At 67.0% G+C, this 111592-nt stretch carries 108 protein-coding genes, 3 tRNA genes and 2 pseudogenes (2 of these 113 only partly in view); 62 read left to right on the top strand and 51 right to left on the bottom strand.

What is annotated here, in order from left to right; translation table 11 throughout:
• A protein-coding gene (locus ASE64_RS05445; RefSeq protein WP_055776858.1) for a LamG-like jellyroll fold domain-containing protein crosses the window boundary here: on the bottom strand, positions 1-750 show its 5' end (the start). It extends 1176 nt beyond the left edge of the window; only the first 750 of its 1926 coding nucleotides appear in the window; the start codon lies at positions 748-750; its stop codon lies off the left edge, out of view.
• 130 nt (positions 751-880) lie between these two features.
• Entirely contained in the window at positions 881-2233 is a 1353-nt protein-coding gene (locus ASE64_RS05440; protein WP_055776855.1) for an alpha/beta hydrolase, read from the bottom strand.
• A gap of 135 nt (positions 2234-2368) precedes the next feature.
• Here ASE64_RS05440 and ASE64_RS05435 point away from each other — a divergent pair, with 135 nt between their 5' ends.
• Both ASE64_RS05435 and ASE64_RS05430 read left to right on the top strand, forming a co-directional pair.
• The gene (locus ASE64_RS05435) at positions 2369-2686 is read left to right on the top strand and encodes a hypothetical protein (RefSeq protein ID WP_156351650.1); all 318 of its coding nucleotides are present in this window, start codon (positions 2369-2371) and stop codon (positions 2684-2686) included.
• A 2-nt stretch (positions 2687-2688) separates the two neighbouring features.
• Positions 2689-3363: an HAD family hydrolase gene (locus ASE64_RS05430; protein ID WP_055776851.1), complete on the top strand. Its 675-nt coding sequence runs from the start codon at positions 2689-2691 to the stop codon at positions 3361-3363.
• On the opposite strand, the gene ASE64_RS05425 is transcribed toward ASE64_RS05430, so the two are convergent.
• Positions 3344-3697 (bottom strand): GNAT family N-acetyltransferase, encoded by a 354-nt coding sequence (locus tag ASE64_RS05425; RefSeq protein WP_326939023.1) that lies wholly within the window; start codon positions 3695-3697, stop codon positions 3344-3346. The genes ASE64_RS05430 and ASE64_RS05425 overlap by 20 nt on opposite strands.
• A gap of 192 nt (positions 3698-3889) precedes the next feature.
• Here ASE64_RS05425 and ASE64_RS05420 point away from each other — a divergent pair, with 192 nt between their 5' ends.
• The 3 genes from ASE64_RS05420 to ASE64_RS05410 all read left to right on the top strand — a co-directional run bounded on the left by ASE64_RS05420 (position 3890) and on the right by ASE64_RS05410 (position 6337).
• Positions 3890-4486, top strand: coding sequence for a TetR/AcrR family transcriptional regulator (locus ASE64_RS05420; protein WP_055776845.1), 597 nt, complete (start codon positions 3890-3892; stop codon positions 4484-4486).
• 4 nt (positions 4487-4490) lie between these two features.
• Positions 4491-5561: a LacI family DNA-binding transcriptional regulator gene (locus ASE64_RS05415; RefSeq protein ID WP_156351649.1), complete on the top strand. Its 1071-nt coding sequence runs from the start codon at positions 4491-4493 to the stop codon at positions 5559-5561.
• A gap of 119 nt (positions 5562-5680) precedes the next feature.
• Complete coding sequence (locus ASE64_RS05410) at positions 5681-6337, top strand: hypothetical protein (RefSeq protein ID WP_055776842.1); 657 nt, start codon at positions 5681-5683, stop codon at positions 6335-6337.
• Between the two features lie 77 nt (positions 6338-6414).
• Here ASE64_RS05410 and ASE64_RS05405 read toward each other — a convergent pair whose 3' ends face one another.
• On the bottom strand, positions 6415-7248 hold the full coding sequence (locus tag ASE64_RS05405; RefSeq protein ID WP_055776839.1) for an inositol monophosphatase family protein: 834 nt from the start codon (positions 7246-7248) through the stop codon (positions 6415-6417).
• A gap of 163 nt (positions 7249-7411) precedes the next feature.
• On the opposite strand from ASE64_RS05405, the gene ASE64_RS05400 reads away from it, so the two are divergent.
• The 4 genes from ASE64_RS05400 to ASE64_RS05385 all read left to right on the top strand — a co-directional run bounded on the left by ASE64_RS05400 (position 7412) and on the right by ASE64_RS05385 (position 11028).
• Positions 7412-8356, top strand: coding sequence for a carbohydrate ABC transporter permease (locus tag ASE64_RS05400; protein ID WP_055776835.1), 945 nt, complete (start codon positions 7412-7414; stop codon positions 8354-8356).
• A complete protein-coding gene (locus tag ASE64_RS05395; protein ID WP_055776832.1) occupies positions 8356-9201 on the top strand; it encodes a carbohydrate ABC transporter permease in 846 nt (281 codons plus the stop codon). The genes ASE64_RS05400 and ASE64_RS05395 overlap by 1 nt, the downstream gene beginning before the upstream one ends.
• Before the next feature lie 42 nt (positions 9202-9243).
• Positions 9244-10593, top strand: a complete 1350-nt coding sequence (locus tag ASE64_RS05390) for an ABC transporter substrate-binding protein (protein ID WP_055776830.1) — start codon at positions 9244-9246, stop codon at positions 10591-10593.
• 81 nt (positions 10594-10674) lie between these two features.
• Entirely contained in the window at positions 10675-11028 is a 354-nt protein-coding gene (locus ASE64_RS05385; RefSeq protein WP_055776827.1) for a hypothetical protein, read from the top strand.
• A 20-nt stretch (positions 11029-11048) separates the two neighbouring features.
• Here ASE64_RS05385 and ASE64_RS05380 read toward each other — a convergent pair whose 3' ends face one another.
• From ASE64_RS05380 to ASE64_RS05370, 3 genes are read right to left on the bottom strand one after another with little or no spacing between them, the layout of a single operon-like run.
• Positions 11049-11429, bottom strand: a complete 381-nt coding sequence (locus ASE64_RS05380) for a GntR family transcriptional regulator (protein WP_055776824.1) — start codon at positions 11427-11429, stop codon at positions 11049-11051.
• A complete protein-coding gene (locus tag ASE64_RS05375; protein ID WP_326938953.1) occupies positions 11422-12198 on the bottom strand; it encodes a GTP pyrophosphokinase in 777 nt (258 codons plus the stop codon). The genes ASE64_RS05380 and ASE64_RS05375 overlap by 8 nt, the downstream gene beginning before the upstream one ends.
• A 19-nt stretch (positions 12199-12217) precedes the next feature.
• Positions 12218-12646: an Lrp/AsnC family transcriptional regulator gene (locus tag ASE64_RS05370; protein ID WP_044440623.1), complete on the bottom strand. Its 429-nt coding sequence runs from the start codon at positions 12644-12646 to the stop codon at positions 12218-12220.
• A gap of 180 nt (positions 12647-12826) precedes the next feature.
• Between ASE64_RS05370 and ddaH the strand changes: the two genes are divergently transcribed.
• Positions 12827-13687: a dimethylargininase gene (ddaH, locus tag ASE64_RS05365; RefSeq protein ID WP_055776821.1), complete on the top strand. Its 861-nt coding sequence runs from the start codon at positions 12827-12829 to the stop codon at positions 13685-13687.
• Entirely contained in the window at positions 13684-14919 is a 1236-nt protein-coding gene (gene rocD / locus ASE64_RS05360) for an ornithine--oxo-acid transaminase (RefSeq protein WP_055776819.1), read from the top strand. The genes ddaH and rocD overlap by 4 nt, the downstream gene beginning before the upstream one ends.
• Positions 14920-15034: 115 nt before the next feature.
• On the opposite strand, the gene ASE64_RS05355 is transcribed toward rocD, so the two are convergent.
• The gene (locus tag ASE64_RS05355) at positions 15035-15946 is read right to left on the bottom strand and encodes a DsbA family protein (RefSeq protein ID WP_055776816.1); all 912 of its coding nucleotides are present in this window, start codon (positions 15944-15946) and stop codon (positions 15035-15037) included.
• A 118-nt stretch (positions 15947-16064) separates the two neighbouring features.
• Here ASE64_RS05355 and ASE64_RS05350 point away from each other — a divergent pair, with 118 nt between their 5' ends.
• Positions 16065-16781, top strand: a complete 717-nt coding sequence (locus tag ASE64_RS05350) for an ATP-binding cassette domain-containing protein (protein WP_055776814.1) — start codon at positions 16065-16067, stop codon at positions 16779-16781.
• 23 nt (positions 16782-16804) lie between these two features.
• Here ASE64_RS05350 and ASE64_RS05345 read toward each other — a convergent pair whose 3' ends face one another.
• The gene (locus tag ASE64_RS05345) at positions 16805-17410 is read right to left on the bottom strand and encodes a TetR/AcrR family transcriptional regulator (protein WP_055776810.1); all 606 of its coding nucleotides are present in this window, start codon (positions 17408-17410) and stop codon (positions 16805-16807) included.
• 144 nt (positions 17411-17554) lie between these two features.
• On the opposite strand from ASE64_RS05345, the gene ASE64_RS05340 reads away from it, so the two are divergent.
• A complete protein-coding gene (locus ASE64_RS05340) occupies positions 17555-20047 on the top strand; it encodes a beta-glucosidase family protein (protein ID WP_055776806.1) in 2493 nt (830 codons plus the stop codon).
• Between the two features lie 6 nt (positions 20048-20053).
• Here the strand turns inward: ASE64_RS05340 and ASE64_RS05335 are convergent, their stop codons facing one another.
• Positions 20054-21010, bottom strand: coding sequence for an aldo/keto reductase (locus ASE64_RS05335; RefSeq protein WP_235480502.1), 957 nt, complete (start codon positions 21008-21010; stop codon positions 20054-20056).
• A 48-nt stretch (positions 21011-21058) separates the two neighbouring features.
• Positions 21059-21913 (bottom strand): cytochrome c oxidase assembly protein, encoded by an 855-nt coding sequence (locus ASE64_RS05330; protein ID WP_235480501.1) that lies wholly within the window; start codon positions 21911-21913, stop codon positions 21059-21061.
• A gap of 181 nt (positions 21914-22094) precedes the next feature.
• Between ASE64_RS05330 and ASE64_RS05325 the strand changes: the two genes are divergently transcribed.
• Entirely contained in the window at positions 22095-22772 is a 678-nt protein-coding gene (locus tag ASE64_RS05325; RefSeq protein ID WP_055776803.1) for an AIM24 family protein, read from the top strand.
• Here the strand turns inward: ASE64_RS05325 and ASE64_RS05320 are convergent, their stop codons facing one another.
• Entirely contained in the window at positions 22773-23945 is a 1173-nt protein-coding gene (locus ASE64_RS05320; protein ID WP_055776800.1) for an epoxide hydrolase family protein, read from the bottom strand.
• Positions 23946-24044: 99 nt separating this feature from the next.
• Here ASE64_RS05320 and ASE64_RS05315 point away from each other — a divergent pair, with 99 nt between their 5' ends.
• A complete protein-coding gene (locus ASE64_RS05315; protein ID WP_055776797.1) occupies positions 24045-25286 on the top strand; it encodes a cytochrome P450 in 1242 nt (413 codons plus the stop codon).
• Between the two features lies 1 nt (position 25287).
• On the opposite strand, the gene ASE64_RS05310 is transcribed toward ASE64_RS05315, so the two are convergent.
• Positions 25288-26301 carry a sugar phosphate isomerase/epimerase family protein gene (locus ASE64_RS05310; RefSeq protein ID WP_055776794.1) on the bottom strand — a complete coding sequence of 338 codons (1014 nt, stop codon included), beginning with the start codon at positions 26299-26301 and terminating at the stop codon, positions 25288-25290.
• Between the two features lie 43 nt (positions 26302-26344).
• Positions 26345-27538 carry a Gfo/Idh/MocA family protein gene (locus tag ASE64_RS05305; RefSeq protein ID WP_268750561.1) on the bottom strand — a complete coding sequence of 398 codons (1194 nt, stop codon included), beginning with the start codon at positions 27536-27538 and terminating at the stop codon, positions 26345-26347.
• 120 nt (positions 27539-27658) lie between these two features.
• Here ASE64_RS05305 and ASE64_RS05300 point away from each other — a divergent pair, with 120 nt between their 5' ends.
• A complete protein-coding gene (locus ASE64_RS05300; protein ID WP_055776791.1) occupies positions 27659-28321 on the top strand; it encodes a pentapeptide repeat-containing protein in 663 nt (220 codons plus the stop codon).
• Here ASE64_RS05300 and ASE64_RS17095 read toward each other — a convergent pair.
• Complete coding sequence (locus ASE64_RS17095) at positions 28251-28730, bottom strand: DUF4342 domain-containing protein (RefSeq protein WP_082465910.1); 480 nt, start codon at positions 28728-28730, stop codon at positions 28251-28253. The two genes, ASE64_RS05300 and ASE64_RS17095, sit on opposite strands and share 71 nt — an antisense overlap.
• Positions 28731-28935: 205 nt before the next feature.
• On the opposite strand from ASE64_RS17095, the gene ASE64_RS05290 reads away from it, so the two are divergent.
• A complete protein-coding gene (locus ASE64_RS05290; RefSeq protein WP_055776787.1) occupies positions 28936-29265 on the top strand; it encodes a hypothetical protein in 330 nt (109 codons plus the stop codon).
• Between the two features lie 37 nt (positions 29266-29302).
• A pseudogene (locus ASE64_RS05285) lies at positions 29303-29605 on the top strand (polyphosphate kinase 2); the annotation flags it as partial.
• 26 nt (positions 29606-29631) lie between these two features.
• On the opposite strand, the gene ASE64_RS05280 reads toward ASE64_RS05285, so the two are convergent.
• Both ASE64_RS05280 and ASE64_RS05275 read right to left on the bottom strand, forming a co-directional pair.
• A complete protein-coding gene (locus tag ASE64_RS05280) occupies positions 29632-30996 on the bottom strand; it encodes an alpha-hydroxy acid oxidase (RefSeq protein WP_082465908.1) in 1365 nt (454 codons plus the stop codon).
• Positions 30989-31768 (bottom strand): FadR/GntR family transcriptional regulator, encoded by a 780-nt coding sequence (locus tag ASE64_RS05275; RefSeq protein WP_235480500.1) that lies wholly within the window; start codon positions 31766-31768, stop codon positions 30989-30991. Before ASE64_RS05275 ends, ASE64_RS05280 begins: the two co-directional genes overlap by 8 nt.
• 146 nt (positions 31769-31914) lie before the next feature.
• On the opposite strand from ASE64_RS05275, the gene ASE64_RS05270 reads away from it, so the two are divergent.
• Positions 31915-32442, top strand: a complete 528-nt coding sequence (locus ASE64_RS05270; RefSeq protein WP_055777525.1) for a YbhB/YbcL family Raf kinase inhibitor-like protein — start codon at positions 31915-31917, stop codon at positions 32440-32442.
• A gap of 58 nt (positions 32443-32500) precedes the next feature.
• A complete protein-coding gene (locus ASE64_RS05265) occupies positions 32501-33115 on the top strand; it encodes an LppP/LprE family lipoprotein (RefSeq protein ID WP_055776784.1) in 615 nt (204 codons plus the stop codon).
• Positions 33116-33126: 11 nt separating this feature from the next.
• Here the strand turns inward: ASE64_RS05265 and ASE64_RS05260 are convergent, their stop codons facing one another.
• Together ASE64_RS05260 and ASE64_RS05255 are read right to left on the bottom strand one after the other, a co-directional pair.
• Positions 33127-34554 carry an HNH endonuclease signature motif containing protein gene (locus tag ASE64_RS05260; RefSeq protein WP_055776780.1) on the bottom strand — a complete coding sequence of 476 codons (1428 nt, stop codon included), beginning with the start codon at positions 34552-34554 and terminating at the stop codon, positions 33127-33129.
• A gap of 121 nt (positions 34555-34675) precedes the next feature.
• The gene (locus ASE64_RS05255) at positions 34676-34966 is read right to left on the bottom strand and encodes a hypothetical protein (RefSeq protein ID WP_156351648.1); all 291 of its coding nucleotides are present in this window, start codon (positions 34964-34966) and stop codon (positions 34676-34678) included.
• Positions 34967-35080: 114 nt separating this feature from the next.
• On the opposite strand from ASE64_RS05255, the gene ASE64_RS05250 reads away from it, so the two are divergent.
• The 5 genes from ASE64_RS05250 (at position 35081) to ASE64_RS05230 (ending at position 42894) form a co-directional block, all read left to right on the top strand.
• Positions 35081-35968, top strand: a complete 888-nt coding sequence (locus ASE64_RS05250) for an AraC family transcriptional regulator (protein ID WP_082465907.1) — start codon at positions 35081-35083, stop codon at positions 35966-35968.
• A 212-nt stretch (positions 35969-36180) separates the two neighbouring features.
• Positions 36181-37221, top strand: a complete 1041-nt coding sequence (locus tag ASE64_RS05245) for a substrate-binding domain-containing protein (protein ID WP_082465906.1) — start codon at positions 36181-36183, stop codon at positions 37219-37221.
• A gap of 87 nt (positions 37222-37308) precedes the next feature.
• Positions 37309-38808: a sugar ABC transporter ATP-binding protein gene (locus ASE64_RS05240; RefSeq protein WP_055776774.1), complete on the top strand. Its 1500-nt coding sequence runs from the start codon at positions 37309-37311 to the stop codon at positions 38806-38808.
• Positions 38805-39872 (top strand): ABC transporter permease, encoded by a 1068-nt coding sequence (locus tag ASE64_RS05235; RefSeq protein WP_055776772.1) that lies wholly within the window; start codon positions 38805-38807, stop codon positions 39870-39872. Before ASE64_RS05240 ends, ASE64_RS05235 begins: the two co-directional genes overlap by 4 nt.
• A 70-nt stretch (positions 39873-39942) precedes the next feature.
• On the top strand, positions 39943-42894 hold the full coding sequence (locus ASE64_RS05230) for a DUF5107 domain-containing protein (protein ID WP_055776769.1): 2952 nt from the start codon (positions 39943-39945) through the stop codon (positions 42892-42894).
• 36 nt (positions 42895-42930) lie between these two features.
• Here the strand turns inward: ASE64_RS05230 and ASE64_RS05225 are convergent, their stop codons facing one another.
• The 4 genes from ASE64_RS05225 to ASE64_RS05210 form a co-directional block, all read right to left on the bottom strand.
• Positions 42931-44649, bottom strand: coding sequence for an MFS transporter (locus ASE64_RS05225; protein WP_055776766.1), 1719 nt, complete (start codon positions 44647-44649; stop codon positions 42931-42933).
• Entirely contained in the window at positions 44646-45038 is a 393-nt protein-coding gene (locus ASE64_RS05220) for a VOC family protein (protein ID WP_055776764.1), read from the bottom strand. Before ASE64_RS05220 ends, ASE64_RS05225 begins: the two co-directional genes overlap by 4 nt.
• Positions 45035-45841, bottom strand: coding sequence for an alpha/beta hydrolase (locus ASE64_RS05215; protein WP_055776761.1), 807 nt, complete (start codon positions 45839-45841; stop codon positions 45035-45037). The genes ASE64_RS05220 and ASE64_RS05215 overlap by 4 nt, the downstream gene beginning before the upstream one ends.
• Before the next feature lie 186 nt (positions 45842-46027).
• Positions 46028-46243: a hypothetical protein gene (locus ASE64_RS05210; protein ID WP_055776759.1), complete on the bottom strand. Its 216-nt coding sequence runs from the start codon at positions 46241-46243 to the stop codon at positions 46028-46030.
• Positions 46244-46407: 164 nt separating this feature from the next.
• Between ASE64_RS05210 and ASE64_RS05205 the strand changes: the two genes are divergently transcribed.
• Positions 46408-46980, top strand: coding sequence for a hypothetical protein (locus ASE64_RS05205; protein WP_055776756.1), 573 nt, complete (start codon positions 46408-46410; stop codon positions 46978-46980).
• Positions 46981-46999: 19 nt separating this feature from the next.
• Here ASE64_RS05205 and ASE64_RS05200 read toward each other — a convergent pair whose 3' ends face one another.
• A complete protein-coding gene (locus tag ASE64_RS05200; RefSeq protein WP_055776753.1) occupies positions 47000-48517 on the bottom strand; it encodes a DHA2 family efflux MFS transporter permease subunit in 1518 nt (505 codons plus the stop codon).
• 176 nt (positions 48518-48693) lie between these two features.
• Here ASE64_RS05200 and ASE64_RS05195 point away from each other — a divergent pair, with 176 nt between their 5' ends.
• Positions 48694-49272, top strand: a complete 579-nt coding sequence (locus ASE64_RS05195) for a hypothetical protein (protein ID WP_055776750.1) — start codon at positions 48694-48696, stop codon at positions 49270-49272.
• Between the two features lie 112 nt (positions 49273-49384).
• Positions 49385-49573: a hypothetical protein gene (locus ASE64_RS05190; RefSeq protein WP_055776747.1), complete on the top strand. Its 189-nt coding sequence runs from the start codon at positions 49385-49387 to the stop codon at positions 49571-49573.
• 38 nt (positions 49574-49611) lie between these two features.
• Here the strand turns inward: ASE64_RS05190 and ASE64_RS05185 are convergent, their stop codons facing one another.
• The gene (locus ASE64_RS05185) at positions 49612-50874 is read right to left on the bottom strand and encodes a D-arabinono-1,4-lactone oxidase (RefSeq protein WP_055776744.1); all 1263 of its coding nucleotides are present in this window, start codon (positions 50872-50874) and stop codon (positions 49612-49614) included.
• Positions 50875-51035: 161 nt separating this feature from the next.
• Between ASE64_RS05185 and ASE64_RS05180 the strand changes: the two genes are divergently transcribed.
• On the top strand, positions 51036-52427 hold the full coding sequence (locus tag ASE64_RS05180) for a carboxylesterase/lipase family protein (protein WP_055776741.1): 1392 nt from the start codon (positions 51036-51038) through the stop codon (positions 52425-52427).
• A 124-nt stretch (positions 52428-52551) separates the two neighbouring features.
• Here the strand turns inward: ASE64_RS05180 and ASE64_RS05175 are convergent, their stop codons facing one another.
• Both ASE64_RS05175 and ASE64_RS05170 read right to left on the bottom strand, forming a co-directional pair.
• Positions 52552-53691 carry a Gfo/Idh/MocA family protein gene (locus tag ASE64_RS05175; RefSeq protein WP_055776738.1) on the bottom strand — a complete coding sequence of 380 codons (1140 nt, stop codon included), beginning with the start codon at positions 53689-53691 and terminating at the stop codon, positions 52552-52554.
• Positions 53691-54485: a sugar phosphate isomerase/epimerase family protein gene (locus ASE64_RS05170; RefSeq protein WP_055776733.1), complete on the bottom strand. Its 795-nt coding sequence runs from the start codon at positions 54483-54485 to the stop codon at positions 53691-53693. The genes ASE64_RS05175 and ASE64_RS05170 overlap by 1 nt, the downstream gene beginning before the upstream one ends.
• 282 nt (positions 54486-54767) lie before the next feature.
• On the opposite strand from ASE64_RS05170, the gene ASE64_RS05165 reads away from it, so the two are divergent.
• From ASE64_RS05165 to ASE64_RS05145, 5 genes are read left to right on the top strand one after another with little or no spacing between them, the layout of a single operon-like run.
• Positions 54768-56486 carry a circularly permuted type 2 ATP-grasp protein gene (locus ASE64_RS05165; protein WP_082465905.1) on the top strand — a complete coding sequence of 573 codons (1719 nt, stop codon included), beginning with the start codon at positions 54768-54770 and terminating at the stop codon, positions 56484-56486.
• Positions 56480-57412 (top strand): alpha-E domain-containing protein, encoded by a 933-nt coding sequence (locus ASE64_RS05160; protein ID WP_055776729.1) that lies wholly within the window; start codon positions 56480-56482, stop codon positions 57410-57412. The genes ASE64_RS05165 and ASE64_RS05160 overlap by 7 nt, the downstream gene beginning before the upstream one ends.
• Positions 57409-58254: a transglutaminase family protein gene (locus ASE64_RS05155; RefSeq protein ID WP_055776727.1), complete on the top strand. Its 846-nt coding sequence runs from the start codon at positions 57409-57411 to the stop codon at positions 58252-58254. Before ASE64_RS05160 ends, ASE64_RS05155 begins: the two co-directional genes overlap by 4 nt.
• Before the next feature lie 19 nt (positions 58255-58273).
• The gene (locus ASE64_RS05150; RefSeq protein ID WP_235480498.1) at positions 58274-59116 is read left to right on the top strand and encodes an alpha/beta hydrolase; all 843 of its coding nucleotides are present in this window, start codon (positions 58274-58276) and stop codon (positions 59114-59116) included.
• A 23-nt stretch (positions 59117-59139) separates the two neighbouring features.
• Entirely contained in the window at positions 59140-60189 is a 1050-nt protein-coding gene (locus ASE64_RS05145) for a lipoate--protein ligase family protein (protein ID WP_055776724.1), read from the top strand.
• A 3-nt stretch (positions 60190-60192) separates the two neighbouring features.
• On the opposite strand, the gene ASE64_RS05140 is transcribed toward ASE64_RS05145, so the two are convergent.
• Complete coding sequence (locus ASE64_RS05140; protein ID WP_055776721.1) at positions 60193-60477, bottom strand: GNAT family N-acetyltransferase; 285 nt, start codon at positions 60475-60477, stop codon at positions 60193-60195.
• A 43-nt stretch (positions 60478-60520) separates the two neighbouring features.
• Between ASE64_RS05140 and ASE64_RS05135 the strand changes: the two genes are divergently transcribed.
• A complete protein-coding gene (locus ASE64_RS05135; protein WP_055776718.1) occupies positions 60521-61390 on the top strand; it encodes a DNA-methyltransferase in 870 nt (289 codons plus the stop codon).
• Between the two features lie 89 nt (positions 61391-61479).
• Here ASE64_RS05135 and ASE64_RS05130 read toward each other — a convergent pair whose 3' ends face one another.
• Positions 61480-63006: an MFS transporter gene (locus tag ASE64_RS05130; protein WP_082465903.1), complete on the bottom strand. Its 1527-nt coding sequence runs from the start codon at positions 63004-63006 to the stop codon at positions 61480-61482.
• A 136-nt stretch (positions 63007-63142) separates the two neighbouring features.
• Here ASE64_RS05130 and ASE64_RS05125 point away from each other — a divergent pair, with 136 nt between their 5' ends.
• Entirely contained in the window at positions 63143-63784 is a 642-nt protein-coding gene (locus ASE64_RS05125) for a TetR/AcrR family transcriptional regulator (RefSeq protein WP_055776715.1), read from the top strand.
• Here ASE64_RS05125 and ASE64_RS05120 read toward each other — a convergent pair.
• A complete protein-coding gene (locus tag ASE64_RS05120; protein ID WP_055776713.1) occupies positions 63781-64830 on the bottom strand; it encodes a LacI family DNA-binding transcriptional regulator in 1050 nt (349 codons plus the stop codon). The two genes, ASE64_RS05125 and ASE64_RS05120, sit on opposite strands and share 4 nt — an antisense overlap.
• Positions 64831-64915: 85 nt before the next feature.
• On the opposite strand from ASE64_RS05120, the gene ASE64_RS05115 reads away from it, so the two are divergent.
• Positions 64916-65227, top strand: coding sequence for a DUF4190 domain-containing protein (locus tag ASE64_RS05115; RefSeq protein WP_055776710.1), 312 nt, complete (start codon positions 64916-64918; stop codon positions 65225-65227).
• A gap of 115 nt (positions 65228-65342) precedes the next feature.
• A complete protein-coding gene (locus ASE64_RS05110; protein WP_055776707.1) occupies positions 65343-65801 on the top strand; it encodes a VOC family protein in 459 nt (152 codons plus the stop codon).
• A gap of 123 nt (positions 65802-65924) precedes the next feature.
• Here the strand turns inward: ASE64_RS05110 and ASE64_RS05105 are convergent, their stop codons facing one another.
• Positions 65925-67352, bottom strand: coding sequence for a glycoside hydrolase family 1 protein (locus ASE64_RS05105; RefSeq protein ID WP_055777511.1), 1428 nt, complete (start codon positions 67350-67352; stop codon positions 65925-65927).
• A gap of 109 nt (positions 67353-67461) precedes the next feature.
• The gene (locus ASE64_RS05100; RefSeq protein ID WP_200920100.1) at positions 67462-69324 is read right to left on the bottom strand and encodes an MDR family MFS transporter; all 1863 of its coding nucleotides are present in this window, start codon (positions 69322-69324) and stop codon (positions 67462-67464) included.
• A gap of 157 nt (positions 69325-69481) precedes the next feature.
• Between ASE64_RS05100 and ASE64_RS05095 the strand changes: the two genes are divergently transcribed.
• From ASE64_RS05095 to ASE64_RS05085, 3 genes are all read left to right on the top strand, one after another.
• The gene (locus ASE64_RS05095; protein WP_146077646.1) at positions 69482-70396 is read left to right on the top strand and encodes a M15 family metallopeptidase; all 915 of its coding nucleotides are present in this window, start codon (positions 69482-69484) and stop codon (positions 70394-70396) included.
• Positions 70389-71774 carry an MFS transporter gene (locus ASE64_RS05090; RefSeq protein ID WP_055776702.1) on the top strand — a complete coding sequence of 462 codons (1386 nt, stop codon included), beginning with the start codon at positions 70389-70391 and terminating at the stop codon, positions 71772-71774. Before ASE64_RS05095 ends, ASE64_RS05090 begins: the two co-directional genes overlap by 8 nt.
• Before the next feature lie 172 nt (positions 71775-71946).
• Positions 71947-72771 (top strand): amidase domain-containing protein, encoded by an 825-nt coding sequence (locus ASE64_RS05085; RefSeq protein WP_055776699.1) that lies wholly within the window; start codon positions 71947-71949, stop codon positions 72769-72771.
• A 6-nt stretch (positions 72772-72777) separates the two neighbouring features.
• Here the strand turns inward: ASE64_RS05085 and pgm are convergent, their stop codons facing one another.
• On the bottom strand, positions 72778-74400 hold the full coding sequence (gene pgm / locus ASE64_RS05080) for a phosphoglucomutase (alpha-D-glucose-1,6-bisphosphate-dependent) (RefSeq protein WP_055776696.1): 1623 nt from the start codon (positions 74398-74400) through the stop codon (positions 72778-72780).
• A 126-nt stretch (positions 74401-74526) separates the two neighbouring features.
• A complete protein-coding gene (locus tag ASE64_RS05075; RefSeq protein ID WP_156351647.1) occupies positions 74527-75039 on the bottom strand; it encodes a GNAT family N-acetyltransferase in 513 nt (170 codons plus the stop codon).
• Between the two features lie 218 nt (positions 75040-75257).
• Here ASE64_RS05075 and pheA point away from each other — a divergent pair, with 218 nt between their 5' ends.
• Positions 75258-76220: a prephenate dehydratase gene (gene pheA, locus ASE64_RS05070; RefSeq protein WP_055776691.1), complete on the top strand. Its 963-nt coding sequence runs from the start codon at positions 75258-75260 to the stop codon at positions 76218-76220.
• Here the strand turns inward: pheA and ASE64_RS05065 are convergent.
• Positions 76145-77194 carry a helix-turn-helix transcriptional regulator gene (locus ASE64_RS05065; RefSeq protein WP_082465902.1) on the bottom strand — a complete coding sequence of 350 codons (1050 nt, stop codon included), beginning with the start codon at positions 77192-77194 and terminating at the stop codon, positions 76145-76147. The two genes, pheA and ASE64_RS05065, sit on opposite strands and share 76 nt — an antisense overlap.
• Positions 77195-77254: 60 nt before the next feature.
• On the opposite strand from ASE64_RS05065, the gene ASE64_RS05060 reads away from it, so the two are divergent.
• Positions 77255-78439 (top strand): epoxide hydrolase family protein, encoded by a 1185-nt coding sequence (locus tag ASE64_RS05060; protein ID WP_055776688.1) that lies wholly within the window; start codon positions 77255-77257, stop codon positions 78437-78439.
• Between the two features lie 3 nt (positions 78440-78442).
• Here ASE64_RS05060 and ASE64_RS05055 read toward each other — a convergent pair whose 3' ends face one another.
• Complete coding sequence (locus tag ASE64_RS05055) at positions 78443-79426, bottom strand: diacylglycerol/lipid kinase family protein (protein WP_235480497.1); 984 nt, start codon at positions 79424-79426, stop codon at positions 78443-78445.
• A 71-nt stretch (positions 79427-79497) separates the two neighbouring features.
• Here ASE64_RS05055 and serS point away from each other — a divergent pair, with 71 nt between their 5' ends.
• The 5 genes from serS to ASE64_RS05030 all read left to right on the top strand — a co-directional run bounded on the left by serS (position 79498) and on the right by ASE64_RS05030 (position 83150).
• Entirely contained in the window at positions 79498-80760 is a 1263-nt protein-coding gene (serS, locus tag ASE64_RS05050; protein WP_055776682.1) for a serine--tRNA ligase, read from the top strand.
• On the top strand, positions 80757-81563 hold the full coding sequence (locus ASE64_RS05045) for an HAD family hydrolase (protein WP_055776679.1): 807 nt from the start codon (positions 80757-80759) through the stop codon (positions 81561-81563). The genes serS and ASE64_RS05045 overlap by 4 nt, the downstream gene beginning before the upstream one ends.
• Before the next feature lie 67 nt (positions 81564-81630).
• Positions 81631-81718, top strand: a tRNA-Ser gene (locus ASE64_RS05040).
• A 52-nt stretch (positions 81719-81770) separates the two neighbouring features.
• Positions 81771-83000: an LCP family protein gene (locus ASE64_RS05035; RefSeq protein ID WP_055776676.1), complete on the top strand. Its 1230-nt coding sequence runs from the start codon at positions 81771-81773 to the stop codon at positions 82998-83000.
• Between the two features lie 61 nt (positions 83001-83061).
• Positions 83062-83150: transfer RNA gene (locus ASE64_RS05030), tRNA-Ser, on the top strand.
• 98 nt (positions 83151-83248) lie between these two features.
• On the opposite strand, the gene ASE64_RS05025 is transcribed toward ASE64_RS05030, so the two are convergent.
• Together ASE64_RS05025 and ASE64_RS05020 are read right to left on the bottom strand one after the other, a co-directional pair.
• The gene (locus ASE64_RS05025; protein ID WP_082465952.1) at positions 83249-84169 is read right to left on the bottom strand and encodes a phosphatase PAP2 family protein; all 921 of its coding nucleotides are present in this window, start codon (positions 84167-84169) and stop codon (positions 83249-83251) included.
• A complete protein-coding gene (locus tag ASE64_RS05020) occupies positions 84117-85823 on the bottom strand; it encodes a histidine-type phosphatase (RefSeq protein WP_082465901.1) in 1707 nt (568 codons plus the stop codon). The genes ASE64_RS05025 and ASE64_RS05020 overlap by 53 nt, the downstream gene beginning before the upstream one ends.
• A 265-nt stretch (positions 85824-86088) precedes the next feature.
• Between ASE64_RS05020 and ASE64_RS17755 the strand changes: the two genes are divergently transcribed.
• Positions 86089-86925, top strand: a complete 837-nt coding sequence (locus tag ASE64_RS17755) for a cupin domain-containing protein (protein ID WP_235480496.1) — start codon at positions 86089-86091, stop codon at positions 86923-86925.
• A 6-nt stretch (positions 86926-86931) separates the two neighbouring features.
• On the opposite strand, the gene ASE64_RS05010 is transcribed toward ASE64_RS17755, so the two are convergent.
• The gene (locus ASE64_RS05010) at positions 86932-87645 is read right to left on the bottom strand and encodes an IclR family transcriptional regulator (RefSeq protein ID WP_055776673.1); all 714 of its coding nucleotides are present in this window, start codon (positions 87643-87645) and stop codon (positions 86932-86934) included.
• Between the two features lie 152 nt (positions 87646-87797).
• Here ASE64_RS05010 and ASE64_RS05005 point away from each other — a divergent pair, with 152 nt between their 5' ends.
• Complete coding sequence (locus ASE64_RS05005; RefSeq protein WP_055777500.1) at positions 87798-89690, top strand: FAD-binding monooxygenase; 1893 nt, start codon at positions 87798-87800, stop codon at positions 89688-89690.
• Here the strand turns inward: ASE64_RS05005 and ASE64_RS05000 are convergent.
• Positions 89684-90502, bottom strand: a complete 819-nt coding sequence (locus tag ASE64_RS05000; RefSeq protein ID WP_235480495.1) for an HpcH/HpaI aldolase family protein — start codon at positions 90500-90502, stop codon at positions 89684-89686. The two genes, ASE64_RS05005 and ASE64_RS05000, sit on opposite strands and share 7 nt — an antisense overlap.
• The gene (gene hpaH / locus ASE64_RS04995; RefSeq protein WP_055776670.1) at positions 90487-91272 is read right to left on the bottom strand and encodes a 2-oxo-hept-4-ene-1,7-dioate hydratase; all 786 of its coding nucleotides are present in this window, start codon (positions 91270-91272) and stop codon (positions 90487-90489) included. The genes ASE64_RS05000 and hpaH overlap by 16 nt, the downstream gene beginning before the upstream one ends.
• Positions 91273-91370: 98 nt before the next feature.
• Between hpaH and ASE64_RS04990 the strand changes: the two genes are divergently transcribed.
• Genes ASE64_RS04990 through hpaD form a run of 4 tightly spaced genes read left to right on the top strand, consistent with a single transcriptional unit; the run spans position 91371 to position 96204 of the window.
• A complete protein-coding gene (locus ASE64_RS04990) occupies positions 91371-92870 on the top strand; it encodes a fumarylacetoacetate hydrolase family protein (RefSeq protein ID WP_082465900.1) in 1500 nt (499 codons plus the stop codon).
• Positions 92860-93543, top strand: a complete 684-nt coding sequence (locus ASE64_RS04985) for a GntR family transcriptional regulator (protein WP_235480494.1) — start codon at positions 92860-92862, stop codon at positions 93541-93543. Before ASE64_RS04990 ends, ASE64_RS04985 begins: the two co-directional genes overlap by 11 nt.
• Positions 93540-95090 carry a 5-carboxymethyl-2-hydroxymuconate semialdehyde dehydrogenase gene (hpaE, locus tag ASE64_RS04980; RefSeq protein ID WP_442853826.1) on the top strand — a complete coding sequence of 517 codons (1551 nt, stop codon included), beginning with the start codon at positions 93540-93542 and terminating at the stop codon, positions 95088-95090. Before ASE64_RS04985 ends, hpaE begins: the two co-directional genes overlap by 4 nt.
• 31 nt (positions 95091-95121) lie before the next feature.
• A complete protein-coding gene (gene hpaD / locus ASE64_RS04975) occupies positions 95122-96204 on the top strand; it encodes a 3,4-dihydroxyphenylacetate 2,3-dioxygenase (protein ID WP_055776662.1) in 1083 nt (360 codons plus the stop codon).
• Positions 96205-96262: 58 nt separating this feature from the next.
• On the opposite strand, the gene ASE64_RS04970 is transcribed toward hpaD, so the two are convergent.
• Entirely contained in the window at positions 96263-96787 is a 525-nt protein-coding gene (locus tag ASE64_RS04970; RefSeq protein ID WP_055776658.1) for a CGNR zinc finger domain-containing protein, read from the bottom strand.
• A 25-nt stretch (positions 96788-96812) separates the two neighbouring features.
• Here ASE64_RS04970 and ASE64_RS04965 point away from each other — a divergent pair, with 25 nt between their 5' ends.
• Positions 96813-97481 (top strand): LysE family translocator, encoded by a 669-nt coding sequence (locus tag ASE64_RS04965; RefSeq protein WP_055776654.1) that lies wholly within the window; start codon positions 96813-96815, stop codon positions 97479-97481.
• A gap of 994 nt (positions 97482-98475) precedes the next feature.
• Here ASE64_RS04965 and ASE64_RS17925 read toward each other — a convergent pair.
• The 8 genes and pseudogenes from ASE64_RS17925 to ASE64_RS04920 form a co-directional block, all read right to left on the bottom strand.
• Positions 98476-98687: pseudogene (locus ASE64_RS17925) on the bottom strand (hypothetical protein); the annotation flags it as partial.
• A 1-nt stretch (position 98688) separates the two neighbouring features.
• Positions 98689-99231, bottom strand: a 543-nt coding sequence (locus ASE64_RS17330; protein ID WP_235480493.1) for a DUF222 domain-containing protein, incomplete at its 3' end; no start/stop codon positions are given.
• Between the two features lie 132 nt (positions 99232-99363).
• Entirely contained in the window at positions 99364-100134 is a 771-nt protein-coding gene (locus tag ASE64_RS04945) for a glucosamine-6-phosphate deaminase (protein WP_055776642.1), read from the bottom strand.
• Positions 100135-100142: 8 nt separating this feature from the next.
• Entirely contained in the window at positions 100143-101183 is a 1041-nt protein-coding gene (locus ASE64_RS04940) for a Gfo/Idh/MocA family protein (protein WP_055776640.1), read from the bottom strand.
• 6 nt (positions 101184-101189) lie between these two features.
• Positions 101190-102206, bottom strand: a complete 1017-nt coding sequence (locus ASE64_RS04935; protein WP_055776637.1) for a Gfo/Idh/MocA family protein — start codon at positions 102204-102206, stop codon at positions 101190-101192.
• 55 nt (positions 102207-102261) lie between these two features.
• Positions 102262-103581, bottom strand: a complete 1320-nt coding sequence (locus ASE64_RS04930; RefSeq protein ID WP_055776635.1) for an MFS transporter — start codon at positions 103579-103581, stop codon at positions 102262-102264.
• Positions 103574-104605: an ROK family protein gene (locus ASE64_RS04925; protein WP_055776629.1), complete on the bottom strand. Its 1032-nt coding sequence runs from the start codon at positions 104603-104605 to the stop codon at positions 103574-103576. The genes ASE64_RS04930 and ASE64_RS04925 overlap by 8 nt, the downstream gene beginning before the upstream one ends.
• A gap of 54 nt (positions 104606-104659) precedes the next feature.
• Positions 104660-105901: an ROK family transcriptional regulator gene (locus ASE64_RS04920; RefSeq protein ID WP_055776625.1), complete on the bottom strand. Its 1242-nt coding sequence runs from the start codon at positions 105899-105901 to the stop codon at positions 104660-104662.
• 196 nt (positions 105902-106097) lie between these two features.
• Between ASE64_RS04920 and ASE64_RS04915 the strand changes: the two genes are divergently transcribed.
• The 6 genes from ASE64_RS04915 to ASE64_RS04890 all read left to right on the top strand — a co-directional run bounded on the left by ASE64_RS04915 (position 106098) and on the right by ASE64_RS04890 (position 110661).
• Positions 106098-107450 (top strand): extracellular solute-binding protein, encoded by a 1353-nt coding sequence (locus ASE64_RS04915; protein ID WP_055776622.1) that lies wholly within the window; start codon positions 106098-106100, stop codon positions 107448-107450.
• A gap of 9 nt (positions 107451-107459) precedes the next feature.
• The gene (locus ASE64_RS04910) at positions 107460-108401 is read left to right on the top strand and encodes a carbohydrate ABC transporter permease (RefSeq protein ID WP_082465898.1); all 942 of its coding nucleotides are present in this window, start codon (positions 107460-107462) and stop codon (positions 108399-108401) included.
• Positions 108398-109219 carry a carbohydrate ABC transporter permease gene (locus ASE64_RS04905; RefSeq protein ID WP_055776620.1) on the top strand — a complete coding sequence of 274 codons (822 nt, stop codon included), beginning with the start codon at positions 108398-108400 and terminating at the stop codon, positions 109217-109219. The genes ASE64_RS04910 and ASE64_RS04905 overlap by 4 nt, the downstream gene beginning before the upstream one ends.
• Entirely contained in the window at positions 109216-110211 is a 996-nt protein-coding gene (locus ASE64_RS17090; RefSeq protein ID WP_162234543.1) for an acyltransferase domain-containing protein, read from the top strand. Before ASE64_RS04905 ends, ASE64_RS17090 begins: the two co-directional genes overlap by 4 nt.
• A tRNA-Arg gene (locus ASE64_RS04895) sits at positions 110202-110275 on the top strand. The genes ASE64_RS17090 and ASE64_RS04895 overlap by 10 nt, the downstream gene beginning before the upstream one ends.
• 191 nt (positions 110276-110466) lie before the next feature.
• Entirely contained in the window at positions 110467-110661 is a 195-nt protein-coding gene (locus ASE64_RS04890) for a hypothetical protein (RefSeq protein ID WP_055776616.1), read from the top strand.
• Positions 110662-110679: 18 nt separating this feature from the next.
• Here ASE64_RS04890 and ASE64_RS04885 read toward each other — a convergent pair whose 3' ends face one another.
• On the bottom strand, positions 110680-111159 hold the full coding sequence (locus tag ASE64_RS04885) for a DUF3817 domain-containing protein (RefSeq protein WP_055776613.1): 480 nt from the start codon (positions 111157-111159) through the stop codon (positions 110680-110682).
• A 117-nt stretch (positions 111160-111276) separates the two neighbouring features.
• Here ASE64_RS04885 and ASE64_RS04880 point away from each other — a divergent pair, with 117 nt between their 5' ends.
• Positions 111277-111592, top strand: the 5' end (the start) of a protein-coding gene (locus ASE64_RS04880; RefSeq protein WP_055776608.1) for an MFS transporter. The gene runs 968 nt beyond the window's last position; the window shows 316 of its 1284 coding nt (coding positions 1-316); it begins with the start codon at positions 111277-111279; its stop codon lies off the right edge, out of view.

Genomic DNA, 111592 nt, shown 5'->3' with positions numbered 1-111592 from the left:
GGCGGCCGAGTCGACGAGGGTGTGCGAGGTGAGGATGACGGGGGATCCGGGGTGCGCCGCCAGCACGGAATGCGCCCAGGCGAGCCCGCCGGCGCTGGTTCGCCAGTCGAGCGCGAGCACGAGCCAATCGCGGCCCGCCGCCGTGAAGACATGGGCCGTGTTGTAGCCATCGGGCGACGCGTCGACGAAGCTGTCAGAGCCGCTGAACCGAGACGGTCCGAACACGTCGAGGTAGGCCGTCTGTCCTCGCTGATCGTCGGTCGACGCGTCGATGTCGTGATTGCCTGCCAGAACGCTGTAGGCCGCACCCGCGTTGTCGAAGAGAGCGAATTCAGCGCCGGCGGCGGCCATCTCCGCAGCTGCCCCGTTCTGGGTGAGGTCGCCGAGATGCGCGAGGAAGACGATGTTCTGGCGTTTCTGCTCGGAGAGGACGTAGTGCAGCGATGCCCGCAGAGGCTTCGGATCGATCGACGCGCCGTCGAACATGTACTGGGTATCGGGCATCACAGCGACGGTGAAACGCGGCGAGGGGAGGTCGGGCGACCACTTCTTCGCAGAGGTCGGGGGCGAGGCGAGCGACGGAGCCGACGATGCCCCGGCCAGGAGCGAGTCGGCTACCAAAGGTGATGCCGCGGCGGGCCCCGCAGACCCCATACCGGCTGCGGCGAGGGCTCCCACGGCTCCGCCGGCGGCGAGGAATCCGCGGCGGGAGAGGCCGGGACGGTCGTGATCTTCGATGTGTTCGGGCACGGCGTCGAGTTTTCTCTGCTTCTCACCTCGGCGATCGACGGCACGGTGAATGAGCGCTGAACAGCAGATGGCGATGGCCGAAAAGAAAGGAGATGCCGAGTAAGTCCAGGGCTGGTTCCCAGCCTGTGGGTCACGACGAAGGGGGTGCCGCGAGTCCCAGTCGGGGGTAGAGCTCGGTGAAGGCATAGGGGAGCCCGCCTCGCAGGGCTGTCACCACATGGTCGGCGCCCGGCACCACGTAGTTCTTGGTCGTGAAACCGGCCGCTTCGGCCAGGGCGGCGTTGTTGGCAGCGAACTGCGTGTACTCCGGGTCGTTCTCGCCCGCGGTGAAGATCGCCACGTGCGACGTAAATTTTCCTGCGTTCTTCTGGAGCCAGGCCGCGGGCTTGGCGGCTGCGAAGGCGCCCGCGTCTCCGCCGTATCCGTCGGCGATGGCTGCCGCCTCGTTCTCGTCTCCGGGCCACTCGTTGCCCGAGATGTCCACGAGGTTCCCCCAGATCTCCGGATACTTGCTCGCCCAGGTGAACGCGCAGGAGCCGCCGTTCGAGTACCCCGCGATCGTCCAGTACTGAGGGTCTTGCAGGATGTTCAGCCTGCTCTTCGCGTAGGCGACGATGTCTTTGTTGAAATAGGTGTCGACGCCGCCATATCTGGCCGAGTCGGCGCACACCGGGTCGGTGTCGGGGTTTCCGAGTTGATCGGCGATGATCACGATAGGAGCGAGACCCTTGTTCTTCGCCGCCACCTCGTCGAGTGCCGCGGCGATGAAGTCCGGCTGAGGGTTGCCGGGCTGGCCCATCATCATGACCACCAGGGGAAGCGCGGGCGGGTTCGCGACCTGAGCTGCCGGTGGGAGGTAGATCGAGGCCTCGCGGGGCACGAACGCGCTGCTCGACGAGATCGCATCGGCGCCGGTCAGCAGGCCGGTCTTTCCCGTGGCAGGCATGTCGGACGGAGGATCCCAACCCGCGTACAGCGGTGTTGAGGTGACGGGAGCCGTGCCCGTGGGGGCGGGCTGGGGGCGGCTGAGCCCGTCGATCGCGTTCCCGGTAGAGACACCGAGGGCAGATCCGATCGTGCGGTTGATCCCGAATCCGGCATTCACGCCGAGGGCGGCCGAAAGTAGTCCGAGAACGATCAGGGCCACGGCGGCGACTTTTCGCTTGCGCGACGACCTCACCATGCTCGCGATGGCGAGCCCGATGGCCGCGAACAGCGCGGCGATCCAGGGTGCGGTCGGGGTGGGCAACGGCACGCCGACGACCCCGGAGGCGTCGACGATGGCGACGAGGGTCAGCCCCAGCACGGCGCCGACCAGCATGCTGACGGAGGCTACGACCAGCCATCGACGGGTGGGGCGACGGGTGGGTCGCCGGGCGGGTCGTCGGAGGACGAGGAGAACGGCGCCCACAGCGGAGACTGTCCAGATCGCAAAGGGAAGCGGGCCATCGACGATGTCGATGTCGTAGAACCAATGCAGCACGGTGCGCCTCCTGGGACACCATCTCATGTCTGCCGATGCCGTTTGGGGTGTGGGTCGGGCAGTCTCGCGAAAGACCGAGCGAGTTGGCAGGCTGATCTCAGCCGAGCGTCGTGCCTTCGGCGCTTGAATCGTCCTGTGGCCTCGACACGACTCAGATCAAGATTCCTGCAGTCCCTTCGCAGACGACCTCTTCTGTTGGCGTTCTGGTCGGCATTGTTCCTGGTGGCCTCGATCTGGATCTGCAATGAGCACGGCTGGAACCCGCTCGAAGACATCGGCACAGTCCGCCATGGGCCCCTGTGGATCATCATGATCGGGTTGCCCCTGTGGGCTTTCGGCGTCGTACTCGGCGTCGGCCGAGCGGTATCCGGGTTTCGTGAGCGTCGGCGGGTGACGAGCGCTGCGGGCGTGGGGCCGAGCGCGGACCCTGGCGTGCGCGACGAACAGGTGTAGTCGTGGTCGAGATTCGTGCCGTTGGATTCGATCTGGACGGCACGCTGTTCGACCATCGAGGTTCGGCGATCGTCGGCGTCGATCGTTTTCTCGAGTCGCTCGGAGTCGAGCCGACGGAGCATGCCCGCGCGCTGTGGTTCGCCGCCGAAGACGAACAGATCGAACGATGGCGATTGCGTCGGATCAACTTTAAGGAGCAGCGTCGCGAGAGACTGCGAACGGTGCTGCCGGCACTGGGAGTACCGGCTCCCTCCGAGGTGGCGGAACTCGACGCGCTCTTCGAGCGCTATATGGCCGGCTACAGGGCCGCCTGGCGCGCCTTTCCAGACAGTGTCGAACTCGTGCGGCGCGTGAAGGCCACCGGGCGCCGGATGGGGTTGTTGACGAACGGGGCAGAGGAACAGCAGCTCGACAAGCTGCGCGTCACGGGACTGCTCGAGGTCTTCGACCACATCTGCATCTCCGAGCGCATCGGCATGCAGAAACCCGATCCGCAGGCCTTTCGTCTGCTAGCGGCAGGGCTGGGTGTCGACCCTGGCGAATGTCTATTCGTCGGAGACAACCCGCTGCACGACATCGACGGCGCGCGCGCCGTGGGCATGACCGCCCTGCTGGTCGACCGTTACGGCGCACACAGTGAAGGCATTGCCGGAGCCGTTATAGCCCGGTTGGCCTGACGGCAGACACGGACCGCCCGAAGCAGCGCGACTGGGGACCTCCGATATACGAGCCGAAAAGGGGAATGGTCTCGTACCCCTCGCGCTCGTAGAAACGGATGGCGTCGGGTTGCTGAGTTCCCGTCTCCAAGACGACCCGACGTGCTCCCAATTCGGCGGCCGCGGTCTCCAAAGCTCTCAACAGAGCGGTTGCCACTCCCGTGCCTCGCGCATGCGGTGCTACGTACATCCGTTTTATCTCAACGGAGTGCGCTCCGACGATCGTCTCGTCGAGTGGGCGCAAACCGCCGCAGGCGATGGCGCGGCCGGAGGGATCTGTGGCGAGGAGGAACACTGGAACATCGTCGGCGGACGGAGGGGTTCCTGGCTCGTGGTCGCTGCTTCCGTATCGCGCGTCGAGCTCTCGGCGTTGTTCGCGCCTCAGCCGATCGGCATCGGGGTGGTCATAGGCGACGGGGGAAATATTCCAGTTCACGAAGATCCTTTCGGTGACAACCGTTACGGTAACAGATGTTACGCTTGAAAGATGCCCCGTGTTCGAGATGATGAAGCGATCCGTCGGCGCCTGTCTGAAGCTGTCTTCCTCACGCTCGCCGACCGCGGACCGACCGGGTTGACGCTCAGGGCTGTGGCAGAGCGAGCGGGATGCTCGACCGGTCTTGTTCTGCACACCTTCCGCGATAAGCGTGAGCTCCTCTTGCACGCGCGCGACGTTCTGCACGAGCGCACACGGGTGCGCTCCGATGCGCTCGAGAGCGAAGCTCCCGATGTGGCGACCGCATTGCGCGAAGTTGTCTTCCAGGCGCTCCCGAGTGACTCCGAGAAGCTCGCCGAAGCCAGGGTGTGGATCGGCTTCCTCGCGGCGGCGCTGAGCGACCCGGTTCTGGCCGAGCGTCACGCGCTGCACAGCCGGGCATTTGCGACGCGTCTGGTTCGGCTGCTCGAGGCGTCAGGCGTCGCAGATGAGGCGACTGCTCGTGAGGAGGCGTCGACATTGGCGGCCGCCGTCGAAGGCGTGTCGACCCTCGCGGCAGGAGACCCCGAGCGCTGGCCCGCGAGTCGTCAGCGTCGCGCACTCGAACTGGTGCTGGCCGCCACCGCGACCCCACGCCCGCTAGCGTAGGAGCGTGCGCGAGCTGACCCCCGAAGACGACGAGCCCGTGGGTCGCACGCCCGGCGGGCGCCAGCTCGGCCCCGCACCCACCATCCACGATGTGGCGGCGGCCGCGGGTGTCTCGAAGTCTGTCGTCTCGAGGGCCCTGTCGGGCGCTCCGGGGGTGGCAGCGCGCACGGTGGCGAAGGTGAAGACGGCGGCCGACGCGCTCGGCTATGTGGCCAACGCGAACGCCCGCGGCATGTCGGCTCATCGCACCCATACGCTGGGCGTCTTCGTGCGGGATGCCGCGACGCCGTTCTATGGCCACCTCCTGACGGCGTTCCAGGAACAGGCGTCGGCCAGGGGGTACCGCGCGGTCACCGCAACCGGTTCCGGCACTTTTCCGATCGAGGAGGAGCGGCGGGCCCTCGAGACGCTCGTCTCGCTGCGTGTCGAGGGGCTCATCGTCTGCAGCGGCGCTCTGCCCGTCGAGGACATCATTCCTTTCGCTCGCCGGATCCCGACCGTGATCGCGGGTCGACCGGAGGCCGACCCCTCGGTGAGCAGCGTCTACTGCGACGAGGTCGGCGGCGGTCGAGGGCTGGCGGAGCGAGTGGCGATCCTCGGTCACCGCCGCGTGGCCGTGATGACGCACACAGCCGAATCGTCGATCACTCAGTCGGCGCGCACGATGGCGATGGTGGAGCGCCTGCGTGAAGCGGATGTCGAGGTTCTCGCCTTTCGTTGCGAGGACTTCGGCGGAGACGTCGAGCGTGCTGATTCGATCGTGCAGGCGATAGTGGCTGCCGGTGGCGTGACCGCGGTGATGGCTCCGAGCGATTCGTGGGCGATCTCGGTTCTCGAATCCCTGCGCCGCATGGGCCTCAGTGCTCCCGCTGACATCTCGGTGACGGGGTACGACGGCGTGCGCCCCTTCACGACCAGCCTCCTCGGCATCACCTCGTGGCGACAGCCGCTGAGTCTCATAGGGCGACTCTCCGTCGATGATGTCGTCGATCAGATCGAGGGCGTTGCCGAGGGTGCGCGTCATCGCTCGATCGCGGGCGAGCTGATCGAAGGCCGGACGGCGGCGGCGGTCTAGCCCTCGTCATCGTTCGTTCACCCAGTGGACGTCTGCGCGTTCCTCTCATCAGTGATGGCTGTGCGCAGAATAGGGAACGTTCCCTATCCCGAACGATACCCACCAGAAAGCGAGATCGTGTGAACGACCACATCGCCCACAAGCTGCCCCGTGACGACAGCGACCCGTTCCGTTACGGCATCTATCTGCGACCCGACCCCAAGACGTGCCGTGCGGTGACCGTCATCACCGATCAATTGCGCGCGCAGTACGGTCTTCTCTCGGCGGGCGCGTTTCCCCCGCACGCGACCCTCGTCGGTAGCCAGCCCTTCGGCTTCAACGAGAACGAGGTGGTCGCGGCCGTGACCGCGCTGCTCGCGAATCGCGAGGCGTTCGAGGTGCACAATGCGGGCATCCGAGCCCCTGGAATCGGTTATGTATACGACGTGAGCCAGAACGCCGACGGCACCGAGAACGAGGCGCTGGTGAGCCTCGCTCGTGACATCGAGGCCGCGGTGGAGCCGTTCCGGCGCCCCATGAACAACCCGTTGCCCAATGACTTCGTGCCCGAGCTGTTTCGTGGGCACCTCTCGCTGGCCTCGCACGACCTCTACGAGAGGCCCGACCTGCGCGACGAGGTCGGCGAGTTCATTAGAGAACTCGAGGTGCCGGTGCCGAGCGGATTCGCGGGGCGCTCGGTTGTGATGTACCGCACGGCGAGCCCTGACTGGTCGGGCCGTTGGTGGAAGACGATGACGTGGGAGCACGTGCACAGCTGGCAGCTGACCAGCGCGTGACCGTGTGATCGCCTGACCCAGGGGCCGGATGCCGTGAGCCCGGCCGCCCTCGCGGCGGCCGGCGGCATCCGGTCTCGCTAGGCCGCCGGGAACCAGTGCGCCGACAGCTCGCGTACCCGCGTGATGAGGGCGGTGTGGTCTCCACCGGCTCCCATCGCCACGTAGTCCAGGCTGTTCTGCGGTCTGTCGACCGCGACGCCCTCGCGGAAGCCGGCGTAGCTGCCGCCCGCGCGACGCAGGATATACGCCCCGGCCGCGACATCCCACGGGCTCGTGTCGAAGCCCATCGTCGCGTCCGACCAGCCCGCGGCGACGTGCACCAGGTTCAGTGCCCCGCTGCCGGTGCTGTGGTGGTGCTGATAGCCGGCGGTGATCTGCGCGAGCAGCTCGAAGGCCGCGTCGCCGAGCAGATCGACATCGTGCTGGTTCGGAAAGCTGGTGAGCAGCGTCGAGCGGTCGTCGGGGGCCGAGGCTGAACGCAAGGGGGTGCCGTCGAGGGTGGCCTCGTCGGCGCCGGCGGAGAAGAGATGGTCGGCCATCGGGTCGAGCACGACTCCTGCGACCACCTCGCCGTCGACTTCTGCGGCGATCGAGATGCACCAGTACGCCAGGCCGCGGGCGAAGTTGGCGGTGCCGTCGATGGGATCGATGATCCAGCGCAGCCTCGCCTCGCCAGAGCTGCCGGTCTCTTCGCCGAGGATCTGCGACCCCGGGGCGCCGCTCTGCAGCACCTCGCTGATGACGCGCTCCGCCTCGCGGTCGTGTTCGGTCACTACATCGTGCGCGTCGCGCTTGAACGAGATGTCCATGTCGGAGCGGAAGGCCGCGCGGAGGGCCGGTGCGGCCGTGCGGGCAGCGGTTTCGGCGAGGGCGGCAAGCTCATTCGGGTTGTCGATCATGTCGGGGGTCACAGTGCTCCTATTCGGGTTGATAGGGATTGATTCAGGCCTTCCTTAACGCCGAGTGAACGCTCGGCGACCGGATACTCGCGCCGCTTGACCGTGCATCCGGAGGTGTCGGAGAGTTGACCCGTCCCAAAAAGGGAACGTTCCCTATTATCCGAGAGGATGCTGAATGTCGGCCTCGATCACCGCAGAACGGCGCGTCGCCGTGGGCAACCGCCGCGTGCCGTCGGCGCAGTCCTGGCTCCGCTCCGACCGACGCGTCGGAGTCGCGCTCCTCGTACCCGCCTTCGCCGTTTTCGCGGTCTTCGTGTTCTACCCGCTCGGCAAGGTCATCTGGCTCAGCACGCAGGGAACAGACATCTTCGGTCAGGCGGCGGGCTTCGTGGGCGCGAAGAACTTCGTCACGATCTTCACCGACCCGCAGTTCGGCGCGACGATGCTGCGCACGGGGGCATTCTGCCTGGCCGTGGTGGCCGGACGGATCGTGCTCGGGTTGCTCATCACCATCCCGCTCACCACGAAGCTGCGCGGAATCCCGGTGTTCCGGGCGCTGCTCACGTCGCCCATGGTCGTCAGCGTCTCGGCGGCATCCGTCGCCTTCGCGGCCATGCTTGCGCCGGGCAACGGCCTCGTGAACTCCGTGATCACGCGTTTCGGCGGCTCCGACATCCCCTTCCTCACCAGCACGCAGTGGGCCTTCGCCAGCGTGATCGTCGTCACCGTGTGGGGCTCGATCGGGTTCACCGTGCTGCTCCTGCTCGGCGCTTTCGGTGCCATCGACCACGACGTCATCGAGGCGGCGCACCTCGACGGGGCAGGGCCTCTTCGAACCCTCTGGTCGATCTCGCTGCCGCTCGTGACCCCCACGCTGTTCTTCATCGTGGTGACCGGAGCCGTCGAGGCGCTCACGACCTTCGGTCAGATCCAGATCCTCACCGGAGGAGGACCCGCGAATTCCACTACGACGCTCGTCTACAACATCTATCAGTCGGCGTTCGGGGCGGGCAGCGCCAACTTCGGCCTGGCCGCGGCACTCGGAGTCGTGCTCTTTCTGCTGGTACTCGCTTTGTCGCTCGTGCAGTTCGGCGTTCTCGAGAAGCGAGTGAACTACTGATGCGTCAGCCCACAAGACGATCCTCGACGCGCGCCCGGATACGCGGCGCCCTGCTCTACGGCTGGCTGGTCGCTGCGGTCATCGTGGTGTGCTTCCCGCTCTACTACATCTTCGAGGGCGCGCTGACCCCCACGGCCTGGCTCGATCAGGGGCTGGAGGGGCTCCTGCCCGTCCACCTCACCCTCGACAACGTGATTCGCGCCACCCAGGTCATTCCGCTCGGGAGGCAGTTCGGCAACAGCCTGGTGGTGACGATCTGCCAGACCGTCCTGCAGGTCGCCATCGGCATCGCCACGGCGTACGCTCTCGTCTTCTGTCGGCTGCGCGGCACGCGGGCGCTGTTTCTGGTGCTCCTGTCGAGCATGATGATCCCCGCCGAGACGACCCTTATCGCCAACTACCTCACGATCTCGTCATGGCACCTCATCGACACCGTGCCCGCCGTGTTCCTTCCCTTCGTGGCCTCTGCTCTCAGCATCTTCCTGTTCCGGCAGGCGTTCCTCAGCTTTCCGGGCGAGCTGCGTGACGCCGCGCTGCTCGACGGAGCCGGACATTTCCGCTTCATCCGGTCGATGCTGTTGCCGGTTGTTCGGCCGACCCTCATCTCGGTGACGCTGGTCAGCGCGACGGCCGCCTGGAACGGTTTCTTCTGGCCCCTTCTCGTGACCAACTCTCCCGATAACAGAACCGTGCAGGTAGGCATCGCTCAGCTGTCGAACGCCGAGGCCACCGACGTCGGCGTCGTGCTGGCCGGCGCCGCCATGGTCACCCTCCCCGTGCTCATCGTCGTGCTCCTCGCACAGCGATTCCTCGCCGGCGGCATCACCGCCGGCGCCCTCAAATAGAACCCGATCACCGAATCGAACCCGAACAGAAAGAACCCGACTATGTCCTTTCGTACACGCGCGCTCATCGCCGCAGTCACCGGCAGCGCGCTGCTTCTCGCCCTGTCCGGATGCGCGGCAGCCGGATCCGACGCCGACTCGGCCACCGCATCCGGCCCCGTGACCGTCACGTTCTGGCACGCGATGACGGGCCCCGCTGCCACGGAGCTCGACACTCTCGTGTCGCAGTTCAACGAGAAGGAGGCCGGCAAGATCACGGTCGACGCCTCGTTCCAGGGCACCTACGCCGACGTGCAGACCAAGTACACCGCCGCGGTGCAGTCGGGATCGACGCCCGACGTGCTCATGATGAACGACATCTCAACGGGATTCATGGTCGACTCGAAGAAGACCACGCCCCTGTCGACGTTCACCGACAAGGACTCGTCGTTCGACGCCGACAGCTTTCCCCCGATCGTCAGCTCGTACTACGCGTCGGCATCCGGCGGCCTGGCGGCCATGCCGTTCTCTGTATCGCAGCCGGTGCTGTACCTGAACCGATCCCTGGTGACGCAGGCCGGGCTCGATCCCGACACTCCGCCGACGACCGTGGCCGAGGTTGCAGACTGGGCAGAGAAGATCCACGCGTCGACGGGCGCGTACGGCATGACCATGAACATGAGCGACTCGTGGATGATCGAGGAGATGTCGGCATCCGGCGGTGAGAACTTCTGCACCCCCGAGAACGGCCGAGGCTCCGACAAGGTGACGGGGCTCGACCTGACCTCGCCCACCCAGGTGACCTTCATGCGTCAGCTGCAGAAGCTGTTCGTCGACGGAACCGCGCTCAACCCCGGAACCGATAACAGTGCCATGACGTCGGCGTTCGCCAGCGACAAGGTGGGCATGATGATCACCTCCTCGGGCGCGTACACGACCGCCGACCCGAGCAAGACGGCCTCGAAGGTCGCCGCCTTCCCCAAGACCTCCGACTCGAAGGATGCCGGCGTCGTGATCGGCGGCAACGCCCTATGGATCTCCGGAGACGGTCACTCCGAGGCTCAGCAGAAGGCCGCCTACGAGTTCCTCACCTATCTGCACTCCGCCGATGTGCAGGCCGAGTGGGCCAGCGCGACGGGCTATCTCGCATCCAACACGGCGGTCGCCGACACCACGGTCGGCAAGCAGTCCCTGTCCGATCCGAACGTGGCCGCCATGGCCGATCAGCTGGCGAACACGCCCGCCAGTCAGGCCGCAGCCGGATGCCGCACGGGCGCCTTTCCCACGGTGCGCGCCACGGTCATCGGCGCGTTCAATCAGATCGTCGAGGGCGCCGACGTCACGTCGTCGATGAAGGGCGCGGAGTCGAAGGCCGCGGATCAGATCGCGGCGTACAACACGGCCGCGGGCTGAGTTGTCGGCGGGCACCGCTCACGGTCGCCCGACGATGTCAAGGCGGGGCCTCGTCGGCGGCTGGCTTCGTACCCTCGAAGCATGAAGCACATCATGTACGCGGAGAAGACACTGATGATCGGCGACGAAGCGGCCGACCTGGCCATCGAATACGCGGCGGTGCTCGCAAATCACAGCAAGGCCGACACGGTCAAGCTGAACGCGTTCGATGCCGACGGAGACACCGTCGTAGCCACGCTGCTGCTGAACTCGGGAACCAACATCATCGCCGCCACATCGCACAACAGCCTGGAGGCCCCAGACAATTCGGAGGCGATCGCCTACATCCGCGAAAAGATGCTCGCGTTGAACTCCGCCCGCTTCGCCATGCCCAGGGGGAGCGCAGCAGACGACGCGGTCGACATCGACATGGATCTCGAGGGCTTCGAGAAGTAGCGTTCTGCGCCGCCGTTCGGTCAGCGAAGGCTCAGGGCTGTCCTCGCCAGTTCAAGGGCGTCGGCTTCCGTGATGCCCAGTGAGCGGGTCTTCGCCGCGTATTCCGCGGCCGCCTGCTGGGCCGCGCGACGGGCCGCGTCACCCTGCGCCGAGACGAGAGTGCCTCCCCTTCCGTGGGTCTCGACGATCCCGTCGGCCTCGAGTTCTTTGTAGGCCCGGGCGACCGTGTTCGCTGCGAGCCCGAGCTGCTCGGCGAGCGTGCGCACCGGCGGCAGCCGGAAGCCCGCGGGCAAGTCACCCGAGGTGACCAGGTCGAGAACGCGCGCCCGCAGCTGCTCGAACGGGGGCGCCGAGCCCTCGGCATCCACCGACCAGGCGCCGGGAAAACTCGTGTCAGGCATCGGACGCCTCGGTCGGTGCAGGTCGGGGTGACTGCTCTGCCAGCGAGTCGAGCAGCGCCTTGGGCACGATGAGGCGTTCGAGGTCGCCGAAGGGAACGGTGCCCTCGTTGCCAGCGGGCCCTGCATCGGCGCTCGCATTCAGCTGACGAACCTGCGTGTGCAGATTCTGCATCTTGAGGTCGAGACGGTTCGCGGTGGCCGCGGCGTCTTTGAGTTCGTCGAGCAGCGTCACCGGAACCTCGCGGTTGTACTTGTAATAGATCTTGTGCTCGAGGCTCGCCCAGAAGTCCATGGCGATGGTGCGGATCTGGATCTCGACGGGTACCTGCTCGACCCTGTCCGACATGAAGACGGGAATCGAGACGATGAGATGCAGGCTCGTGTAGCCGTTGGCCTTGGGGGCGGCCACGTAGTCGCGCTCGGTGATCACCGTGAGGTCGACCTGGCGCGCGAGCATGTCGCGGATCTTATAGATGTCGCTCAGAAAACTGCAGGTGATGCGGATCCCGGCGATGTCGTGGATGTTCTCGCGGATCACGGCGGTGTCGATCTCGAGACTCTTGCGCTGGGCCTTCTCGAGGATGGACTCGGGCGACTTCAGCCTCGAATTGACGTGCTCGATCGGGTTGTAGTCGTGCACGTGGTTGAACTCTTCGCGCAGGATGTTGATCTTCGTCATGACCTCGTCGATGGCGAATTTGTACGACATCATGAAGCGCGTGAACTCGGCCCGGAGATCGATCTCGGGCGGATTATTGGGGGCGTGCACGAGTCGAAGTCTGCCAGTGCTACCTGCGGATCAGGTTCGAGAGCACGATGGCGCTGCGCGTGTGGTCGACGTTGGGCGCGATGCGCACCTTCTCGAGGGCGAGCTCGAGGCTCGGGATGTCGCGCGAGCGCATGTGCACGATGGCGTCGGCGCTGCCCGTGACGGTTCCCGCATCGACCACCTCGGGCACAGACGACAGGATGCGCTTGAGCTCGGCGGGCGCGACGGTTCCGCGGCAGAACAGCTCGACGTACGCCTCGGTCACCGTGCCGTCGAGGGTGGGATCGAGTTGAATCGTGAAGCCGCGGATGATGCCGCTGCCCACGAGCCTGTCGATGCGCCGCTTGACCGCCGAGGCCGACAGCCCGATGACCTGGCCGATGTCGCCGTAGCCCGAGCGGGAATTGAGCTTGAGCAGGTCGAGAATCTTGTAGTCCAGCGCGTCCATACAGCGAGGATACGCGGAATTGTTGCAGCGGCTGGCACTTGGCGCATGAGTTCGGCGTCGAAAGATCGTCACGCGCGGATTGCCGCATGCAAGACTGGTCGAAGGCGTGCCCGGCTGTGCAACAGGCCTGGGCCACTGGACTCAGTCCGCCTCCCGTGACAATCCTCGGAGGAACTCCCCATGACGTCCACTCTCGAAACCTCAGACCAGGCTCAGGCTCCCGCTCGCGTCGCCACCAAGCGGCACTACCTCATGTGCCGCCCCGACCACTTCACGGTGGCCTACCGCATCAATCCGTGGATGGATCCGGCGATCCCCACCGACACGTCGCTGGCCGTCACGCAGTGGAACACGCTCTACGAGACCTACCTGTCGCTCGGCCACACCGTCGAGCTGATCGACCAGATCCCCGGGTTGCCCGACATGGTCTACACCGCCAACGGCGGGTTCATCATCGACAACGTCGCCTACGGTGCGCTCTTCACACACCCCGAGCGCCAGCCCGAGGGCCCTGCGTTCATGGAGTGGTTCCGCGACCACGGCTACGAGGTCGCCGAGCCGCAGAACACCAACGAGGGCGAGGGCGACTTCCTGCTCGTCGGCGACGTGATCCTCGCGGGCACCGGATTCCGCAGCGCCTCGAACAGCCACGAGGAACTCGGAGAGATCTACGGCCGCGAGGTCGTGACGCTGAACCTCGTCGACCCGCGTTTCTACCACCTCGACACCGCGATCTCGGTGCTCGACCCGCTCACGGGCGACACCTCGGCGAACATCGCCTACCTGCCCAGCGCCTTCGACACGGCCAGCCGTCTCGAGCTCGAGAAGCGGTTCCCCGACGCGATCCTGGTCAGCGAAGAAGACGGTGCGATTCTGGGCCTCAACTCGATCTCCGACGGCTACAACGTGGTCATCGCGAACCGTGCCCTGGGCTTCGAGAAGCAGCTGCGCGAGCGCGGCTACAACCCCATCAAGGTCGACCTGTCCGAGTTGCTGCTCGGCGGCGGCGGGGTCAAGTGCTGCACGCTGGAACTCCGATGAGCACCGTGGCCCTCGAGCTCTCGGCCAGCCAGGCGGCGGCCATCCGGCTCGTCGAGGAGCACGCCGCGCACAACTACCACCCGCTTCAGGTCGTCGTCGAGTCGGGTGACGGAGCCTGGGTCACCGACATCGACGGGCGACGCTACCTCGACTGTCTCGCCGCGTATTCGGCCGTCAACTTCGGGCACTCGAACCCGGTGCTCATCGATGCGGCGAAGGCGCAGCTCGACCGCATCACGCTCACGTCGCGCGCGTTCCACTCCGACCGACTCGGCCCGTTCGTCACCGCGCTCGCCGAGCTCGCGGGCAAAGACATGGTGCTGCCGATGAACACCGGCGCCGAGGCGGTGGAGTCGGGCATCAAGGTGGCCCGAGCCTGGGGTTATCGGGTCAAGGGCGTCGCGCCCGAGCAGGCCAACATCGTGGTCATGGACGGCAACTTCCACGGCCGCACGATCTCGATCATCAGCTTCTCCGATGACCAGACGGCTCGCGAGGGCTTCGGCCCGTTCACGCCCGGCTTCCGCAGTGTCGCCTACGGCGATGTGGATGCCGTGGCGAACGCCATCGACGAGAACACGGTCGCCGTGCTGGTCGAGCCGATCCAGGGCGAGGCGGGAATCGTCGCTCCGCCCGCGTCGTATCTGCCCGCTCTGCGTGAACTGTGCACGGCGCAGAACGTGCTGATGATCGCGGATGAGATCCAGTCCGGGCTCGGACGCACGGGAGCCACGTTCGCGTGCGACCTCGTGGGCGTCGTGCCCGACCTCTACCTGCTGGGCAAGGCGCTGGGCGGCGGAATCGTTCCCGTGTCTGCTGTCGTGGGCAACGCCGACATCCTGGGCGTGCTGAACCCCGGCGAGCACGGGTCGACCTTCGGCGGCAACCCGCTGGCCGCCGCCGTCGGACACGCCGTCGTCGACCTGCTCGCCACCGGCGAGTACCAGGCCCGCGCGGCCGAACTCGGCGCGCATCTGCACTCGCGGCTGCTGTCGCTCGTGGGTCGCGGCGTCGTCGAGGTGCGCGGCGCCGGCCTGTGGGCGGGTATCGACATCGACCCCGCGCTGGCATCGGGTCGCGAGGTCTGTGAGGCACTCCTCGCCCGCGGCATCCTGGCGAAAGACACGCACGGATCGACCATTCGCCTCGCCCCGCCGATCGTGATCTCGAAAGAAGATCTCGACTGGCTGGTCGACGAGCTCGCCCTCACGCTGGAGTCGTTCGCCGCGTAGCCCTCGCTCTCCGAGCCGCGCAGCGAAGCTTCTGTGCCCGAATCCCGCCATTCCCCTGTCATCGCGGCGACGGAATGGAGGTATTCGGGCACGAACGCCGCAGCCAGACGCGTCGCTATCCGACGGGCGCTGTGCTCTCGGTGGGTGCCGGCGCCTCCGCCCCCGGCGCGTAGACGCTCTTCGCGAACGATTCGAAGGCGCTCGCGTCGTCGAGGGGTCCGGTGTAGGCCTTGCCGTTCACGAGCACGAGCGGCGCGGTCGTGAGGGTCGGCACGTCGGAATTCGGAACCGACGCGCGGGCCCGGCCCGTGGCATCCGCGACCCAGTCGCCGAAGCCGCCCGAGGTGATGCAGTCTGCGACCGAGGTGTCGTTCTCGCCCGCCTTCTGCACGAGTGCGACGAGCTGCGCATCGGTCAGTCCCGACGCTCCGGCGGTCGGCTGGGCAGCAGCGAGCGCACTGTTGATGGCGGGAACGCTGTCGGGTGAGGCATCGGCCACGCACGCCACGGCGTTCGCCGCGCGCGTGGAGTAGTTCTGGTTCACCGAGTCGTCGAGTGCCACGGGGTGCAGCTCGAGCGTCGCATTGCCCGAGGTCACCCACGACAACAGCGTGCTGCCGTTCGTGGTCTCGAACGTGGCTGAATCTGCGCTGCCGTAGTCGACGTACGCGACCAGGTGCAGCCTGCCGTCGCTCGCGTCGAGCGGGTTCGTCTCGGGAGCCTCTTTCGACTCGAGAGCCACTGTCGTGGCTGCGGTGACCGTCTTGCCGTTGCCCGAGAACAGGATGCCGTCGCTGGCCATGTTCAACGGTCCGAGGGCGGGTACCGGCTGCAGCGCCGAGACGATGGTGACGGTGCCGACCGACAGCACGGCGACACCCGCGACTCCGAGGCCGGCTCGCCACGCGATGCGTCGACGCCGTCGTCGTCGCGCTACCTCTTCGCGTTCGAGTCGGGCGAGTTCACGCACGAGGGCGCGGCGATCCTTCTTGCCGAGTCCGCTGAAGTGCGTCTTGTCGGCTCTCATCAGCTGGTCTCCTCGGGGTGCAGAACGAACGCACCGACACTAGTGAGCGCAGCTTCGCTGGCTCTTCGATGTTGCCCAGAAAAGACTGAAGATCAGCCGAGCGCGGCAGAATGGGGCCATGGCCTTCGAGAGCTTTCCTCTGCGCCGCGCCCACGAGCATCCACTCGAGCCGATGCCTCGCGGGGCGTGGCCCGCGACCCTCGCCCCCGTGACGCAGCTACTCGACGACGGCATCGACTTCGCCCCGGTCACCGTGTTCGTGGGCGAGAACGGGTCGGGCAAGTCGACTCTCGTCGAGGCGATCGCCCAGGCCTACGGGCTGTCACCCGAGGGCGGGTCGGTGAATGCCATGCACTCCACGAGAACGAGCGAGTCGACGCTCTGGCAGCACCTGCAACTCGTGCGCAACGCGGGGGCTAGCAAACGCGGATATTTTCTGCGGGCCGAGACCATGCACGGCTTCTACACGTACCTCGAGCAGAATCCCGGCGGCAGCGAACCCAACTTCCATGAGATGTCGCATGGCGAGTCTTTTCTCGAGCTCGTCGTCGATCGGTTCCGCGGCCCGGGCCTCTGGGTGCTCGACGAGCCGGAATCCGCGCTCTCGTTCTCGGGCTGCCTGGCCTTGATCGGCGTGCTCAAAGACCTCGTGGCTACGGGCAAGTCTCAGGTGATCCTCTCGACTCACTCGCCGGTGCTGGCCGCGTTCCCGGGCGCCGCCATCCATGAGGTCGGCGAGTGGGGCCTCCGCCGCTCCGAGTGGTCAGAGCTCGACCTGGTGCGCAATCTCTCGCTCTTTCTGGATGCCCCTGGCCGGTTCCTGAGGCACATCTAGTAGCGACGGCTCCGCCCCCGCGATCAGAGCGGAACGGTGAGGAGAGGGCGCAGATAGCGGCGGGTCTCCTCGGCCATGTCGACGGAGGCCCTGTCGAGCAGCCACTGCACCTGAAGGCCGTCCATCAGCGCCACCAGTGAGCGCGCCGCGCTGGCCGGGTCGACTCCGGGGGCCAGCTGGCCGGCGGCGCGGGCGCTCTCGAATGACTCCGTCGTGAGTGCGACCACCGACCGGTAGCGAGTGACGAAGTAGCTGTGCGCGGGGTGGCCGGGCGAGGTGGCCTCGGCCGAGAGCATGCAGTGCAGTTCGACGAGCCCCGGCACTCCCGCGTTGTACTCGACGACCTTCACGAGGCCGCGGAGGTGTCCCACCCCGTCTGCGCTGTCGAGATTCGAGATGTCGCGAGACTTGTCGTCGCGCAGCTCGAGCACACCCGCGAGCAGCTCGTTCTTGTTCGAGAAATGGTGCAGTAGACCGGCCTGGCTGATGCCCACCCGTTCGGCGATCTCGCGGATCGAGCCGCTGCGGAAGCCGTTCGCCGAGAAGACCTCGATGCCAGCCTCGAGGATCTCGCGCCGTCGGGCAGCGGTCTTGGCGTAGGAGCCCCGTGGCTTTCCGCTAACCGTCATGGGGGCGACTCTACCGGTGGCGACAGTCGCGCAGTTAAAAACCTAGTAACCATTCGCTTTTCGTGTTAGCGTCGCTCAGACGTAGCCCAATGATGAGTTTCTTCGTGGGCAGTCCTCGTCGTTCGACAGAAAGCAACTTGAGACATGACCGACCGCATCCAGGCCTCCACCGATCCGCGACTGCTCGAGCTGCTCGCGAAGCTCAGCCTCGAAGAGAAGGTGCTGCTCCTCACCGGGCACGACTTCTGGGCCACCTGGCCGCTCGATAAGATCGGCCTGCGGCGCATCCTCGTCTCCGACGGCCCCTCCGGTGTTCGCGGCGAGGTGTGGGACGAGCGCAGCCCGTCGCTGAACCTGCCGTCGGCCACGGCGCTCGGCTCCTCATGGGATGCGGCCATCGCCCGCCGCTACGGCAACGTCGCCGCCGTCGAGGCTCGCCGCAAGGGCGTCGACGTGGTTCTCGGCCCAACGATCAACCTGCACCGCTCGCCGCTCGGAGGCCGCCACTTCGAGGCGTTCAGCGAAGACCCCGTGCTCACGGCCGACCTCGCCGCGGCCTATGTGGAGGGTCTGCAGGAGAACGGCGTCGGCGCGACGCCCAAGCACTACATCGCGAATGACTTCGAGACCGACCGTTTCACCGTCGACGTGAAGGTGGCCGATCGACCCCTGCGCGAGCTGTATCTGCTCGCCTTCGAGAAGGCGATCACCGAGGCACATGCCTGGTTGGTCATGTCATCGTACAACTCGGTCAACGGGGCCACCGTCACCGAGAACGAGCTGCTCGAGACCCCCCTCAACTCCGAGTGGGGATTCGACGGGGTGGTCATCAGCGACTGGACCGCGGTGCGCGACGTGAACAGCGCCCGCTTCTCGCAAGACCTCGTGATGCCCGGCCCCGTCGGTCCGTGGGGCGACGCTCTCGTTGCCGCCGTACGCGCGGGCGAGGTCGAGGAGTCTGTGGTCGACCGCAAGGTGCTGCGACTGCTCGCGCTCGCCGCCCGGGTCGGCGCGCTCGACGGCTTCGATGCCGTCGTGCCCGAGCCCGTGGTCGTCGAAAACGGAGCCGCCTTCGCCCGCACAGCCGAGGTCGAGGGCGCGGTGCTCGTGCGCAACGAGAACGCCGAGCTGCCCTGGAACGCGTCGTCGCTGACCTCCGTCGCCGTGATCGGGCACAACGCGCGTTTTGCCCGCACCCAGGGCGGAGGAAGTGCCACCGTACTCCCCGAGAAGGTCGTCACCCCGCTCGACGGGCTCCGCTCGGCGCTGCCCGATGCAACAGTGAGCTATTCCGTCGGAGCGGTCGTGCAGGAGGGCATCGCCGAGCTTCCCCTCGACCGCATCACCAACCCGACCACCGGCGAATCCGGCGCGCACGTGCGCTTTCTCGACGCATCCGGCGCCTCGATCTTCGACGAAGACCGACGCGCCACCGCGCTCGTCTGGTTCGGCGGCGACGCTCCGATCGCGCAGGCGTCGATGCTCGAGTTCACCACGCGCTACACGCCGGATGCGACGGGCGAGATTCTGCTCGGTTTCGCGGGCGCCGGCAACGGCCGGGTGATCGTGAACGGCGAGCTGTTGCACGAGGAGAACGTCCTCACCGAGGGCACCGACCTCGGCGCGGCCTTCCTGTCTCCGCCCTCGAGTTCTGTGGCTGTCCCCGTCGTCGAGGGCGAGCCGATCGACGTGACCGTCGAGTACGACATCGCGCAGGGCGGGGCCCTTGCCGGGGCTCTGAGTATCACGATCGGCATCGAACCGGATCGCTCGAACCCCCAGCAGCTCATCGCCGACGCCGTCGAGGCGGCACGGGCGGCCGACGTGGCCGTGGTCGTCGTCGGAACGAACTCCCGCGTCGAGTCGGAGGGCTACGACCGCGAGTCGCTCGCGCTCCCCGGCCGGCAAGACGAACTCGTGCGCGCGGTCGCGGCGGTGAACCCGCGCACCGTCGTGGTGGTCAACTCCGGATCGCCCGTGCTTCTCCCGTGGCGCAACGAGGTCTCGGCGGTGCTGCTGAGCTGGTTCGGCGGCCAGGAGTACGGCGACGCGGTCGCCGACATCCTGCTCGGGCTGGCCGAGCCGGGCGGCCGCTTGCCCACCACCTGGCCGATCGAGCAGGCCGACGTACCCGTGATCGACGTGACCCCCCAGAACGGAGTGGTGTCGTACGACGAGGGCATCCACATCGGGTATCGGGCCTGGCTGAAGGCCGGAACCGAGCCCGCCTATGCGTTCGGCCACGGGCTCGGCTACACGACGTGGAGCGTCGACGACCTCGCGCTCGACAGCTCGACGATCTCAGAGGGCAGCACCGTCTCTGCAGCCGTCCAGGTCACGAACACGGGCTCGCGCCGGGGCAAGCAGGTCGTGCAGGTCTACGCGTCGCGCGCGGACTCGTCGATCGACCGTCCGGTGCGCTGGCTCGTCGGTTTCGCCGCCGTTCGCGTCGAGCCCGGCGAGAGAGCCTCCGTCACCATCCCGGTGTCTGCTCGCGCCTTCGCCGACTGGGGTGTGAATGCGCAGGGTGAGCCGGGGTGGCACTACGAGCAGGGCGCGTTCGAACTGCACGCCGGAACCAGCGTCTCAGACCTGCACCTCAGCACGACGATCGAGGTGAGCGAGGGAGTTTTCTGACGCCGATCAGCTCCAGGCGCGCGCGGCGCGGGCCGCCCAGTACTGCTCGGCGGGCTGTGCCAGCTCGGCGAGGCGCTCCTCGTCGAGCGACGGCGGACGCGCATCCAGATTCTGCTTGAGCTGCTTGCGCGTCACGGCGCCGGTCAGCACGATGTCGGCCCACGGATGCGCCACGGCCGCGCCGATGGCGAGTGCGTCGAGGCGCTGCCCGTCTTCGGTGGCGAGGGCCGCGGCGGCCGTCTCGTCTCCCCTCGACGTCAGTCGACCGTTGGCCAGCACCTCTTTGACGACCACGAGCCACTTCGCGTCGTTCGCCGCCGCGAGGGCGTCGCCGACAGAGGGCTCGAGCAGATTCCACGTCGACTGCACGGCTGAGAAGGGGGAGTCGGCCAGCCCGAGCGCGCGCTCGATCACGGCGGCCTGATCGGCTCCGCTAGTCGAGAAGCCCACGCGCACGCCGCTGTCGCGAAGCGCGCGCAGGCGATCGAGCAGTGCAGAGTCGTCGAGGGCGGGGCTGTCTGAGGTCAGTGAGTGCACGAGGTAGACATCGGGTTCGGAGCCGAGCGCCTCGAGGGTTTCGGCCCACTGCTTGTCGAACATCGCGAGCGAGTGCTCCTTGCGCTCCTGCTGTGGCGCGTCGAGCCGCCAGTCGCCGATGTACTCGTAGCCCCACTTCGAGCCGATGGTCAGCTCGTCGCGATGCCCCGGATGCTCGGCGAGCCACGATCCGAGGAACTGCTCGGCGAGTCCGTACGAGCGGGCGGCGTCGATGTACCGGATGCCCAGCCACCACGCGGCGTCGAGCAGCTTGTGGGCCCGGGCTCGCATCGCATCCACGCTTCGATCGGCACCCGCGCCGAGATCCTTCTCGCGGCCTGCGGTGATGTACGCGGGGCGCCCGATCGCGGCGAGTCCGAGTCCCAGGCGTGAGGCGATGCTGCTTTCGATCTCGATGTCATCCACGATTCGAGCCTACGCGCAGGTGCTCAGCGGATGCCCGCAGCGCACGGCTCAGCCGCGGCGGTCGAGGTGCTCGCGGGTCAGGGCGTCCATCTCGTCGTCGCTCAGCGCGTCCATCTTCGTGGCATCGCGGCGGTCGAGCCGCGACCAGCGCACGAACAGCAGAATCAGAATCGGCACGTCGGCGATCTCGGCGATGAACCAGAGCAGGTCGCCCGCGAGGTGCTGATCGTGCAGCGGATTCGGCCACCAGCCGGGCAGCACCTGAGACGCGACGGCGCCTACCCCGCTGGCAATCCCGGGGCCGACGCCATCCAGAATGCCGTCGTTCAGACGCATCAGCACGCCCGGGATCGCGTCGAGAACCAGCTCGACGAAGGCCAGCAGAAACTCGGCCGTGATGAACAGAGTGCTGCGCGCCGCAGAATTCTCGACGAGGGGCAGCGCGAAGAGCAGGCCGATGGCGGGCACGAGGATGCCGATGGCCGGCTCGGCGATCGGGCTCAGCCTGAGCACGCCGGCCAGCGGGGTGAGGAACACGCAGAAGGCGAGGGCGGCGAACAGGGTGGCGAATGCGGCGTTGCCGGTGACGCGCACGATCCACGACGACAGCACGCGTTCGAGCCGGGCGGAGCCTTGCGGCCCGAGCGAGCGTCGCGCCAGTTCGACGGGGCGGCCCAGCACCATCAGCGCGGGTACGACGAACAGGAGAAGCGCGATGCGGGTGGTGAAGGCGAGTCTGAGCTCTTCGCTGTAGGTGCCGAGAAACCCGAACGAGACCACGGCCCACGAGCCGAGACCGGCGACCACGAAGAAGACGGTTCGCGAGACCGGCCAGCGGCCGCCGCCGCGATGGATGCGCGAGACGCCGATCGCGTACAGTGCGGCGCTGGCGAGTATCGCCACGAGGGCGACGGGGTCGAGCGACCACGAACCGAGCAGGATGTCGAGGGGAGGCGTCGGCGTGCCTTTCAGAGCGAAGGTGCGTGAGGTGAGGCCGGGAACGAATCGGATACTACTCGGCTGCGCTGGGGGTGGCCCCTAAGCTGGGGCCACCACACTTCACCGCACGAGAAGGACACTCCCCATGCGCTCGACTCTTTTCAGCCAGGAGAACAACGAGGTCGAATCCGACGCTCTGATGGCGTTGCAGAACCCCTACATGCTGCGCTCCTGCGTGAGCCCGGGTCGCGACATCATCACCCGCAAGGGGGCGATGGTCGCCTATCAGGGCAACGTCGAGTTCAAGCACGAGGGTGCACGGGATGCCGGCGCCCTGTTGCGCAAGATGGTCTCGTCAGACGACCAGCCCCTGATGCGCGTCTACGGCCACGGCGACGTCTTCTTCGCGCACCACAGCGCGAACATCCACCTGATCCAGCTCGAGGGCGAGGGCGTCACGATCAACGGAACCTCGCTGTTGGCGTTCCAGGCCGATCTGGGTTACGAGCTCACCCGCCTCAAGGGTGCGAGCATGCTGGCCGGCGGTTTCTGGAACACCACCGTGCACGGCCACGGTCACCTGGCGGTCGCCACGCAGGGCACCCCGATGATTCTCGACTGCTCACAGCAGCCCACCTTCACCGACATCAACGCCACCGTCGCGTGGAGCGCCAACCTGCAGCCGACGGTGAAGTCGTCGCTGAGTGCGGGCGCGTTCATCGGCCGCGGATCGGGCGAGGCGTTCCAGTACGCGTTCCACGGACCGGGCTGGGTCATCATTCAGCCCTCGGAGTTCACGGGCGCGACCACCGCCACGGCGTAGTCACACCAAGGGTGCTGGGCGGAACGGGCGGAAGAAGTCGCGCAGCTCCTGCGCGTAGAGCTCGGGCTCCTCGAACGCTGCGAAGTGCCCGCCGCGCGGGGGCTCGCTGACGTGCACCGTGTTCGCCGTGCGATCGAGCCACTCGCGCGCCGGGTGCAGGAGGTCGCCGGGGAACAGGGCGAAGCCCGACGGCACCTCGACGCGGCGGGCGAGCTGCGCCGGCGGGATCGCGGCGTTCGCGTTGTACATGCGCATCGACGAGCCGATGGTGCCGGTGAACCAGTACATGCTCACGAGGGTCAGGATCTCGTCTTTCGTGTAGCTGCTCTCGAGATCTCCCTGGCAGTCGCTCCAGGAGCGCAGCTTCTCCACGATCCACGCGGCGAGGCCGGCGGGGGAGTCGGTGAGCCCGACGGCCTCGGTCTGCGGCTTCGTGCGGTGCATCGCCGCGTACGCGCCCTCGCTCAGATTCCAGGCCGTGGCCTCGTCGACGAAGCTGTGCTCGTTCGGCGTGAGTTCGAGACCCGGGAGGGCCACGGGGATTCCCGCGTCGGTGCGATGCACCGCAAGCACCCTCTCGGGAAAATCGAGTGCGAGATAGCGGCTCACGTGGCTGCCGATGTCGCCACCGGCGGCGCCGAAGCGGTCGTAACCCAGCGCATCCATCAGTTGGGCCCAGAGGCCGGCGACATCGATCGAGTTCAGCGGCGCGCCCACAGGTCTGTGTGAGTAGCCGAAGCCCGGCATGTCGGGCACCACGACGTCGAACGCATCGGCGGGGTCGGCCCCGTGCGCGCCGGGATCGGTGAGCAGCGGGATCACCTTGGAGTAGCGCCAGAACGAGTCGGGCCAGCCGTGGCTGAGGATCAGCGGCATCACCGACGAGGTCGAGCCGGCGGCGCCGACGCCCCGCACGTGAGCGAAGTGGATGTCGAGGCCGCCGAGCTCCACCCGAAAGCGGGGGATGCGCGCGAGGGCCGCCTCCTGCGCCGGCCAGTCGAACTCCTCGGCCCAGTACTCGACGAGCTCGCGCAGATAGTCGACGTCGGTGCCGAGCGACCATCCCGCGTCTTCGGGAGCGTCGGGCCATCGGGTCGCACGCAGGCGCGCCCGCAGATCGGCGAGCTCGTCGGCCGTCACCTGTGCGCTGAAGGGCGTGGGGGAAGGGGGCATGCGCGTCAGGCTACTCCGTGGTCGTTCCCTCCGTCGACCGACGGCGAGCGCGCTGTCAAGTCCTCAAAATGCCCGCGCACCCGTTCTACATTCGAGCAGATGCAGAAGCTTCGCAGCGTAGACAGTGCCCTCTCTTTTCTCGCCGACGGCTACCTCCTCGGAACCCGTCGCTTCGACGCCGTGCAGACCGACGCGTTCCGCACGCGGCTGCTCGGCGTGCCCGTGGTGGTGATGCGGGGCTCGGATGCCTGCCGCTTCTTCTACGAGCAGGGCCGCTTCACGAGGTCGGCGGCCCTCCCGCCGTCGATCACTCACCTGCTGCAAGACGTGGGCAGCGTTCAGACCCTCGAGGGCGCCGATCACCGTGACCGAAAGCACCTCTTCGTCGATGCGCTGATGTCGCGTGAGGCCCTCGACGGCCTCGCAGACGCGGTCGAAGACGAATGGATGTCCGCCGCCGCGGACTGGGCGCACCGCGATCGTGTCTCCCTGAGCGCCGAGATTCCGAAGATCCTGTCGCGCGCGATCCTGTCGTGGTCGGGCATCGCAGCCACGCCCGTGGGAGCCGACAAGCGCGCGAGCGAGTTCGTGTCGATGATCGAGAATGCGGCCCGCATCGGTCCGCCGAACTGGGCGGCTCGAGCGCGCCGCCGCCGCACCGAGAAGTGGGCGGGCAGCCTCGTCGTCGTTGCCCGCGCAGACCCTGCGGCGAACGAGGGCACCGTGCTCGGCGCGGTGGCTTCGAAGACCTCCCGCACGGGGGCGCCTCTGCCGGTCGTTGTCGCGGCCGTCGAACTGATCAACGTGCTGCGACCCTTCGTCGCGATCTCCCGTTTTCTCCTCTTCGCCGTGCTCGGGTTGCGCCGCCGCCCAGACCTCGCCGAGGCCTTCCGGTCGGGCGATGAGTCACTGCTCGAGGACTTCGCGCAGGAGGTGCGCCGGTTCTATCCGTTCTTTCCCGTGATCGCCGGTCGCTCGAGCCGAGCGCTCGAGTTCGACGGGCATCCGATCGCCGCGGGCTCGCTGGTGATGCTCGATCTCTACGGCACCGACCATGACAAGAGCTACTGGGGCGACCCCGAGGTCTTTCGGCCGGAGCGGTTCGCCGAGAAGGGCGTCGATCCCAACCATCTGATCGCGCAAGGCGGCGGCACCTACCTCGACGATCATCGCTGCCCTGGCGAGCCGCTCACCGTACGGGTGATCATGCGCGTCGTGCAGATTCTGACGCAGCGCATGAGCTACGAGCTTCCCTCGCAAGATCTGAGAGTGAGTCTGCGCACGTTCCCGGCCATGCCGGAGAGCGGTGTGCTGCTCTCCGGCGTGGCCGTGCGCGCGTGAGTCAGTCGACCTTCGTCGAGAAGGCCGCGTCGAACGATGCCGTGGGTCGGTCCCACAGCAGCGAGCGCACGAAGGCGAGAGCCTCGGGCGCGCCGCGGAGACGATCCATCCCGGCGTCCTCCCACTCGACCGAGATCGGGCCCGTGTAGCCGATGTAGCCGAGAGCTCGGAACGCGTCCTCCCACGGCACATCGCCGTGCCCTGTCGACACGAAGTCCCAGCCGCGACGCGGGTCGGCCCACGGCAGGTGCGACCCCAGAATTCCCGCGCGCCCCGAGTTGGCGTTGCGCATGCGGGTGTCCTTGCAGTCGACGTGATAGATCAGCTCGGCGAACTCGGTGATGAACTCGACCGGGTTGATGCCCTGCCAGACCATGTGGCTCGGATCCCAGTTGAGACCGAATGACGTGCGGTGGTCGATGGCCTCGAGGGCGCGAACGGTCGACCAGTAGTCATAGGCGATCTCCGACGGGTGCACCTCGTGGGCGAAGCGCACGCCCTCGCCGTCGAACACGTCGAGAATCGGGTTCCACCGGTCGGCGAAGTCCTGGTAGCCGGCGTCGATGACGTCTTGGCCCACGGGCGGGAACATCGCCACGTACTGCCAGATGCTCGAGCCGGTGAAGCCCACGACGGTGTCGACGCCGAGCTTGCGTGCCGTGATCGCCGTCTTCTTCATCTCTTCGGCGGCGCGCTGTCGCACGCCCTCGCCGTCTCCATCGCCCCACACCTTGGCCGACACCATGTCTTTGTGGCGGAAGTCGATGGGGTTGTCGCAGACCGCCTGCCCCTTGAGGTGGTTCGAGATGGCGTAGACCTTGAGGTTGTTCTTCTCGAGGATGTCGAGGCGGGACTGCACGTAGGCGTCGTCTTCGGCGGCACGCCACGGGTCGAGGTGGTCTCCCCAGCAGGCGATCTCGAGGCCGTCATAGCCCCACTCGCCGGCGAGTCGGGCCACCTCCTCGAAGGGCAGGTCCGCCCATTGGCCGGTGAACAGGGTTACGGGGTGCGTCATTGCTTCTCCTTGTGTGTTCGGTTTTTTCGGTCGTGCGGGTCGGTTAGATCGTGATGGATGCGCCGCCTGCGGCGGCAGACTCCTCGACCGCGGCGAGAACCTTCTGAACCCGCAGGCCGTCGGCGAACGACGGCTGCGACTCGGTGTCGTCGCGGATGGAGGTGAGGAATTCGGCGAACTGGTGCACGAAGGTGTGCTCCCAGCCGATGATGTGTCCGTCGGGCCACCAGTGCTCGACGTACGGATGCCCGGCCTCGGTCACGAGGATGCGCCGGAAGCCCTGCTCTCCGGCTGCGTCGGAACCGTCGAAGAAGCGCAGCTCGTTGAGATTCTCGAGGTCGAACGTCAGGCTGCCCCGCTCTCCGTAGATCTCGAGGGTGAGCCCGTTCTTGGCGCCGAGCGCGAAGCGCGAGACCTCGAGCTGCAGGAGGCCGCCGCCGGAGAGCCGGCCCGTCGCCCACGCGGCGTCATCCACGGTCACGTCTTCGAGCTCGACGTCGGCCGAGCCGCCGACCGCCGAGGAGCCGCCGATCGCGCCGTCGCCGCTGTCGCCCGCGGGGCGCCGTGCCACGAAGGTGTGCACACCGCCCGTGAGGCTGTCGATGTTCTCTCGGGTGAGGTGCAGAACGAGGTCGGTGGCGTGCGAGCCGAGGTCTCCGAGGGCGCCCGAACCGGCCTCGTCACGACGCAGTCGCCAGCTCATGGGCGAGTCGGGGTCGCTCAGCCAGTCCTGCAGGTAGCTGATGCGCACGTGTCGGATCGGACCGACGCGGCCGTCGTCGATGAGCTTCTTGGCCAGAGCGATCGCGGGTACGCGCCTGTAGTTGAAGTTGACGATCGCGTGCTGGCCGTTCGCGCGAGCCTTCTCGAACGCGGCCTCCATCTCGGCGGCCTCGTCGACCGTGTTGGCGAGCGGCTTCTCGACGATCACATGCTTGCCCGCGGCGAGTGCGGCGAGCACGATCTCGCGGTGCAGGATGCCGGGGGTGCAGACATCGACGATGTGCACGTCATCGCGCTCCAAGACCGCGCGCCAGTCGGTGGCGCTGTCTTTCCAGCCGAACCTGCGAGCGGCGGCGGCGACCTTCGTGGCGTCGCGGCCGACGAGCACCGTCTGCTCGATCTCGGGTACATCGAAGTACGCTCCGACATTCCGCCAGGCACCCGAGTGAGCCTTTCCCATGAACGCGTAACCGATGACGGCGACGCCGAGGGGTGTGGGGGGAGGGGTGCTCACGACTGCTCCATTCGCTTCCTCGCGGTGTGATGGGAATGAATCTATTCTGCTCTGTCGGCGGCGCTACCTAGAATTCTGCAGGGCGGCCGGGTGGTTCGCCCCGCTCACGAGAGGCACGTTATGGCGCGCAAGACAGGCACGCAAGCACCCCGATTAGATGCGATCAGGCTCGTCGATCTCGCCGCGGGCGATCCCGAGACGCTCGAACCGCATGACGTCTACGAGGGTCTGCGCTTCGATGGTGTCGACCTCGCCGGTCGCGATCTGGCGGGCATCCAGTTCAGAGAATGCTCATTCGACGACGTGCAGGCGCACGATGCGGCGTTGCGCGGAGCGACCTTCGCCGACGTCGAGATCACCCGCCTCAACGCGCCCATCTTCTCGGCGCCGAGGGCAGAGCTGCGCTCGGTGGCGATCGACGGCTCCCGTCTCGGGTCGGCCGAGCTCTACGAGTCGTCGCTCTCGTCGGTGCACATCTCGTCGACGAAGCTGGGCTTCGTGAATCTGTCGGGGGCGACACTGCTCGACGTGCTGTTCACCGGCTGCTCGATCGACGAGCTCGACCTCGGCAGCGCCAAGCTCAACCGTGTGGCGTTCGTCGACTGCACGATCGGGGTGCTGAGCCTCAATCACGCCACCCTGACGAACGTCGACCTGCGCCGTGCCGAACTCTCGCGCCTCGACGGCTTCACCGCCTTGGCCGGCGCGACGCTCACGAGCGGCCAGGTCGCCGACCTCGCGTCGTCGTTCGCCGAGCACCTGGGAATCCGCGTCGAGGACTGACGCCGTTCGACAGGCTCGGCAGGCGTTTGCGCGGACCGAGCGTCAGATGGATGCCGCCGGGTCCTGGTCGGCTGATCCGCCTGCGGGGCCGGCGGCCGGGGGCGTTGCCGGTGCGTCGACCGAACCCGCCGCATCCGCTCGCCGTTCGACGACCAGCGTGACCTGCGAGACGACCGCGGCGAACGACCGCGGCGATGGCGCCGATCGCGAGCAGAACCGGCGCGATGGCGACCGTGAGCGCGAGGCCGACGAGGCCCGCGTTGACCGGGATCTCGAGAAGAGCGCTGCCGTCTTCGCGCTTTAGGATGATGCGGCGAACGTTGCCCTCGTGGATGAGATTCTTGACCGTCTCGACCAGCTTGTCGCCGGCAACCTCGAACTGTTCGAAAGTGGATTTCTTGTCGCTCATGTCGATGCGTCCTGTCTGACGGTGATGCTCGTTCGACGATCCGGTTCGGAGCGCCTCCTTCTCATTCTTGCCCGGACGCTCCGAACGCGCATCAGTCTGGGGTACCTATGCCACCCGAGACCTAGACCTCAGTACCATTGGCGCGGCGCGGGAAGTCATCCTTAGGCAGGATTCGCTTTGAGTGCCGACGCGTGAAGCTGAAGTCATGACCTCGACGCAGATCCTCGCCCGCCGCCCCATCAACGATTCGAACGGGCAGCTCACGTGGCTCTCGCCCGAGGCGAAGCTCTGGGTGGCGTCGCGCGACGGCGACTTCGCGGGGTTCGTCGAGTTCACCGATGGTCACTACAGCGTGACGGATGCGCGCGGCGCGACCATCGCATCCTGCGGCACCCTCAGCCAGGCCCAGGACGTGGTCGAATTGTCGATGCGACGCGCGTCGGCCCTTCGAACGCTCGCGTATGTCGCCGCCGGCACGGGGGCCGTCGCCGTGAGCGCGCTGGCCGTCGGATTGGGCATGATCAACCTGGGCTGAACGGCGCCCGTGTCACTGGGCGGCCTACTGCACTCCTGAGCAATACCGCCGATTCCTGCACCAGGTTCCGACCTTCGAGCGCATGCTCGTCGAAGACGGCATCATTCTGATCAAGTACTGGTTCTCGGTCTCGATCACGAAGTGGGAGGACTATTCCCGCGCGAAGGATGCGATGTTCGAGGCGACCGACCCCGCCTACGCGCCATGGTGGACCATTGGGAGCGACGACGAGCGCGCATCCAGAATCAACACCATCAGCCACTTGCTGTCGCAGGTCCCGTACGAGTCGCGTGACCTTGACGACGTCACGATCCCCCTTCGTGGGCGCTGCTCCTCCTGAAGAAGGAACGCCGAATCAGAAGGCGACTACGCGTCGGCGGGCGTCGCCTCGACCTTCTCCTCGGCGGTCTTCGTGATCGCGGGGCGGGATGCGCCGGGCTTGCGTGCCGGAGCCTTGCGCGAGGCGGCCTTCTCGGCCACGGCGGCCGTTTGAGCGGAGACCGCACGCGGAACGAGACGCTGCAGTTGCGTGACATGCGCGGGCGTCAGCTCGTCGATCGACGCGACCTCGAGCAGCTTCATCGTGCGCACGATCTGCTCCGACAGGATCGAGATCGTGCGGTCGACACCCGCGCGCCCTCCGGCCATGAGTCCGTAGAGGTAGGCGCGGCCGATCAGCGCGAACTTGGCACCGAGAGCGATCGAAGCCACGATGTCGGCGCCGTCCATGATGCCCGTGTCGACCATGACCTCGACGTCGCCGCCGACCTCGCGGGCTACGTCGGGAAGCAGGTGGAAGGGAATAGGAGCGCGGTCGAGCTGGCGGCCTCCGTGGTTCGACAGCAGGATTCCGTCGACGCCGAGGTCGGCGAGGCGCTTCGAGTCAGCGAGGTTCTGCACTCCCTTGACCACGATCTTGCCCGGCCACATGCCGCGGATGGTCTCGAGGTCGGCGAAGTCGATGGAGGGATCCATCGCCGAGTCGATCAGCTCCCCGACCGTGCCGCCGGTCGACGACAGCGAGGCGAACTCCAGCGGGGGAGTCGTGAGGAAGTCGTACCACCACCATGGCCGGGGGATCGCGTTGATGATGGTGCCGGCAGTGAGCTGCGGGGGAATCGAGAAGCCGTTGCGCTTGTCGCGCAGACGCGCGCCCGCCACGGGAGTGTCGACCGTGAACATCAGGGTGTCGAAGCCCGCCGCCTTGGCCCGCTCGACGAGGCCGTACGAGATCTCGCGATCACGCATCACATAGAGCTGGAACCAGTTGCGCCCGTTCGGGTTCGCCGCCTTGACCGATTCGATCGACGACGTGCCGAGCGTCGAGAGAGTGAACGGGATGCCCGCGGCTCCGGCGGCGCCCGCACCCGCGATCTCGCCCTCGGTCTGCATGAGCCTGGTGAAGCCGGTGGGAGCGATACCGAACGGCATGGCCGACGTTCCACCCAGGATCTGTGTGGTCGTGTCGAGCTTCGACACGTCGCGCAGGATCGAGGGGTGGAACTCGATGTCGCGGAAGGCCTGACGGGCGCGACCCAGCGAGATCTCGCCCTCGGCCGATCCGTCGGTGTAGTCGAACGCTGCCTTCGGAGTGCGCCGCTTGGCGATGGTGCGCAGGTCGTCGATGGTCAGCGCGCCCTGCAGCCGACGCTTCTTGCCGTCGAGCTCGAGTTTCTTGAACTGCATCAGCGGCCGCAACTCTTTGGGATTCGGAAAACGGCGTTCAACCATGGAGTGTCCTCTGTTCGGATGCGGCGATGAAGTTCGTCTCGGTGTAGTACCCGGTGATGTGCGCGGTCACCCGCGTGCGGGCGAGCTCGGCGTCGCCGGCCTCGATGGCCGACACGATCGCCCGATGTTCGCCCCGTAGGCGGCCGGATGTCTCGGCCCACGACGGCAGGTTCGGCGCGCCGGCGAGAACATAGCTCTCGATCGAACTGCGCAGGCCCGCCATCATCGAGGCGATCACGGCGTTGCCCGAGAGCTCGGCGAGCGCGAGGTGGAAAGCCGCGTCGAGCGCGAGGAACTCTGCCCCGGACACCGGGCCATCGGCATCCATCGCATCGAGCAACTGCGCGGCGACGCCGAGATCGAGAGGGGCGGAGTCGGCGGTGTCGCGGGCAACCAGCTCTGCGAGCTCGGTGACCACGGCGGACTCGAGCACGAGTCTGGTCTTCACGACGTCGCGCACATCGAATCCCTGGGCCGCGACCTGCAGGCGCATCAGAGACGACATGCCACCGGATGGGCGGGCGACGATGATGGCGCCGGACTGCGGGCCCGATCCCGTCTGGGTGCGGATGAGTCCGAGAACCTCGAGTACGCGCAGCGCCTCTCGCACCGATGAGCGGCCGACTCCGAGTTCGCTCGAGAGAGTGCGCTCGGCAGGGAGGTGGTCGCCTGGAACGAGGCGCCCCGCGAGCAGATCGCCTTCGATGTGCTGGAGGACGACCTCCCACGCACGGCGGGAGTCGATGGGTGCCGACGCATCGATGTCGCTCACGTCGCTCCTTTGCTCGCCGGATGCCTGTGGTCAGGCCGTGTGGTCAGACCACAGTTTACGACGGCTGTGTATCCGTGTCCAGACGCACCGAATATTCAGACGGCGGGGCTAGCGTGGGCATCCCCATCTTCGAGAAAAGGACTCTCATGAGCGCGAACCCCTACGACAGCCTTCCTGTTCTTCCCTCGTTCGAGGTGACGTCGAGCGATGTGCGACAGGGCGAGAGGCTCTCCGACCCACAGCTGGGTGAGTCGGCCGGCGGCGCAGACGTGTCGCCTCAGCTCAGCTGGTCGGGCGCACCCGAGGCGACCAAGAGCTATGTCGTGACGGTCTACGACCCCGACGCGCCCACGGCATCCGGATTCTGGCACTGGGCCGTGTTCAACATTCCGGCCGATGTGACGAGCCTCGCCGCGGGCGCGGGAACGCCGGGCAGCAGCATGCTGCCCGAGGGCGCTGTGACCCTGCCCAACGACGCCGGAGTCGCTGGCTTCGTCGGCGCGACGCCCCCTCCCGGACACGGCGACCACCAGTACTACTTCGTTGTGCACGCGGTCGACGTCGAGAAGCTCGATATTCCCGAAGACGCGACGCCCGCCATGCTGGGCTTCAATCTGTTCTTCCACGGCATCGGTCGTGCGGTGATCAGCGCTCCGTACGGGGTCAGCGAGTAGCGCCCGGTGACCACCGAGGCGGGTGGACTCGAGTGGCCACGCGTAGGAGGCTGGAAGCATGATGAATGAGAAAACAGCCCAGCCGCGGTCGCGAAAAACCGCCGCCCGCGCATCGACCGGCCTGGCTCTCGTGACACTCGTAGCCGCATTGGTGGCGGGCTGCGCGACCACCGCAGACGCAGGCTCGACCGCTGCAGCACCCTCGCCATCATCGAGTGGAAGTGCCGCGGAGACGCCGACACCGACACCGTCTCCTGACGCATGCGGCCCGGCCACCGGCCAGGAGGCCGCAGCTGCCGGCATCGCAGCGCTCCCTGCTCCGGCCGGTCTCGAGAGTTCGCGCTGGGATGCCGCCAACGCCGACTACAGCGGATACGACCCGTGCGCTCCGCTGTCGTGGTCGCTCGTGACGCTGGAGAACGCCACGGGCAGCAGCCCCACCGCGATCCTCCTGTTCCACGATGGTGCATACCTCGGCACGGCGACCGAGCAGGCTTACGGCTTCACGCCCGCGGTCGAGCGCACGGCCGACGATGCGATCAGTGTGACCTATCGCTTCACGCAGGGCATGGAGTCGAACGCCGAGGCCTCCGGCCGCGCGGTCGCGACCTACACGTGGAACGCTACGACCGACTCCGTCGAGATGGCGGGCGAGCTTCCGCCAGCGGAGTAAGTCGAACCCGCTCACCAGGGATCTGCGGCGCGCTGTTTCGCCGCCGGTCTCGGCGTTCGGTGTGGGTCGATCCACGCGGGCGAGATGATGTGCGGTTTGCCGCGGATCATCGTGAGTTGCCATGCCGACGTGTGGATCGTCGAGTGGTGAAACGCGCAGAGCAGAGCCATATTGTCGACGTCGGTTGCGCCGGCTGCGAAGTCTGTGCCGACCCAGGGAATGACGTGATGGGCCTGGCATCGAGAGGGCGGATGCTGGCACCCGGGGAAAACGCAGCCGCCGTCGCGGGCCGCCAGTGCTCGGCGCTGTTTGCGCGTGGCGATGCGTCGCGTCTTGCCGTGGTTCAGGATCTCGCCGTCGGCACCGAAGAGGCTCACGATCGTGTTGCCCGTGCACTGCAGCATCGCCACAGTGCTTGAGGTGATCGGTTCGGAGCTGCCGTCGATCCAGCCGACTCCTCGACCTAATTCGAGGTCTCGCGCCGTGACATGAACGTTGACTGTGGGCGGCGCGCCGTTGAGCAGTGATGCCGATGGTGACCCTGCGCCCATCTCGATGAGAGTCATCACGGCGTCGAGGAGTTTCTGCTCGTAACTGCGTTCTTCGGGCGGTGTTGCCGCAGAAACCTCCGCTTGGTCGATGCCGTCGCTTGCCGGCACCTCGGGATCGGCCGTGCGAGGGCTCATGATCGAGTCGACCGCCGTCAGGAATACTCCGAGTTGCAGTGGTGGAAGTGCATATCGACCGCGGGCCATGCCATCGGAGCCGACTCGTGGATGGCTGAACCCGCGCAACTGCTGTTTCGCCTCATCGCGTGGCTCGGCACCGTCGGGGTCGAGATTCTCTCGGATGCGTATGGCCAGTCGAGTGATGTCGTCGACCGTGTAGAGCCTCACGGGCGACGTCTCAAGGGCGGAGTCGGCGAGGGGGAGCGACACCGTCGCGGCGTCGACGAGGTATTGCTCGGCCTCGTCGAGCCTCGTGTTGAATGTGGTACCGGCGGCCACCTCGGAGAGTGTGCGGCAGATAACCGCTGCCGTGTCGGCGCCGATTCGGCCGGCGAAAAAGGCACGTTCTACCACCGGGAACCGGCTGGGGCAGGAGAGACCGGTGTTGGAGAGGTGGGATCGAATCTGCCGACCGAGTTGCACCCGTGATGAGGCCGTTCGTTCAGAGACGTTCGCGCTGGCGGCCAGGAGTTTCTTGGCCGTGGGAAAGGAATTTCGATAAGCCAGTCCGTCGGCTCCGAGTTCGCGCCGGGACTCGGCGTCGACTTCAGCGGCAACCCAGATGCGCGCGGCATCGGCAACGACACCCACCCGCTCCCACGCACTCGCCATCTCGAGCAGCTCGTCTGTGGCGGGGCTGCGCCGGTCGGCTTCGAAGAGCTCGCGAAGACGGTCGACGATGTTGTCGATGGTCGCGGTCTCGAGGTCCATAAGAGAAGTCAAACACCGACCACCGACATCGACTTGCCGATCGATTTAACCGCTTCATCAGGGATTTATCCTGTGGATAACTCAGTGAGCAGCCACCGTGTGGAGGAGCAATGCAACGAGCTCAATACCGCCACGGGCGCGTGAGGAACAGCACGAGCATGCCCGCCAGGGTGAGCAGCATGATGGAGCAGACGACGAGGCCGACGATAGCCAGGGGGAGTCCCGGAGTCGTCCCCCGGGCGCGTCGTACTCCGGCTATCCCAGCAAAGAGTCCAAGGAGAGCGCACACCCACGCGGCGATGGTGAATCCGAAGACGAAGACAGGAATGGACGCAACTCCGGCGGCGAGGGAGACTACGGCCGAGGTGATGTTCGGCTTCGATCGTCGCTGGGCAGGGGGAGATTGCGTCATGGCCACAGAGTAGGGGGTCAGGGGCGCAAACGCGCCACTCCGACGTGCGCCCGAACTGGTCCGCAATGTGTCGCGGATTGCTGTTCCGAGCTGAAACGCCCGCGACCGCCTAGTATGGCGCGCGTGCTGATCCGCGATGGCTTCCCCGGTCAGAGGTTGCGCGTGCTCCCGAGGCCGCGGGTCGTCGAGGCGCTTGCCGAGCCGATCACGGATCGGCTGTTGGTGACGGATGCCGGGCACTTTCCGCACGCGGCGGCCCACGGCCGGTCACGCCCTCGCGGCGCCGACGAGGTCGTCGTCATCCTCTGCACCGATGGAACGGGGCATGTCGAACTCCAAGGGCAGAGATTCGGTGTCTCACCCGGTGACGTCGTCGTGATTCCCGCCGGGATTCCGCACAGATATCGCGCCGACCCGCTCGACCCCTGGACGATCTGGTGGATGCACGTCGTCGGTCTCGACAGCGACGCGTTCGTCGCGGCGATCGCCGGCTCGTCGGCGGATTGCTCGCCGGTGATGCCGGCCCACGATCCCTACGCCGTGCGAGGCGCGCTCGAGCACGTCTTGGTGTCTCTCGAGCGCGACGATACAGTCGCCAGTCTCCGCTCCGCATCCGGTGCCGCTTGGGGTGTGCTCGCGCAACTCGCGGCCGACCGCGCTCGCGGAACCTCCGAGGCGGGCGACCCGATTCTCGCCGTGCAGGACTATCTGCGCGAGAACCTCGACAGCACCGCGAGTGTGGCGGAGCTCGCCACGATGGCGGGGTTCAGCGACTCGCACTTCTCGGCACGGTTCCGGCAGGCGTCGGGAACCAGCGTGGTCGAGTATCGCAAGCGTCTTCGGAGTGCGCGTGCGCGTGAGCTGCTGATCACGACGAACGCGTCGGTCGCCGAGATCGCCAATGCGGTGGGCTACGACGACCCCTTCTACTTCTCGCGTCACTTCCGCGCGATCAACGGCGCGAGCCCCAGTCAGTACCGGGCGGCGTTCCAGGATCGCTGACGCGCATCGGGCGATCCCCACGATGCAAGACGACACGAGTCAGAGAATCGTCTAGGTGATTGCGTCGATTTGTGCTCAATCCACGGGCGACCCCAGTCATATCGTTTAGGTGCGGCACGACCGTCGGCATGGCCGACCCGCTTCCGCCAGCACCGCACAGGTCACCCTCCGGCTCCGTTGCCGGCCAGTCAAAGAAGATGAGGAAATCACGGATGAACAGTCACACAGCAACGCGCTCGTGGAAGCGGATTGCGCTAGTCGGGGCCGCCGCCGCCGTGCTGGCCCTCACCGCATGCACCTCGGGCATGGAATCGAGCGACACGTCGACGGGCGCAGCCGCGGGCCCGAAAGACGGACCGCTCACCATCGCCTTCCTTCAGAAGCAGGGCGACCAGCAGTACTTCATCGACGAGGCGAACGGAGCGAAGGAGGCGGCGAAGGCCGATGGCGACATCAGCATCAACGTCGTCGACCTCGGCACCGATTCGAACAAGGCGATCTCCGAGGTCGAGGCCGCCATCGCACAGAAGGTCGATGGCATCATCATCGTCGTACCCGACCAGCAGATCGGCCCGCAGGTCATGCAGCTCGCCAAAGAGGCGGGCATCCCGATCATGGCTGCAGACGACACGATCGAGGACGCATCCGGCACAGCCGCTCCGTTCTCGGGCTTCGACGGCACGTCGATGGGCGAGAAGGTCGGCGCCGAAGCGGCCCGTCTCTACACGGAGGCAGGCTGGACGGCAGCAGACACCCGCATCCTCTCGGCCTACAAAGAAGACCTCTCCGTCTGCACCCAGCGCGTCGACGGCGCGGCCAGCGCCTTCGCCGAAGCGGTCGCCGACGGTCCCGAGATCATCGACATCGGAACCGACAACTCGGCCACGGATGCTCAGGACAAGGCGGGTGCCGTGATCACGGCCAACGCCGGCGTGAAGAACTGGGTGGTCTGGGGTTGCAACGACGAGAGTGAGACGGGTGTCGTCACGGCCCTGCAGAACTCGGGCGTCTCGCCCAACAACATCGTCGGAGTCGGCCTCGGTGCATACCTGACCTGCAAGGACTGGAACGCCGGACAGGAGACGGGCAACAAGTCCGCGCTGTTCATCTCGGGTGTCGAGGTCGGCAAGGCCGCGGCGACGTCGATGATCGATCTGCTGCGCAACGGAACTGCCCTGCCCCCGGTCTCGATCGCCAACACCGAGATCGTGGACGCCACGAACTGGGAAGCCAAGGGCGTCGTCTGCACCTAGCAGCGAATCGAGGCGAGGGCGCCGCACACTCTGTCGCCCTCGCCTCGGATCGCCGCCCATTCGGCCAGCAACAACAAAGGACATGCAATGACGCACGAACCCATCGCTCTCCGCGCGACAGGCATCACCAAGAGCTTCGGCCCCGTTCGCGCTCTGCGAGGAGTCGAACTCGAGCTGCGCAGCGGCGAGGTCACGGCCCTGATGGGTGAGAACGGCGCCGGCAAGTCGACGCTGCTCAAGATCCTGAACGGCGACTTCCGGCCAGACGACGGTGTTCTCAGCATCGACGGCGTACCCACCGTCTTCGGCGATCCGGCCGACTCTCGCGCCGCCGGCCTGCGGGTCATCGCGCAGGAGCCGGAGATCATCGCCGCGGTCTCGGTGGCCGAGAACATCTTCGTGGGCAGTCTCGGGTCTGTCGCGTACAACCGCAAGGCGCTGCTTCGGCGCACGCGCGACGAACTCAAGCGCTGGGGTTTCGACCGCACGATCCGGGCGGAAGCGCTCGGTTCCGAGCTCTCGCCCGCCCAACGGCAGATCGTCGAGATCATGCGCGCGGTCGTGAGCAAACCCCGGATCATCTGCTTCGACGAGCCCACCTCCTCGCTGGGCGACGACGAGGTCACACTCTTGTTCGCTCTCATCCGCCAGCTGCAGGCCGAGGGCATCGCGGTCGCCTACGTATCGCACCGCATGGGCGAGATCTTCAAGCTCGCCGACCGCATCACCGTACTTCGCGACGGTTCCTTCGTGGGCACGCAACTCGTCGCCGAGACGAATCACGACGAGCTGGTGCGCATGATGGTGGGCCGCGACCTCAGCCAGTTCTTCCACCGCGAGCCCGCACCCCTCGGCAAGACCGTTCTCGAGCTACGGAACGTGGGCAACCAATACGTCGACGGCATCGACCTCACGGTCAGAGCCGGCGAGGTCGTCGGCGTCGCCGGACTCGTGGGTGCAGGGCGCAGCGAGTTGATGAAGACGATCGCCGGCGACTATCAGGTCGCGACCGGCGAGATCGTGGTCGACGACCACGTCTGGCGAATCCGGCAACCCGCCGACAGCATCCGGGCCGGCATCGGCTTCGCCCCAGAAGAACGCAAGGCCGAGGCCCTGCTGCTGCAGCGGTCGGTACGCGACAATGCGGCACTCGTGGTGCTCCGCTCCCTGTCTCGCTGGATCTTCGTGAGCAGCCGGGCCGAACGCGCCCTCGCCAAGACCTACATTGATCGACTGCGCATCCGCACGCCCTCAGCCGAACAGATGGTGGGCAACCTCTCGGGTGGCAACCAGCAGAAGGTCGTGCTTGCCCGATGGCTCGCCACGACACCCAAGGTGCTCCTTCTCGACGAGCCCACTCGAGGCATCGACGTCGGAGCCAAATCCGAGATCTACGCGATCATCGACGAGCTCGCCCACCAGGGCGTGGCCGTGATCGTCGTCTCGAGCGAGCTCCCGGAAGTGCTCGGAGTATCGGACCGCATCTACGTGATGGCGGCCGGTCGCATCTCCGGTGAGCTCACTCGTTCCGAAGCGAGCGAAGAACGCATTCTGGCCCTTGCGATGGACGAGGACGTCGCCGCATGAACACCGTCAGCCGAAAGGACACCCCCGTGCTCTCTGCACAGACCGACACCCGACCACCCGCCCCGAAAGAGCCGGAGGTCGAACGCGTCTCCGCGTTCAGACGTGTCATCACGACCGTCGGCGTGCAGAACATCTCGCTCATCTTCGCCATCGTGCTGGTGGTCGCCATCATCGGCATTCAGAACCCGCTCTTCTTCACCGTGCCCAACCTCAAGGTCATCGGCACGGCGATCGCGATCGTCGGGTTGCTCGCGGTGGTGCAGACCATCGTGATCATCCTGGGTGCGCTCGACATCTCGGTGGGATCGATAGCGGGCCTCGCCTCGGTGACGTCGGCCATGATCTTCACATCGACGTCGTCGGCGGCGATGGGCGTTCTCGGAGCCGTCGCGATCGGCGTGGTCTGTGGGCTCGTCAACGGGTGCATCATCGTGTTCGGCCGGGTCAACCCAGTGATCGCCACGCTCGCCACGTTGGCCGCATTCAAGGGAATCGCCCAGCTCATCTCCGATGGTCGGGCGCAGGGCTACACCGGGGCAGACCCCTTCTTCGTCTTCCTCGCCCGGGGAACGCTGCTGGGCGTGCCGACGCTGATCCTCGTGCTCGTCTTGGTGGCCGTGCTCGCGCACGTCGTGCTGCGGTACACCACGATCGGTCGCAACATCTACGCCGTCGGAGGCAACAACATCGCGTCGCGACTCGGCGGCATCAACATCAACCGGTACATCATCGGCGTGTACATGGTGACGGGTGCGGTCGCTGCGATCGCCGGAATCCTGATCACGGCCCGCACGGGTTCGGGCCAGCCGATCTCGGGCTCCGAGGGCCTCGAGCTGCAGGCGATCACTGCCGCAGCTCTCGGAGGCGCCGCGCTCAAGGGCGGCAAGGGCGCGATCGCGGGCACCATCCTCGCCGTCATCCTGCTGGGCGTTCTCACGAACGGCATGACACTCCTCGGCGTCAACACCTTCTGGCAGAACGTCGCGCAGGGCACCCTGCTCGTCGTGGCAGTGGTCATCCAGCAGCTGCGATCGGGCGAGCGACGCATCGGAATCCCCGGCTGATCCAGCGGCGTCTGAACCGCACCCCCAACCGCATCACCTCCGACTGCCGACATCGAATGAGGCGCACGAAATGACCGTCGAAACGACCATGCCCGCGGGCTCCGATCCGTCGCCCGAGTACCCGGGAGCGAAGATCGTCCTCCCCGAGGCGCCGAATGCGCTGCGGCCCGAACTCGAGGCGGGCCGGCCCATCGCGTGGAGCGAGCCCCTCAGCATCCGCACGTACGAGACCGACGAACCCAGCGCGTACCCCATGTACCTCGACCGGAGGGTCTATCAGGGCTCGAGCGGCAAGGTCTATCCGATCCCATTCACCGAGCACGTCTCCGATGAGGCGCACGATCGGCAGTGGCAGGCCGTTCACCTCGAGAACGAGTACGTGAGACTCGTCGTCTTGCCAGAACTCGGCGGGCGCATCCACATCGGGTACGACAAGACCACCGGCTACGACTTCTTCTACCGCAACAACGTGATCAAGCCTGCTCTGGTCGGTCTGGCCGGCCCCTGGGTATCGGGCGGCGTGGAATTCAACTGGCCGCAACACCACCGGCCGGCCACGTACCTCCCCGTCGAAACGACGATCGAGTACGGCGACGACGGATCCGTGACCGTCTGGTGCGCCGACCACGACCCGTTCACCCGGATGGTCGGGCAGCACGGGGTCCGGCTCCGGCCGGGCAGCAGCGTCGTCGAGTTGGCGGTACGGCTGCACAACCGAACGAGCGAACGCCAGACCTTCCTCTGGTGGGCGAACGTCGCGGCGCGAGTGAACGACGACTACCAGTCGTTCTTCCCCGACGACGTGCGCTACGTCGCCGATCACGCCCGTCGGGCTCTCACCGCTTTTCCGGCGGCGGACCGCCCCTACTACGGCGTCGACTACGCCGCGCTCGCCGAGGCAGAACCGGGTGCCGATCGCATCGACTTCTACCGCAACATCCCCGTGCCGACCTCCTACATGATCGTCGACTCGCAGCAGGACTTCTTCGGCGGCTACGACCACGCGGCAGGCGCGGGCTTCGTGCACTGGGCGGAACGGCGGCTCTCGCCCGGCAAGAAGCAGTGGACGTGGGGCAACGCAGCCTTCGGTCATGCGTGGGATGCGCAGCTCACCGACGACGACGGCCCGTACGTCGAGCTCATGGCCGGTGTGTTCACCGACAACCAGCCCGATTTCAGCTGGCTCCTGCCCGGCGAGACGAAGGTCTTCACCCAGTACTGGTACCCGCTTCCCGCGATCGGGGCGGCTCACCAGGCGACACCGGATGCCGCGGTGCACGTCGAGCGAGGCGCCCGGCCCTCGGCCAGTTTCGCCGTCACGTCGCCGCAGGAAGGCGCGACGCTTCGGGTGAGCGACGGAGAGTCGATCACGGCATCGAGAATCGCAGACCTCGCGCCCGGCACACCGGCGGTGATCGACTTCGATGCTCTGACCGATTCCACGGTGGTCGAACTCCTCGACGCATCGGGGCGGTCGCTCGTGCGGTGGTCGCAGACCGTCGTCGCCGACGAGGAGCCGTGGGTCGCCGACGAACCGCTCCCGCCATCCGAGATCGAGACCGTCGAAGAGCTCTATCTCACAGGTCTGCACCTGAGTCAGTTCCGGCATCCCACACGCTCACCGCTCGACTACTGGAACGCAGCACTCGAGCGCGATGACGGCGACGTGCGCACGAACCTGGCGCTCGCCGATCTCGAGTACCGAGCCGGCCAGTACTCGAGCGCACTCGAGCGGGTCGACGTGGCGTTGGCCCGGTTGACCCGTCGCAATGCGAACCCGCAAGACACCGAGGCGTTCTACCTCGCCGGCCTGATCTCGCAGAGGCTCGGCCGTGTCGCCGAGGCCGAGGCGTACTTCGGCAAGGCCGGCTGGGACGGCACCTGGGCTGCGGGCGCCGGATATGAGCTCGCTGCGTCGCTCTCGCGTCGTGGTCGTAACCGCGCAGCGCTTCGCGTACTGGATTCGTTGCGGTCGGTCGCGGCCCACGACAGTCGCCGTTGTGTGCTCGAAGCCATCGTTCTGCGCCGCGTCGGCGACACCGCGCACGCGGACTCTCTGCTGCGTGAGCAGCAAGTGCTCGAGCCGGTGAATCCGACCATCCGCACGCTTCTCGGAGGGGCCAATCTCACCGACCCCGGTCTCGCCTTCGACGTGGCTCTCGAACTGAGAGCCGCCGGCGACGTCGCCGGAGCACTCTCCGTTCTCGACCGTGTCGCCGCCTTGCCGGCCACAGCCGCGGGCAATCTGGTTCCGCTGGCTCACTACGTGGCGGCCGGGCTACTCGAAGAGAGCGGTCTGGCCGCCGATGCCGCCGAGCAGCGCAGACGGGCCAGACAGAGCGACCTGACCCGAGCGTTCCCCTACGGCCTCGATGCCCATGACGCGCTGGTCGCGTCGCTCCGGGTCGAGCCAGCGGATGCGACGGCCCGGTTCCTCCTCGGAATGCTGCTGTTCGCACACGGCCGGCGAGAGGATGCCCTCGACGAGTGGGAGTCCGCGATCGAACTGGGGCTGCAGCATCCGGTGCTGTTGCGCAACGCCGGCCTCGCCGCCTACAACGTCGCGCACGACGACGAGACGGCCTGGCGTCGCTACGAACAGGCGGTCGAGCTCGCCCCGCAGGACGCGCGGCTCCTCTTCGAGCAGGATCAACTGGCCGCCCGGCTCGGTCACCCCGCCGAGGAGAGGCTCGCCCGACTTCGAGCGCACCCCGATCTGGTGCTCAGTCGAGACGACTTCACAATCGAGTATGTCGGTCTGCTCGTGGCGGGCGGACTCGCCGGAGAGGCACTGGAGATCCTGCGCTCGCGCGAATTCCATCCGTGGGAGGGCGGCGAGGGCCAGGCCATCCGCGCCTGGGACTCGACGATCGCGGCGCTCGGCCTCGAACAGACAGAGCCACCCGCCAGCCTGGGCGAGGTGCGTGCCGAGTATCAGGCACCCCAGGCCGTTCGGGAAGACGGCGTGACCGACTACTTCGCGACCAGCCATCCCGAGCTGCTGCTCTTCGCGCGGGAGTAGTAGGCCAGCTCGTCGATCGTCTCGATCGGTCGCCGCTTAGGGAGAGGTCCGTTTCGCACTGGCAGGGTGCTGGTGGTGCGGGAGGGCGGCCGAGACGAGGTGCTCGACCGTCGGGGGCGAGGCGGAGAGCCTGCGTGCCGCCTCGACGATCTCGGTGTCGTAGCCGGTCGTGCGGTTGTGGTGCTGGCTGAGATGCTCCTGCCACGAGCCGACGTGGAATGCCTCGACGAGGAAGCCGGGACGCTCGCGGTCGTCGTAGACATCCCACGATCGGGCTCCCGTGCGGCGCCTGCTCTGTTCGAGCGTGCGCATCGCGGCGAGGAATGCCGCCCGATCGCGATCGGCTATCTCGTAGCGCACGATGACGAGCGTGGCACCGGCCGGGTCGAGTTCGTGATTGACGGCCGGAGCCGTGGGCGCAGCCGCGGCTGCAGCCGCCTCGTCGGGACTCGCGTCGTCATCGCCAGGCAGCGGCGTAGCCACCGGCGGAATGTCGGTGATGGGCATCGGCAACAAAGCACGGCTCTTGTCGGCGGTGGGGTGCAGCGGCCAGATGAGCAGCATGGCAGCGCCGATGACCACCAGGATTCCCGCGACGGCCATAGTGTGCGCGGTACCGAAGACACCACCGAGTGCACCGATGATCGCGGCGCCGAAGGCCGTTCCCCCGAAGAGCACGAGTTGATAAACCGAGAGTCCGCGGGTGCGCACCCAGCCTGGTAGGAAGGCTTGAACGGTGCCGTTCAGGGTGGCGATCACGCCGATCCACGACAGGCCCACCAACACGAGCACCGGGAGGGTGATCCAGAGCGTCTGCGACAGCGCCGTCGCCGCGATTCCGGTGCCGTACGCGGCACTCGTCGCGATGATGAGCCGGTTGGTGCCCAGGGCTGCCCGCGCTTTGGGAATGATGAACGCGCCGCCGATGGATCCGACTCCGAGGGCGGCCAGCAGGATTCCGTAACCGTTGGAGTCGAGCGCGAGCCGACTGCTGGCGAGCACGGGCAGAAGAGCCCAGAGCGCGTTGGCGGGCATGATGAAGATGAGCAGCTGAAAGTAGATGCGACGAACGACGGCGGCGTGCAACACATATCGCAGGCCGGCTCGGGTCGCCGACATGAACGGCTCCCGGTCTGCGGTCGGCGGCGTGTAGCCCTTGAACAGGATCAGCACGAGAAGCAGTCCGGCGAAGCTCAGGGCATTGAGGGCGAAGACGAAGGGGATGCCCCACGAGCCGATCACGACGCCGGCGATCGCTGGTCCGATGGCTCGGGCGACGTTGACGCCGATCGACGAGAGAGATGCCGCATCCCCCACGAGAGGCTTCGGTACGACACCGGGGACGAACGCCTGGTACGCGGGTAGTTGGACGGCCGAGGCGACTCCGAGCGCGAAGGTGAAGGCCAGCAGCAACGTCGGCGTCATGGCTCCGACGGCCGTGAGAACGGCGAGCCCCGCGGCTACCAGCGCCTGAGCCGACTGCACGCCGATGAGCAGATGCCGCTTGTTCGCGAACTCGCCGAGCACCCCGGCCGGGATGCCGAACAACAGCACGGGCGCGGCGGAGGCCGTCGAGACCAGCGCGATGATGGCGGGCGAGGCGTGGTCCTCGACGAGGAACCATTGGGCGCCGACCGTCTGCATCCAGCCGCCGATATTGCTGACGACGTCGGCGATCCACAGCCACCGGAAGATCGTGACCGCGAGCGGTGCCAGCGGCCCCGTCGGTGTGGATACGGCTGGCGCGACGCTCATCCCGCGGGCCCGGGTGCCACCGTCGTCGCTTCGATCTCTTCGCGGACGCAGAAGAGGTTGCCGAACGGGTCGATGAGCTGGCAGAGCCTCTCGCCGGTGAACACGGTCTTCGGCCCACGATGCACGACGGCGCCGTGACTCGTCCACTCCGCGACGAACGCGTCGACGCTGTCGACGGTCCAGTAGGCGGCGACCCCGGAAGGGCCGGAGCTGTCGTAGTCGTCGGCGCGATGGATGGTCAGGCGAACCCCGTTGACGAGGAAGGTCACCAGTTGACTGGCCTCTACGGCAGGCTTTGCGCCGAGCCGTTCCGAGTACCAGGGCACGGCCTTCTCGAAGTCATCGACGAAGTAGAAGACGTTTCCGACTCCGCTCAGCGAGCTGCTCATCGCAGTGCGTCTGCGAGGAACGCGAGCGAACCGTGCAGGGCCTGCGGCAGGTAGCCCTCGGCATGATGGGTTCCAGGAACCAGCTGCAGCGTGCTGGCGACCCCGGCCGACGACAGGGCGTTCTGCAGCCCGGCGGCATCCGACACCGGCACGAACTCGGCGAGCGAATTGGCCAGGTACACGGGCCCGGTCTTGCTGGTCACCCGCGCCGTGGTGGATGCCCCGGCCAGGGCCGAGCGGTCGCCGCCGACTTCCTGAAGGATCACCCAACGGAGGAAGGCGTCGTCGCGGCCCGTCTGGTTGATGTCGGCGCTGCGCATGGCGTCGAGATCCTGCGTCGTCGGCTCGGCGGCCGTCGCGTCGGTCGCCGCGATGATGCCCGCCAGGTCGAAGATCCCTGACCAGCTCACGGCGGGGCATCCGGTCTCTATCGCGGCCTCGACCACCAGGTTGCCGCCCGCCGAGCCGCCGAAGAACGCCACGCGTCCGCGATCGAAAGCGTGCTCAGAGGCGCGCGCCCACTCGGCGGCCGCGAGGACATCCTCGCGGCCCGCAGGAAAGACGTTGTCGGGTGCGAGTCGATAGTTGGGAACGAAAACCAGGTAGCCGGCCTCGACGAGGAGCGACGCCAGCACCTTCTCCTTGCTCTTGTTGCCGCGAAACCATCCGCCGCCGTGCACGAGGATGATCGCCGCGCGAGTCGCGTCATCCGTTCGCTCGGCGTCTTCGTAGATGTCGAGCAGATGCATCGGGTCTGAATCCGTGCCGTAGGGAACATCGAGTGTGATGAGGGGAGCGGCCATGAGCGTCCTTCTTTCGGCGGATCAGTACTGCGTTTCTTACGGGCCGGGTTGGAACGCCTCGACACTATGACGAAGAAAAGAAAGCAGGCTAGTACTGCTGGGATCAGGAACGCGCGCTCATTTAATGCGACGGCCCGGCCGCGCCGAAGTCGGCGGGCGGCACCGCCACCGCGGTGGAGCGAAAAGCTACTTGAGAACCGAGCGCCGGGCCGAGACCAGCAGCACCACTCCGTAGCCGAAGGCCCATCCACCGACCCAGGTGAAGGCATGCAGCCAGCTGGGGCCGCCGTTCATATCCCAGATCAGTCCGCCCGCGAGAAACGCGATGCCCATGACCATGAGGGTCACGGCGATGCTGCGGAGTGTGTTGGTCGAGAGTCTCAGACCTGTTTCGTTGCGCATGACTTCCCCCGTCTACGATTCGAATCTGGTCACGATCATAGAAGACGCTCGCAGAAGACGCTCGGCACAGAACGGGTGGCCCAAGGCAGCATGATTGTGAGATGACGTGGCGACAGTGACTCACCCGGCTGGGCAAGCCGCTGGTTGCTTCTCTCGCCCGTGTCGTGCGGGGAGACGCTGAGGGCGGAGCGCTCGCGCCCGAGCCGCTCGATTCGGTTGAGCGTCGGGCTGAAGCGGCCGACGAGGCCGCGGACGCCGAGATCGTCCGGAGAATCGACGCCGGCAAATCGGCAGTTCCGACGTGGGGGATCCCACCGTCGCAGATTCCTCCCCGAGTGGAGCTGCTGCGCGGGCGCTCATCGATCGAACTCAGAACGGGAGCCCTAGGCGCGGCTAAGCGAGTGCTTGTGGGTTACGCGATCGTGGTGACGTTCTCGTTTCTCACGGGCGATGACAAGCTCTTGGTCGCCCTCTTCGCGGTGGTCGCTCTCATTGCGGGCGCCGTGGTATTCGTCAGAGCCCGGGGCGACTGGATCACGCGTTCGCGGCAGGAGCATGCGGCAGGCTATACGGTCTGGCGTGAGGGAGAAGTGCGAAGACCGCAGGTGGATCCCGAGACGGGCTTCGAGATCCGCCCGGCCGGGGCACCACAACTCACGAAGCACGAAGAGGCCGAGGCTCTCACGCGCGTGCGCGACATCGCCCGCCACCTCGAGAGGCGGCGCTGGAGGAAGTAGCGCCGCTGGCCTTCTTTACCTAGTGTCCGACGGGCATCGCGTCGTGCGCACCCTCGGACTGCGCGGGCGCCTTCACGAAGAAGGAGATCACGATCGCGGCGAGCGAGATGAACGCTCCGTACATGATGGCCGCGTGGATGCCGCCGGCCGTGTCGACAGCACTCGGGGTGCTGCCACCCGACAGTGCGATCGCCTGGGCTGACATGACCGAGACGAACAGCGCGGTTCCCGCCGCTCCGGCGAGCTGCTGCACTGTGCCGACGACCGCGCTGCCGTGGGAGTAGAGCTTCGGCGTCAGTGAGGCGAGTCCGGCGGTGAACAGCGGCGTGAAGAGCAGCGCGAGGCCCAGGCTCATGGTGACGTGGGCGGCGAGCACCCAGCCCCAGGCGGTGGCGGCGGTGAACAGGGTCATGCCCCAGAAGGCCGCGCTCACGATGATGGAGCCGGGGATCAGCAGCACGCGCGGGCCGAAACGGTCGTAGATGCGACCGACGAACGGCGCCAGAACGCCCATCAGCAGTCCGCCGGGAAGCAGTAGAAGTCCGGTGGAGAGCGTGTTGAGCCCGAGAACGTTCTGCGTGTACAGCGGCAGGATGATGAGCGTGCCGAAGAGGGCCATCATGCTGATCGCGAGCATGGCGATGGCCACCGAGAACGTCGACGAGCGGAAGACGCGGAGGTCGAGCAGCGCCTTCTCGCGGCGGGCGAGCATGACCTGGCGAAGAATGAACGCGGCCAGCGCGACGACGCCGACGGCCAGCGGCAGCCAGCCGGGCATCGCGCCCTCAGCGCTTTCGCCGCCGAGGGAGCTCAGACCGTAGACGAGACCGCCGAAGGCGAACGCGGAGAGGATCACCGAGAAGACGTCGATGGGAGCCTTGCGCGGCTCGGTCACGTTGGGGATCTTGAGGAAGCCGAGCACCAGCGAACCGATGGCGATGGGCAGAACGATCCAGAACATCCAACGCCAGTCGAGAACGCTGAGGATGAGGCCCGAGATCGTGGGGCCGATGGCGGGCGCGACCGAGATGACGATCGAGATGTTGCCCATGGTGCGGCCGCGGGTGGCCGGCGGCACGAGGTTGAGCACCGTGGTCATGAGCAGCGGCATCATGATGGCCGTTCCGCTGGCCTGGATGACACGGCCCGCGAGCAGGATCTCGAAGCCGGGCGCCATCGCCGAGATGAACGTGCCCGCGCTGAAGAGCGCCATGGCGGCGAGGAAGACCGGGCGCGTGTTGAACCTCTGCAGCAGGAAGCCGGTGATCGGAATGACCACGGCCATCGTGAGCATGAACGCGGTCGTCAGCCACTGGGCCGCCTCTGCGGCGATGTCGAGGTCTTTCATGAGAACGGGCAGGGCCACGCTCATGATCGTCTCGTTGAGAATCACGACGAACGCCGAGACGAGCAGCAGCGAGATGACGAGGCGGTTGCGCCCGGCCAGTGCGGGGTCGGATGCCCACGGCGACGCGGGTGCGTCGTTCTGGGCGGGGGCCGGCACGGAGTCCGTGGGTGGGGCGAGGCGATCAGTCACGAGAACTCCAGGGCTGAGAAGAGAAGAAAAGGGAAGCGCCAGCGATGGCTCACGGAATTCGCTTCGTCGGGAGAACCTGTGACCACTCTGCTCTATTCCCCCGACACCCGAAAGAGTCGTGGCGCCGAACCGGGGCGAACAAGCTTGCACAGTGGCCCAGCCGCGATACTGGGGCTATGACTGAGGCCGATACTGCCGCGTTTCCGCCTCTCGTCGTAGGAACCGACCCCGAGGGTGTGAAGAGGGCCTTTCGCATCCCGCTCTCCTTCTCATTGGGGCTGGCCGCGTTCTCAGCTGTCGCTGCCGTATGTGCCGGTGCACTCATGGGGGCCTCGTCCGGCTTCGGCTCGGGGATACTGTCGGGCCTTCCTTTTCTGATCATCGCCGTTTATCAGGGCTACTCTGCGGTGCGTGTGACGGCCAATGCGACGGAGCGGGCAGCGGCCGGCCCGGTGCTCACGCTGGACTCGACGGGCCTGACGTCCAACACGCCCCAGGGGATGCTCGCACTTCCGTGGGAGGCGATCTCCGCGGTCGAAGCCAAACATCGCGGCCGCCACATCATCGCGACTTTTCGTGTCTTCGAGGGCGTGAAGCGTGACAGCCCCGGAGTGCAGACGACGATCAGCCCGAAGATCTTCCGCTACCTGGGGAAGCGAGGTTTCAGAATCGGCAGCGCGGGCATCGACGTGCCGATGCAGACGATCCTCGACGCGACGGCGGCATTCACGGGTGGGCGGCTCGTCGCGCGCTGACAACACCGTGCACGGCAGCGTCGGCGATGCCGCCCGGCGGGCGCGCAGCACGGCTCGCCGAGATGGGCAAGGGGGCTGACCAAGCGTCGAGGATGGGACGAGGCTGGGATTCATGAACGACGACACCCAGACTCCTGACACGTCCTCCGATGCACCCCGCGACGAGAAGCTCGCCGAACTCATCAAAGAAGTCGACGAGGATCCCGGCACCGAGGGAGCGTCCGAGATGTCCGACAGGCTGCGCGATCAGACAGAGCAGTCCGAGTCTGACTCCGAGGAGCCGGGCGACCTGGTGGACTAAACGGGCCTCACAAAGAGGCCGCGCCCGGCGCGCGAGCGCTACTCGCCCGTGAAGATCAGCCTGTCGAGGTAGTCGTTGCGAAACGCGCCGGTCGGGTCCCACTCCGCGGCCAGAGCCCGGAACTCGGGAAGCCGCGGGTACAGGCGCTCGAGAGTGGCGGCATCCACCGTGTTGAGTTTGCCCCAGTGCGGTCGCGCGTCGAAGGGTGCGAGCGCCTCCTCGATCTGCGGCAGCAGGGCCTTCACGGCCTTGGGCTCGTTCTTCCAGGTGAAGTGGATGATCAGCGAGTCACGCTGATAGGCCATGCTCAGCCAGAGGTCGTCGGCGGCTGCCGTGCGCAGCTCGGTGATCATGAGGTGCGGCGCGATCTTCGGGCCGAGGGCGCGCAGTGCCCGAATGGCGTCAGCGCCCTGCGCGCGAGGAACGAAGTACTCGGTCTGGATCTCGTCGCCGGCTGACGGAACGCGGTCGAGCCTGAAGTGCGGAAGCCGCTCGAGCCACGGCCCGGGCTTGCCGCCCTGCTCGTTGAGATTGTCGTCCGACGTCTCCCAGAGGGCGCCCGCCGACACGATGTCGCGCTTGGCTCCCCGCCATTCGTCGACGACCTCGGTGCCGGCATCCATGCGCGTCTTCACCCAGAAATTGGCGATCGTCTCCTCGACCCAGTCGGTGAACACGCTCACGCTGTAGCCCAGGCTGGTGACGCCGTCGAGGTCGTCGAGCAGAACGTCCCAGGGCAGGCCGCGGTAGACATCCTGCCGAACCTGAAAAGACGGCTGGATGTCGAGGGTCACCCGAACGACGACGCCGAACGCCCCGAGTCCCACGACGAGACCGTCGAAGCCCGGCTCGCCGCGACGCACGGTGCGGCGCTCTCCATCGGAGATGACGATCTCGAGGGCGGATACGGCGGTCGAGAGCACACCGTTGCCGTTGCCCGAACCGTGCGTGCCGGTGGCGATGGCGCCCGCGATAGAGATGTGCGGAAGCGAGCCCATATTGTGCAGCGCCCAGCCGCGGTCTTCGAGGAATCGGGCGAGGATGCCGTAGCGCGTTCCGCCGCCGACGGTCACCGTGCGGGCCTCCTCGTCGAGCACGAAGTCGGGCTCGATGCCGGTCACCGTCACGAGCAGGGCGTCGGTGTCGGCGATGTCGCTGAAGGAGTGCCGTGTGCCGAGGGCCCGGATGCGCTCCGCGCCGGCGACGAGCGAGGAGACCTCATCGATCGTGGTCGCGTCGATGATGTCGGCAGCGCTGTACTCGAGCGTTCCCGCCCAGTTCAGCTCGGAGTCGTGGCTCACGGGGGTCCTTCTGTGTCGATGGTCTCGTCACCCGATGCGGCGACGCAGCTCGCGGCCGACGCATCCGGTGAGATGGCAGAAGCCGGCTCATCGTCGACAGCCACCGTTGTAGCGTACGCGGCGTCGCGGCAGCGTGGCACACGTTTTCGCACGTCGTTAGCATGAGCTGGGTCCACCACCTGGTGCTTCTCAGCGCCGTCGAGATCGAGGAGTCATCCGTGCCGACATACGAGGTCACCTGCGCGGCGGGCACGATCGTCGGCCTCACCGACGGGCGGGAGGCGCGCTTCCTCGGCATTCCGTTCGCCGAGGCCCCCACCGGCTCCCGACGCTTCGCCGCTCCCATGCCGCGCCCCGTTTTCGACGAGCCGTTCTCGGCATCCGCATTCGGTGCGACGCCGCAGCGCGGCCAGCCGTACCCGGTCACGACGATCCCCGAACCCTCTATTCCGGGAGACGACACGCTCACGCTCAACGTCTTCGCTCCGCATGACGCGATCGAACGCGAACCTGCTCCTGTGCTCGTCTGGATCCACGGCGGCGGCTACACCGCTGGATCCGCCGCGAGCCCTTGGTACGGCTGTGCGCCCCTGGTCGGCGATGGCATCGTGTTCGTGTCGTTGTCGTACAGGCTGGGCGTCGACGGCTTCGCCGCGTTGGATGGCCAGGCCGATCGCGGTGTCGCCGATTGGATGTTGGCCCTCACGTGGGTGCGCGACAATATCGCCGCGTTCGGCGGAGACCCTGATCGGGTGACCGTTGCCGGGCAGTCTGCTGGGGGAGGCGCTGTGCTTGCTCTGTTGGCCAGTCCTCAGGCTCAGCCGCTCTTCCATCGGGCCATTGCGGTCTCACCCATCGACATCTCGATTCCCCTCGTCGAGGCGACTCGACACTCTGCCAGGCTCGCGGAGTCGCTGGGCGTCGAGCCGACTGCGGATGGCTTCGGCTCGATAGACCCGGATGCGTTGCAGGACGCGGTGATTCACTGGGGTGAACGGCACCCGGAGGCCGAAGACTTGTCCCTGGCACCGGTGAGCGGCGGCGAGCTGTTGCCGCTGTCCATTCGTGACGGACTCGCGGTGAACGGGCTCGACAAGCCCCTTCTCATCGGCTCGACCGCCGACGAGTTCGACAGCCCCGGTGCCGATGGCACGGCCAAGCCGACCGCCTTTCCCCGGGAGACCGACACGCTCTTCAGAGCCACGGTTCTGCGCACGGCACGCGCTCGGGCATCCGCCGACGTCGGCACCTGGCTCTATTCGTTCGACTGGGAGTCGCCGATCCTCGGCGGCGCCGCCCACTGCATCGACCTGCCGTTCTTCTTCGACATCTTCGGGGCAGAGGGGGTGGAAGCGGTTCTCGGAAGTGAGCCGCCCACCGCTCTGGCCGACCGGATGCACCGAGAATTCGTCGCCTTCGTCACAGGAGCGGAGCCCTCGTGGCCCGCCGCCCGAGGAGCGCAGGGGGATCCCACGTTGGTCTTCGGCGTCGACTCGACGGTGTCGACTCGCCTGGTCGAGGGCGCCTACGACCAGGTGCTGCCGCTTCTGTAGCGTGAGCCGCGCTCGGGCGCGCGGGCATGCGGGCATCCGCGCCTTTTGGGGTTATCCGCTCCCGGCCGAACCGGGGCGGATGCGCCGAACGGGCGCGGATGCTCCCGCGCAAGGGCCCTCGCCGCTACAGGGTGCGCAGCGTCGGGTCCCACGACTCTGGGAGGACGGGGCTCGCAGGCGCCGTGCTCTCGACGCGCACGAAACTGCCCGCCTCCGAGGACTCCTCCATCGCGGTCATCACGTCGAGCACGTGGTAGCCCAGCTCGGCCGGCAGCAGATCTGCGCCACCCGAACGGATGGCCCTGGCCATCTCCAGCACAGCCGATCCGCGGCCGCCGGCGAATCCGGTCTCGGGCAGCTCGATGCTCTCGTCGCCCCGTACCAGCGTGCTCACGCCCTCGAACGTGTTCGGATCGGGCAGCACGAGGGTTCCGGTCTCGCCGGTGATCTCGACGAGCCCCGAGCGCCGCAGCGGTGAATCGAAGCTGAAGATGCTCTGCGACGATTCGCCGCCCTCGAAACGGGCGAGTGCGCTCATCTGGGTCGACACGGTCACGGGAAGCTCGGTGCCGGCGCGCGGACCCGATCCGATGACCCGCACGTCGCGGGCCCGCGAGCCGATGGCGGCCACCTCGCGGAACGATCCGAAGACGCACGCGAGCGTCGTGAGGTAGTACGGCCCCATGTCGAACAGCGGCCCTGCGCCGGGCACGAAGAAGAAGTCGGGGTTCGGATGCCACGACTCGGGGCCTGGGCCCTGGAACGCGGTCATCGCCGTGAGCGGTCGACCGATGTCGCCGCGCGCGATCGCACGAAGCGCGCTCTGCACGCCCGGTCCGAGAATGGTGTCGGGCGCGACGCCGATGCGAAGACCGGATGCCGCGGCCTGGTCGAGCAGGGCCTGGCCACTCTCGCGGTCGAGACTGATCGGCTTCTCGCTCCACACGTGCTTGCCGGCACTGAGCGCCGCGGAGGAGAGTTCGGCGTGCACGGCCGGGATCGTGAGGTTGATCACGATCTCGACGTCATCGTCTTCAAGTACCTCGTTAGCGCGTCCGGAACGCGGCACGCCGTATTTGTCGGCCTGCTGCGCGGCGCGTGCGACATCCAGATCACCGATCATCACGACGCGCACGTCGGGAAAGGTGATGAGGTTCGAGAGGTACTGGTCGCTGATCGCGCCCGCGCCGATGATGCCGATGCCCACGGGGCCGGAGCCGGTGGGCGTGGCAGTGCCGATTGGACTGTATGGGGCTGTGCTCATCAGCGGAGACCCCTCTCGACGAGGAACTGCCTGCCTTCGGCGATGCCCTCGAAGATGTCTCCCGCGTAGGTGTCGAACTCGACGACCGCGAATTCGAGCTCGGGAACGGCGTCGAGTCCGGCGGCGAGCGGAACCACTCCCTGGCCCGCGGGAAGCTGGCCCGAGAGGTGTTCGGGCTGCTCTCCCGAGATGTGTCCGGCGGGCACCTGATTGGGCAGGTCACCGGTGAGCGAGCCGTCTTTCACGTGGATGAACTTGACCCTGTCGGCGTTGCGGCGCAGAAACTCGACGACGTCTTCGCCGCCCGCGGCCACCCAGTAGGCGTCGACCTCGAGCACGACCCGCGGGTCGAGCAGGCTCGCGAAGTGGTCGAGGCCGGTGACGCCCTCGACGCGGTTTCGGATCTCGCCGTCGTGGTTGTGATAGCCGACGCGCAGGCCGCGGGCGGCGGCGGGCTCGACGGCGGAGTTGAGGCGGTCTGCCAGGCGGGCGATCGCGTCGGGGCTCTCCCAGAGGGTCGGCGGGGTGAACGATTCGATCACCGTGTGCACGCCCAGCTTCTCGGCCAGGGCGAAGGATGCCTCGAGCTCGCCGGTCGCGAGGGGCACGTGGGTGCTCGGTGCGGCCAGACCGTGCTTCGCCAGCCCGGCGGCGTACGCGTCGCCGAACTCTTGCAGTCCGTAGAGCTCGACCGCGGTGAAACCGATGTCGGCGATCCGCCCGAGCGTCGCATCCGGATCGGCGCTGAGCGCCTCGCGAACCGTATATAGCTGGAGCGAAATGGTCGCGGTCATGCGTCTCCTCGGTGAGTCGTGCGGGTGTTCGACAAGCCTAGTTGTGGCGGTCGGATGCGCATACATTCGTGCGGTGAGATCGGCTCGATCCGACTGTGGGTCGAGGCGGGAACCCAAGCACATCACTTGCCCGAAAACACGGGCAGAACCGCGACTGCCCCCAACGCCGGCGAGCGGATCGAGCGGATGCCCGACCTGGGTATCCGGTGCGTATATCCGCCGCCGAACCCGACCCGCGGCATCCGAAACACACCGGCAACACCGCCACACTAGGCTCAGGGCATGGTCGACCTGTTCGCCGGATACGGCGCCACACTCAAGCCTCGCTCCTCGCGCGGATCCGCGAGCGCCTGGGACGAAATGTTCCCCGAACCGAGTTCTCTGGCACCCGTCGAAGCCCGCGCCGCCTATAAAGACGTGTACCAGGCACTGGCCCGCATGACGCAGGAGGAACTGCGCGGGCGCACCGACGCGCTGGCCAGTTCGTACCTCGCTCAGGGCGTCACCTTCGACTTCGCCGGTGAAGAACGGCCCTTTCCGCTCGACGCCGTTCCGCGGGTCATCGAGCAGAAGGAATGGCTGAACGTCGAGGCCGGAATCAAGCAGCGGGTCAGGGCGCTCGAGGCCTTTCTCGCCGACATCTACGGCCCACAGCACGCGGTGCGTGACGGCGTCATTCCCGCGGCGCTGATCAGCTCGTCGAGCCACTTCCACCGTCAGGCCGCGGGTATCGTCTCGGCCAACAACGTGCGTATCCAGGTGTCGGGAATCGACCTGATCCGCGACGAGAAGGGCGCCTGGCGAGTGCTCGAAGACAACGTTCGCGTGCCGAGCGGCGTCAGCTACGTCATCTCCAATCGCCGCGTCATGGCGCAGACGCTGCCCGAACTGTTCGTCAGTATGCGCGTGCGCCCGGTCGGCGACTACCCCAACAAGCTCCTGCAGGCCCTCCGCGCTTCGGCCCCCGCCGGAGTAGACGACCCCAACGTGGTCGTGCTCACCCCCGGCGTCTACAACTCGGCCTACTTCGAGCACACCCTGCTGGCCCGACTCATGGGCGTCGAGCTCGTCGAGGGCCGCGACCTCTTCTGCTCGGGTGGCAGGGTCTGGATGCGCACCACGGCCGGTCCGATGCGCGTCGACGTGATCTATCGCCGGGTCGACGACGAGTATCTCGACCCGCTGCAGTTCCGCGCCGACAGCCAGCTGGGCTCGCCCGGCATCATGATGGCGGCACGACTCGGAAACGTGACGATCGCCAACGCGGTCGGCAACGGCGTCGCCGACGACAAGCTCGTCTACACCTACCTGCCCGACCTCATCAAGTACTACCTGGGCGAGACCGCGATCATCCCGAACGTCGACACCTGGCGCCTCGAAGACCCGGCCTCGCTCGAGGAGGTGCTCGACCGCCTCGACGAACTCGTCGTGAAGCCGGTCGATGGCTCGGGCGGCAAGGGTCTCGTCGTCGGCCCCGCCGCATCCAAGACCGAGCTCGAGACGCTGCGCAAGCGGCTGCTCACAGACCCGCGCGGATGGATCGCGCAGCCGGTCGTTCAGCTCTCGACGATCCCCACGCTGGTCGAAGACGGGATGCGGCCGCGCCACGCGGATCTGCGTCCGTTCGCCGTCAACGACGGCAGCGACGTCTGGGTTCTGCCCGGCGGGCTCACGCGCGTGGCGCTTCCCGAGGGCGAGCTCGTCGTGAACTCGAGCCAGGGCGGCGGATCGAAGGACACCTGGGTCATCGGACTCGAGCCCGACTTCTTCCACGAGTCGTCGGCGCGCAACATCCAGGGGCTGGTTGCCGATCAGGCGGCGAACACGCAGTCGATTCCGATCGTCGGCAAGCACGCGGTCGATCACTCGCCCCAGGACAAGCCGCAGAACGACCAACAGCAGCAACAGCAGCAGGCGCGGTGGAGCCCGGGGCATCCGCCTCTACCGGCGGCGCATCTCGAGGGGCGCGACGAACGGAACGAGGGGGCAGACGAATGCTGAGCCGCATCGCCGAGAGCCTCTTCTGGATCGGGCGCTACATCGAGCGCAGCGACGGCACCGCCCGCATCCTCGATGTGCACCTGCAGCTGCTCCTCGAAGACCCGTGGATCGAGGAAGACCTCGCCTGCCGATCGCTTCTCGCCCTCATGGGCAGCGAGGTGCCCGGCCCCGAGCGGGAGCTGACGCGCCAGGACGTGCTCGCGACACTCGCGGTAGACCGCACGCATCCCGCATCCATCGCCTATTCGCTGGGCGCGGCCCGCGAGAACGCCCGCCGGGCGCGCGAGATCGTGTCGACCGAGCTGTGGGAGTGCCTCAACACGACCCGCGCCAAGATGCCGCGCAAGGTCGCAGCCGAGAAGACCCACGAGTTCTTCGGCTGGGTGCGCGAGCGCGCCGCGCTCGCGGTGGGCATCGTCGAGGCGGGAACCAGCCGCGACGAGGCCTGGCACTTCTTCAACCTCGGCCGTTCGCTCGAGCAGGCCGACATGACGGCCCGGCTGCTGGCGACGAGAAGCCTCACCGAGGCATCCGGCCCGAGCTGGACGACCATTCTGCGATCGTGCGGCGCCTACGAGACGTATCTGCGCACCTATCGGGGCGTGCCCTCGGCGCGCAACGCGGCCGAGTTCCTGCTGCTCGACCGACTGTTTCCCCGCTCGATCATCTTCTCGGTGTCGCGGGCAGAAGAGTCGCTGAGGGCGATCGAACCGCGCAACGATCGCGTGGGCGTCACCGACAACGCTCAGCGTTTGCTCGGTCAGATCCGCAGCCAGCTCGAGTACCGGCCCATCATGGACATCCTCCACGAGCTGCCCAAGCACATGGACAGCGTGCAGGACGCCACGTCGACTGCGTCGGAGGCTATTCGCATGCGCTACTTCCCCACCAACGCGGCTCCTTCCTGGACGGGAGAGAACACATGAACCGGCTCCGCATCCGGCACGTCACCGGATACCGCTACGAGGGCGAGGTGGCGGCGTCGTACAACGAGGCGCGCATGCTGCCCGTCTCGTCGGGCGATCAGTTCGTGCTCTTCTCGAATCTCGAGATCGCGCCCGTGTCGAGCAACCACAACTACCTCGACTACTGGGGAACCCGGGTGTCGAGCTTCGAGGTGCTGACCCCGCATAAAGAGCTGTCGCTCACCGCCAACAGCCTCGTCGAGGTGCGCCCCCGCGCGCACAAGCCGCACGCCGTCGGCTGGGAGGCGCTGGCCGATGCCTCGGCGAAGGCCACCGCGTTCGTCGAGCACTCCAAGCAGACCCGCCTCACCGACCCCGCCGACGACATCGTCGAGCTGGCCGGCGAGATCGCGTCGCGCTACGAGAGCCCGTGCGAGGCCGCCCTCGAGATCTGCTCGGCGATCGGCGATCAGATGCAGTACGTGCAGGGTGTCACGCACGTGCATTCCACGGCGAAGGACTCCTGGGCCGACAAGCGCGGAGTCTGCCAGGACATCGCGCACATCGCCCTCGGTGCGCTGCGCTCCGTCGGAATCCCCGCGCGCTACGTGTCGGGCTACCTGCACCCGAAGCCCAACGCCGAGATCGGCGAGACGGTCGCGGGGGAGTCGCACGCCTGGGTCGAGTGGTACTGCGGAGAGTGGCGGGGCTTCGACCCCACGAACTCCATCGACATCGGCGACCGCCACGTCACGGTGGGCCGCGGTCGCGACTACAACGACGTGGCTCCGCTGCGCGGCGTCTACGCCGGCCCCTTCGGCTCGAGCCTCTTCGTCACCGTGGAGATCACCCGAGAGAGCTGAGCCGGTGCACAATGAACGGGTGCCCCAGTTTCTCAGCGACCACGGCGTCGCCATCAGCTATTCCGCATGGCCGATCGATCGCCCCCGGGGCGTCGTGCAGATCGTGCACGGCCTCGGCGAGCACTCGGGCAGGTACGGCGAACTCGCGGGCCGGCTGAACGCATCCGGATATGCCGTCTACGCGCACGACTTGCGCGGCCACGGCGAGACCGCCCGGCTGCCCGGGGGCGAGACGCAGCCCGGCCAGCGCATGGGGCCCGACGGCGTGCGCACGGCCGAGGCAGACATCCTGCGATTCACCCGGTTGCTGCGCGACGAGGTTCCGGGAGTTCCGCTCTTCGCCCTCGGCCACAGCCTCGGTTCGCTGCTGCTGCAGCGGGTCGTCAACACGCGATCGACGGCGTTCGACGGCGTCGTGCTCACGGGCACGGCGTTGCGGATGCCGGGGTCGCTGGACGGCGGCGACCTGACGCGGCGTCACCGCCCGGGCCGCGGCCAGGGAACGGGCTTCGAGTGGCTCAGCCGCGATGTGGCGATGCAGGCGGCCGCGGCGGGCGACCCGTTCATGTTCGAGGCGAAGGCGCTGAAGGAGCTCGGAGTGCGCGACGGCCTGCTGCTGTTCGGACTGCCGGGCCGGGAGATGCGCCGAGACCTGCCCGTGCTCATCATGGGTGGAAGCGACGACACCTTGGGCGGCACCGCCAGCATGCGCCGGCTCGCGCGCGCCTTCACACGGCGGTCGAAGCTGACCGATGTCGAGGTCGTGGTCTTTCCGGATGCCCGCCACGAGGTCTTCAACGAGACGAACCGTGCGGCGGTGGCCGACCGCCTCGTCGATTGGCTCGAGCACCGCACCCGCTGATTGCAGCGGCGTAGGCTGGCTGCATGCATGGTGAGTACAAGGTCCCCGGTGGAAAACTCGTGGTCGTCGACCTCGACCAGGTCGATGGTCGCATCGCGAACTTCCGGCTGGCGGGTGACTTCTTTCTCGAGCCCGACGACGCGCTTCCCCTGATCAACGCCGCCATCGAGGGTCTGGCGGTCGAGTCCGATGCCGCGACCATCGCCGCCGCGGTGAAGGCAGCGCTGCCCGAGGGCGCGCAGCTTCTGGGCTTCTCGCCCGAGGCCGTTGCGGTCGCCGTGCGACGCTCCCTCGCCAAGGCCACCGGATGGCGCGACTACGACTGGCAGGTCATCCACTCGAAGGCCGTCCCGCCGGTCGAGCAGATGGCTCTCGACGAGGTGCTCGCGATCGAGGTCGGCGAGGGCCGTCGCCAGCCCACCATGCGCATCTGGGAGTGGGAGTCGCCCGCCGTGGTGATCGGCAGCTTCCAGTCGTTGAAGAACGAGGTCGACCTCGAGAACGCCGAGAAGTACGGCTTCGACGTGGTTCGGCGCATCTCGGGAGGCGGCGCCATGTTCATGGAGGCCGGCTCCGTGATCACCTACTCCATCTACGTTCCTGCTGCCCTGGTCTCGGGCATGACGTTCGCCGACTCCTACGCCTTTCTCGACGAGTGGGTCATCATCGCGCTCAAGGCGCTCGGAATCGATGCGCACTACGCGCCGCTCAACGACATCACGAGCCCCACGGGCAAGATCGGCGGGGCCGCGCAGAAGCGACTCGGCAACGGCGCCGTCGTGCACCACGTGACCATGAGCTACGACATGGACGGCGAGAAGATGGTGCAGGTTCTGCGCATCGGCCGCGAGAAGATGAGCGACAAGGGCACGAAGTCGGCTGCGAAGAGGGTCGACCCGCTGCGCAGTCAGACGGGCCTGTCACGCGCCGAGATCATCGACAAGATGATCGCGACCTTCACGGGCCTCTACGGAGCGACGCCCGGCGACATCACCGACGAGGAGTACGCGAAAGCCGAAGAGCTCGTGCGCACCAAGTTCAGCACGCCCGAGTGGATTGCCCGCGTTCCCTAGGGCTCAGCGCGTGGTGAGCGGCTGGTACTCGTCGTGATTGTCGATGTAGCTCGCCACGAACGGGCATGCGGGGATCACGCGCTCTGTGCCCTGGGCGATCTGGTCGAGCATGCCCTGAACGAGCACGCTGCCGAGACCTCCGTGCTGCTTGCTGGGATCGATCTCGGTGTGCGTGATGGCGATCGCGTCGCCCCGCATCTCGTAGTCGGCGAGGCCGACCTGTTCGCCGTCGATCCAGAGGGTGTAGCGGCGGGCATCGGGCTCATGGCGCACTTCGCGGCTCTGCATTCAACGAACGATACGCCTCGTCAAGACCTGCCACAATTGCAGGATGCCCGATCATCCGACAGACCCGGCGTCTGACCAGGGAGTCAGCCGGATCATCCAGGGTGACAATCTTCCGGTCCTCGCCGGCCTCGCCGATGAGGCGTTCACACTGATCTATCTCGACCCGCCGTTCAACACGGGCCGCGTGCAGAAGCGGCAGTCGACGACATCCGTTCGCACGCAGGCCGGAGTCGGCTCGGTCACAGGGTTCAAGGGTCGCAGCTACGAGCGCATCAAGGGTGACCTGCTCGCCTATGACGACGTCTTCGAGAACTACTGGGAGTTCATCGAACCCCGCCTGATCGAGGCCTGGCGCCTGCTCGCCCCCGACGGAACGCTGTATCTGCACCTCGACTACCGCGAAGCCCACTACGCCAAAGTGCTGCTCGACGCGCTGTTCGGGCGAGAGTCGTTTCTCAACGAGATCATCTGGGCCTACGACTACGGGGCCAAGTCGAAGAGCCGCTGGCCGGCGAAGCACGACACGATCCTCGTCTACGTGAAAGACCCGGCGGGCTACTACTTCGATTCGTCGTCGGTCGACCGCGAGCCGTATATGGCGCCCGGTCTCGTCACGCCCGAGAAGGTCGAGCGCGGCAAGCTGCCCACCGACGTGTGGTGGCACACGATCGTGTCGCCCACCGGCCGCGAGAAGACGGGCTATCCCAGCCAGAAGCCCGAGGGCATCCTGCGTCGCATCATTCAGGCGTCGAGCCGTGAGGGCGACTGGGTGCTCGACTTCTTCGCGGGCAGCGGCACGACCGGGGCCGTCGCTCAGGCGCTCGGTCGACGATTCGTGCTCGTCGACCAGAACCCCGAGGCGATCCAGGTGATGCGAGACCGCATGCCCGACGTGCCCCTGCACGACGCCTGAACGCATCCGCGCCCGTCCGGTGCATCCGCCACCGGTCGAGAGGCAGCGGATGCGCCGAACGGGCGCGAACAGAGTCGAGCGCGGCGGCCCTAGTGAACGGGCATCGGCACGGCGTCGGCCTGCGCGGCCGGTGCGACAGGGTGCGCGGAGAGCGACAGCCCCTGGCCGCGTCGACGGAACAGCAGCGCGGAGACGACTGCACCGAGTGCGAAGAAGCCGGCACCCCACCAGTACGCGGTCGCGTAGCTCGCGATGGCGGCGTTGGCGGCCACCGCCGCGGTGACGGGCGCGTTTGCCGTGAGGTAATCGGCGGCGGCCGTGGCTGCCAGAGTGTTGAGCAGCGCGACGCCGATCGATCCTCCGACCTGCTGGCTCGTGTTCACCATGGCCGATGCGACGCCGGCGAACTCGCGGTCGACGCCGAGCGTTGCGGTCTGCATCGATGCGGGCATGATCGTGCCCATTCCGAAGCCCATGACCATCAGGGCGGGAAGCACGTTGGCGGCGTAGCTGCTGTCGAGGTCGAGGCGGGTGAGCAGGAGCATGCCGATCATAGCCAGGACCATTCCGGTCGGAACCATGATCTTCGGGCCGAACCGCGGCACGAAGATGTTCGTCGACAGCTGCGCGGCGAGCACGAGCATGCCGATCATCGGCAGGAAGGCGAGGCCCGTCTGGATCGGTGAGAAGGTCAGCGACGTCTGCAGGTAGTAGGTGACGAAGAGGAAGATGCCGAACATGCCGGCTCCCGCGATGAGTACCGAGGCGTATGCCGCGCCGCGGTTGCGATCGAGCACGATCTTGAGCGGTAGCAGGGGGTGGGCGGCCCTGCGCTGCCAGAGCACGAAGGCGACGAGGAGAACCGCAGCGCCCGCGAGCATGCCCCACGTGAGCGGCGAATCCCAGCCGTCGGTCTCGGCGTTGGCGAAGCCGTAGACCAGGCCGAAGAGGCCGCCGGAGATGAGGACGGTGCCCGGGATGTCGAGCTTCGGTCGCGGACCGGTGCGCTTGGACTCCGACACGTAGATGACGGCGCCGATCACACCGATGATCGCGATGAAGACGTTGATGTAGAGGTTCCAGCGCCAGTCGAAGCGCTCCGTGAGGAATCCGCCGAGGAGCAGTCCGACAGCACCGCCGGCTCCGGCGATTGCACCGAAGATGCCGAAGGCGCGGGCCCGCTCCTTGGGGATGGTGAAGGTGGTGGTGAGTACCGCGAGGGCGGTCGGGGCGAGCAAGGCGCCGAAGACACCCTGCAAGGCGCGCGCCGCGACGAGTGTGCCGAAGCTGTCGGCCGCGCCTCCCAGCGCCGAGGCCACGGCGAATCCGATGAGTCCGATGATGAAGGTGCGCTTGCGGCCAATGAGGTCGGAGAGGCGGCCGCCGAGAAGGAGCAGGCTGCCGAAGGCGAGGGAGTAGGCGGTCACGACCCACTGGCGGTCGCCGTCACTGAATCCGAGATCGGTCTGGGCGGCGGGGAGGGCGATGTTGACCACGGTCGAGTCGAGCACGACCATGAGCTGGGCGAGGGCGACGACGGTGAGCGTCAGCCAGCGGCGTTGGGAGACCTTCGCGGCGTCGGCGACGTCCGAGGGTGATGAGGTGATCTGGGTCATGGGGAAAGCATATACGGAACTGTCGAGTTCCGGATAGACACAGTTCCGGATTTGTTCAGTTCCGGATCTTCGCGGTTCTCTAATTGATACACTGGACACATCAGCGATCGCCAGACGACATGAGGAGACGGCCGCAATGACGCAGCTCGACGCCAGTCAGAACATCACCGACGACGCCCCGAAACTCGGCCGTCGGCGAGACCCGGCCAAAGACCAGCAGATTCTGGATGCCGCCGTCGAGGTGCTCGCGGAGACGGGCTTCGACGGCATGACGATCGATATGGTCGCCGCCCGAGCCGGAGCGGGCAAGGCCACGGTGTACCGCCGATGGGCGTCGAAGAACGAGCTCGTGCTCGACGCGGTCGCGTGCCTCAAGAAGAGCGACCTCGACGCGCTTCAGATCCCCGACACGGGATCGTTGCGCGGAGACCTGGTGGCGATGATCCGCCCGCCGACGATCGATGACGCCGAGCGCAAGCTCAAGGTCATGGCCGGCCTCGCGTCGATGCTCTCCTCCGCTCCCGAGCTCGCCGATGCCGCCAACGAGGCCATCGTCGAGCCGCGTGCTCGCATCAATCGCATGCTCCTGAATCGCGCCATCGACAGAGGCGAGATCGCCGCCGATATCGACATCCAACTCGTCTCGTCGATCTCGCCCTCGATGGTGGCCTATCGCTCGCTCATTCAGCGCCGACCAGTCGACCGCGACTTCCTGATCTCGGTGATCGACGGGGTGATCCTGCCCGCGGTGGGCCTGCCCCGCGGCTCGTCGAGCTAGAGCGTCGTCGACTCTCTGATCACCAGGCTCGTCGGCATGATGCTGGCGCGCTCGATCTGCTCTCTGGCGATCAGGCGGACGAGGGCCGCGGCCATGCCCGCCCCGAGCTCCGACGACGGCTGATGCACCGTGGTGAGGGTCGGGCTCAGCGCTGTTCCGAGAGGATCGTCGTCGAACCCGGCCACAGCGATGTCACCAGGAATCGACAGTCCACGCTCGCGCAGTACCGGATAGGCGCCGGCAGCCATCTGGTCGTTCGCGAAGAACACCGCGTCTATCGACGGGTCGCGCTCCAGTAGCCGCGCCATCGCATCCGCACCCGACGCGGGCGAGAACCCGCCGACCTCGACCAGGTCGTCGGCGAGACCCGCGGCATCCACGGCCTCGCGCCACCCGCGCAGGCGATCGACGCCCGGCGGCATGTCCTGGGGGCCTGCGACCGTGGCGATGCGCGTGCGACCGAGCGAGATGAGGTGCTCGGTGGCCGAGCGGGCGGCGGCCACGTTGTCGACGTCGACGAAGTAGCTGTCGTCGAGTTCGGGGGTGAGGGGGCGGCCGCCGAAGACGATCGGCAGCTTCTGGCCGAGGCGCGTGTACGAATGGTCGCCGGAGTGGTGCGACACCACGAGGGCACCGTCGACGTTGCCTCCGAGCAGGTAGCGCCGGGTCTTGTCGCTCGAGCTCTCCGACGCGATGAGCAGGTTCAGCGTGTAGTCGGTGTCGTTGAGGTACACGGCGACACCCTGGATGACGGCGGCGAAGAAGGGGTCGCTGAACACGATCGACGTCTGCTCGGGAACGATGAGCGCGATCACATTCGTGCGCCGACTCGCCAGCGAGCGTGCCGCCCTATTGGGCACGTAGTTGAGCTTCTCGATGGCGGCGTTCACGACGGCTGTCACCTGCGGGGTCACCGCGCTCGATCCGTTCACAACGCGAGAGACGGTGGCCCTGGAGACCCCGGCCTCGTGCGCGACCATCTCGAGTGTGGGCGCCTGCGGGATCGCCTGCTCGGCCGCCGGATCCTCGGAGTGATCGATCGACATTGGCGCTGCCCTTCTGCTGCGAGGACACCAGTCTAGAAGCGCGACTGGCGACTGCCGTGATCGACGACGCGCTAGCATCCGGATCATGAGTGATTCCGCTTCGACCACCGATTCCGTTGATGTGACCGGACGAGGCGATACGGGGCTGGTCCGGCCGGTGATCCGCACCAATGTGCTTGCGATCGTCTCGTTCGTCGCTGCGTTCGTCGTACCCGTGGCCGCGATTATCACCGGCTTTCTCTCGCTGTCGCAGATTCGACGCACGGGGGAGGAAGGTTCAGGTTTGGCGAAGGCTGGCATCATTGTCGGCTTCGTTTTTTCCGCGGGTGTGGCGGCATTCTTCGTCGTCTGGCTCTCTCTTTTCGTGACGCTACTCAACGGCGGCACAGTCAACTGAAAGCGGGTGGCCGTGTTGAGATGCGGGATATGGCCGCTTCGAAGCCGCGGGATGCGGCCATACTCCGCACCTCAGTGGCCTTTCCCGCCGCGGCCGCGCCTCTTACGCTCGGAGAATGACCGAATCGATTCCGCCCACCTCCGTTCGTCAACTCCGACTCGTGGTCGAGGCTGACGATTACGATGCGGCTGTCGCCTTCTATCGCGATGCGCTCGGTCTCACGGAGCAGGCCGCCTACGAGGGTGAGGGCGACGCGAAGGTGATGATCCTGAATGCCGGGCTCGCGACCCTCGAGATCGCCAACCCTGCCCAAGTGCGAATGATCGACGGGGTCGAGGCCGAGGGAAAGCCGAGCGCGCGGATCCGGATCGCCTTCGAGGTCGACGACTCGCCATCCGTGACCAACGATCTCGTCGAAGCGGGTGCTGAGCTGATCGCCGAGCCGCGTGAGACCCCTTGGCGGTCGGTCAACTCGCGGCTCGACGCGCCCGCTGGCCTGCAACTGACGGTGTTCCAAGAGCTCGACTCGCTCGAGTCGCGGGAGGTCAGCCCCGGGTTCACGACCGGCGACTAACTGGCAGCTTGCCCGTGGCGCACCACCGAGTTGTCTGAATCCGCTGCCTCAGGGCGCGATGAGGGGGCAGATGCGGCAAACCGGACGCGCAGAGCGGATGCGCGTGGCGCCCCGCCCGCGCGGTTATTCCGCCGCGGGCCGTCCCGCAAACACCGCAGCGAACGCGCGGCCGGAGTCCTTGATCGTGCGCTCCTGCGTGTCGTAGTCGACGCGCACGATGCCGAATCGCTTGTCGTAACCCCAGGCCCATTCGAAGTTGTCGAGCAGCGACCACACGAAGTACCCACGAACATCCGCGCCCTCGGCGATGGCCTCGGCCACGGCCGCCACGTGCGCCAGGATGAACGCCGCCCGCTCGGGGTCGTGCACCGCGCCGTCTGGTGACACGACGTCGTCGTAGGCCGCGCCGTTCTCGGTCATGTAGAGCGGCGGCAGGTTCGGGTACTCGTGGCCGAGGCGCACGAGCAGGTGGCGCAACCCGTCGGGGTGCACCTCCCAGTCCATGGCGGTGCGGGGCAGGCCGCGGCTCGGGAAGGTCAGGAACTCGCTGCCGACGAACGGCGACGACAGCGGTCGCCCGTTCTCGACGAGGTGGGGATCGATGGCCCCGGCTTCCAACGGATGTCCACTGACGACGTCGTCGTGATAGTGGTTGATGCCGAGAAAGTCGATGGGTGCCGAGATGATGTCGAGGTCGCCGTCGTGCACGATCTCAGACAGCTGGATGCCGACGGCCGCCAGATCGTCGGTTACATCGGCGGGGTAGGCGCCGCGCAGGACGGGGTCGAGGAAGATGCGGTTCATCATGCCGTCGAGGCGGCGCGCGGCATCGAGGTCGACGGGGTCAGCGGCATCGGCGGGGATGGCGTTGGTCAGGTTGTACGTGACGCCCAGGTTCTGTGCACCGAGTTCGCGCAGTCGGTTCACGGCCAGACCGTGTGCGAGGTGGTGATGGTGCACGGCCTGGATCGCGGCGAGGGGTTCGCGGCGACCGGGCGCGTGCACGCCGGCTCCGTAGCCGAGAAGCGCCGAGCAGAACGGCTCGTTGAACGTGGTCCAGTGCTCGACGCGGTCGCCGAGAACCGCGTAGACGCCCTCGGCGTAGTCGCGGAAACGGTAGGCGGTGTCGCGGCTGGCCCAGCCGCCCTGCTCCTCGACGGCCTGCGGCAGATCCCAGTGGTACAGGGTGAGCCAGGGCAGGATGTCTGCGTCGAGCAGGTCGTCGACCAGGCGCGAGTAGAAGTCGAGCCCGGTGCGGTTGAACTCTCGGTCGCCCGGCTTGATGCGCGACCAGCTCGTGGAGAAGCGGTACGAGTCGAGGCCCAGCTCTTTCATGATCGCCACGTCGCCCGCGAAGCGGTGGTAGTGGTCGACCGCGACCTCGGGGGTGTCGCCGTTGATGATCGCGTTGGGAACGCGTGCGAACGCATCCCACACGGAGTCTTCTTTGCCGCCCTCGTGGGCCGCCCCTTCGATCTGAGCGGCGGCCGTGGCCGAGCCCCAGATGAAGCCGGGAGGAAAGGACGAGAACGTGGGTGTGTCGAGCGACATGGTGGTGACGGGCTCCTCAGTTGCGACGAGAGAGCGCTCTCTCGGCATTCTCACCACGGTAGGCGACCGCTCCGACAGGTGTCAAACCTGCCGGAGCGGTCAGCGAGCCCTACGGCTTGGGCTTCTGGGCAGGGATGCTGCCGGTCGCGGGTTCGACGAGGGCCCCGAAGGTCTCGGCCGCGCGTGTGGAGCCGAGCTGCAGCTGCAGTTCGCCCTCGGAATCGGCGCGCACGCCATCGGCCTTCGCTGCGGCCGCAGCCTCGGCATCGTCGTTGGCCTCCTGCAGGGCCGACTTCTGCCGCAGGGGAGTGGCCTTGAGGAACCAGCTGAGCAGGAAGGCGATGAGCACGACGCTGAGGCTGATCCAGAATCCCGTGACCATGGCGGTCGAGAAGCCTTCGAGGAACGGTCGAGCCAGACGCGGGTCGATGACGTTCAGGAACGAGGTGTCGCCGTTGAGGGCGCTGCTCAGGGTGTTCGGCTGTCCGGACTGCGCGAGTTGCATCTGCGTCAGCACGTCGACGTTGGCCTGGTTCGCCAGCACCTTCGGGTCTTGACCGGCGGCCGCGATGCCGGCCACGACATCCGGGGTCTTGAACGCATCTTGAATGGCGCCGGGGGCGCGCGAGAACACGACGGAGAAGATCACGGCGGTGCCGAGCGTTCCACCGATCTGACGGAAGAAGGTCGCGGCGCTCGTGGCCACACCGATGTCGCGAGGTCCGACCGAGTTCTGGCTGGCGATCGTGAGCGTCTGCATCAGCTGGCCGAGGCCGAGGCCGAGCATGAGCATTCCGCCCATGACGAAGACGACGCCGCTGGTCGCGGTGGCGAACGTGAGGTAGAAGAAGGCGGCCGACATCAGGAACGTTCCGACGATCGGGAAGACCTTGTACTTGCCCGTTCGGGCGATGATCTGACCCGAGACGATCGACGCGATCATCAGGCCGACGACCATCGGGATCATCAGCAGGCCGGACTCGGTCGGTGTGGCCCCGTTGACGATCTGCAGGTAGAGGGGGATCGTCAGCATGCCGCCGAACATTCCGAAGCCCACCAGAGTTCCGATGATGCTGGCCATCGAGAAGGTCGGTGACGAGAACAGCGAGAGCGGAATGAGGGCGTTGCTGCCCATGCGGCGTTCGGTGATGATGAACGCCACGATGCCGACGACGCCGATCACGTAGCAGGCGAGTGCGCCCGCGGAGCCCCAGCCCCAGTCGCGGCCGTTCTCGGCCACGAGCAGCAGAGGCGCGATGCCCATGACGATGAACGCGGCGCCCCACCAGTCGATGCGGGCATCGCGACGGGTGTGCGGAATGTGCAGGAAGCTGACCACCAGGATCATCGCGATCGCGGCGACGGGCAGGTTGAGCAGGAAGATCCAGCGCCATCCGGTGATGAAGAAGATCTCGGGGGTGCCCGAGATCAGTCCGCCGAGCAGCGGGCCGAGCACGCTCGAGACGCCGAACACGGCAAGGAAGTAGCCCTGGTACTTCGCCCGCTCGCGAGGAGCGAGGATGTCGCCCATCACCGTGAGGGCAAGCGACATCAGGCCACCCGCGCCGAGACCCTGGATCGCGCGGAATCCGGCGAGCTCGATCATCGACGTCGAGATGCCGGCGAGGAGCGAGCCGAGGATGAAGATCGAGATGGCGATGATGTAGAGCGGGCGGCGACCGAAGATGTCGCTGAGCTTGCCGTAAATCGGGGTGGCGATGGTGGAGACCACGAGGTACGCGGTGGTGACCCACGCCTGCTGGTCTTGCCCCTTGAGGTCGTCGCCGATGGTGCGCATCGACGTGCCCACGATCGACTGGTCGAGGGCGGCGAGGAACATGCCCGCCATGAGGCCGAAGATGATGAACTGGATCTGTCGTGGCGACAGCTGGCCACCGGATTCGGCGGCGGCCCGTGCACGATCGGCGCCGGACTTCTTCGAGCTTCGAGAAGCGCTCGGTATGGAGGTCATGAGATTCCTGACGAAGAGAGAAGGGTAAACGGGGAGGAGAAAATCGCACGCCAGAAAATTGCGCAGAGTGCAAAGTTACACCGGGTGAAACGGCTTCTCAACCGCACTGTGTAGCAACCTCCACGAAAAGAACAGACCGCGCCCGTATTGTGGGACGGTGACTGAGCTGAGACCGCGACGCGAACTGCGTCGCCGCGAACCCTCTCGTCGCTCGAAGACTCGCGTGATCGCAGCCGGGCTCGCCGCCATCGTGCTGGTCATCGTCGGCGAAACCGCCCTGTGGAGCGCGACCGCACAGCGGAACGCGCCCGACGCATCCGTCGCCGCGGATGCGCTGCCGAACGATGGCGCGGCGCCCGCGCAGATCACGATCCCCGCTCCCATCCAGACCGCGGTGCCTCTCGCCGTCCCCGCCGAGCCGGCTCCTGCCGCCGCCGCTCCGACCGGCTTCGACAAGTCGGCCCGGTCGATCGACGACCCCACGAGCATCTGGTTCGTCGTCAACAAGACGCGCCCGATTCCCGACGCGGCGAACTACGTTCCGCCCGACCTGGTCTCGCTGCGATCGGACATTCCGAACCCCAACGGGTTCCCGCTGCGGCAGGAGGCGGCCGACGCGCTCGCCGTTATGGTCGACGCCGCGTCTGCTGAGACCGGGCAGCAGCTCGTGGCCCAGAGCGGGTATCGCTCGTACGGCATCCAGGTGAACGCCTACAACCGTTATGTCGGCCAGCTCGGCACGGCGGGCGCAGACCTCACCAGCGCACGCCCCGGGTTCAGCGAGCACCAGACCGGCATGGCCATCGACCTTCTGGCGACGGGCAGCGGCTGCTCCCTCGACGGCCCCTGCTTCGGAGACACGACCGCGGGCCAGTGGCTCGCCGCCAACGCCTATCGCTTCGGCTTCCTGCTGAGCTATCCGGCAGACAAGACGGCCGTCACCGGCTACGAATACGAGCCGTGGCACTTCCGTTATATCGGAGTGGACCTCTCTACCGAGATGCACAACGAGGGCGTCACGACCCTCGAGGAGTTCTTCGGCCTGCCCGCCGCGCCCGGCTACCTTGACTAGGCCCGCCGCCGCCGCACGCCCCCAGGGCATTCTCGACAGGCCGTACCGCCTGGTGAGCATAGGCGCGTGCGCCTTGATCGTGATCGCGGCATTCGAACAGCTCGCCGTCACCACGATCATGCCCGCCATCGCGCGCGATCTGGATGGGCTGGCCCTGTATGCCCTGGCTTTCGCGGGCCCTCTGGCTTCGGGTGTGATCGGCATGGTGCTGGCCGGCGACTGGTCCGACAGGCGAGGCCCGGTGAAGGCGCTCTACGCATCGGTCGCGCTGTTCGCCCTGGGACTCGTGATCGCCGGCACCGCGTCGTCGATGCCGCTCTTCCTCGCCGGACGCCTCGTGCAGGGTCTCGGGGGCGGCGCGATGACCGTGGCGCTCTACGTGATCGTCGCGAAGATCTATCCGCCCCGTCTGCAGCCCAAGATCTTCGGGGCCTTCGCGGCGGCGTGGGTCGTTCCCGCTCTGGTCGGCCCGTTCATCGCGGGCGTGGTCGGGCAGTATCTGGGGTGGCGCTGGGTTTTCCTCGGCGTCGTTGTGCTCGTACTGCCGGCGATGGCCATGGTGCTGCCCGGTATGCGCAGCATGGCGCCACACGACCGGCTCGAGTCGGATGGCCGGAGCAGCACCGCGCGGGCACTCTGGGCCGTGCTGCTGGCCGTCGCCATCCTGGGTCTGAATATCGCGGCCGATCTGGATGGCGTGGCCCGCTGGGTGCTGGCGGTCGGCGGCTTGGCCGTCGCGCTCGTGGCCCTCCGGCCGCTGCTGCCCGCGGCCAGTCTGCGCCTGCGCCGAGGGCTGCCGAGCGTCATCGCGCTGCGCGGTCTGCTGGCCGGCGCATTCATGAGCGCCGAGGTATATCTTCCGTACGTGCTCACCGAGCGCTTCGGGCTGACGGCGGCGCTCGCCGGACTCGCGCTGAGCTTCTCGGGGGTCGCGTGGGGTTCCTCGTCGCTGGCGCAGGGACGGCTCGGCGAGCGGGTGTCGCACCGCACCGCCATCCGGGTCGGCATACTCGGGGCAACCATCGCGATCGGCATCGTGGTGCTCGTGACCGCGCTCGAGCTGCCCGCCTGGGTCATCATCGCCGGCTGGTTCCTCGGGGGAGCGGGCATGGGCTTCGCGTATCCGCGCATCACGGTGCTGACGTTCGACTACTCGGCGCCCGACGAGCAGGGTTTCAACTCGTCGGCGCTCGCTATCGCCGACTCGGGCGGATCGGCCATCGCGCTCGCGCTGGGCGCTGTCGCGTTCTCCGTCGCGGGCGATCCAGGAAGCCAGCCGTCGTTCGTCGCGACCTTCGCCTTCTCGCTGCTGGTCGGCATCCTGGCCCTGCTGGTGAGCGCGCGGGTCTCGCAGCGCGCAACCGGCTTAACGGCTTAACACAGCACACCTCACGGCGTAACCCTTTAGGGGGCGTCCAGAAACCTGTGTTCGAATAGTCGAACCCGATTTTGCGCTCGTTTTTGCTCCTCATGCGCCCCTGAAGATTTCTCTGGAGGACATCATCATTCGCCGCACGCGCACCACCCGTTCTGTTCTTGCTTCCCTGTTCGTGGCGGCCTTCGCGCTCACCGGCTGCGCGGCGGTCGAAGAGGCTCACACCGAGGGGTCCGAGCAGTCCAAGAAGACCGACGCCACGCGCATCGACACGATCTCGCCGGCATCCGGCTCTCTTCTCGGCGGCGAGACGATCACGTTCACGGGCGAGGGGCTCGACGACGTGTCGAGTGTGGTTTTCGGGGGAGTGGCCGCCACGTCTGTCACGGCGGTGGCCCACAATCAGCTTCAGGTCGTGGCTCCCGCGGCTCTCGATTACGCCGTGGGCGCGGTGAGCGTGACCGCCGCGAGCGAAGAGGGCGAGGTCATCGCGAGCGCGGCGAACTACGACTATCAGGTCGTCACCCCGGTCGACGCGCAGATGCAGTACGCCTTCGCTCATTGGCAGGACTACAACGACGAGGTCTGGGGCACCTTCCCCGACAACGACTGCGGCAACTTCGTGAACCAGACGCTGATCGCACGCGGCTGGGTGCAGACCGACGAGTGGTACAGCGAATGGAACACCACCGGCGACTTCAGCGACAGCTGGGCGCGCGGCCCCGCCATGGATGCGTTCTTCGCCTCGCAGACAGACAGGGCGACGCGGCTCTCTCTCGAGCAGCGCGACCAGGCCAAGGTCGGCGACGTGGTCATGTTCGACTGGGATCCAGCGAACGAGAACGGCGTCGACCACACGATGCTCGTCTCGAAGGTCGACGCGGCCACGGGTGCGATCAGCATGGTGGGGCACACCATCGACGCCCAGTACCGCGACCTCGATCAGGCCATCACGATCGAGAACCCTGGCGCGACCGCCTGGTTCTACAGCATCGCGTAGCGCGCGCTACTCGGCGAGGGCCTCGTCGACGATCGCCTTGGCCTCTTTCTGCACCTGGCGCAGGTGCTCTTCACCCAAGAAGCTCTCGGCGTAGATCTTGTACACGTCTTCGGTACCACTGGGGCGGGCCGCGAACCATGCGTTCTCGGTCACGACCTTCACTCCGCCGATCGCCGCACCGTTGCCGGGCGCGTGGCTGAGCTTGGCGATGATCGCCTCTCCGGCCACCTCGGTGGCGGTGATCGCATCGCCGTCAAGTTTGCCGAGCCGGGCCTTCTGCGCCTTCGTGGCCGCGGCATCCACTCGCTCGTAGGCGGGCGAACCGAACCTCTCGGTGAGCTCGGCGTACAGAACGCTGGGCGTCTTGCCGGTAACCGCGAGGATCTCGGCCGCGAGCAGGCACAAGATGATGCCGTCTTTATCGGTGGTCCAGACGGTGCCGTCGAAGCGCAGGAAGCTCGCGCCGGCGCTCTCCTCGCCGCCGAAGGCAACGGTTCCGTCGACCAGCCCGGGCACGAACCACTTGAAGCCGACGGGAACCTCGAGCAGTGTGCGGTCGAGCTCGGTGGCGACGCGGTCGATCATGCTCGACGACACGAGGGTCTTGCCGATCGCGGCGTCGGGCTTCCAATCGGCGCGATTCGCGTAGAGGTACTGGATGGCGACGGCCAGGTAGTGGTTGGGGTTCATGAGGCCGCCATCCGGGGTCACGATGCCGTGCCGGTCGGCGTCGGCGTCATTGCCGGTGAGGAGGTCGTAGTCGTGCTGATGGGCGAGAACCGAGGCCATGGCGCTGGGCGACGACGGATCCATGCGGATCTTGCCGTCCCAGTCGAGGGTCATGAAGCCCCACTGCGGGTCGACGACCGGGTTCACGACGGTGAGGTCGATTCCGTAGCGCTCGCGGATGGCCTGCCAGTAGTAGACGCTGGCGCCGCCCAGGGGGTCGGCGCCGATGCGGATGCCCGACTTCTTGATGGCCTCCATGTCGATGATGGTGCCGAGGTCGTTGACGTAGTTGTTCATGAAGTCGTAGGTCTCGACCGCGCTGGGCTCGGCACGCTTCACGCCGCGCAGGCCGTCGGCGAGCAGTTCATTGGCGCGGTTCGCGATCCAGCCCGTGGCGTCGCTGTCGGCGGGGCCTCCGTGAGGCGGGTTGTATTTGAATCCGCCATCTGCGGGCGGGTTGTGGCTCGGCGTGACGACGATGCCGTCGGCCTGCGGCTCATCCGGATGCGCCAGGTTGTACGCGATGATCGCGTGGCTCACGGCGGGGGTCGGGGTGAAGCTGTCGAACTCGTCGACGAGCACCCGAACCTCGTTGCCGACGAGCACTTCGAGCGCCGTGGTCTGTGCGGGGCGGCTGAGCGCGTGTGTGTCGATGCCGATGAAGAGGGGGCCGGTGATGCCCTGGCCGGCGCGGTACTCGACGATGGCCTGCGTCGTGGCGGCGATGTGGTCTTCGTTGAAAGCCGTGTTCAGTGACGAGCCGCGGTGCCCGCTCGTGCCGAACACCACTTTCTGGTCGGCGATCGTGACATCGGGCTTCAGGTCGTAATAGGCGCGAACGAGCGCCTCGACATCGACGAGGTCTTCGGGGAGGGCAACGGTGCCGGCGCGGTTTTCCATGCCTCCCAGTCTGGCACTCCGACACCGCTCACAGGAGGTGCCGCTCGTATTCAGGAGAAACGTGCTCGCCGCGTGCGAAAACCGCGATATCGGCCTGTTTTTCCTGAGTACGAGCGCGGTGCAGGGCTACTCGACAGCGTGCGGCAGCTTTTTCGCGAGGTGGAAGTCAGCGTAAGAAGAACTCGAGAAGGGGTCGACCGTCTCGTAGCCGAGCCGTTGGTACAGCCGGTGAGCTTCGACCAGATCACCGCGCACCGTCAGCCTCAGGGCGCGCACGCCGCGGCTGGCGCTGATCGACTCGAGTTCCTTGATCAGAGTGCGACCTGCGCCACGGCCCCGGGCAGTCTTGTCGATGAAGATCCGGGTGAGTTCGCCGACGCCCGTTTCGATGAAGCGAACCCCGCCGCACCCGACCACCCGCACGCCGTCCTGAACCACGAGCAGAAAGCCGCTGTCGCCGCGAAGGTCGTCGCTCGGCTCGTCGAGCATGGCCCGCTCGATCTCGGCATCCGTCGCGGGACGGCCCCAGTACCGGCCGACGATGTCGGCGTAGAAGCGCCTCACGACCGCTCGGCCTTCTGCAGATCGAGGGTCGACGAGCTCTGTCGTGAGCGCATCTCCGCTGCGTCCAGTAGTCACGGGCCCTCTCCCTGTTGGCGGTAGGCGTTTTCGCGCCCGCGCCACTCTACAAAATCGCCGCGCCCTTCCCTGATGGTCCGCGTGCCGCCCTATTCAGGAGAAACGTGCCCGCCGCGTGCGAAAACCGCAGTTTCGGCCGGTTCTTCCTGAACTGGAGCGCCGTGCGCGAGAACTGCAGGCGCCACGGAGAAATCGCGGCGTCCAATAGGCTCTGAGCCATGTCCGACGCACCGCAGAACGCCGCCGCCACCGAGAGCTACAGCTACCTGGGCCCCCGGGGCACGTTCACCGAGGCGGCGCTCGCTCAGGTTCCGGATGCCCGGGGCAAGATCTGGCGCAGCGTCAACAATGTGGGTGAGGCCCTCGACGACGTCGTCACCGGGCGCAGCGTCGCGGCGATGATCGCGATCGAGAACTCGATCGAGGGCGGGGTGAACGCCACTCAAGACGCCCTGGCGAACATCCCGAATCTGCGCATCGTGGGCGAGTACCTCGTGAAGGTGCAGTTCGTCCTCGTGGCCAGGCCGGGAACGACGCTCGCCGATGTGAAGGTCGTGAACGCGCATCCGGTGGCCTATACGCAGTGCCACCACTGGCTCGACGCCAATCTGCCGAGCCACGGACACATCCCGGCGACGTCGAACGTGGCGGCGGCCGCCTCGCTCTTCGAGAACGACCTGGCCGACGCGGCCGTCGCTCCTCCCGGCATCGTCGACCACTACGACCTCGACGTGCTCGCCGAGAACATCGGTGACAACGACAATGCGGTCACCCGCTTCGTTCTGGTGAGCAAGACCACGGCGATTCCTCCGCGCACCGGGGCCGACAAAACGAGTCTCATCGTCGAACTGCCCGACGACCGCGCGGGTGCCCTGCTCGAATTGCTCGAGCAGTTCTCGACCCGCGGCGTGAACATGAGCCTGCTCGAATCGCGGCCGATCGGCGACGCTCTCGGTCGCTATCGTTTCGTGATCGACGCCGACGGGCACATCCTCGACGAACGCGTCGCCGACTCCCTGCTCGGCGTGCGCCGCTTCAGCCCGAAGGTGATCTTCCTCGGCTCCTACCCGCGAGCCGACAAGGCGCCCATCGAATACATCCCCCGCTACGACGACGACGTGTTCATCGAGGCGCGCGACTGGCTGCGGGCGGTCATCTCGGGCGAGCCCGACGCCTCGTAACCGGGGGCTTGTCCGGCGGCACGAGACAGCCGCGCGCCGACCTCGATCAGAGCGTCGGCGAGGTTCACCGAGCGGTCGCCATCCTCGATCACATCGAACTCGATTCCGCACAGCCCGACGTAGAGGGCGAATTCGCGGGCCGAGTTCGCGCCCGCCACGAGCTCGCAGCTGTTCTCGTCGATCGGCGTGACCTGTGCGGTGGCCGCTCCGAATCGAGTCGAGACCTCGGCAGCCGAGGCATGCATCCGAACACGAAAATGACACGGATAGGGGGCGACCGAGATGCTCCGCGTGGTCAGCTCGCGTACCGTGTCGACGGGCACCTCGAGCGCCTCGAACTGTTCCGCCAGCGGCAGCCGGGGTGTCAGCCGATCGAGGCGAAGGGTGCGCCAGGCTTCGCGCTGGGCATCCCACGCGACCACGTACCACCGCCTGCCCGTGTGCACGATACGGTGCGGCTCGATGGTGCGTCGCACCTCTGTGCCGTCGTGTCTCGTGTAGTCGATTCGCACGCTGCGAGACTCGCGGATCGCGCGCGCGAGAGTGAGGACCGTGTCGAGGTCGACGGGTTCGGACAGTCCACCGAGGGGAATGATGGCCTGACCCACCTCGGTGATGCGCCCGCGGGTCTCCGACGACAGCGACTGCTCGAGCTTCACGAGGGCGCGCGCCGCCGCATCCTCGATGCCGGTCACGGCGGTACTCGCCGCGGCGCGCAGGCCCACCGCGATCGCGACGGCCTCGTCGGCCGACAGCACGAGCGGCGGGATGGCCGCTCCCGCACCGAGTCGGTAGCCGCCGCCGACCCCGGGCACCGCGTCGACGCCGTAGCCCAACCCGCGCAGGTCGTCGATGTCTCGTCGAAGTGTCCGCGCACTCACCTGGAGGCGGCCCTGCAGCTCGGCTCCGCTCCAGTGTCGGCGGGCCTGCAACAAGCCCAGCAGTTCGAGGGTGCGTGCGGACGTTCGAGGCATTCTTTATCTTCTCGGCAAATGAGGCCATATTGTGGCCGCATCGAGATCCACGCTGGGGTCATGACTCGATCCGACTCCACTGACGTCCTCCCTTTTCGCATCTCTATTCCGCTCGACGACCTCACAGATCTCAGAAGTCGACTGCGTTCGACGCGCTTCGCAGCCGACCTGCCCGATGAACGTCTGCCGGGCGGCTCGTGGAGCACGGGCGTGCCCGCTTCGACACTTCGTCGCCTCGTCTCCGAGTGGCAGAGGTTCGACTGGCCCGCATTCGAGACCCGGGTGAACGAGGTGCCGCAGTTCACGACGAGCATCGACGGACAGGTCATCCACTTCGTGCACGTCCGCTCGGCCGAACCGAACGCGGTTCCCTTGCTCTTGACGCACGGCTGGCCAGGGTCCTTCCTGGAGTTCCTCGACATCATCGGGCCGCTGACGGACCCGGTCGCGCACGGAGGTGACGCAGCCGACGCCTTCGACGTCGTCGTCCCCTCGCTTCCCGGGTTCGGGTTCTCGACGCCGCTGTCCTCGGCAGGCTGGACCACCCGCCGCATCGCCGAGACGTGGGTCGAGTTGATGACTCGACTCGGCTACGAACGATTCGCCACGCAGGGCGGCGACATCGGTGCTCTGATCGCGTCGGAGATCGGCCGGGTGGCACCCGATCGAACCCTCGGCGTTCACATCAACGGCGCCTCGGCATTCGTCTCGCGACTCGACGATGAGGCGGCATCGACGTTGACAGAGCTCGAGCGAGACCGGATGCGACGGGTCGCCGAGTTCATGCGCCACGAGTTCGGCTACATCGCCCTGCAGTCGACCCGCCCGGGACTCGTCGGCACCCTGCTCACCGACTCCCCGGTGGCGCAGCTTGCCTGGATCGTCGACAAATTCCAGGCGTGGACCCACCCGACCGATGCTCCTGCCGACGAGGTCGTCGGGCTCGACATTCTGCTCGCCAACGCGTCGCTCTACTGGTTCACGGCGAGTTCCGGTTCGTCCGCCTACGTCGGCTACGCCCAGAACTCCGGATGGGGAGAGGTTCCTGCCATCTCCGGCGTGCCGACCGGGGTCATCTGCTTTGCGCACGATATCGGCATCCGACGCTTCGTCGAAGCATCCAACTCGGTCGTGCGCTGGACGGACATCACCGACCGTGGCGGCCACTTCGCCGCGCTCGAGGAGCCGGCCATGCTGGTCGACGACATCCGAGAGTTCTTGCGACCCCTGCGCCCTCGGGCCTGACAGCTAAGCGGGCACCTTTACGCGCAGCGCGCCGGGCTCGACCCAGCTGTGCACGGCGGTGACTTCGCCGAACTCGTCGCCGTCGAGCTGGAACTCCTCCGGCTCGGCGACGACGAGTTGCAGGTCTTTGCCGGTGCGGTAGGTCACCGAGCGCACGTCGCGAGACAGGTCGATGATCTTGCGCCCGGCCGCCGATTTGCGTAGCACGCCGTTCTCCCAGGCGATCTTGTTCCACACCTTGAGCCAGCCGAATGGGCCTTCGGGGCGCAACGCCATGATGTCGAGCACGCCGTCGTCGAGCCTGGCATCCGGAATGAGGAGCACGCCGCCGGGGAGGACCCCGCAGTTGCCGACCATCACTGTGTGCGCCGACGTCGACTTCCAGGGGGCGCCGTCGATCGAGAAGCGGAACTTCACGGGGCGCAGCTCGGGCAGCGAGCGGCCGACGCCGTCGACGTAGGCCAGCCAGCCGACGGCCTTCTTGAGCTTCGAGTTGGTGTTCGCGATCATCTTGGCGTCGAGCCCCAGGCCCGCCATGACCAGAAAGACGTGTTCCTGCACCTCGCCGTCGGCCCGCGTGATGGCGGCCAGCCCCAGGTCGATCACCCGGTCTTTGCCGGTGAAGATGATGCCGAGCGCCCTCTCGGTGTGCGGAACGCCCATGTTGAGATTGCGGGCCAGCAGGTTGCCTGTGCCGCTCGGAAGCAGGCCGAGCGCCGCGCCGGTCTTGCGCAATCCCTCTGCGACGGCCCTGACCGTGCCGTCTCCGCCCGCGGCGATCACCACGGTCGCGCCCTGTTCGACCGCCTGCCGGGTGAGGCTCTGTCCGGCCTCGTCGACGGTGGTCTCGAACCAGAGGGTCTTCTCGAACCCGGCCGTGCTGGCGGCCCGGTTGACCTCGGCCCGCAGCTTCGTGACATCCACTTTGATCGGGTTGTACACGACAGCGGCCCGCTGGGGCTCTGCGGGTTCTTCGATTGTGGCCACGAGTGTAAAGCTACCGCGTTGTTCATCAACGGCCATCCGGGCGCGGGTGCGGCAAAAGGTAGGCTTGAGCGGTGATCGATCCCGTACTCTTGCGCGAAAATCCCGATGTCCTCCGCCAATCGCAGGCGGCGAGGGGCGACTCCGTCGACCTGGTCGACGCGGCACTGTCGGCCGATGCCGCCCGCCGCGCCGCGATCGGCGAGTTCGAGAACCTGCGAGCGAGCCAGAACGCCTTCGGCAAGAAGGTCGCGCAGGCAGCCAAAGACGAGAAGAAGGCCCTGGTCGCCGAGGCGCAGTCGCTGGCCGCCGAGGTCAAGGCCGCGAGTCAGCGGGCGACGGATGCCGAGGCTGAGTTCACGACGATCGTCCGGCAGATCGCCAACCCCATCATCGACGGCGTGCCCGTCGGCGGCGAAGACGACTTCGTGACGCTGCGGGAGGTCGGCGAGCGCCCCTCGTTCGACTTCGCTCCCAAAGACCACGTCGAGCTCGGCGAGAGCCTGGGTATCTTCGATCTGGCGCGCGGTGCCAAGGTCTCGGGCGCCCGCTTCTACTACCTCACCGGAATCGGCGCTCGCCTCGAGCTCGCTCTGATGACGCTTGCCCTCGATCGGGCCGAGAAGAACGACTTCGTTCCCCTGATCGTTCCCACGCTCGTACGCCCGGAGATCATGGCCGGAACCGGATTCCTCGGCGAGCACTCCGACGAGATCTACTACCTTCCCGCCGACGACCTCTATCTCACCGGCACGAGTGAGGTGGCGCTCGCGGGGTTCCATTCCGACGAGATCCTCGACCTCGAGGGCGGCTCGAAGCGCTACGCCGGCTGGTCGACGTGCTACCGACGCGAGGCGGGGTCGGGCGGAAAAGACACCCGCGGCATCCTGCGCGTGCACCAGTTCAACAAGCTCGAGATGTTCAGCTACGTGCTGCCCGAGAACGCCGAGAACGAGCACCTCGCGCTGGTCTCGTTCCAGGAGCAGATGATGCAGGATCTGGGGCTCAGCTACCGGGTCATCGACACGGCCGCGGGCGACCTCGGCTCGTCGGCGGCGCGCAAGTACGACATCGAGGCGTGGATCCCCACCCAGGATGCGTACCGCGAGCTCACGTCGACCTCGAACTGCACGACCTACCAGGCCCGCCGCCTCGACACCCGTTACCGCACCGAGAGCGGCAAGACGGCACCGGTCGCGACGTTGAACGGCACCCTGGCGACCACCCGCTGGATCGTCGCCATTCTCGAGACCCATCAGCAGGCAGACGGATCGGTGATCGTGCCCGAGGTGCTTCGCCCGTATCTCAACGGAGTCGAGAGGATCGAGCCGAAGTGACCGACGACCGCTGGTTGTTGGCCCTCGACATCGACGGCACGATCATCTACGAAGACGGCACCCTGACCGACGCTGTGCGGGACGAGGTCGCTCGTGTGTCGGCTCTCGGCCACGAGATCATGCTGGCGACCGGTCGCTCGGTGGCGTCGACGCTGCCTATGCTCGACCAGCTGTCGATCACGCCGGAGTACGTGGTGTGCTCCAATGGCGCGATCACGCTCAAGCGCGACGAGACGGCTCCGGTCGGATACCGCCGCGAGTTCGTCGAGACGTTCGATCCCGGGCCCGTGCTCACGCAGATCAAGGCTCATCTCGCCGAGGCGAGTTTCGCCGTCGAAGACGAAGAGGGCAATTTCTGCTACTACGGCACGTTCCCCGTGACGGCTGCCGACGTCGGTAGCCGAGCGGTGCCGTTCGAGCAGCTGCTCACCATCGAAGCCACCCGGGTCGTCGTGATCTCGCCCGATCACGACATGGAGGACTTTCTCTCTCTGGTCGAGCGCATGGGCCTGCACAAGGTGAGCTACGCCATCGGCTGGACCGCCTGGCTCGACATCGCGCCCGACGGCGTGAACAAGGCAACAGGCCTCGAGCGGGTGCGCGAGCTTCTGGATGTTCCGCGAGACCGGGTCTTCGCGATCGGCGACGGGCGAAACGACGTCGACATGCTCACCTGGGCAGGCGAACACGGCCGCGGCGTCGCGATGGGCCAGGCGCCCGAAGACGTGCTGGCCGTGGCCAGCGAGGTGACGGCATCCGTGCACGACGACGGCCTGGCCGTCGCCCTTCGTACGTTCTTGTAGGAACTGCCTGACCCACCGACGGATGCGGTTCGGTTAGAATCGTGGCTTGTCTGGTTCTGCCGGGCAAGGAGGGCTGTCCGAGCGGCCGATGGAGCCAGTCTTGAAAACTGGTGGGCAGAAATGTCTCTAGGGTTCGAATCCCTAGCCCTCCGCCATTCCACCCCGATGACCATGGTCGATCCGAGACCATGTGCATGAAAGGACCGAGTGAGGGCAGATTCATCGCGTCGACGCACGCCCTCGTCTCGACCCACCGCCATTCGCCATGGTCGGCAGCGCACATCGACCGCGATCGCCTCGTTCTTCAGGGTCGTCGGTCTCGCGCTGGCCGTGTTTCTCGTCAGCGGGGTCTCGATTGCTGCGATCGCCACCTGGGACGTGCGCAACGATCTCACCGTCGTCGCCCTCGAGGGTGACAAGACCGACGCGGCACCGCCCAACATCGCGGCCATCGACGGAGGGGTGAATCTGCTGCTCGTCGGCAGCGACAGTCGCGTGGGTCAAGGCGAGGCCTACGGCGACGAGACCTCGAACCTGAACGACGTGACGATGCTCCTGCACATCTCGCAGGATCACTCGAGCGCCTCGGTCATCAGCTTTCCGCGCGACCTCGTCGTGTCGATCCCCGAATGCCCCGATGGCGAGGGCGGCACGAGCGATGCGATGTCGGCGCAGCCCATCAACGTCACCCTGCTCTACGGCGGCCTGCCGTGCACCGTGCTCACGGTCGAGAAGCTCACCGGGCTCGAGATCCCCTTCGCCGCCGAGGTGCAGTTCAACGGCGTGATCGAGATGTCGAACGCTGTCGGCGGCGTGCCCGTGTGCGTGGCGTCGCCCATCGACGACGAGTGGACGAACACCCATCTGCCCGCGGGTACGCACCAGCTGCAGGGTGTGGATGCGCTGCAGTACCTGAGATCCAGACACGGCGTCGGCGACGGCGGCGACCTGGGTCGCATCAGCTCGCAGCAGGTCTTCTTGTCGTCGCTCGTGCGCACCATCAAGAGCTCGGACACGCTCACCGACGTCACCAAGCTCTACGGTCTGGCCAAGGCGGCCGCGAGCAACATGCAGATCTCGACGAGCTTGAGCTCGCCCGACACCATGGTGTCGATCGCCCTCGCCCTCAAAGACATCCCGCTCGAGGACATCGGGTTCTACGCCTATCCGGGGTCGACGGGTGGCTCGGGCGTGTACGCCGGAAAGGTGCAACCCAACGCCGCCGATGCCGAGGCTATGTTCGCCGCCATCCGGGCCGATCAGCCGATCGTCGCGGAGGCGGGCAACACCGGCGTGGGAGCCGAGGTCGATCCGAATGCCCTGCCCCCGGCATCCGGCACCACCGCCGACCCGGGCTCGGCCGCGACCGTGCTGCCGAACAGCATCACCGGCCAATCGGCCGCCGAATACACCTGCACCAAGGGCTTCGACTACTGAGCTATAGGCCGGAAGTAGAGATTCGGCCGAGGTCGGCTATGATTGCTGAGGCGCAAGCCAAGGAGACGTCGCATAGTCCGGCCTAGTGCACCACCCTGCTAAGGTGGAGTGGGGGAAACCCCACCGAGGGTTCAAATCCCTCCGTCTCCGCACTACGTTTTCATCACTCGGTGAAACCCGCTCGGCTGTTCTGGCCAAGCGGGTTTTTGTGTATCCACGGCCAGCAGCGCACAGAGGCAGGGTGTGGGCTAGGCGACCTCGAGCCGATGCCACGTCGCCCAGTAGACCAGCGCTGCAGCGGTCGAGAAGGCGCCTGCCAATACCTGCGTGGCCAGGAATGCGTTGTGATCGCCCGAACCGCCGGAGATCTCCTGGTTGATCGACACCCAGACCAGAAGCGCTCCCAGCCCCAGAGAGAGGGTTCCCAGAACCGCTGTCACGACGACGTAGACGACCCGTCCGCCGTACCGACGCGCGACAACGACGCGCACGAGCCGTCGACGGTGCAGCCAGAAGGCCGCGATGCTGCCGAGGATCACCGCGATGAGATCAGCACCGACGGTGTCTGACAATCGGTGCCAGTGCGCGGTGACGGTGTACTGCCCGATGCTGGTCGCCCACGTCATGACGACGAACATCGCCCAGCCGCGCCACCGGTAGGGCACGACGAGAAACACCGCCACCATCGTGGTCATCGCGATGGCCGTGTGTCCGCTCGGAAAGCTGTTCTGAACGAGATCGACGGGTGCCTCAACGAGATCCGGGCGCGGCAGAATCCAGCGCTTCAGCGCCTCCGTACCCCCGGCGCCAGCGAGGACGACGGCGAGGGCGATGACTGTTGTGCGTGCCTGACGCCTGAGCAGGCCGATCACCGCTATCGCGGCGAGGGCAGCAGCCAGTGACCAGATCTGAATCGCCGCCAGGGCATCCAGAGCCTGCGCCTGTTCCTCGGGCGAGGCCCGGTCGGAGCCCGTCAGTGCCGAGTTCTCCCAGTGCTGTCCCCACGGTGTGAGCACGGCGACGATGTAGACGCCGAGCAGGAGCACGACCGCAACGACGGCCGTGACGAACCATCGACGGGCCGGGCGACCGGCGACGACGGGCGTCGAGCGTGCATCACCGGAGCGGGGATGTGCCTCCCCGCGGCCCCGAGAACGCGATGACGTCATGCCCATGCACATTAGCCGGTGTCGGACGCGTGTGGTGCCTCCGGTTTCTGCGCAGCACGATCGCACCGGCGGCGAGCAGAGCGACGGCGAAGCCGATGAGCAGATCGCGCTGCGTCGCATCCTCGCCCGTCGCCGCGAGAGTGGCAGAGCCATTCGTGCCGCCTGCCGCGGGGGCGGCCGGATCGGAGATCGCGCTCGGGGGAGCGACGGAGGCATCCGCGACCTGCCCCGTGATGCAGCGGCGCACCTCGCTCACGTCGTAGAAGAGGGAGCCGGGGGCGATCGGTGTGCAGCTAGAGCGGAAGGCGATCTCGCGCTCGTTGTAGAGCATGCGCACGATGGCGCGACCGCTGGCGTCTCGAAAGACGTCCCACTGCACGTTCGCCGCCATGGGGGTGACTGTCTCGCCGCGCCAGGCGTTCGTGGCGTATGAATACGGCGCATCCGGTGTCACGGGCTGGGTCGAGCCGGGCAGGCCGATCAGCGCCGCGAACGGGATGATCGTCTCGGCGTGGGCGAAGCGGAAGGTCGCCGCCGTGGTGGAGCCGGCGAGCCGCGCGTCGATCGAGTCGAGAAAATCGGTGAGCAGGGGCGTAGCCATCTTGTAGGTGATGTCGCTTCCCGCGAAGGCGGGGCCCTTGCCGTAGAAGTCGTCGGAGTCGAGCAGGTACGCGAACCACTCGGCGTCTGCACCGGCGAAGTAGCGGTCGAAGTCGACCTGCACCTCCTCGGCCATGTCGGGCGCGATGATGTAGAGGTTGTAGAGCATCATTGCCGCGTCGACCTCGTTGTCGACGGTCGTCTTGCCGTCGCCGCCGTCCACGAAGTGGTAGGCGCCGGCCGCGAGCCGGTCGACGAACGCGGGTGTGTATAGCCGCTCGAGCACCTCACGCGAGGCCTCGTGGCTGCGGGGCTGGTCGTAGATGGCGTCGACCGCGTCGCTGACCTTCGCGCTTTCGGCGTACTCCTGGTAGTCGGCGTTGATGTCTTCTTTGTGAAAGTAGAGGGTGTCGGGGCGCTTCGCGATGGCGGCGGGCAGGTGGGAGGCGATCAGCGGGTCGGCCTGCTCCATGCCCTTCTCGAATGCCTTGCCGGATGCCGTGGCCCTGGCCTCGCCCGAGCTCTCGACGGCTACGGTGTCCGTTCCGGCATCGATGCCCGCGAACAGCGTGGGGAGCCGCTCGACGACCCTGCTGCCGATGCCGCGGTGCTGGGTCGCGCCCTGGCCGGTGAGGTTGCCGTAGCCGAGCTTCTGGTTCGCGGCCGTCAGCTTCTGCACTTCGGGGCCGAGGGTGCTGCCCAGCTCGGTGAGAGCGCCCTCCGAACGAGCCTGCTCCCAGACCTGTGTGGTCAGCGAGTCGTACTTGAAGCTCGACAGCGCTCGCGATCCGTGGCGGGCCACCGACTCCGTGTAGACGGGCACGAATCCGACCGGTGGCGCCTGCAGCTCGGCGGGTGTCTGCTGCGGCACGTAGGGCGTCTTGCTGCTGTAGTACGTGCGGTCCGATGCGGGGTCGGTGCCCGTGTCGGTACCGGATGCCGCCAAGGCGGGTGCCGCCGAACCCGCAAGCACCAGGACGAGTGTGCTCGCGGCGACGAGGAGTGTGCGGGATCGAGCTCGGGAGCTCGCGGAGAAGGGGGTCTTGGTCAGCATCGGAATCCTGTGCGGGAAGGTCGCGCACGCAGGGGTAAGCAGGTGGCGCGAGACGGGTGGTCGCGTTCACGACAGGCGAAGGCTATGTCGCCCACGTGACCGGCCGCTGTCGTAGACGTGAACACACGGTGTCGGTGCGCCCGGTGTGTGCTGAGAGCCGCGATGTCAGGCTTCGGCCAGGACAGCCCCCGAAAATGAACTGCCCGCGAGGAGCGGCCCCACCGTCGACGGCATCGCCTCGACGCGAAGCAGACAGGGAGCGTTCGTGAACGAACCGGAATCGCCGTCGACTGAGATTATCGCCAGCATCCAGAGTCCCGATGGAAGCCGGTTCGAGGTGCGTCGCGTCGTGCTTCCCAGCGGCACGTCGACCGGATGGCACTATCACGACGGCTGGCAGACGGGCTTTCTGGTGCGCGGCGCCATCAGCCACTCGACCGCGGATCGCGACAGCATCTTCGAGATCGCGACGCCGCTCGTCGAGAAGCCCGACATCGCCCACATCGCGAACAGCACGGGCGACGCCGAGGCCGAGCTTCTCTTCTTGTCGCACATCCCGGCAGGCTCCGAGGCTGCCGTGCCGTGCCCGGCCCCGGGCGAGAAGGCTTCAGCGGCCACTCCCCAGTCGGGCGCTTCGTCGGTCGCCGTGCCGCTCGGTAAGCCCGTCTTCGCGCAGGCCTTCCGCTACACCGCGATGTACGGGCCCAAACCCTTTCCCGAGGCTCTGCTCATCTACCTCGACAACGGCGCATACAAGATCCTCTCTCCGGGTGAGGAGCACTACGGAAGCTACGTCTCGGCCACTCCGCTCGGCGACGGCATGCCTCCCCAGCACGTCTCATTCCTGTCGTGGCCGTCGGATGACTGGGACCGCAATGTGGCGTCGCACACGCTGACCTTCAACGTCGACACGGGTGCCTACATCCAGACCCTCGTCCTTCCCGGCGACCCGGTGCCGCACGCCCAGGCGGGCTACGCGCTGCCGATCGACGACCCGACGCTGATCGACATGGGCGCCTCATGGGAGCGGGTGCGCGTGAGCTACGCCGAGGCGTTCGAGCGCCTCATCGAGGCGGAACGAGCCCGCGCGACGCCGCGGTAGGCCTCGTCAGGCACCGAGCGCGGCGCGAACCGCGCTCGCGGATCGGGTGAGCCGCTCGGCCACGGCCGCCGCCTCGTGACCGTTCGGCAGGTATACCGCGGCGATCGCGGCGGGTGCGCGCCCACGGATCGACAGGGGAACCGCCACGGCGTGCAGGCTCGAGATGACCTCGTTCTGGCTCTCCGCCCAGCGTCTCGTGGCGGCCTCGCGCACCTCGGTGGCCAGCGCCTCGTCGACTCCCGTCGGCCAGTCCCGTTCGGGCAGCTGGGCGAGTATGGCCTTGCCCGGCGCTCCGACGGTGACCGGATGCCGCGTGCCTGGCCGCTGAGCGACCGTCGCCACCGCGTGTCGCGGCTCGATGCTCGTGAGCGTCACACACTCGTCGCGGTCGAGCACGACGAGGAAGCACGTCATGCCGAGATCGTTCGCGGCTGCCGTGAGTTCGGGTAGGGCCTCGGCCTGCAGATCGTGCGCGACGCCGGCGGCCAGGGCGGCCAGACGCGCACCGAGCTGCAGTCGGCCCGACGTCTCTCGCACCACGAGACCGTGCGCTTCGAGCGTTCGGATGAGCCGGTAGGCCACCGAGCGATGCACCTCGAGGGCTGCGGCGATGTCGTCAATGCTCTGCGGGCGGCGGGCATCGGCCAGTAATTCCAGGATGCGGATTCCGCGATCAAGGGTCTGCGAGACCGAGCCGGCCGCGGAGTCGAGGGTGCTCATGCTGCTCCCGGGATCGAGATGATTGCGTCGGCACGAGTGTCGCGCTACGCTCCAGCGAACGATAATCGAACACTGCGTTCGATTATAGAACGAACCCATCCGGCGGAACAAGGCCGGCGATGGCCCGGTCAATGAAGACGGAGCAGCATCTCATGCAATTCCACCACCATGGTTACGTATCCGGCGATCCCCGCATCGCGCCCGCTGCCGGTGTAGGGCTGAATCGACCGAGCGAGCTGCCAGACCAGGTCGACGTGCTGATCGTCGGATCGGGGCCCGCGGGCATGATCCTCGCCGCTCAGCTCGCGCAGTTCCCCGACATCGACGCCCGCATCGTCGAGCGCCGGCCCGAGCGGCTGGCCATCGGCCAGGCCGACGGCATCCAGGCCCGCAGTGTCGAGACCTTTCAGGCCTTCGGTTTCGCCGACCGGATCACCGCCGAGGCCTACCAGATCAGCGAGATGACCTTCTGGTCGCCCGACCCCACTGACCCGAGCCGCATCCATCGCTCGGCCCGCGCGGTCGACGACGCGACCGGGGTAAGCGAGTTTCCCCACCTCATCGTGAATCAGGCCCGTGTGCTCGACTACTTCGCCGAGGTGGCACGCAACGCGCCGGCCCGCATGGACATCGACTACGGCTTCGAGTTCGTGACGCTTGTGGTCGACGACGAGGCCGAGTATCCGGTGCTGGTCACCCTTCGTGAGACCGCGGGCGAGCGCGCCGGGCAGACGAGGCAGGTGCGCGCCAAGTACGTGGTCGGATGCGATGGCGCCCGCAGCGGTGTGCGCGAGGCGATCGGCCGCAAGCTCGTGGGCGCCTCGGCCGCGCACGCGTGGGCCGTGATGGACACGCTGGCCGTCACCGACTTTCCCGACATCCGCACCAAGTGCGCGATCCAATCGCAGTCGGGCAGCATCCTGCACATCCCCCGCGAGGGTGGGCACCTCTTTCGTATGTACGTCGACCTCGGCGAGGTGGCCGCGGGCGACAACGGCGCGGTGCGCACAACCACGGTCGAGACGGCGATCGAGAAGGCGAACTCCATCCTGCATCCGTACACGCTCGATGTGAAAGACGTGGCCTGGTACAGCGTCTACGAGGTCGGCCACCGGCTCACCGACAAGTTCGACGAGGTGCCCGAGGGCGACGATCGCAGCCCGCACGTCTTCATCACGGGTGACGCCTGCCACACCCACAGCGCGAAGGCCGGGCAGGGCATGAACGTCTCGATGCAGGACGGCTTCAATCTCGGCTGGAAGCTCGCGCACGTACTGACCGGCCGCGCGTCGGAGGAGCTGTTGAAGACGTACTCCGAAGAGAGGCAGGTCATCGCGAAGAACCTGATCGACTTCGACAAGGAGTGGTCGACGCTGATGGCCAAGAAGCCGGAGGAGTTCGAGAACCCCGAAGAGCTCGCCGAGTTCTACGTTCGCACGATCGAATTCCCGGCCGGCTTCATGACCCAGTACGAGCCGTCGATGCTGATCGGCGACTCCGCGCACCAGGGCCTGGCCGAGGGCTTTCCCCTCGGTAAGCGCTTCAAGTCCGCCCCGGTCGTTCGCGTGGCCGACGGAAACCCCCTTCACCTCGGGCACCACGCCCAGGCCGATGGCCGATGGAGGCTGTACGCCTTTCCGGCCGCACAGGCGGATGGCGGTCGCGAAACCCTGGCCGCGTGGGCCGAGTGGCTGGAGCGTGCACCGGAGTCACCCCTCGTTCGACACGTCGCACCCGGCGTCGAGTTCGATGGCGTCTTCGACGTGAAGGTCGTGTACCCCGAGGCCCACGTCGACGTCGACATCGCCGCGGTGCCGACGGTGTTCCTGCCGCGGACCGGACCGTTTGGCCTGATCGACTACGAGAAGGTCTACGCGGCCGCGCCGGAGCGCAGCATCTTCGCCGAGCGGGGTATCTCTGCATCAGAGGGGTGTGTCGTGGTGGTTCGCCCCGATCAGTACGTGGCCCACGTGCTGCCGCTCACGGCTCGCGACGAGCTCTCGAAGTTCTTCGCGGGCGCGATGCTCCCGGTCTCGAGTCAGTAGCTGGCGCGGTTCTCGTCTGGCTCCGCCGAGACATACTTCGCCGCCAAGCCCTCCGAGGCGCGTGCGAGCAGCGCGACATCGGCGCCGACCAGAATGAATGACGCACCGGCAGACAGGTAGCGACGCGCGAGCGGCTCGGCGAAGGCGTTGACGCCCGCCGGCACCCCGGCCGCGACGGCTGCAGCGATGCAGCGCTCGACTGCGGCGATGACATCCGGGTGATCTTGCTGGCCGAGCACGCCCATCGAGGCGGCGAGGTCGGAGGGGCCCAGGAAGATGCCGGCGATGCCGTCGACAGCGAGGATCGAATCGATGTTCTCGACGGCCGCGACCGACTCGATCTGAACGATCACCGAGATGCGCGACGCGGCGGTGGCGAGGTAGTCGTCGGTGCGGTTCCAGCGCGAGGCGCGAGCAAGGGCCGATCCCACGCCCCGGATGCCGCGGGGCGGGTAGTGCACGCTGCGCACGGCGAGGTCGGCGAGCTCCGCCGTGTCGACCATGGGAACGAGCAGCGTCTGGGCGCCGATGTCGAGGTACTGCTTGATGATCACCGGATCGAGCACCGGCGGTCGCACGACCGGAAGGATCGGGTAGCCGTGTACGGCCTGCAGCTGGGCGAGCAGGGATTCGAGGCTGTTCGGCGTGTGCTCGGCGTCGATGAGCAGCCAGTCCAGTCCAGACCCCGCGCACAGCTCGGCGATCAGCGGGCTGCCGCTGCAGACCCACATGCCGGCGAGCGGCCGGCTGTGGGAGCCGAGGGCGGCGGCGAAGCCGGCATCCGGATCTATGGGGCTCACTGGAATCGGCATGTCACCACCCCGAGCGGGCCATAGTCGGCGAACACCGAGTCGCCTGCGTACACCCACATCGGGCGAGTGAACGAGCCGGCGAGGATGAGCTCGCCCGCCTTGAGGGTGTCGCCGTGCGGGTGAATCTTGTTGGCGAGCCAGGCCACGCCGTTGGCGGGGTTGTTGAGTACGCCGCCCGCGAGTCCGGTCTCTTCGATGCCCTCGTTGCGATAGAGCATGGCGCCCGCCCAGCGCAGATCGATTTCGTCGGGGCGCACCGGGCGACCGCCGACGACCATCACGCCCATGGCGGCGTTGTCGCTGATGGTGTCGACGATCGTGCGGCCCTCCATCTCGATGCGCGAGTCGAGGATCTCGAGCGCGGGCACGACGTATTCGGTGGCCGCGAGTACGTCGAACAGCGAGCAGTCTGGGCCGGTGAGATCGGCCTTCAGGCGGAACGCGAGCTCGACCTCGACCCGCGGATGCGAGTACACGCCCCAGTCGAGAACCGTGCCGCTCTCGAGCACCATGTCGTCGAAGATGAGTCCGTAGTCGGGCTCGGTGATGCCGGTGGCCGCCTGCATGGCCTTCGAGGTGAGGCCGATCTTATGGCCGACGAGGCATCGGCCTGCTGCCTCGTTGCGCGAACGCCAGAGCGACTGCACGGCATACGAATCCTCGATGGTCATGTCGGGGTAGCGGGCGGTCAGCCGCGGAACGGGAGTGCGGGTGCGTGCCGCCTCAACCAATTCGTCGGCGATCGCAGCGATCGTCGTGTCGTCGAGCATGACATTCTCGTCTCTTCTCGATCCTCGCGCGGGCCGCTTCTTATGCTGGCACGACCACGAGGGTTTGCATCGTTGATCTTATCGTATACGATCCTTCCATGACGTACGAAGAAGTCCCGTCCGAGGCGCTCGTGACCCCCTACGACTCCACCGGAGCTCAGCGCCCCGGCAAGGTCATCGCGCTGCACCTCAACTACCCGAGCCGTATCGCGCAACGCGGACGCACGCCGGCGCAGCCCTCCTACTTCGTCAAGCCCAGCACCTCCGTGGCCTCGAGCGGCGTCATCGAGCGCCCCGCCGGCACCGAGCTGCTCGCCTTCGAGGGAGAGATCGCCCTGGTGATCGGCACGAGCGCTCGCGGCGTGACGCAGACCGATGCCTGGGCGCACGTCGCCGCCGTCACCGCGGCCAACGATTTCGGCGTCTACGACCTGCGCTACGCCGACAAGGGATCGAACCTCCGCTCCAAGGGCGGCGACGGGTTCACCCCGCTCGGCCCGAACCTCATCGACGCACGATCCGTCGATCCCGCCGCCCTGCGCATCCGCACCTGGGTCGACGGCGAGCTCGTGCAGAGCGACACGACAGCCGAACTCGTGTTTCCGCTCGCCCAGCTGGTGGCCGATCTCTCGCAACTCATCACCCTCGAGCCCGGCGACGTGATCCTCTCGGGCACCCCGGCCGGGTCGAGCGTCGTCGTGCCCGGGCAGACCGTCGAGGTCGAGGTCGATGCACCGGATGCGCCGGGCGCGCCGAGCACAGGACATCTCGTGACGCGGGTGGTGCAGGGCGACTCCGAGCCGGGAGCCTTCGGCGCCGGCCCGAAGATCGACGATCTGCAGCGCGCCGAAGCGTGGGGCAGCCCGGAGGAGGCGGGGCTCGAACCGGCGTGGCAGCTCACCGAGGAGCGACGCGCCAAGCTCGCCTCGGTGGCCACCGCGACGCTGAGCTCGCAGTTGCGCAAGAAGGGCTTCGACGACGTCTCCATCGACGGTGTGCTGCCGCTGCACCCGGAAGAGAAGATGATCGGGCGCGCCCGCACCCTGCGCTTCATCCCCGCCCGACCCGATCTGTTCGCCAGCCACGGCGGCGGCTACAACGCGCAGAAGCGCGCGTTCGACGGGCTGAACCCCGGCGACGTGCTCGTCATCGAGGCGCGCGGAGAAGCCGGCACGGGAACGGTCGGCGACATCCTGGCCCTGCGCGCCCAGGTGCGTGGCGCCGCCGGAATCGTGACCGACGGCGGCATCCGCGACATCGCCGCGGTCGCCGCTCTCGGCATCCCGGCGTATTCGCAGGGCGCGCATCCGGCTGTTCTCGGTCGACGGCATGTTCCGTGGGACGTCGACGTGACCATCGCCTGCGGCGGCGCCGCGGTGCAGCCGGGCGATGTGATCGTGGGCGACGGCGACGGCGTGCTGGTCATTCCGCCGCAGCTCGTCGACGAGGTCGTCGAAGCCGCCATCGAGCAGGAGCGCGAAGAGGAGTACATCGCCGAGCAGGTCGCGGCCGGCGAGCCGGTCGACGGCCTCTACCCGATGAACGCCGCGTGGAAGAAGAAGTACGCCGATGCGAAGGGCGAGAGCCGTGCCGAGTGAACCTGCGAACGGCGAGATCGTGACCGAGAGCAAGTCCGAACTCGCGTACCGCTTCATCAAGGAGCGCATCGAGAACGGAAACTACACTCCCGGGTTCCGGCTCGTGCTCGGCCAGATCGCCAAGCAGCTCGAGGTGAGCGTGGTGCCGGTACGCGAGGCGATCCGCCGCCTCGAGGCCGAGGGTGCGGTGACGTTCGAGCGCAATGTCGGAGCCCAGGTGGCGATGGTCGACGAGCGCGAATACTTCTACACGATGGAGACGCTGAGCCTCGTCGAGGGCAGGGCCACCGCTCTGTCGGCCCCGTTCGTCACCGCGCTCGACCTGATCGAGGCGCGCGACATCAACGCGGCGATGCGCGACTGTCTCGACCACTTCGACCCTCATCGCTTCACCGAGCTCAATCGGCAGTTCCACGCGGTGATCTTCGAGCACTGCCCCAATCCGCACATCCTCGACCTCGTGCACCGCGGCTGGAAGCGCCTCGCCGTGCTGCGCGACTCGATCTTCGGCTTCGTGCCCGGCCGGGCGCAGGAGTCGGTCGACGAGCACGAGCGTCTGCTGCAGCTGATAGAGAGTGGTGCCGATCCGCTCGAGATCGAGCTCGCCGCCCGTGCCCACCGAACCGGAACGCTCGACGCGCTCCTCAACCACCAAGCGAATCAAGGACGATGACCATGACGACAGAGACAGCAGGCGCCCAGCCGGCCACGCCGACACAGCACATTCCGGATGGCCTGCCCGAGCGCATCCAGCATTTCATCGGCGGCCAGTTCGTCGACAGCGTCGGCGGCGAGACCTTCGACGTGCTCGACCCGGTGACGAACGAGAATTACGTCACCGCCGCCGCCGGGCAGAAGGCCGACATCGACCTCGCCGTCGCGGCCGCCCGCACGGCCTTCGACGAGGGCCCCTGGCCCCGGATGCTGCCGCGCGCACGATCGCGCGTGCTCAACAAGATCGCCGACATCGTCGAGTCGCGGGATGCCCGGCTCGCCGAGTTGGAATCGTTCGACTCGGGCCTCCCGATCACACAGGCCCTCGGCCAGGCGCAGCGTGCCGCCGAGAACTTCCGTTTCTTCGCCGACTTGATCGTCGCTCAGTCCGACGACACCTACAAGGTGCCGGGTCGGCAGCTGAACTACGTGAATCGCAAGCCGAAGGGTGTCGCCGGGCTCATCACGCCGTGGAACACGCCCTTTATGCTCGAGAGCTGGAAACTGGCACCGGCACTCGCCTCCGGCTGCACGGTCGTGCTGAAGCCCGCCGAGTTCACGCCTCTGTCTGCGAGCCTGTGGGCTGACATCTTCCGTGAGGCCGGTGTTCCCGATGGGGTGTTCAACCTCGTCAACGGACTCGGCGAAGAGGCGGGAGACGCGCTCGTCAAGCACACGGACGTGCAGCTGATCTCGTTCACGGGCGAGAGCTCGACGGGGCAGCTGATCTTCGCGAACTGCGCGCCGACGCTCAAGGGCATGTCGATGGAGCTCGGCGGAAAGTCGCCGGCCGTCATCTTCGCCGACGCCGACCTCGATGCCGCGCTCGACTCGACCCTCTTCGGCGTGTTCTCGCTGAACGGAGAGCGCTGCACCGCAGGCTCGCGCATCCTCGTCGAGCGCAGCGTCTACGACGACTTCGTGGCGCGATTCGCCGAGCGCGCGAAGAACATCGTGGTGGGCGATCCGCACGATCCGAAGACCGAGGTGGGGGCGCTCGTGCACCCCGAGCACTTCGCGAAGGTCATGAGCTACGTCGAGATCGGCAAGGACGAGGGTCGCTTGGTCGCGGGTGGTGGGCGCCCCGAGCACCTGCCCACGGGCAACTACGTGCAGCCCACGGTCTTCGTCGATGTGAAGCCGGATGCGCGCATCTTTCAAGAGGAGATCTTCGGCCCCGTCGTCGCGATCACCCCGTTCGACACCGAGGAAGAGGCGCTCGAGCTCGCCAACGGCGTCAAGTACGGCCTGGCCGCGTACATCTGGACCTCGAATCTCGAGCGGGCACACGTGTTCGCCCAGGCCGTCGACTCGGGCATGGTGTGGCTCAACTCTCATAACGTGCGCGACCTGCGCACCCCGTTCGGCGGGGTGAAGGCTTCGGGACTCGGCCACGAGGGCGGCTACCGCTCGCTCGACTTCTACTCCGACCAGCAGGCCGTGCACATCACTCTCGGCGACGTTCACACCGCGCGCTTCGGTGCGAACAGCCCCGCCTCCCACTGACCTCACCACTCCTTTCACGAAAGACGATTCAATGACGAATTCCACACCGGTTCCCACGCCCACCGAACTCACTCCGCCCGACATCCTGCGCTGCGCCTACATGGAGATCGTGGTGACCGACCTGGCGCGGTCGCGCGAGTTCTATGTCGACATCCTGGGTCTCGTCGTCACAGAAGAGGACGAGAATGCGATCTACCTGCGCAGTCTCGAGGAGTTCATTCACCACAACCTCGTGCTGCGCAAAGGCCCGATCGCGGCCGTCGCCGCCTTCAGCTACCGGGTGCGCACGCCTGAAGACGTCGACCGTGCCGAGGCCTGGTATCAGGCCCTCGGATGCCGCACCGAGCGCAAGCGCGACGGTTTCGTCAACGGCATCGGCGACTCGGTGAGGGTCACCGATCCGCTCGGCTTTCCGTACGAGTTCTTCTACTCGGTCGAGCACGTGGAGCGCCTCGCCTGGCGCTACGACCTCTACGGCCCCGGCGCCCTCGTTCGCCTCGACCACTTCAACCAGGTCACCCCCGACGTGCCGCGTGGGCGCAAGTACCTCGAAGACCTCGGCTTCAGGGTCACCGAAGACATCCAAGACGAAGACGGCGTGACCTACGCGGCCTGGCTGCGTCGCAAAGACACCGTGCACGACACCGCCCTCACCGGCGGCGACGGCCCACGGATGCACCACATCGCGTTCTCGACGCACGAGAAGCACAACATCCTCTACATCTGCGACAAGCTCGGGGCGCTGCGCAAGAGCGACGTGATCGAGCGCGGGCCCGGCCGTCATGGCGTCTCGAACGCGTTCTACCTCTACATCACCGACCCGGATGGCCACCGGGTCGAGATCTACACGCAGGACTACTACACGGGCGATCCCGACAATCCGGTCGTGACCTGGGACGTGCACGACAACCAGCGTCGCGACTGGTGGGGAAATGCGGTGGTGCCGAGCTGGTACACCGAGGCATCCCTCGTGCTCGATCTCGACGGCAACCCTCAGCCAGTGGTCGCCCGCACCGATGCAAGCGAGATGGCGGTGACCGTGGGTGCGGACGGGTTCTCGTACACCCGCAAAGACGACACCGTCGAGGGCTTCAAGCTCGGCAACACGCTGTGAGCCTCGTGGCCACCGAGAAGAGTCGGATGGGCCGCGCTTGATCAGCTGAGGGCGACGTTCACGAGCGTTGCTGTCGGGCTCTATGGCGCCTGACGGCGTCTCGGCTTCCGCACCGGGGTGAGCAGTACCGCTGAGTGCCGTTGCGGGACACGTCGACGACCACGTTCGTGCACGGGTTCGCAGCGCAACGCCCGAGGCGTGTCATTCCGCGAGTGGTCAGGTGAAGAGCGGTGCCGACCATGAAGACTGCTTGCAGGACGCGCGGAAGGTCGTTGTCGACCTCGCGATAGTGCAGGTGCCACCCCTCGCCGTTGTGGTCGGTCAAGCGGGGGTACGCCGAGGCGATGGCCATCTGCTCGTTGAGGATCGCCGCCCGAACGTCTGGCGTGGCCGCATCGACGACGGTCAGCCAGGTGTCCAGCACAGAGCGGCAACGGGCGTGGTCCTGCGGCTGTTCGGGAAAAGGCATCGTCATGCCGTACTCCCGGGTTCGTTCGATGACCCCCGCTCGGCTGCTCGGCCAGTCATTCGCGAGCGACTGTGCGAGGAGAACGGCGTACTCTCCGTAAGGGTTGAGATGCATAAAGGCATTACATCATGGTGTGCATATGACCTTTACTGCACTGGCTCCGCCCATCTCTGCGGCAGCAGCCGTCGCCATGATCCTGACGGCCCTGACGATGGTTCTCATCCCCGGCCCGAACATGATCTACCTCGCGTCGCGCAGCGTCAGCCAGGGGCGTCGGGCCGGCCTGATCTCGTTGGCAGGAACGGGCCTGGGTTTCATCGTCTACATGCTGATGGCGAACCTGGGGCTGGCGGTCGTCTTCGTCTCCCTTCCGTTGCTGTTCATCGGGCTCAAGGCGGCGGGCGTCGTCTATCTCGCATACCTGGCCTGGCAAGCCCTGCGGCCCACGGGTCGCGGGGTCTTCGAGGTCCGCGATCTGCCGCGCGACAGCGGCGGCCGCCTCTTTCGCATGGGCCTGATCACCAATCTGCTCAACCCCAAAGTCGCGATCATGTACCTGACCGTCATTCCGCAGTTCATCGATCCTCAACGCGGTCACCCCCTCCTGCAGGGACTCGCCCTCGGTCTGCTGCAGATCGTCGTCAGCCTCACCGTGAACGCGCTCATCGTCATCGCTGCGGGATCCATCGCGAGCTTCCTCGCGCGGCGACCCCGCTGGGCGATCTGGCAACGACGCACGACCGGGGTGCTGCTCGGCGCTGTCGCGCTGCTCCTGGCCTTCGACGTGCCGGAGAGCGCGCACGTGTGACGCCAGATCTAGAAGGGGCAGTCCGTGAACTCCTCCTCTGGTTCGGCGTGCGGGTCGAGTTCTTAGAAGGGGCAGTCGGCTAGGTCGTCTTGCGGTTCTGTTCCGTTTGCAGCCGCGTTCCTTGCTGCGGTTGCTGCGATGAGTTGTTTCGGTGCGGGTTTCATCCTGCCCTCCGGCTGAATAACGTATCGGTAGCCCGCTGGCGACGTGGCGGTGAGGGTATCGTCACCGTTCTGCACGATCTGCCACCTCGTGTGGTGCTTCACCTTGTGATGGCCCTGGCTCAGCGGCGCGAGGTTCTCTGGAACAGTGTTGCCTCCGTAAGCATGGTCTTCTGTATGGTCGACATCCGCCTGTTCCGACGGAACAGTGCACCCCGGAAACACACACGTCGGATGCACCAACCGGGCNAACTCGGTCCCGAATTCTGTTGAGCCTGCTTGAGGAGCCTGGCTACTCAGCGGGGCGAGATTCTCGGGAATAGTGTTGCCTCCGTAAGCATGGTCTTCTGTATGGTCGACATCCGCCTGTTCCGACGGAACAGTGCACCCCGGAAACACACACGTCGGATGCACCAACCGGGCGTGGTCGATCATGCGTGCTGTCGGCCGGTAGTCGCGGGGATCGGTCGTGAGGATTCGTCCGGTGACGGGGTCGGTGAGGATGCGCCTCCAGGAGGTTGCCTCCGCCGTCAACTGCGCCGCCGTGGCTGGGTCGATCGGACCATAACCGCGGAGGATCGCGGCCTCCTCACCAACACCGAGCACTGTCATCNGAGGTTGCCTCCGCCGTCAACTGCGCCGCCGTGGCTGGGTCGATCGGACCATAACCGCGGAGGATCGCGGCCTCCTCACCAACACCGAGCACTGTCATCGCCGGAACCATGATGTGCACCCGCCCCCGAACTCCTCGGGTGGCTCCGGGGATGGAGGTCTCTCCGTTGAGCATCAGATCGGTGAGCACATCGAGTTTCAGGTGCCCCATGCTGCGCGGGTCACCACCCGCCCGGAGCCCGGCCGCGAGCCGCGCCGCCCGATCGGCGATCGCGTGCACCTCCGGCGCCGGCGCGAACAGCGTCAAATACGCCATGCCATCGGCTCCGGGATCGACATAGATGCGGCGGGTGGCCGCTGCTTTCTCGGCCCGTTCGACCGCGGTGGACGGTTGGGAGAGCTCGACCTGCGCTCTCGCCTTGCGGTCGAGCTGNGACATAGATGCGGCGGGTGGCCGCTGCTTTCTCGGCCCGTTCGACCGCGGTGGACGGTTGGGAGAGCTCGACCTGCGCTCTCGCCTTGCGGTCGAGCTGTTTCGGGTTCACCTGAGCCGCCAGCGCCGCGAGCCGAGCGTCATACGACACCAACGCATCTCCTTCGAGGCCGTCGGAATGCTTTGCGATGACCTCGGCGTGCTCCCACGACAACGCACCCGCAGTGACTGCAGCCAGCGTTGCGGGCAGCAGGTCGACCAGCGCGGTACTGGTGTCGACGAGCGTCGCGGCCCGGTACTCAGTGCGACGAGTGAGCTGCGCCAGTTCAGTGAAAAGCTCGACCCTTTCGACCCGGGCCGTGGACCACACCGGACCGCCCGTAGAGCGATCAGACGGTGCTTGCTTGTGCAGGTGGTTTCTCGCGTCGGTGACGCGTCTGGCCCTGGCCGCAGACAGTCGGGCTATCTGCTGATCAAGGGCGGCGACCTCCTCGAGCGCGACCACATACGGGTCGGGCTCGAGAAGCGGGATCGTTGATGTCATACGAGAAGTCAAACAGCAGCCACCGACACTGGGTGGACTCCCGCATTCACTGCTTGATCAGGGGATATCGTTGTGGATAACTTCCGAAAGACGTGCCCTGTGGAGGAGAAGCTGTGGAGGAAGCGCCAGCCGTCAGCGCTGCCACTTCGGGCGGTGCTCGAACACGAAGCGGTAGTAGTCCCTGAGGGTCAACTCGCTCGCGGCCGCCTCGTCGAGCAGCACCGTCGCATCCGGATGCAGCTGCAGCGCCGAACCCGGGCACATGCTCGTGAGCGGACCCTCGACGGCCCGGGCGATCGCCGAGGCCTTCTTCTCTCCTGTTGCGACGAGCAGAACCTGTCGCGCGTCGAGGATCGTGCCGAGCCCCTGCGTCATGCAGTGCAGGGGTACCTCGTCGGGCGACGAGAAAAAACGCGCGTTGTCGCTGCGCGTCCCGGGGGTGAGGGTCTTGATGCGGGTGCGACTCGCGAACGACGAGGTCGGCTCGTTGAAGCCGATGTGCCCCGAGCCGCCGATGCCGAGGAGCTGCAGATCGATGCCGCCGGCATCCCGGATCGCCGTCTCGTACGTCGTCGCGGCCGCGGCCGGATCGTCGGCGAACCCGTCGGGAACGTGCACCCTGTTCGGATCCAGCCGCAGTCGGGTCGTGACCTCGCGGTCGATCACCGAGTGGTAGCTCTCGGGGTGGGAGTACGGCAGCCCGACATACTCGTCGAGGGCGAAGGCGGAGATGCCGGCCAGCTCGGGAATCCACCGCCGCTCGAGCGCCTCGTAGACGGGCAGCGGCGACGAACCGGTGGCCACGCCGAGAACGTAGCTCGGGCGCTCGGCGACGCCGCGCAGAATCACGTCGGCCGCGTAGTCGCCGATCGCGGCCGCGCTGGGAAGAATGATGACCTGCATGCTGCCCCCTACGTGATGTTCGCGACGTCTGCGACGGCGATCGTGCGACCGGTGCGCGCCGACTCCTGTGCCGCCAAGACGATGTCGAGTGTACGCAGCCCCACATTGCCGTCGGGCTGGGGTTGTGCACCCGTGACGACCGCGTCGATGAAGGTCGAGAGCAGTGCCTCGTCGAAGTTCGGGCCGTAGGGCGCTTCGATCGGCAGGCCGGTCGCCGTGTCGAGGCCACGTGCGCGCGGGCCGAAGAAGTCGACGGCCACGGTTCCGGATGTGCCGGCCACGGTCACGGAGACGCCGCCCCAGGTGGGCGCCGAGTCGGGCTGGCTCCAGGAGCAGTCGATGGCGGCGATCATGCCGTTGTCGTAGCTGATGGTCACAAGACCGGCCGTCTCGGCACGGGCCCGCTCGGCGTGCAGCTTCTGGTTGGTGACGGCGGTCACCGACACCGGAGTCGCACCCATCAGCGCCTCCAGCAGGTCGGCGATGTGCACGACGTGATCGACGAGAGCGCCGCCGCCAGACAGCGCCGGGTCGGTGAACCAGGCGCGCTCGCTGGGCAGCTTGCCGTTGTTGCTGCCGCGAACAGAGAAGACCTGGCCCAGCTGGCCGGCATCGTACTCGGCCTTCAGGCGAGAGAAGGTGCTGGCGAAGCGCACGGGAAACGCGACCATCAGGATGACGCCTGCGGCGTCTGCCGCTTCGAGCATGGCCACGCCGTCTGCGTGGCTCGTGGCCAGCGGCTTCTCGCACAGGATGTGCGCTCCGGCCTTGGCCGCGCGCTCGACGTCGGCCCGGTGGCGGGCGTTCTCGCTGGTGATGATCACCGCATCCGGTTGCCATGCCATGAGTTCGTCGTAGCTGTCGACGTAGTCGACGCCCAGGTGCTCGGCGAAGGCACGACCGCGCAGCTCTGCAGGGGGATGCTCGCCGGGGTCGGAGGTGAGCAGGCTCACCGAAGGGGTGCTCTTCAGCAGCTCGATGTAGCCGCGAGCGTGGGTGTGCGCGAACGACATGACGGCGATCTTCAAGGGGCGATCGGGTGTGCGCATCGTCTTCTACTTTCCGGTGGCCTGGACGGAGGGGGACACGGGGGAGTCGATGTCGACGGGCTGCCCCGTCTCGAGCGAGAGCAGAGCGGCATTGGCCAGGCGAACGGCCTCGGCTCCCTCGGAGGCGCACACCCGCGGCACGCCGCCGCCGCCGAAGGCGTCGGTGAACTCGCGCAGCTCGGCGAAGTAGGGGTTCTCGGCCGGGTCGACCTCGGGCAGAAGACCGCTCGGCCCGTCGACGCTGGCGAGGTGCGAGATGTAGTTGCGTTCCGCGGCAGACGAGTGGGCCAGCGAGCCTTCGGTTCCGGTCACCGAGTACTCCGTGGTGAACGGCAGGTGAGACGGACCCCAGATTCCGGCGATGTGGCTGATGGCGCCTGAGGCGTGCGTGAGCAGAACATGCGCCGCCTCGACCGGCACCGTCGCATCCCCGGCCCGTGACGAGACCGCGGAGACCCGCGTCACGGGGCCGGCGACCCACCGGGCGATGTCGATGTCGTGGATCATCTGGTCCATGATGATGCCGCCCGACAGCGCTCGATCGGCGAACCAGGGCGTGCGGGTGGGGAAGGCGCCGGATCGCGAGAAGCGCAGCACGGCGAGATCGCCGAGACGGCCGGACGCGACGGCCTCTTTCAGCAGCACGTACTCCGGAAAGAACCGCACGACGTGGGCGGGAAACAGCATGAGTCCGAGATCGTCGGCCAGCCTCGCCAGCTCGTCGACCTCGGCGTCGGTCCGTGCCAGCGGCTTCTCGCTGATCACGTGCTTTCCGGCCTCGAGCGCGCGCTTCACCAGGGCGTGGTGAGTGAACGTCGGAGTGGCCACATCGACGAAGTCCACGGCCTCCAGCAGTTCGTCGAGCGTGTCGACGACGGTTCCACCGCATTGGGCGACCAGCTCGGGCGCGCCCGCCTCGGAGTAGACGTAGACGTCGGCACCGAGCGTGAGCAGATGCGGCAGGTGGGAATTGCTGATGCCACCGGCACCGATGAGGCCGATTCGAAGCGGAGTGTGTGTCATGGCTGTCTTTCCGTCGGAGGAGAGGTGGGCGGGTGAAGAGCTGGTGGGCACAGGGTCATCGCCTTCGGGCGATGACGTCGCGGATGCGGGGCAGGTGGATGCCTCTGGCCGCCATCACCGCGCGGGTGCGGCGGCGTTCGCGCAGCAGGGCGATGATGCCGATCGCCCAGATCGGGAACTGCACGAGGAACGCGACCTTGAACGCGGCGAGGGAATAGGTGGCGGGAGTTCCCGCGCCCTGCACATCCATCGCTATGCCGATGAAGAGGATCGCGATCACGCTGGCGAGGAAACCGCCGCCGTTGACGATTCCGGTGGCGGTGCCGAGGCGCTGCGCGGGGTTGTGGGCGCGGGTGAGATCGAACGCGATCATCGAGCCCGGGCCACCGGCGCACAGAGCGGCGGCGAGCGCGAAGATCACGGGCAGGGGAGCGGCCCCCGGCCAGAGGATGACCACGGCCCAGAGCGCGGCCTGGGCCCCGACGACGGCAAGCACGATCCACGATCGACGCAGTGGATGCCGGGCGGACGCCGCGCCGACAAGCGGGCCCAACACGAGTCCGACCAGCACATAGAAGGTGAAGATCAGCGACGCGAGCTGCACCGAGAGTCCGAGCCCCTCGATGAGGAACGGGTAGCCCCACAGCAGCGCGAACGCATTTCCCGCGAACGGTGTGGAGAAATGCGACCAGAACGCGAGCCGCGTGCCCGGGTGTTTCCAGGCATCCACAAAGCCCTGGCGCAGATCGCGGCGAGACGTGACGACGGTGATCGCGCCCGTCTTCTCGGGTTCGTTGCGCACCACGGCGAAGGTCAGGATGCCGGCCAGCGCACCGACGGCGGCGAGCGAGACGAAGGCGGTGGGCCAGTTCGTGGCGTGCAGCAGGGCGGCCAGCGGAATGACCGAGACGATCTGGCCGAACTGCCCGAGCAGCCCCGTGAGCTGAATGACAATGGGGGCGCGCTTGACCGGGAACCAGGCCGCGATCACGCGCAGGATGCTGGGGAAGATCGCGGCGTCGCCGGCGCCCAGCAGAACGCGGGCGGCTATGGCGATGTGCACGTCGGGCGTGAGGGCCATCACGAGTTGTCCGGATGCCATGACCAGCATTCCCACGGTCATCACGCGACGCGAGCCGAATCTGTCGAGCAGGAGGCCGACGGGGATCTGCATGGCTCCGTAGACGAGCAGTTGCAGCACGGCGAAGAGTGCGAGCGTCGACGCGTCGGCGTCGAATCGTGCCGATGCTTCGGTGCCCACCGCGGAGAGCGAGGTGCGGTTGACGATGGAGACGATGTAGGCCAGAACGCCGGCTCCCCAGATGAGCATCAGCCTCCGGTCGAGCGAGCTGCCGGCGAGAACGGGCTTAGGCATCGGCTGCTCCCTGTGGGGCCGAGCTCAACGAACGGAGAGTCTGCCGGGCGAAGCCCGCATCCGGAACCCGGTCTGCCCAGCCGAGGATCGCCGCGCCGATCAGGCCGCCCAGCGCTCCGAGCGCCGACTGCTCGATGCGCGGGGTCGAGCGCCAGCCGAGGCGGGCGGAGACGGCCTCGTGGAGCGGGTCGATCAGGGTGTCGCCCGCCGCCGAGACGCCCCCGCCGATCACGATCACGGCCGGATCGAGCACGGCGGTGATGCCGGCGAGCCCGATGGCGAGGGCATCGACGGCGTCTGCCCACACACGCGCGGCCACCGGGTCGGTGTCGAGAACGGATGCGATTTCCTGGGTCGACGAGGCGGTCGTTCCGCCGCGCTCGAGGTATCGCTCGAGGATCGTCGTTCCCGACGCGTAGGCCTCGATGCAGCCATGCTGGCCGCACGTGCAGAGGGCGCCATTCGGCACGACCTGCATGTGACCGAGCTCGCCGGCGGCGCCCGTGGCTCCCTCGACGAGAACCCCGCCGGTGACGACGGCCGACGAGACTCCGGTGCCGATGGGCACGATGAGGGCGTTGTCGTACGCGGGGTCGTAGCTCGCGCTGGCCTCAGTGCCGGATGCGCCGGCTCCGTGCGCCACTCGCTCGGCGAGCGCGGCCGTTCGGGCGTCGTGGCCGACATAGACGGCGACCTGGAACTCGGCCTCGAGCAGGCCGCGCAACGGAAAAGCATCCCATCCGAGATTCGCGGCGAAACGCACGGTGCCCGAGGCGGGGTCGACCAGCCCCGGCGTGGCGATGCCGATGCCCGCTGTCGTGTAACCGGCCGCCGCGGCCTCGTCGACGAGCTGGCGCGCGATCGCGACCACGCTCGCGTATGCGTCGCGTTCGGCGTCGAAGGTCGAGGTTGTCTGCCGTGCGAGCACCGTGCCCGCGGCGTCGACGGCCGCGCCTTTGACGGTGGTGCCGCCGATGTCGATAGCGATGACGACGTCGAGGGCCGAGTGGTGCGGGTGGATCACGGAGGTACTCGCTGTTCTAGGACGCAGGTTCGGGTGGAGGTGATGCCGAGAGGATCAGGCGGTCTGCGCCGTGGTGTCGGAGGGTGCGGTGTCGGGGGTGTCGTCGAGTTCTCGGACGAGCTGTTCGATGCGGGCCGGGGCCAGCACCTCTTCGAGAACGAGGTGTGCGGCACCCCGAACGCCGGCGTCGCCCGGGCTGCGGGCGGCGCGCACGTCGAGGTCGTTGCCGACCAGGGGCAGGCAGCGCTGAAAGAGCTCGGCTCTGATGGCGGCGACCAGCGGCGCCGACGCGGACATGGCACCGCCGAGGATCACGTCGCGGGGATTGAAGAAGTTGACGATCGAGGCGAGGACGCCACCGATCGAGGTGCCGGCGCTGCGCAGGATGTCGACGACCTGAGCGTCGCCCCCGCGGCCGAGCTCGACGACGTCTGCAGCGGTCTGCACGCTGTAGCCCAGTTGCGAGAGCCGGGACACGATCGCGCCGCCGCTCGCGACGGATTCGAGGCAGTTCGGGGTGCCGCAGACGCACGAGATCGTCGATGTTCCCTGCACGGCGGTATGGCTGATCTCGCCGGCCGCGCCGCCGGCTCCGCGATGCAGACGGCCGTCGGAGATGATGCCGCAGCCGATGCGGGTGCCGAGCTTGACGGCCAGAAGCTGGTCGCTGCTGTGGTCTCCCATGGTCTGCTCGGCCAGGGCGATGAGGTTCGCGTCGTTCTCGACGAGCACCGGAATGCTGGTGAACTCGGCGAACAGTCCGGGCAGATCGGCGTTGTGCCAGCTGGGCATGAACGAGGGCAGCACGACGCGGCCGCTCGGATATTCGATGGGTGCGGGGAGACCGATCGCCACGCCGCGCAGGTGCGCCTCATCGAGGTCATGGGCGACGATCAGGTTCTGCAGGGCTGCCCACAGCGCCTCGGCGGCCGGGGCTGGGCCGTCTTCGATCGCCACGGGGACGTCTTCTATGGCGAGCATGCGCCCGCCGAGGTCGGCGATGCCGACCTGCACGTGGTGGGCACCGACATCCATCGCCCCGACGAACCCGGCGGTGGTCGCGACCTCGAGCGCGCGCGCTCGCCGGCCGCCGCGAGACTGTTCGTCGCCGGCCTCGCTGATGAGGCCGAGTCGGATGAGGGAGTCGATGCGGAGTGAGATCGTGGAGGGTGCCATACCGATCTGACGAGCGAGAGCCGAGCGTGAGGTGGCCGCGCCCGAACGGATCAGGCGAAAGATGTCGCCCACCGAACCCGGGGCGTATTCCGACTCTCGGAAAATCTCTGCGCGTGTCATACACTCACCATATAGGGCGAAAATCGAACGAAGTAGTTCGAATCAGAATGTACTTACAGTGGCAATCAAACGGTAACCCGCACGAAACATACGAACCATAGCTTGTATGGCAGGCACCCGATCCACCTTTTTCGCTCGACCATCCCGATCACCCTTCCCCATCACTCAGTTCGCCCCAGCAAGTCGAGGAGTCAGTATGAATGGCAAGAAACGTTCCTGGACAGGAGTCATCGCCGTATCCGTCGCGGTAGCACTGTCGCTCACCGCCTGTGCTCCCGGAGCGGGGTCGGCTCCCGCGGAGTCGAGCGGCCCGGTGTCGAAAGACGTCGCCGGCGCTGGCGACGTGACCCTCACCGTGTGGGACCAGAACACCGACGAGGGCATCACCGACGCACAGGAGAAGCTCAACGCGGCGTTCTCGGCGAAGTACCCGAACGTGAAGATCGACAGGGTGACCCAGTCGTTCGCCGATCTCAAGACGACTCTCAAACTCGCGCTCTCGGGCGACAACCCGCCCGACGTGGTTCAGGCGAACCAGGGGTACCCCGACATGGGAGCGTTCGTCGAAGGCGGTCTCATCCGCTCGCTGAACGACTACGACGGCCTCTACGACTGGAGCTCGTACTACCCGGAGTCTCTGCTGAAGATCAACTCCTTCAGTGCCGACGGCAAGACCTGGCAGGGCGACAACCTCTTCGGTATCTCGCAGACCGGAGAGGTGGTGGGCATCTACTACAACAAGAAGATCCTGAGCCAGCTCGGCGTCGAAGCCCCCACCTCGCTCGACGATCTCGAGAAGAGCATGGCCGCCTCGAAGGCCGCAGGCATCCTGCCCATGGCCTACGGAGACATCGAGAAGAGCCCCGGCATCCACCTGTTCGGAGTCGTGCAGGCGGCGATCGCCGGATCCGACGCGGTGAACGAGCTCGTCACCGGTGCGGGCGGCGCGTGGACGGACGACGCGACGGTCGAAGCGGCGAAGACCATCCAGGACTGGTCGAGCAAGGGCTACATCACCGAGGGCGCCAACGGTGTGTCTCGCGATGACGCCCTCGCCCAGTTCGAGGCCGGTCAGGCTGCCTTCTATATCGTCGGCACCTGGAAGCAGGCCGCGATCTCGGAGGCGATGGGCGACGACGCCGGCTTCACCACACTCACTCCGAAGGGCGCCGATTCTCCGGTGACCACGGGTGGTGAGGGTCTCGCGTGGGCCGTCACGACGGGCTCGAAGAACCCGGATGTCGCTGCCGCCTACATCGACTTCATCAACAACGCCGAAGCGGCCAAGACCTTCATCGACGAGAACAGCCTGCCCTCCGTGATTCCGGCGGACTACACGCCGAAGCCGGGTCTCGAGACGGATGTGTTCGACACCTACGGCTCGGTCACCTCGTCGGGCGGACTGGTCCCGTACCTCGACTACTCCACGCCCACGTTCTACGACACGCTCACCAGTGCGGTGCAACAGCTGACCGACAAGCAGGTGACGCCGCAAGCCTTCACGGAGATCCTCCAGAAGGACTACTCCGGCTTCGTGGGAAGCAAGTAAGGACTCCGAATGACCGTCACCACTCGGCTTCGCTCGGGTGAGACGCGAACGACGGGTGCGGCGCCGAGCCGCACCCGTCGGCGCCGGATCGCCTCGCTCAAGGCGTTCCTCTACGTCGCCCCTGCGCTCGCGTTCTCGCTGATCTTTCTCATCGTGCCCACTCTGCAGACAGCGTGGTACTCGCTCTACGACTGGAACGGTCTGAGTGTCGCCACGTGGGCCGGGGTGCAGAACTACATCGACATCGTTCAAGACGAGCAGCTGCGCGACTCGTTCCTGCACGTGGGCGTGCTCGTGGTGTTCTACTCGTTCCTGCCGATCGCCATCGCCCTGCTGCTGACGATGGTCATCTCGCGGGCTCATGCCCTTCGCGGCATGTCCTTCTTTCGCACCGTGCTCTTCCTTCCCCAGGTCATCGCGTCGGTGGTCATCGCCACGACCTGGCTCTCGATCTACTCGCCCAATGGACTGCTCAATACGCTGCTGCGGGCGATCGGGCTCGACTCGCTCACCCACGTGTGGCTCGGCGATTTCAACACCGCACTGGTATCGGTCGGCTTCGTCGGTACCTGGCTCAACGTCGGCCTCTGTCTCGTTCTCTTTCTGAGCGGGGTCGGCAACGTGCAGCCCGAACTGTTCGAGGCCGCTCGCCTCGACGGCGCGAGCGGCCTGCAGGAGTTCTTCGGAATCACGCTGCCCGCGCTGCGCGGCCAGATCACGGTGGCGCTCACCCTCACCGTGGTGTCGTCGCTGAAGACCTTCGACCTCGTCTACATCACCACCCGCGGTGGGCCGGGAAACAGCACCTCCGTTCCCGCATTCGAGGCCTACAACCGCGCGTTCAACTCGGGCCAGGTCGGATCCGCCGCGAGTGTCGCGGTCGTGCTGACCATCGGCATCCTGTTGATCACCGCCCTGATCGGACGCCTGCAGCCGAAGGACACCGAATGAAGCTCTCGCTCGGCGAAAAGCTCGTCACCTACCTCGTTCTCGTCATCTTCGCGGCGTTCGCGCTGGTGCCGCTGCTCGGTGTCGTCATCACCGCGGTCAGCCCGTCGAGCTCCACGAGCGGCTTCCGCATGCCGGAGTCGATCGAGCTCGGCAACTTCGTGGAAGCCTGGGATCGCGGTCACTTCGCGCAGTACATCATGTCGAGCGTCATCGTCACGATCACGGTGATCGTGGTCACCACCGTGCTCAGTGTGATGGCCGGATTCGCGTTCGCGCGGCTCAAATTCTTCGGCTCGAACATCGTGTTCTTCGTGTTGCTCGCCGGTCTGCTGCTGCCGGCCGAGGCGTTCATCATTCCGCTGTACTTCAACCTGCGTTCAGCGCATGTCACCGACAGCTACTGGGCGCTCATCCTGCCGCAGATCGCGCAGTCGCTCGCCTTCGGCATCTTCTGGATGCGAAACCAGTTCATGTCGTTCCCCGGCGAGGTGATCGAGGCGGCGCGGCTCGACGGAGCCACCGATCTGCGCACCCTGTGGCAGATCATCGTTCCCCCGTCGATTCCATCGATCATGACTATGTGCCTGCTCGTGGCCATGTGGACCTGGAACGAGTTCCTGATCCCCCTCGTGATGGTGACGCAGGACAACTTGCGCACCGCGCCCCTGGGCCTCGCCTTCTTCCAGGGTCAGCATGCGACCGACTACTCTCTGCTCGCGGCAGCAGGCATCATCATCGCGGCGCCCATCGTCGTGCTGTACTTCTTTCTGCAGAAGCGCTTCATCAGCGGCATGCTCGACGGCATCTCGAGTCGATGACCCCCAAGACGACGACACCCAAGACGACGACACCCAAGGAGGCGGCGCCCGCCGTGACGCACGACACCCCCGACCTCGCCGGTCTGACCGATCTGTTCGATCTTCTCGCCATCGACGACGCCGATCGCGCCGACTGCACCCGTCTGCTTCAGAGCGATGGCGACGAGGAGCAGGTCGCGCTCGTGGTGGCGGCACTGAGGCGCAGCTTCGGCAGCTTCAATCAGATTCCGCTCGACGAGCCCACGCAGGATCCCCTGGTCTGGCTCAAGGCGTTCTTCACGCTGACTCCGCGAGTGGTGGCCTGGAGCCGACGCCACGACATCCCCGATCGGGTGATTCGCGACACTCTGGCCGATGTCGGACGGCACATCGCCATCAGTCGTCGAGTCACGGGGGAGTTCGGCCTGCAGACCTGGCGCTGGCTGACCCACCACTTCACCGTGCGCATCTTCGCCCTGGGCCGGCTGCAATTCGCCCTGCAGCGAGCAACGCACACGATCGAGGTCGAGGGCGTGATCGCCGCGGGTGACTGGGTGTTGGCCGTTCACATTCCGGAGTCCGGGCCGCTGCTGCCGAGCCTCGTCGACGAGAGCTTGGCCGCGGCCAAGCAGTTCTTCGCAGAGCACTTTCCGCAGTATCCGGTGTCTGTCGTCACCTGCGATTCATGGATGCTCGACCCGTTTCTGCTCGACCGCGTCGCGCCCGAGAGCAACGTGGGATCGTTCGTGCGCCGCTTCACGCCGATCGGTCACTCGAGCGACGGCCACACCGACGCGCTGTACTTCGTGTTCCGCACCCGAGACCTGAGCCGCCTCGACGAACTGCCGCGCGACACCTCGCTGCAGCGCGCCGTTCTCGAGCGCTTCGAGCTCGGCGAGACGTGGCAAGTGGCGTGGGGGTATCTGCGGCTGCGACGCGTGCTTTTTCGGCTGCGTCAACGAGGCGCCGTGAGGCGTGCTAGGATTTCATCTGGTCTTGACCTGCGCCCTTAGCTCAGCTGGATAGAGCGTCTGACTACGGATCAGAAGGCCAGGGGTTCGAATCCCTTAGGGCGCACAGCATGATCAGCCCCCGACTCGCGAGAGTCGGGGGCTTTTTTCTTGCCCTCGAGTGCTCGAATTCAGGAAAAACCGGCACGCCGAGTGCGAACTCGGCCGGTTTGGGGCGGTTCTCCTGAATACAGGCGAGCGGCGTGCGACTGAGTCGGGAGTCGAAGTCTCATCGCGCCGCGTACTAGCGTCGAGTAGATGTTCTACAACGACTGGTTCCCGATCCCCTACATCGCGTTCATGGTCGCACTCTTCATCGGTGCCATCGTTCTCGTGGTCATCCTCGCGCGCTTGATGCTGGCGGCGACGGCCGCACTCCAGAGCTACCGGCGCGTGCAAGAACTCAAGATCGAGTTGCTTATCGCGGATGGGACCGACGAACCGAAGCTCTGACCGGGAGCGCTCCGCGGGTCAGGCCTTGCCGCCGGGAGGGCCGACCATCAGCAGCGTCGCCATGATGACGACGAGGGCCACGAGAAGGCCGCCCGCCAACGGGACGGGCCGCTGAATCGCCCAGCGGAACGCGCGATCGAGCGGGCGCGCGTCTCGGGGGTCGCTTGTCGCCTCCGTGCGCCATCCGCCCTCGAGGTTGCCGCGGCGGGCCAGCCAACGCTCCATCGGGATCGTGGCGTAGGGCACGACGGCGGATGCGACGGCCAGCGTCGCGAGGCCGAGGTGCCACCGCTGGTTCACGGCCACGACGCCGGCCTGCAGCGCGTACGCGATGAAGATCAGTCCGTGGATGAACCCCGCGATCGACACCGGCCAGTCGCCGACTCCGACCGCGTACTTCAGGATCATGCCGATGATCAACAGTGTCCACGTGATGGTTTCGAGCAGGGCGAAGACGCGGAAGAGTCTCTCGGGCGTAAAACTGCGAGCGGAGGCCATGCATCCAGTCTCTCGCATGGGCATCCGCGCCTTCTGGGAGCATCCGCGCCAGGCCGAGCAGGCGCGGATGCGCCGAAGCGGCGCGGATGCAGCCGCGCAAGCCCGTAGCGTGGAGGTATGGCACAGCTTCCCCGCGCCATGCGGCCCTTCGCGACCGGGCAGTACCGGCTGCTCTTCGGCGCGCTCACACTGTCGTTGTTCGGCGGCGGCATGTGGCTGGTGGCCCTCGTATGGCAAGTCATCGAGCTCGGCGGGGGCCCGCTGCAGCTGTCGATCACCGCGACCGCCACGAGCATCGGCATGGTGGGCGCCACTCTCATCGGGGGAGTCGTCGCAGACCGCGTGCCGCAGCGACTCATCCTGGTCGGCATCGAGGCGGTCAAGCTGGTGAGTATGGCCGGCGTCGCCGCGCTCGCGCTCACCGGATCTCTCG

This window comes from Agreia sp. Leaf210 (assembly GCF_001421485.1).
Lineage (GTDB): Bacteria > Actinomycetota > Actinomycetes > Actinomycetales > Microbacteriaceae > Agreia.
Note: the sequence above shows the minus strand (reverse complement) of the source record. Positions and strands in the feature narration are given on the sequence as shown.

Excerpts from the sequence above, each read along its gene's own strand:
- ASE64_RS05420 (WP_055776845.1), top strand. The coding sequence starts at position 3,890 with ATGCCCCGTGTTCGAGATGATGAAGCGATCCGTCGGCGCCTGTCTGAA.
- ASE64_RS05400 (WP_055776835.1), top strand. The coding sequence starts at position 7,412 with ATGTCGGCCTCGATCACCGCAGAACGGCGCGTCGCCGTGGGCAACCGC.
- ASE64_RS05395 (WP_055776832.1), top strand. The coding sequence starts at position 8,356 with ATGCGTCAGCCCACAAGACGATCCTCGACGCGCGCCCGGATACGCGGC.
- ASE64_RS05390 (WP_055776830.1), top strand. The coding sequence starts at position 9,244 with ATGTCCTTTCGTACACGCGCGCTCATCGCCGCAGTCACCGGCAGCGCG.
- ASE64_RS05385 (WP_055776827.1), top strand. The coding sequence starts at position 10,675 with ATGAAGCACATCATGTACGCGGAGAAGACACTGATGATCGGCGACGAA.
- ASE64_RS05380 (WP_055776824.1), bottom strand. The coding sequence starts at position 11,429 with ATGCCTGACACGAGTTTTCCCGGCGCCTGGTCGGTGGATGCCGAGGGC.
- ASE64_RS05370 (WP_044440623.1), bottom strand. The coding sequence starts at position 12,646 with ATGGACGCGCTGGACTACAAGATTCTCGACCTGCTCAAGCTCAATTCC.
- ddaH (WP_055776821.1), top strand. The coding sequence starts at position 12,827 with ATGACGTCCACTCTCGAAACCTCAGACCAGGCTCAGGCTCCCGCTCGC.
- rocD (WP_055776819.1), top strand. The coding sequence starts at position 13,684 with ATGAGCACCGTGGCCCTCGAGCTCTCGGCCAGCCAGGCGGCGGCCATC.
- ASE64_RS05355 (WP_055776816.1), bottom strand. The coding sequence starts at position 15,946 with ATGAGAGCCGACAAGACGCACTTCAGCGGACTCGGCAAGAAGGATCGC.
- ASE64_RS05350 (WP_055776814.1), top strand. The coding sequence starts at position 16,065 with ATGGCCTTCGAGAGCTTTCCTCTGCGCCGCGCCCACGAGCATCCACTC.
- ASE64_RS05345 (WP_055776810.1), bottom strand. The coding sequence starts at position 17,410 with ATGACGGTTAGCGGAAAGCCACGGGGCTCCTACGCCAAGACCGCTGCC.
- ASE64_RS05340 (WP_055776806.1), top strand. The coding sequence starts at position 17,555 with ATGACCGACCGCATCCAGGCCTCCACCGATCCGCGACTGCTCGAGCTG.
- ASE64_RS05325 (WP_055776803.1), top strand. The coding sequence starts at position 22,095 with ATGCGCTCGACTCTTTTCAGCCAGGAGAACAACGAGGTCGAATCCGAC.
- ASE64_RS05320 (WP_055776800.1), bottom strand. The coding sequence starts at position 23,945 with ATGCCCCCTTCCCCCACGCCCTTCAGCGCACAGGTGACGGCCGACGAG.
- ASE64_RS05315 (WP_055776797.1), top strand. The coding sequence starts at position 24,045 with ATGCAGAAGCTTCGCAGCGTAGACAGTGCCCTCTCTTTTCTCGCCGAC.
- ASE64_RS05310 (WP_055776794.1), bottom strand. The coding sequence starts at position 26,301 with ATGACGCACCCCGTAACCCTGTTCACCGGCCAATGGGCGGACCTGCCC.
- ASE64_RS05300 (WP_055776791.1), top strand. The coding sequence starts at position 27,659 with ATGGCGCGCAAGACAGGCACGCAAGCACCCCGATTAGATGCGATCAGG.
- ASE64_RS17095 (WP_082465910.1), bottom strand. The coding sequence starts at position 28,730 with ATGAGCGACAAGAAATCCACTTTCGAACAGTTCGAGGTTGCCGGCGAC.
- ASE64_RS05290 (WP_055776787.1), top strand. The coding sequence starts at position 28,936 with ATGACCTCGACGCAGATCCTCGCCCGCCGCCCCATCAACGATTCGAAC.
- ASE64_RS05280 (WP_082465908.1), bottom strand. The coding sequence starts at position 30,996 with ATGGTTGAACGCCGTTTTCCGAATCCCAAAGAGTTGCGGCCGCTGATG.
- ASE64_RS05270 (WP_055777525.1), top strand. The coding sequence starts at position 31,915 with ATGAGCGCGAACCCCTACGACAGCCTTCCTGTTCTTCCCTCGTTCGAG.
- ASE64_RS05265 (WP_055776784.1), top strand. The coding sequence starts at position 32,501 with ATGATGAATGAGAAAACAGCCCAGCCGCGGTCGCGAAAAACCGCCGCC.
- ASE64_RS05260 (WP_055776780.1), bottom strand. The coding sequence starts at position 34,554 with ATGGACCTCGAGACCGCGACCATCGACAACATCGTCGACCGTCTTCGC.
- ASE64_RS05255 (WP_156351648.1), bottom strand. The coding sequence starts at position 34,966 with ATGACGCAATCTCCCCCTGCCCAGCGACGATCGAAGCCGAACATCACC.
- ASE64_RS05250 (WP_082465907.1), top strand. The coding sequence starts at position 35,081 with ATGGCGCGCGTGCTGATCCGCGATGGCTTCCCCGGTCAGAGGTTGCGC.
- ASE64_RS05245 (WP_082465906.1), top strand. The coding sequence starts at position 36,181 with ATGAACAGTCACACAGCAACGCGCTCGTGGAAGCGGATTGCGCTAGTC.
- ASE64_RS05240 (WP_055776774.1), top strand. The coding sequence starts at position 37,309 with ATGACGCACGAACCCATCGCTCTCCGCGCGACAGGCATCACCAAGAGC.
- ASE64_RS05235 (WP_055776772.1), top strand. The coding sequence starts at position 38,805 with ATGAACACCGTCAGCCGAAAGGACACCCCCGTGCTCTCTGCACAGACC.
- ASE64_RS05230 (WP_055776769.1), top strand. The coding sequence starts at position 39,943 with ATGACCGTCGAAACGACCATGCCCGCGGGCTCCGATCCGTCGCCCGAG.
- ASE64_RS05225 (WP_055776766.1), bottom strand. The coding sequence starts at position 44,649 with ATGAGCGTCGCGCCAGCCGTATCCACACCGACGGGGCCGCTGGCACCG.
- ASE64_RS05220 (WP_055776764.1), bottom strand. The coding sequence starts at position 45,038 with ATGAGCAGCTCGCTGAGCGGAGTCGGAAACGTCTTCTACTTCGTCGAT.
- ASE64_RS05215 (WP_055776761.1), bottom strand. The coding sequence starts at position 45,841 with ATGGCCGCTCCCCTCATCACACTCGATGTTCCCTACGGCACGGATTCA.
- ASE64_RS05210 (WP_055776759.1), bottom strand. The coding sequence starts at position 46,243 with ATGCGCAACGAAACAGGTCTGAGACTCTCGACCAACACACTCCGCAGC.
- ASE64_RS05195 (WP_055776750.1), top strand. The coding sequence starts at position 48,694 with ATGACTGAGGCCGATACTGCCGCGTTTCCGCCTCTCGTCGTAGGAACC.
- ASE64_RS05190 (WP_055776747.1), top strand. The coding sequence starts at position 49,385 with ATGAACGACGACACCCAGACTCCTGACACGTCCTCCGATGCACCCCGC.
- ASE64_RS05180 (WP_055776741.1), top strand. The coding sequence starts at position 51,036 with ATGAGCTGGGTCCACCACCTGGTGCTTCTCAGCGCCGTCGAGATCGAG.
- ASE64_RS05175 (WP_055776738.1), bottom strand. The coding sequence starts at position 53,691 with ATGAGCACAGCCCCATACAGTCCAATCGGCACTGCCACGCCCACCGGC.
- ASE64_RS05170 (WP_055776733.1), bottom strand. The coding sequence starts at position 54,485 with ATGACCGCGACCATTTCGCTCCAGCTATATACGGTTCGCGAGGCGCTC.
- ASE64_RS05165 (WP_082465905.1), top strand. The coding sequence starts at position 54,768 with ATGGTCGACCTGTTCGCCGGATACGGCGCCACACTCAAGCCTCGCTCC.
- ASE64_RS05160 (WP_055776729.1), top strand. The coding sequence starts at position 56,480 with ATGCTGAGCCGCATCGCCGAGAGCCTCTTCTGGATCGGGCGCTACATC.
- ASE64_RS05155 (WP_055776727.1), top strand. The coding sequence starts at position 57,409 with ATGAACCGGCTCCGCATCCGGCACGTCACCGGATACCGCTACGAGGGC.
- ASE64_RS05145 (WP_055776724.1), top strand. The coding sequence starts at position 59,140 with ATGCATGGTGAGTACAAGGTCCCCGGTGGAAAACTCGTGGTCGTCGAC.
- ASE64_RS05140 (WP_055776721.1), bottom strand. The coding sequence starts at position 60,477 with ATGCAGAGCCGCGAAGTGCGCCATGAGCCCGATGCCCGCCGCTACACC.
- ASE64_RS05135 (WP_055776718.1), top strand. The coding sequence starts at position 60,521 with ATGCCCGATCATCCGACAGACCCGGCGTCTGACCAGGGAGTCAGCCGG.
- ASE64_RS05130 (WP_082465903.1), bottom strand. The coding sequence starts at position 63,006 with ATGACCCAGATCACCTCATCACCCTCGGACGTCGCCGACGCCGCGAAG.
- ASE64_RS05125 (WP_055776715.1), top strand. The coding sequence starts at position 63,143 with ATGACGCAGCTCGACGCCAGTCAGAACATCACCGACGACGCCCCGAAA.
- ASE64_RS05120 (WP_055776713.1), bottom strand. The coding sequence starts at position 64,830 with ATGTCGATCGATCACTCCGAGGATCCGGCGGCCGAGCAGGCGATCCCG.
- ASE64_RS05115 (WP_055776710.1), top strand. The coding sequence starts at position 64,916 with ATGAGTGATTCCGCTTCGACCACCGATTCCGTTGATGTGACCGGACGA.
- ASE64_RS05110 (WP_055776707.1), top strand. The coding sequence starts at position 65,343 with ATGACCGAATCGATTCCGCCCACCTCCGTTCGTCAACTCCGACTCGTG.
- ASE64_RS05105 (WP_055777511.1), bottom strand. The coding sequence starts at position 67,352 with ATGTCGCTCGACACACCCACGTTCTCGTCCTTTCCTCCCGGCTTCATC.
- ASE64_RS05100 (WP_200920100.1), bottom strand. The coding sequence starts at position 69,324 with ATGACCTCCATACCGAGCGCTTCTCGAAGCTCGAAGAAGTCCGGCGCC.
- pgm (WP_055776696.1), bottom strand. The coding sequence starts at position 74,400 with ATGGAAAACCGCGCCGGCACCGTTGCCCTCCCCGAAGACCTCGTCGAT.
- pheA (WP_055776691.1), top strand. The coding sequence starts at position 75,258 with ATGTCCGACGCACCGCAGAACGCCGCCGCCACCGAGAGCTACAGCTAC.
- ASE64_RS05065 (WP_082465902.1), bottom strand. The coding sequence starts at position 77,194 with ATGCCTCGAACGTCCGCACGCACCCTCGAACTGCTGGGCTTGTTGCAG.
- ASE64_RS05060 (WP_055776688.1), top strand. The coding sequence starts at position 77,255 with ATGACTCGATCCGACTCCACTGACGTCCTCCCTTTTCGCATCTCTATT.
- ASE64_RS05025 (WP_082465952.1), bottom strand. The coding sequence starts at position 84,169 with ATGACGTCATCGCGTTCTCGGGGCCGCGGGGAGGCACATCCCCGCTCC.
- ASE64_RS05020 (WP_082465901.1), bottom strand. The coding sequence starts at position 85,823 with ATGCTGACCAAGACCCCCTTCTCCGCGAGCTCCCGAGCTCGATCCCGC.
- ASE64_RS05010 (WP_055776673.1), bottom strand. The coding sequence starts at position 87,645 with ATGAGCACCCTCGACTCCGCGGCCGGCTCGGTCTCGCAGACCCTTGAT.
- ASE64_RS05005 (WP_055777500.1), top strand. The coding sequence starts at position 87,798 with ATGCAATTCCACCACCATGGTTACGTATCCGGCGATCCCCGCATCGCG.
- ASE64_RS05000 (WP_235480495.1), bottom strand. The coding sequence starts at position 90,502 with ATGCCGATTCCAGTGAGCCCCATAGATCCGGATGCCGGCTTCGCCGCC.
- hpaH (WP_055776670.1), bottom strand. The coding sequence starts at position 91,272 with ATGCTCGACGACACGACGATCGCTGCGATCGCCGACGAATTGGTTGAG.
- ASE64_RS04990 (WP_082465900.1), top strand. The coding sequence starts at position 91,371 with ATGACGTACGAAGAAGTCCCGTCCGAGGCGCTCGTGACCCCCTACGAC.
- hpaE (WP_442853826.1), top strand. The coding sequence starts at position 93,540 with ATGACCATGACGACAGAGACAGCAGGCGCCCAGCCGGCCACGCCGACA.
- hpaD (WP_055776662.1), top strand. The coding sequence starts at position 95,122 with ATGACGAATTCCACACCGGTTCCCACGCCCACCGAACTCACTCCGCCC.
- ASE64_RS04970 (WP_055776658.1), bottom strand. The coding sequence starts at position 96,787 with ATGCATCTCAACCCTTACGGAGAGTACGCCGTTCTCCTCGCACAGTCG.
- ASE64_RS04965 (WP_055776654.1), top strand. The coding sequence starts at position 96,813 with ATGACCTTTACTGCACTGGCTCCGCCCATCTCTGCGGCAGCAGCCGTC.
- ASE64_RS04945 (WP_055776642.1), bottom strand. The coding sequence starts at position 100,134 with ATGCAGGTCATCATTCTTCCCAGCGCGGCCGCGATCGGCGACTACGCG.
- ASE64_RS04940 (WP_055776640.1), bottom strand. The coding sequence starts at position 101,183 with ATGCGCACACCCGATCGCCCCTTGAAGATCGCCGTCATGTCGTTCGCG.
- ASE64_RS04935 (WP_055776637.1), bottom strand. The coding sequence starts at position 102,206 with ATGACACACACTCCGCTTCGAATCGGCCTCATCGGTGCCGGTGGCATC.
- ASE64_RS04930 (WP_055776635.1), bottom strand. The coding sequence starts at position 103,581 with ATGCCTAAGCCCGTTCTCGCCGGCAGCTCGCTCGACCGGAGGCTGATG.
- ASE64_RS04920 (WP_055776625.1), bottom strand. The coding sequence starts at position 105,901 with ATGACACGCGCAGAGATTTTCCGAGAGTCGGAATACGCCCCGGGTTCG.
- ASE64_RS04915 (WP_055776622.1), top strand. The coding sequence starts at position 106,098 with ATGAATGGCAAGAAACGTTCCTGGACAGGAGTCATCGCCGTATCCGTC.
- ASE64_RS04910 (WP_082465898.1), top strand. The coding sequence starts at position 107,460 with ATGACCGTCACCACTCGGCTTCGCTCGGGTGAGACGCGAACGACGGGT.
- ASE64_RS04905 (WP_055776620.1), top strand. The coding sequence starts at position 108,398 with ATGAAGCTCTCGCTCGGCGAAAAGCTCGTCACCTACCTCGTTCTCGTC.
- ASE64_RS17090 (WP_162234543.1), top strand. The coding sequence starts at position 109,216 with ATGACCCCCAAGACGACGACACCCAAGACGACGACACCCAAGGAGGCG.
- ASE64_RS04890 (WP_055776616.1), top strand. The coding sequence starts at position 110,467 with ATGTTCTACAACGACTGGTTCCCGATCCCCTACATCGCGTTCATGGTC.
- ASE64_RS04885 (WP_055776613.1), bottom strand. The coding sequence starts at position 111,159 with ATGGCCTCCGCTCGCAGTTTTACGCCCGAGAGACTCTTCCGCGTCTTC.